This is a genomic window from Dethiobacter alkaliphilus AHT 1, assembly GCF_000174415.1.
Classification (GTDB): domain Bacteria; phylum Bacillota; class Dethiobacteria; order Dethiobacterales; family Dethiobacteraceae; genus Dethiobacter; species Dethiobacter alkaliphilus.
The window spans coordinates 1-115,343 of sequence record NZ_ACJM01000007.1; the positions used below are offsets into that span (position 1 = coordinate 1).

A 115,343-nucleotide genomic window follows, 5' to 3' on the forward strand; every position below is an offset into this window, starting at 1 on the left:
TTTTTAATGCTTTCTATAGAAAATCATTATCCAACTTATATCTATACAAGTCTTCCCGGTCATACTCATTTTTGCCCAATTTAAATTTGCCCAACTCATCAGGCTTAAACTGGAGAAGATAGTTCTCCAGAGCTTCCAATATCAGTTCGCCCTCGGTTTTGCTTGTCTCTTCAGCGGCTTTCTTTAACATGTCGAGAATATGAACCTTTTCCTTAGGCACGGTAACATTAAGAATCATAGCACTCACCCTGATATTATTTTATCTTCTTTTGATTAATTTTACAATATTAGTATCTATGAAAATGAGCACGCCCGTGGGCGTGCTCATCTCCTTCTTCTTTTGCGTTTTCTTTTGCGGGGTCGTGGGGGAGCATAAGTTTTTTCGTCCAATGTCATGGACAAGATGTTATAAATTAAAGCCACACCGATAATTCCCAGAGGCACCAGAACTTCCATATAAAAGCTGCCCCCTCACTTGTCAATTGTTATTTATTATATGAGGTGGCTGATTTATTGGTTACCTGGGGCAATAGTAAATCGCCACTTTTGGAAGTGGCGATTATTTTAAAAGTAATTTTCCGGTTGGGTGAGGAAAGCGAATTTATCCGGAGAGGAGAGAAATTCCTGATACATAGGTTTGCCGCTGATTAAGCCCAGTTCCGGATGATCCTGTACCTGACGCAGGGATATGCGCGGGGCGGGCTTGTAGCGGGGATTGGGGATGAAGGTTTGGTCTTCGCCTTCGGCGGCCAGTTCAAAGTAGGCGCCGCCGCCCAGTTCTTTGATGGGGCTGTAGACCGAGTCAAAGCCGGAGGCTACCCAGTTGCTCATCACCAGGACTTCAGAGCCGGGGTTGATGGTGATGTGGCCGTAACCCGGGGGAATTAAGACTTTGTCGCCGGGTTTTGCTTCCACCAGGATAACGTCTACGCCGTCATCGTCGGGTTCGGTTTGCAGGAGGTAGTGGGCGGTGCCGTAGAGCACTTCGTACACTTCCGGATAGGTTACTTCTGTACCGGGTTTTAGTGGGTGGTAGTGACCGGCGGTTTTTATGTATTCCGGGCCTACCTGGCCGGAACGGAGCACTGTTATGTCGTAGCGCAGGCCGTGTTTGGCCATTAGTTCACGGTCTTCTTTGTAGCCGACGCCGCGATACATATAATAGAGTTCCTCGGAGCCTTGGCCATTTTTGTCATAGAGAACATCCAGCATATCCTTTTTGTAACGAACATCGGGATCTATGGAATCCAGTTCGGCCCAGAAGGTCAACTTACCGTTTTCATCGGTGGAGATTGACAGGCCGCTGGTTTCTTTTAGATCGTACAAGGCTCGCCCTCCTTTGTCTGGGAACATAAAGTTTGTTTAACATGTTGTTGGATTTTTTTCTTTTCTTCCTCTGAGTCAGCTTCCACGTAGATGCGAAAGACCGGTTCGGTTCCGGAGGCACGGACTAAGCACCAGTTGCCGTTTTCCAGAACAATCTTTAAGCCGTCAACACGGGATTGGGAAACAACCGGTGTGCCCGCCAGTTCTTTGGGCTCCCAGCTTTCCATGTTGTTGATGATGTCTTTTTTCGCTTCTTCGGTGGTGCGGAGATCTATGCGTTCGCTGTAGAGCGGGCCGTAGTTATCGGAGATTTCCTTTAGGAGCTGCGCTGCGGTTTTGCCGGTTTTAGCCAGCATTTCGATGAAGAGCAGGCAGCCTAAGATGCCGTCTTTTTCCGGGACATGGCCGCGGATACTGACGCCGCCGCTTTCTTCTCCGCCCAGGAAAGCGTCCTGCTCACGCATGGCCTGACCGATATATTTAAAGCCTACCGGAGTTTCCACTATGGAGAAGCCATGGTGGTCGGCAATGCGGTCCAGCATGTGGGTGGTAGCCACCGTTCTGGCCACTGTACCTTCCCAGCCGCGGCTTTCTATCAGGTACTCCATAAAGAGGGTCAGGATTTCATTGGGGCTGTAGTAGCGGCCGCTGGGATCGATTACTCCCAGTCGGTCGGCATCGCCGTCCAAAGCTACCCCGATATCTGCTTTGGTTTCTTTGACTTTTTCGGCCAGGGCCTTAAGGTGATGGGCGGTGGGTTCCGGGAGCGCTCCGCCAAAGAGGGGATCGCGCTTGTTATTAATTGTCTCCACCTTACAGCCGTGTTTGGTTAAGAACTCGTCTAAATAACCGATGCCTGCGCCGTACATGGGATCCACTACCACGTTGATGCCGGATTTTTTGATGGCAGAAAAATCTATGAGCTTTTCCACATGATTGACGTATTCTTCCATGGGCTCAATGGTCTCCACCAGCCCCTTTTCCCAGGCATGGGTCAGGGAGTAGCGGTCCACAGTGCCGGATTTTTGGATATCCACCAGACAGGCCACAATGGGGGCTATGTCTGCGGGAAGGGCCGGGCCGGCATAGGCCGGAATGAACTTGATGCCCAGGTATTCTGCCGGATTATGGCTGGCGGTGAGCATTACTGCGCCGCCGGCGTTGTGGACGGTGACGGCATGGGCCACCACCGGAGTTGGTGTGTGTGTTTTACACAGATAGACCTGAATGTTGTATCTGGTCATTACTTCTGCCACAACCAGGGCAAACTTTTCTGCTAAAAAGCGGGTATCGTAGCCGATGACAATCCCGCGGTCGGCCAAGCCTTCGTCTCTTAGATGAGTGGCTATTGCCTGTGATACACAGCGGACATTATCAAAGGTAAAATCTTCGGCAATAATGGCGCGCCAGCCGTCAGTGCCAAATGTTATCTCTGCCATTAAAAATCCCTCCTACCGGAAATAAACTGCAAGTTGCCGTTAACTCCCTATATATATTCCTGTTTTAGCTAATCATTCCCTGCTATCTTGGCAACTTCTTCCTTAATATTCGCTTAAATTCCCTGTTGTGCTATATAAAACGACAAGTCGGCCACTCGCTGCGAATAACCCCATTCATTATCGTACCAAGCCACAACGCGCAGCATATTGCCGCCCAGGGCCATGGTCAGCAGGCTGTCCACTACGCTGGAATAGGGTGTGCCTTTGTAATCCACGGAAACCAAGGGCTCTTCAGAGTAGCCAAGGATACCGCGTAGTTCATTGGCAGCGGCGGATTTAAAGGCCTCGTTTGCTGTTTCTGCCGTTACTTCCTTGCCCAGGTCGGCCACAAAATCCACCATGGAGACGGTGGGTGTGGGTACACGAACGGCGTAGCCGTCCACCTTACCTTCCAGCTCGGGAATGATTTTGCCGAGAATTTTGGCGGCACCGGTGGTGGTGGGAATCATGGAGACCTGAGCTGCCCGGGCGCGGCGCAAATCGGGATGGGGCAGATCCAGGAGGTTCTGGTCGTTGGTATAGGCATGGGTGGTGTTCATCAGGCCTTTTTTCAAAGCAAAGTTTTCATGGAGTACTTTAACTACGGGAGCCAGGGCATTGGTTGTACAGGATGCGTTGGAGAGGATATGGTGCTTGTCCGGTTCGTATTGGGTATGGTTAATTCCCATGACGATGATTTTGTCTGCGTCGTTTACCGGGGTGGAGACAATTACTTTTTTGGCTCCGCCCTGCAGATGACGGGAAGCATCTTTGTGGGTACGGAATCTGCCGGTGGATTCAATGACGATATCTACTCCCAATTCGGACCAGGGGAGATTTTCCGGCTGGGCTTCCGCCAGGATGCGGATATCCCGTCCGTTTACATTGAGGTTATCTCCTTTGACCGACACATCACCGGGGAACTTACCAAAGAGGGAGTCATATTTTAAGAGATGCGCCAGCGTGGCGTTATCCGTCAAATCGTTTATGGCGGCAACGCGCAGGTTCTCGTTTTCCATCAGCGCGCGAAACGTATTTCGCCCGATACGGCCAAAACCGTTAATGCCGATATTTACAGTCATGGTTATCCTCCTTTATTCATGCTGACCATTTATTTGGGGATGCTAATGTGCACAAATGGTCTTTTTTGTCCTTGTGTCACATCTGTCTTATCTTGCCCTGAGCAGCAGCTTACAATTCCAGTGCATACTTGACATTCATAAGCTGATATAAGACAATGACTAATAAAGATTGGCAGACTAGGAGGTTTTTACATATGAAAATAAAAGTGGCAGTTAGCGGAGCGCTGGGCAATATGGGCAAAGAAGTGATTCGGGCCGTTACCGCCGATGCGGATTTAGAACTGGTGGCAGCCATTGATACCAATGGAGATAATACCAGCGATATTGGCCCCATTGCTCATATCGGGGAAACAAACATCCCGGTAAACAACGACATGGCAAAAACGCTGCGGGAAATCAAGCCCGATGTGGTGGTGGACTTCACCTCACCTTATACTGTGATGCAAAACGTGGAAACTATTATGGCTGCCGGAGTGCGACCCGTGGTGGGCACCACCGGCATCACGGAAGCTGATTTGGAAAAAATTAAAGGATGGTCGGAGAAGTATGGTGTGTCGGGCATTATTGCGCCAAACTTTGCCATCGGCGCGGTGTTGATGATGCTCTTTGCCGCCCAGGCGGCCAAGTACCTGCCGGATGCGGAAATCATTGAGCTCCATCATGATAAAAAAGTGGATGCGCCCTCCGGCACCGCCATTAAGACGGCGGAGATGATTCTCAAATCCCGGGGACGCTCCGGCCGGGAGGCCCGGGAAGAGCTGGAGAAAGTAAAGGGTGCCCGCGGCGGTGAAATGGATGGTGTCAATTTGCACAGTGTGCGGCTGCCCGGTTTGGTGGCTCATCAGGAAGTACTTTTTGGCGGTATCGGCCAGACTTTGAGTATCCGCCACGACAGCATCGACAGGACATCTTTTATGCCCGGTGTGGTGCTGGCGGTCAAGGAAGTTATGAAGAAAGAGGAAGTAATTTACGGACTGGAAAATATACTCAATCTATAATCCGCCCCGGACAGGCACGAACCCCCTTCCCTCTGCATATATATTATTGCAATTGTGAAGGGGGTTCTTTATGCATTTAAAAGGAAAACAAATTGGTTTTGCCTTACCGGAAGGGCACTTTTCCATGCCTGACATTCTAACTGAAGTAAAAAAACTTGTGTCTGCAGGGGCCGATGTGTACCCGCTGTTTCTGGCAACATCCGAACAACCGGAGATAGACTCCCAGTTCACAGAGGCTAAAAAAATCCTGGAACAGGTCACCGGTCGGGAGATGCTCACCACAACCCTGGCAGACGAAGCCGGAGAAACATCCGGCGAAGACATTAATTTTGACATCATGGTCATTGCACCCTGCCCGGGAAACTTTCTGGTCAGGCTGGTTAATGCCCGTACAACTTCAGCCCCGCTGTCCAAGACAGTTCGCCACCTGCAGGAAGGCAATCCGGTGGTCCTGGCGGTTATCACCAACGGAGACTCGGAAAGCCTGCTGCAAAACGTGGAGCAAATCCTAAGCATTAAATCCTTTTTCCTGGTGCCCTTTGGTCCCGTTGACCAGGGCGGCAAACAGATTTATCTGGCCAGGCTGGATTTACTTGCGGAGACGGTTACCTATGCCGTGCAGGACCGGCAGTTAGAGCCGGTGTATCTGGAACCCTGCTGGCTGCCGCATTAACCTGATTTTTGCTCCACTTTGGCCATAAACTTGGCCTGATCCACCACAAACCGGTCGTGGGTACCTTCACCTACCGGACCGGCATCATCAACTGCTGTAACTTTAAAGCGCAGGCGACGCCCTTCCACTTCCACCAGTTCCGCATGGGCGGTTACCGTCATGTCAATGGGCGTGGCCGCAGTATGGGCCACGTCTACTTTCATGCCCACAGTAGTCTGGCCGTCCTCCAGTTGGCCTTTTAATGCATTGATGGCTGCGTTCTCCATCAGCGCCACCAGCATGGGGGTGGCAAAAACCGGCACGCTGCCGCTGCCAACCTCCATGGCTGTATTTCCTTTTGCCACCTTCATTGCTGCTTCTCCTGTCAAACCTTGCTTAAGCATTGATGTCCACCTCTCCCATTTTATTTATTTTATCTAACCAATCCTGAGCCGCATCCAGTGCCCGCGGCTCCTGGCGCAGCCTGTGCAGCACGCCTTCCAGAAGGACAAGCTCTTTGGGCTCCTGTGCAGCTTCATACAGGATTTTGGCATGCTCCACCGGCACCACTTCATCGGTTGTGCCGTGAACAATCAAGACCGGCCGCGGTGCAATCTGCCCTATGTACCGCCGGGCCTCTACACCATAGAGTCCCTCAAGCCAGACCTTGGCATCCAGCGGGAAATCAGCATCACGGATGGAGCCGATTTCTCTGGCCCGCGCCACAATTTCCTCCAGCTCCTGCTCTTTAAACAGGAAAGAAAATTCAGCGGGACAGGCCATCAGGGCCACCGCATTTACCCGAGTGTCTGAGGCCGCCACTTTGCAGGAAACAGCTCCGCCTCCGGAAAAGCCCAACAGGGAAATGCGGCTCTGGTCCACATCGGGACGGGTACTGATCATGTTCAAGATACCCTGCAAATCCCGGCACCAACCATCCAAGTCAATATTGCCGCCGCTTAGGCCGCAGCCTCGGAAATTAAAAAGTACGGCCATAAACCCGTCGGAGGCCAGGCTCTGCGCCAGCGGGCGGTACCCGGGATCACCATTTGCCGGCCTGCCGGCAGGAATACCGTGGCAAATCACCACAACGGGCATAGAATCTTTCTGCTCCTTGGGCAGATGCAGCTCCCCTGCCAGACGAATTCCGTCCACAGAAATTGTAAATGTGGTTACCCCCATATAATCACCCCATTCCTATTCCCAAAATTAAACAACTACCTCCCCAAATCCTGCAAAAACCTCCACCATTAAGAAAATATTAACGTGGACAGAGGGACAGGTTTATTTGTCCACAAGCAGTGGGATAAGAGGAACCCTCCGCGAGGACAGCCAAGTCCAACTGGCCACTCCACTCCCTCTGCCGTTATTATTGCCCAAAAAACAAACAGCCGTGCGTCAGGTCCGCACGGCTATATTTATACAAATATTATTTTAAGATCCCTTTAACCACAATCACCGGAGTGCCGGCATCTGCTGAGCCGCTGACCAGATCCGCCAGGCTGGCAATCACATCTTCCACCCGCCGCGGTGTGGTCCCCTCGGTCATAATATGGTTATGCTCATAGGCTACCCGGCATTGCTCCGCCAGATGAGCCTCGATTTCTTCTACGCTTTTACCCTCTTCATGGCAGACATCCGCCACATACTTATATTTAATTCCCTCACGGTAGCGGCCGCTGAACCCGTCGGTGGCACCGAAGACAGGCATGGGATCTGCCAGCTCGTAAATCCCTGAGCTGGGATCCTTGTAGGCACCGTCACCATACACCAGCACTTCCACTTTACGTCCGGTGGCCTCCAGGACTGATTGCTGCACTTCCCGGGCAAAGGCGGAAGCTTCCCGCGGTGCCAGTTTCAGGCGCTTATTGGCCGACATGTTGCTTCCCAACAGGCCCCATTCGCACCAGTTCTCGCCTTCGCTGCAGAGGTCCTGCAGGGTAATGCAGTTGTCCAGGTCCTCTTTGATTTTTCTGCGCGTTTTCTCACGGGTATGAATATCGGCGGCGATGACGCCGTCGGGTGAAAACTCCAGGATTCTTTTGGGGTCATTGCTGAGGAAAATGGTAGCTTTAGCACCTTGGCCCTCAATAACTTCCTGATACATCTGCAAATAATTCACCTTAGTGATTGGGTGACGGCAATCTGCCGCATCCAGCTCATCATAGCGAACCAGGCCTGCAACATAATCGAAGGTTTCGGCTAACTCTTCAGAAATAATCTGGTTACCCACTTCGTCACAGGGAAAGGGTAGTTGCACGATAACTTCCCCTTCAGGAACCGCCCGGGCAATCCCTTCCATAATCAATGAAAACCGGTTACGGCTGGTGATGGGAAATACCACCCCCACCATGCTGTCCTTTTTCAGACCCAGCTTAGCCCGGATTTCCTCAGCCACATAATCTACGGAAACAAAATTATTTTGCGCCCGGGCCACCACCGACTCGGTGACGCAAATAACGTCTCTGTCATCCAATAACTCATCATCATTAACCTGCTTCAGTGCAGAAGTCACCATTCCCGTTAGATCAGTGCCGGGAACTACCACACCCATTTTCACACCAAAAGCAAGGGGTCCGATATAATCGGGTAATTTAGGCATAAAACCGCTCCTCCATTTCACCATGCGAAATTCAGTTGCAAAAATACCGTACTACATTCGAGATACCTCCCCCCGATTCCTGCCCATTGTGAAAAATTGCCTACAAATCGGGGACGGACCTTTTTTCGCATTTTTTTGCAACATTTTGCACACTTTCTCCAAAACACAGCAACATGTACTCCGTTTTAAAAGTTTCAAGGCTAATCCAAAATTTCATTTCCATTCCGGGGACGGTTCTCAAATTCTCATTTTAAACTATATATTGTGGTACTGTGAGACGGTGAGAACCGTCCCGGGAGTCTCACGTTTAAAATTGCATAGTAAAAGCCGTGCAGTGTTAGGTTCTGCACGGCTTTGGGTTTTTATGCCTGCTTATCTGCTGCTAGTTAGCAGCCCAGGAGGCGGGCGATGACCAGGCGCTGGACTTCGGAGGTGCCTTCGCCGATTTCCATCAGTTTGGCATCACGCAGGTAGCGCTCCACCGGATATTCCTTCATGTAGCCGTAGCCGCCGTGGATCTGTACCGCTTCGGAGGCGTTTTGCATGCAGGTTTCCGAGGCATACAGCTTGCCGATGGCCGCTTCCATGGAGAAGGGCTGGCCCTGGTCTTTTAACCAGGCAGCTTTGTATACCATGAGGCGTGCCAGTTCGGTCTTCATCTTCATATCAGCCAGTTTAAACTGGATAGCCTGGAACTTGCTGATGGGCTGACCAAACTGCTCCCGCTCCTTGGCGTACTTCAGTGCGGCATCCAGGCAGGCTTGGGCAATACCCACCGACAGAGCGCCGATGCTGATGCGGCCGCCGTCTAAGGCCACCAGGAACTGCTTGAAACCTTCATCTTGATTGCCCAATAGGTTCTCTTTGGGAATCCGGACGTTCTCCAGAATAATCTCCCGGGTATCGGAGGCTTTTAAGCCCATTTTGTCGTAGGGCTGGCCCACGGAGAAGCCCGGGGTATCGGTGGGCACAATGAAGGACGAAATGCCTCTTGTGCCTTTGCTTCTATCGGTAACGGCGGTAATTACCGCCACTTTACCCACACCGACGTTGGTGATAAAGCACTTGCTGCCGTTTAAGACCCACTCATCGCCTTCCAGCACCGCTGTAGTCTGAGTGCCGCCTGCATCGGAGCCGGCATTTGGTTCTGTCAGACCAAACGCGGCAAAAGCCTTACCTGAGGCGCACAGGGGAACCCACTTTTTCTTCTGCTCTTCGGTGCCAAACAGGTAGATGGGGCCCGTACCAATGGAGCAATGGGCTGCATAAGTGATACCGGTGGATGCACAGGCGCGGGAGATTTCTTCCACCGCGATGGCATAGGACAGATATCCGGCACCGGAGCCGCCGTACTCTTCGGAAAACGGCAGGCCAAACAAGCCCATTTCCGCCATTTTACTTGTTATCTCGTGGGGGAACTCACCTTTCTCGTCTAATTCTCCCGCTATTGGCGCCAGTTCCTTCTGGGCAAAATCCCTCACAACCTTCTGAATCATTAATTGCTCTTCCGTCAATTGAAAATCCATGGTCTCACTCCTCTTTTAGAATTTATTTCTCCATCTGTTACTCCCGGCACTGAAGAATACGTGTAAGCGACAGCTGCTTACTGTTTAAATCCCTTCCCAGAATCTTTTCCGCCATCATTGCAGCATTCATCAACTGCTGCCAGTCAAGTCCGGTGGAAATCCCCATCTCTTCCATCATATAAACCACATCTTCTGTGGCAATGTTGCCGGTGGCGTTGGGAACAAAGGGGCATCCGCCCAAACCACCAATGGAACTCTCTATTACCCTGATTCCGGCCCAGACACCGGCTAAGGTACAGGCTAAGCCCAGACCCCTTGTATCGTGGAGGTGCAGGGAAAACCTGTCTTCAGGAAAGCGAGCCACGATCCCCTGACATAATTGGGCCACCTGCCTGGGATTTCCCAACCCTGCCGTATCTGAGAGAGAGACACGCTCCACACCCAGGGAAAATAGCTTTTCCAACAGATCATAGACACGGTCATAGGAAGTTTTGCCCTCAAACGGACATCCAAAAGTGGCAGACAGAGCGGTGCGTATAGTCAACCCGTTTTCTTTGGCTAAATCACTGATAATGGCCGCCTGCTGCAATGCTTCATCCACTGACATGCGCACATTCTTCTGACTGTGAGTTTCACTGCAGGACACCACATATTGCAGCTCTTTTACTCCACTGGCAATGGCATCTTCAGCCCCCCGGCGATTAACCACCAATGCCGAATAGGTCACGCCCTCCGGCTGTCCCAGTGCAGCCACAATTTCTTTGGCGTCCCGCATCTGCGGCACCGCCTTGGGGCTTACAAAGGAAGTAATCTCAATCTCACGCAACCCGGCCGCCGTCAACGCACGGGCCAAACGGATCTTATCTTCTGTAGCCACAAACTGCTTCTCATTCTGCAATCCATCCCTTAACCCAACTTCCCGGATTAAAACATCTCCACTAAGATCCGATAGCAAAAACATCACCCCTTCAAAGAAAATGCCGCCCGCCAATCCCCTAAAGGCAGCCAACCTCTAAAAGCAAGGCAGGCAGCAAAAACAAACAACTTTTCAAACTGTAATCTGCTAAACTCCAGCGCCCAGGCCTGCAGGAATTTGCATGGTTTATGCGAAAAAAGGTCCGTCCCCAATTTGCAACCAAGAGATGCGTAGCTCATCGTCGGTCCGCCAAGGCCTCCTAGCGGCCTTGGTAGTTCGGCTTCCGTTTTTCGTTGAATGCTTTTAGTCCCTCATCCCGGTCTTTACTGTAGAGGCAGCGGTTATATGCTTCCGCTTCCAGCGCCATCCCGGCGGTCAGGTCCACTTCCACACCCAGGTCCACGCAGCGCTTGGCCTGCTGCAGTGCCAGGGGAGCGTTTTTGGTAATCTCCCGGATCAGATCTGCGGTGGCCTCCATTAGTTGGCCGCGGGGTGCCACTTTGTTGGCAATACCCCACTCGAAGGCCGTTTGCCCGGAGATTTTCCGGCCGGTATATATTAATTCCTTGGCCTTGTTTTTACCAATGATACGGGGCAGGTTTTGCGTACCGCCGCCGCCGGGGATAATGCCTAGCCCCACCTCCGGCAAACCGAGAAACGCTTCTTCTGCCGCCACAATCATGTCGCAGCAGAGGGCAAACTCGAATCCGCCGCCCATGGCAAAGCCGTTTACCATGGCCACAATGGGTTTGGGGAAACGGACCACTGCTTCAAAAGCATCGCAGAACAACTCCCGCTGGCGAATCATTTCATCCTTGGTCATGCTTTTCCGTTCCTTGAGGTCGGCTCCGACACAAAACGCCCGCTCTCCTGCTCCGCTTAGGACTACAGCCCAGACGTCGATGTCTTTGCTTAACTCATCCATCACGGCGATAATGTCTTTGGCCATTTGTGTGCTGAGAGCATTTAACGCATCGGGCCGGTTTAGGGTAACTATGGCGTAATGCTCCCGTTTTGTCACCTCAATGGTTTCCCACATCTGCAACCCTCCTCTTTTAGGTCATCTAAGTCAGCCTGTTTTCCGGTCGTTTTTTGCTACTTCTTCTTTATCGCAAAAACAATGCCAATTCTGCAAAAGTCTTTTATTTTAAATAACGCCCTGTTTTATGGGGTTTTGGGCTACGGCAACTGCGCCGGGGCAAAAGCCGCGGGCCCCGACTGATGCACCCTCCCATAATTTATGCAATGCCGCATCAAACTTCTCAACCGTATAGGCAAACATCGGCACGGAAGAAAACTCCGCGCCGATGTTTTGATGCATTAACTCATCTAGGCTGTAACGATGCTATCTGCATCCTCCAGCTTAAGCTCCTTAATGGCCATTTCCCGCAATTTGTATTTCTGGATTTTGCCACTGGCGGTCATGGGGTACTCGTCAACGAAACTGACGTACTTGGGAATCTTATGGCGGGCAATTTTACCCTTGGAGAATTCGCGGATTTCTTCAGTACTGGATGTTTCGCCCTCCCGCAGCTTAATGACGGCCATTACTTCTTCGCCGTATTTTTCACTGGGAACACCGATAACCTGAACATCCAGCACCTTGGGATTGGTATAGAGGAATTCCTCAATCTCACGGGGGTAAATGTTCTCGCCGCCGCGGATAATCATATCCTTGAGGCGTCCGGTGATTTTTACATATCCATGCTCATCCATGGTGCCCAAATCCCCTGAATGTAGCCAGCCATCCTTGTCAACGGCTTTTTCTGTGGCTTCCGGCATCTTGTAGTAGCCCTTCATCACCACATAGCCGCGCATGCAGATTTCGCCCTGAACACCATGAGCACACTCTTCCCCGGTCTCCGGGTTAAAGATTTTCAGCTCCACACCGGGCAGCGCACGGCCCACGGTGGATACCCGCCGCTCCAGCTCATCGTCGGTGCGGGTTTGCGTTACCACCGGTGAGGACTCAGTCTGACCGTAGGCGATGGTTACTTCCGGAGCCATCTTGTCGGTAACTTTGCGCATCACTTCAATGGGGCAGGGAGAACCGGCCATAATTCCGGTGCGCAGGGAGCTCATGTCATACTTGGCAAAGTCGGGATGATCAAGCTCGGCAATCCACATGGTGGGCACGCCCTGCAGTGCGGTGCACTTCTCGCGGTCAATGGCCTCCAGCACCCACTGCGGATTAAACTCTTCCACCGGCACCATGGTGGCACCGTAGACCACACAGGTGGTGATACTCATGGTCAGGCCGAAGCAGTGGAAAAACGGCACCGGAATACACAGCCGCTCTTTTTCGGTATAATCCTGAGCAGCGCCTACATAATAGGCATTGTTGATTACATTATTATGGGTAAGCATTACGCCTTTGGGGAATCCGGTGGTCCCGGAGGTGTACTGCATATTAATCACATCATCGGGATCGCAGGCTTCCTGCATGGAGGCCAGCTCTTGGTCACTGACATTTTCGCCCTGCTTGAGAAACGCACTCCAGGTAAACAGGCCGGGAAATTCTTTTTCGCCCATGTAAATCACATTTTTAAGATAAGGAAGTTTTTCGCAGTCCAATTTGCCCGGCTCTGCTGTGGCCAGCTCGGGGCAGACCTCATTAACAATATCCACATAATTATTGCCGCGGTATTCTTCAATTAAAAACAGGGTGGTTGAATCGGACTGCTTGAGCAGATACTCCAGCTCATGGCTGCGGTAGTTGGTATTAACGGTAACCACCACCGCACCGATTTTGGCTGCACCAAACAACGCAAAAACCCATTCCACCACATTGGTGGCCCAGATAGCCACATGATCGCCTTTTTTAACGCCCAGGCCGATAAAAGCCTTTGCTGTCTGATTAACAATGTCTTGCAGCTCACTGTACGAATACCGTAAATCCTTTTGCACATTCACCAGCGCATCTTTGTCGGGGTACTTTGCTGCAGTATCATCCAATAAATTGCCGAAAGTGGTGTTGAACTTTGGAACAAACATTTATACTCCTCCTTTGGGTAATTAATATATTTTCTAAATATTCTTGCAATTTATATGCCATACTGCATTTGCTTCTGAAAAATTACAATAAATACCTACAGACAGCCCGAAGCCGGAGAATAATCTCCGGCTTCGGTTCTTATCCGGGGCAGCGGATAAGACTGTAAGGAGGTTAGGGGCAAGCTTAGTGTAAGTCATCACAGTACTGCTGAATAACCTCGGGCCTGTTGGGCTTGGTCAGCAGTGAAACAATAATAAAGAAAATGGCCGAGGCCGGAACCAGCCAGACCTGATGGCCTGTGGGTAAGAGGAACCCGCCTTCGCCCCAGATCCACTGACTGGCAAAGAACCAGTGCGGGCTGCCCAGCACCTCTTTGGCATAGAGCCAGGTAAACAGGGACAGCGGGAAGAATACACAGATGGTGGCAATGGTGGCGGTGGTATTGGCCCTCCCCCACCAGATTCCGCCCACCAGCGGGACCCCGGTGGTACAGATAATCACTATAAAGGCCCAGCCCGACAAGTCAAGCACCATCGCCGCCGGATTAAAGGCAAACAGGGTGCAAACAAACATAATTATTATGGTCCAGATTCTAAGTGATTTTACGGGATTGTTAATGGCCCAGGTATTGCCCATCACCTTACCCATAAAGTCACGACCAAATAGCACGTTGAGCACCATCACCCAGGCTGCAGCGGTAGCCATGGAAATGGCCAGGCCGCCGGCTACCAGAATACCCAAAACCCATGGCTGATTCAATGCTTCAACCAGCGCAATATAGGAGTAGTCGGTCATGGCCGCGCCGCCAATGCCAAATGTTTCCTGAATCATGGCCAACACTTCCACCGCATTGGTGGCTCCGGCGTCCATCATGGGATGCAAGTTCTCCAGAGTTACACGGGCAGCGGTTCCGGCAATCAACAGGCCCCAGTACATGGGTCCGCCGAAAATTACAGCCCACAGAACGGAACGACGGGCGGATTTAATATCCATGGTGGTGAAGAAACGGACTACGGTGTAGGGCATGGTGGAGAAACCAAAATGCCACACAAAGTAGAAACCCACCGCTCCGGTCCAGTAACTCATAATGGGATGGGAGAAAGCTCCTCCCGGGTCGGCTCCCGGCATCAACCAGAAGTTGGGGTTGTTGGCATATACCGCCTCACCCAAACCGGAGAAACCGCCGTACAGGTTGAGTACCACAAAGGCCACAACCACCGACGCCAGGGTAATCAAAACTCCCTGAAACGCCGAAGAGAAGGTGGTGGCAACCATGCCGCCCATCCAGACATAGAACATAATAATCAAAGCGCCGAGAATAATGGCGTAGGTGTAATCAATACGCAGAATCGCCATCATAAACAACCCGGTACCTACAATAGATAAAACGATATATGCCCAGCCGGACATGATGGTGGGAATACCGGCCAAAACCCGCATCAGCTTGGGGCTGTCAAAGCGGTCGGCAAAATAGTCGGTAAAGGACACCGGCGCGTATTTGCGCATCGGCGCCGCCGTCAGCATGGTAGCCAGGGGCAACCCGGCAATAATGGCCGACAGGACCCACCAGAACGGATACCCCATAAGGAAAATAAATGCAGGCATCCCCAAAAACGACGCGGGGCTGAAATAAGCCGCGGATAACGCAGCCCCGTTTACCACCGGGCCAATTTTGCGGCCCGCCACATAGTAGTCCATAGGATCCGCTGACGCCTTACGCGTGGAGTAACCAATGGCCACAATGACGGCAAAGTAGATAAACGCTGCAAATATGACAACAGGATTAGCTTCCATTAATTATCCCCCCCATCACTGCTTTGCGACCTTTTGTCATCCCGCTCCGGCAGGTAGACCCAAAGCCAAGCCAGGAAAAAGTTTAATCCCATCACGCCGATGAAGCCGTTATAGAAAAAAGATGCCGGTGCGCCGCCAAGAGTCCAGGAGTAGGTCATACCTTCCACGTTCATCTCCAGGATCATCATTGTCAACACATATCCATACAGCAAGAGGCATCCCAGCCAGAAATAGATTGGCAAACCCTTCTTCTTCTTTTTCAAATTTCTCCTCCTCCTTTTAACATAGAGTTAACAGGGCCATAAATTATGTCGCCCATCTCCCACCTCCCCGAATTGCAAGAATTGTCTGACAACTAAAAACACACCACACTTACTCTTTCCGCTGCCCTTAAGACTTAAGCGTCTTTTCTATAAACAGACGGTAATGAATCTCTGTAAAGATGAACATGGTAGCTATGGGAATACCGCTGCCCACAATCATTCCCCACAAGATGTTCTGAGAGAGATCCAGCCCCGCCCGATATAGCAGGTAATTGAAGAAAACACCAAGCAGAAAATAAGGAGTATACCACCTACTCTTTTTAAACGCTTTGTGCCAAGCTTGTTTGTCTTCCTCCGACTCAAACTCCAACTTACGCGTCTTTCTGGAATCCACAACTTCCAGCGTTACCTTTTCCGCCGCTGCCCCGGCGTCATTCTTGCGCTTACTTTTAGCTGACATTACCTAGACCTCCTTAACACATATTTTATTACTACCGCTAAGTGTAATATATTCCTAAATCATTGCCGGATATACGAATAAAAGCATGATAACTAAATATTTATAATTGTCTGAATATTTATGCAACTAACGTGCCAACTCTGCATACGACACAAAAACACGAAATAAAGGCAATCCTGCCGGGGGCAGGACTCACCCTTAATGCAAAAACACATCAAACAATGGGGACAATCATTTTGTCCACCCGGCAACGGTAGATTCTTCTGTGCATCAATTGATGCATTATTGCCTACATGCCGGCCTCCAACTCACGAATTCGCTGATACTTACGCACCACCGTTGACTGATCCACACCAAGGGCCTCCGCCGCCCGCCGTGTGGTCCCGTACTTTTGCAGCGCCTTAACCACCAGCTTTTTTTCCACCTCAAACAGTGCATCCTTAAGCGGCACCACGCCGGAAACATCCACATGAAAATCAGCGTCGGTCTTCCCCACAGACTTTAACTGCAGAGGCAGCGCATCGGGGCCAACCTCATCATCACGGCTAAGCACAACCATCCGCTCCACAATATTCTGCAACTCACGCACATTGCCGGGCCAGTCATAGGAAACAAGCCGCTCCACCGTTTCGGGGGCCAGAGTTTTATTAAGGCGGTATTTTTCATTGTACTTGCACAAAAACAGCTCGATTAAAGCCGGTATATCCTCCCTGCGCTCCCGCAGCGGAGGCACCGTAATGGGAATCACATTCAGGCGGTAGAACAAGTCTTCCCTGAACTGCCCGGTCCGCACCAACTCATCCAAATCACGATTGGTGGCGGCAATGATCCGTACATCCAGCTTCAGAGGCTTGGTACCCCCTACCCGGATAATTTCCTGCTCCTGAATGGCGCGCAGCAGCTTAACCTGCAGGTTCAGCGGAATTTCCGCCACTTCATCCAGCAGGATGGTTCCCTTATGGGCCAACTCAAACATTCCCGGCTTACCCTTTTTATCCGCACCGGTAAAAGAGCCTTTCTCATAACCAAAAAGCTCCGACTCCAACAAATTTTCCGGGATTGCTCCGCAGTTTACCTTAATAAAAGGCTCATCCCGTCGCTCACTGGAGCGGACAACGATTTGGGTAACCACTTCTTTACCTACGCCGGACTCACCCAAAATCAGTACGGTGGAATCCACCTGCCCTACCCAGGTAGCTAAATCAAAAATATGACGCATCTGCGGGCTTTCCACCACAATGTCATCATAAATGCTTTTCGAGCGCAGCTGCGCCAGTTCATTCTGGTAGCGGGCCGCCTGTTTTGCTTTGTCTTCCAGATCCTGCTTTAGATTAAGCAGCTCGGTAATATCCCGCACATTGGTTACCACGCGCACAATTTCCCCGTTCTCATCAAAGATGGGGTTACCGGTAATCAGTGCGCGTTTGCCTGTTTTTCTGATCTCATGCATCATGGTAACGCGCTCTTTTTTCTCCAGCACATGCAGCGTCACCGAATCGGAGAAGTACCCCTTATCCACCAACTCCTGCATATGCTTGCCCAGCACCTCTTCTTTTTTCATGCCTGAAATCCGTTCATAGGCACTGTTAACATGCAGGGTGTACCCCTGGCCGTCTGTAATCCACATACCGTCATAAGACGATTCAATAATATCCTGCAATTCTTCGGCCACTTTTTTCTCTTCTTTAAACGCATGGGTCATACTCTCCAACTCGGAGTTATCCTGAAACACCCCGATGGCGCCTACCAGTTCACCGTCGGCATTGCGAATGGGGGATCTATTGGACAATAACAGCCGCCCCTGAAAATTAAGACGCTGATGCGGACGGTTTTCCCCGGTACGGATGATTTCCAAAAGACCGGTGTTGGGAAAGACCTGATCCACCCGTGCTCCCATTAATTTATCCTTGGGCTGACCCGCCACCCTTGCTGCAGACTCATTAATTAAGATAATCCGGCCGTCTGTATCACAAGCTACTATGCCGTTATACACTGAGTCCAATACCGTTTGCAAGTCAATACTTTTGACAGCCATAAACCTTCCTCCTCCTATTGATGATTCTTTACATCAATATATTCACGAGAAAGACTTTTTTTTCCTGCTTAAAATTGTGAGAAAATTTGAAAAATTTCTAATTTGTAAAAACTGGAATTAATTTTCCTTTGCATATCACGACAAAATCCGGGCAACATACTAGCGTAGGGTTCGTAACGGCCGAGCCAAGACTTTTACGGGGCTTAACGGTTCCGTCCTAGTCGGCCAAAGGTTTTCATCGGGCCAAGCGGTTCGATGCTTAGCCGGCGGGAAGATCTTCAGTCGTCTGCAAGGATGGCTGGGGGTCGAGCGAAGATGGTCACATGGCGCATAATCTGTGTACGTGTGTCTGTCGGGCAAAGGTTATCATATGTTCTCCACACCGCGCTCTCACACCTTCGGGTGTACAGCCGGTATCAGGATGTATGTTAGCCGGCGCGCAGGTCGTTACGGGCTCTGCTTTTTTTTTGCGCTTTTGTTAATCTTTTGTTATTTTGACCCCCTATTGCATACATGGTATAATTTAGCCAGCAAATAAACACGGGAGGGGAAACCATTGAACAAAAGCCCGTTTAACCTGGAAGAAACCTTACGCGTAGCCCGTGAGGAATTTTCCCGCAAACCGGTTTTGGAAATGGCCGCAAACAGCGGCTGCCTGTACGATTTGGACAAAGAACGCGTTACCGTACCCTTTTTAAACCAGAAGTACCTGGTTACATATCCCCACGGCCAAGTTACCTACGCCCACGATAACAGCGAAGCACCGATTATTACCGCCATTTTGCTACTGCACTACCTGACAAACGCCACCGGCATAGAGCTGTCCAATAATTGGATTTCCTTTAAGGAACTGCAGGGCGGCAGCATCTATATCGAACCGTTTCAGCACCGGGCCATCATACCCTTTGTTAAAAAGTTCGGCGGCTACCCCCAGGACTTTGCCAAAGCGGCAGAAAAACTAGGCGGCAAAAAAGCTGAGCACGGCGACGTCTCCTACATTATCCCCGCCCTGCCGAAGGTACCGCTTTTATACATTCTCTGGGAAGGCGATGAAGAGTTTCCGCCCAACGGTACCATTCTTTTTGATAACTATGCCAACGCTTATCTGGCCACCGAAGACTTTGCTTTCCTGGCCGGCATGACGGTGGCAGCACTACTGGCCGCATTAAAAGAGTAAAGAATTACGCCATATTAAACAAACGTTGGACATGCCTCGCGGCATCTATCCGGCCATAAAACCATAAACCCTTAAAAAAACTGCCCTTTGGCAGTTTTTTTGTCTATTAAAGTTAATATCTGTCCCACTGCCGCCGCCATGCTTCTTGGGACTTCGCGCCGCCGCTGACGTACAATGACACTTGGAAAGCGAGGCGAAATTATGCTCAAATGGGACACGCAAGACTCATATGAAGAGCCATTAAAAGTGCCAAAGTTTTTCAGCTGGTTAACCGGCGTTGTTATCATCGGCGCCTTTGCCTATGTCTTCTACCTGTGGTTCCGCTGGCTGACACTGCTGGGCCAGCACAATCAATCTTTGCTTTTCTGGCTGCAATCATGAAAAAGCACCGCCCACTGCAGCGCAACCACAAGCTGTTTCTGCTGCTTATCACCCTGTGGGCCTTTTTCTGGCTAATGGGTCTGGCACGTATGCCCGCCGTCTTTACCAATACCAGAATGCTTACCGTAGTCAGCGGTAGCATGGAACCACAGCTGGCCACCGGCACCATTATAGCAGTCAACCAAGGGGAAAACCGGCTTTTTGCCCCCAATGATGTTATCACCTTTCATCAGGACGACATCCTGGTCACCCACCGCATTATTGATGTGGGCTATGACGAAGGGTTTTACTACATTACCAAGGGCGATGCCAATCAAAAACCGGACCCTGCACCTGTCAGACCTGCCCAGGTCATGGGACGGGTAGTTTTTGTGGTCCCCTCTTTCTTTGTGCCTCTGCTTAATCTAGTGCGTTCCCCTTATGCCGTCATTGCTATTCTCATCTTCTTGCGTCTCCGCTTTGCCGCACTACCCAAGAAACCAGCACCGCATCCCCTGCGCACCGCCAGAAAGGAGTCCTGAAAATGGTAACCTGGTCATGTCCGCACTGTAAGTTCAGAATGCACAGCATCACCGACTTACGGGATACAGAAAATATTACCTGTCTGATCTGTGAAGAGAAAATACCCAATCCCCATTACCGCCGGGAAACCTTTAATCCGCCGCCTTACATATTCGCCCCCCGCTGAAGGTAAGCTACAATTAAACTTCAGTTAAAGGGGAAAACATATGGCAAACATCACCTTCTTTGAAACCCAAACAGGAGACCGACCTGCTTTTGAAACAGCTCTTAAAGACCACAGTCTCAGCTTTACAGAAGAACCCTTAAGCGACAAAAATATCGCTGATTTCAGTGACAGTGAAATCATTTCCGTTTTTATCTACTCCCATGCCACTGCTGAGCTGCTCTCGCAGCTACCTAACCTTAAGCTTATCCTTACCCGCTCCAGCGGGTTTAATCATATCGATCTTAAAGCGGCAACAGAGCGCAACATCCCGGTCTGCAACGTACCGGTTTATGGAGAAAACACGGTGGCGGAGCATGCCTTCGCCCTGATACTGACCCTCTCCAGAAACATCTACAAAGCATATCTCCGCACCCAGCGGGAGGATTTCTCCCTTAAGGGCCTGCAGGGCTTTGACCTTAAGGACAAAACGCTGGCCGTGGTAGGAGCCGGCCGCATTGGCCTGCACGTCATAAAAATTGCCCGTTCCTTTAACATGAAGGTGCTGGCGGTGGATCCCACCCCGGACCCCTTTTTAGCCGAGGTACTGCAGTTTAGCTATGCTCCTCTGGAAGAAGTACTGACCCGGGCGGATATTATTTCCCTGCATGCGCCGCTTAACGAAAAAACCCACCATCTGCTTAACAAGGAGAATATCTCCACCATAAAAAAAGGGGCCCTGTTAATTAACACGGCCCGCGGTGAGCTGGTGGAAACCGACGCCCTGCTGGCCGCCTTAAACGACGGCACCATTGCCGGCGCCGGCCTGGATGTCTTGGAAAGCGAAGAGCTGTTTGTGGAAGATGAAAAGCTCTTTAGCCCCCACACTCCACCGGAAACTCTCACCACCGTGCTCAAAAACCATATTCTTTTAAACCGGGAAGATGTTGTAATAACACCCCACATCGGCTTTAACTCCAAAGAGGCAGTCCACCGCATTCGCGAAACCACCGTTCAAAACATTACCGCCTTTTTGGCCGGCAGTCCGGAAAATGTGGTTAAAGCCCCCTAAAAGCTTCATCTTTTAACAAACGCTGATCCCTGAGCGCCTGCTCAATGGCCGAAATCATACTTTTGCGGTCTTTGGGTAGCGCTCCCCCCACTGCCAAATAGTTGGAGGCATGGTTGGAGCGAAACAGACAATCATCTACCTCCAGGTTTTCGATTAACGTTTTTAGCTCCAACAGGCTTTCTGCAGCGGAAGGTACGGCAAACTCGCCGGAAGCCACTTTTTTACCCAAAGGTGTGCGCTTATCCACCATCAAGGTCAGCGCCGCCAGATAGCGGGGATTTATCTCTGAGGCCACTTTAGCTGTCTGCAGAGCATGCTCCCGCCATCTGTGGCGGCCGCCCAGACCCAGGATAACCGTCACCGACAAATCTATGCCAGCTAACTGAATCTTTTTCCCTGCTTTAGCCATCTCCTCCGGGGTGGCTCCTTTTTTTACCTCTTTTAGCACTTCTTCGTCGCCGCTCTCCAGCCCAAAATAAGCCAAAGAAACACCGGCCTCCCTTATAGACCGCAGCTCCTCTTCACTTTTAGCCAGGATATTCTTAGGCCCGGCATAAACTGAAATCTGCCGTGCTTTGGGAAAGCCCTCCCGCACCAACTGCAAAAGCTCCAGCAAATGATCCGTCTCCATGGCCAGTGCATCACCGTCGGCCAGAAAAACTTTTTCCACATAACCATAGCGCTCTTTAGCCATGCGGATGTCCTCTGCCATTTCTTCCAAACTACGTACCCGAAACTTTTTCCCCTTATACATGGAGCAAAAAGAACAGGCATTATGACTGCACCCGATGGTTGCCTGTAAAATTAAACTGTACGCCTCACTGGGAGGCCGAAACAAAGGCTGTTCATAACGCATAACTATCACCTCGCCTACTATTTCCACAAACCACAGCCAACATCCTGCCCTAAGAAAGGCACGCTTATTCAGTTCCCTCAACTCGTGCCTTTCAATACTGGTTACCTTAGCAGCTTCGCATACTGCGAAGCGTTATAATTTCATACCAGTAAAATAAAAATCCCGGCCGCAGCCGGGATTTTCAACTATCTTATTTCTGCATCAGGGACATCCTCACCGGTCAGTTGCCGGTAGGACTGCTGCAGCAGCTGTACCACAAAGATGGGGTTATGGACACCAAGGCTGCCATCATATGTTACCAGCACATGATTGTATGCAGCCTGGTACACTTCATTAGGCACATCAACATCTTCTTCACCGTCTCCACTGGTGAACTGAATGCGTCCTCCACCGGTGGTAAACGAACCGCCGTTCAACTCTTCAGAGATGGCAGCTTCCAACAGATCCAACAGGCCCTGCACTTCATCCTGGAAGCCCTTGGTCTCTCCGTCACCGTCATAATCGGCCCCTGCCGTCAGGTTGGAATCCTCACCAATTTCCTGATGACACTGACCGCACGCCGCCTGGGTGTCATCCACCCGGAAGGAATGGGAAGCAAAGTTCCCTTCGGTCTGCGTCATATGACAGGCGTTACAGGTGTTATCCAGGTTTTCGTGAGCAGTGGTGCTGCCGTAGTCAAAACCTTCCGCCCGGATACCGCCGGTAGCAGTATACACACCGGCCTGACTGCTGGCGTGGGGAGCAGAACGCCTTTCATCTTCAATATCCGGCGCACGCCGCTCGTTATGGCAGTAAAAACACTGTGCTCCTCTGCCCGCTTCGATGGCTGCATCTGCGGTGGGGATTTCCACCGTTCCCGCCTCCAACAAATCTGCACCTGCTCCGGTATGGCAGGCCCGGCAGTCAATGGATACGAAAAATTCCCGTTCCAGCTCTGCGGGGTCCGTCACCCCTTCGGCAAATGCGGCGCCGTCGTGACAGTTAATACACCCTTCTCTTGCTGCCGGACCAAGCTGAATATTGCTGTGATCCGAATCCGCCCACTGCTGGGTCAGAGTATTAATGTCAATCTGAGCCCGCTCGCCATCTTGCGGGGGCGGCTGCTGATCATCCGGATCCGCATCATCCTGCGGGGGGCAACCGGACAAAACCGCCACAGCAAAAAGCGCTATCAGGCTAAAAATCAACCACTTCCTCCTTTGCATACCAACAACTCCTTTCCAAATCATCAAATACTACCACATATCTTTACCAAACCATGATAAATTATGTAACTTTTTGTTACAAAAAAAATAAGACCCGGTCGGGTCTTATTATCTCTTCAGTCTGCGCCGCACCATCTCCAGTGCCACGTCCAACTCTCTTACCTTCAGTGCGTAGGCCATGGCAAAATAAAGGGCCGCACCAAAACCAATCAAGGCGCCAAGCTCCATAGCCTGGCGAACAAATCCGCCGCCGGTTAAAAACCGCTGCCCCCAAAACACCACCAGCCCCATAATGCCGGCGGCCACCGCCGACTTAACAAAAGTATCGAAAATCCGTCGTCCACCCAGCATACCAATCTTGCGCCAGAGAAGGTAAGCCATCCCCCCCGCTCCTACATAGACCGCAAGGGACGTGCCCAGCGCAATACCCCCATGTCCCAATGGCCCGATGAGCAAATAGTTCAGCAAAATATTTAAGGCCTCGGTAAAAATCATAAAATACATGGGCGTCTTGGTATCCAGCAGCGCAAAAAAAGTCCGCTTAATCAACAACATAATCCCCAGCGGCATCAGGCTGATACTGTACAGTGCCAACGGGTAGGCGGTGGCAGCGGTGTCCACCGCACCAAACTCGCCCCGTTCAAACAAAAGTCGCACAACCGGTACCCGCAGAACAACAAGCCCCACCATCATGGGAAGCATTAAAACCACAATGAGTCCTACACCTTCACGGAAGGTTTTTTTAAACTCAGCCATCTTTTTTTCCACATTCAGCTCCACCAGCGTGGGATACAGCACTGTGAGCAAAGCCAAAATCAAAATCCCGTTGGGCAACAAATATATTCGGTTAGCAACAGCAAGCCAGGTAATACTGCCGTCGGGCAGAAGTGAACCAAACATCCGATCCACCAAAGTCTTAATTTCGATGGCGGCACCGCCCAACAAAACCGGTGGCAGTACCACCGCCATCTTCTTTAACCCGGGATGGCGCCAGTCCAGCTTCCAATCCTTGAATACATTGTGTTTAGCCACCGCCGGCAGCTGCACCAGAAACTGGCTGGCAAAACCCACCACAGTCCCCCAGGCCAGTCCCATAATTCCAAACTGCAAACCAAAGAGCAGTGCTGTAAAAATAATAATCAGATTGCTGGAATATGCCGGAATGGCGGGAATCACAAAGTTCCTCTTAGTGTGCAAAATACCGCTGCACCACCCACCCAGACCCATAAAAATAAGGGACGGGAGAATAACCCGGGCCATCTCCACCGCAATCTGGTACTTCTCGCCCTCAAAGCCGGGTGCCACCAATCGCACCACCCAGGGCGCAAATAGGATTAATCCCGCCGTGACTATAATCAGGCTAACCGCTAAAATCACAAAAGCGGTGGCAGCCAAAGTAGCGCCGTCCTCCCGCTTATGGTACTCACCGTATACGGGAATAAACGCCGTCTTTATTGCATCGTTAAAGGCCAAAAACAAAACCTGTGGTAAAACCATAACCAGATAATAGGCATCTGTCTCCAGCGTTGCACCGAAGCGAAAGGTAATGGCCGATTCCCGCACAAAGCCCAGCAGTCGGGAAACCACCAGCAGTACCGTGACGATGCCCGTCCACTTCAGTATCGTTTTATTATTTTCAGACATACGGTAACCTCGAATCCACTGTTCTAATACCTACCATATCCCAATGGCGCCTTAACTAAACACACTGATTACCATCATGGTATTAAGCAAAACAATAATCCCCGCCATTACCACGCCCAGAGACACAATCCAAAAAGTATCTTTCATGGGTATACGAAAAACCCTGGAAGCTACACAGGCTGTCCACGCTCCGGTGACAGGCAGCGGAATGGCCACAAACAAAAACAAAGCATACTTGCCGTATTTGACAAATGAGGCCCGCTTTTTCTCCGCCTTGTGCACCATCCTGTTATAAAGCGGTGCAGTTAACCGGTTCTGGGCAAAATAGGTCTCCAGATGACACAAAATAAGCAACCATGGCAATATAATAGCCACATTGCCCAAAGCACTGACCGCCAACGCTTCCCAACCGGAAAGCCCCAACATTACACCCAGAGGCACACCGCCTCTGATTTCCACCACCGGCATGGCAGACAATACAAATACCTGTAAGTATTCCAACGTTCCTCTCCCTGTAAAAAAAGTTATCAGGTTAAAATTCGCGATTTCCCCCCAAACTCCTTTAAGGAAAAAAACTCCGGAACGAATAAAGTTCCGGAGTTTACTTTACTGCCGTACAACCTGGATCCACGTATTGCCAAAGCTCAGATCAACCGGTGTCCCATCCTGATAATAATACTGGGTCTCGCCACCACTTTTTTCCCAGGTTATCTCATATTTTCTTCCCTCTTCATAGAGCAGGCCGCTACCGGAACCGGACAGGTCAATATCCACCAGGCTCTCCCCCGGCACATTGGTTACCCGGTTTTCCCGTACAATTACCCGTCTGGCATTGTACTGCTTACCGGTCTCCCGGTCAGAGGATTCCCTGCCGTCCACAAACCGCAAATAGACTTCATTTTCTGCATCATATTCATAACGTACCTGGTTGTGACTGGCATACCTAATGTCAAGTTCTAACCCTTCTTGATATCCTTCCGGCAAATCCGGAGCCTCAACGTTCACAGTCCTCACTTCAGAATCGCCTCGGGCATCATACAACTGCTCCATACTGGTATAGAGGTTATGCGGCGCATTTCTGGAGTTATCCCGGTACAAATACGTACCGCTGGTGATTTCCCGCAAACCTAGACCCTGAATCAAATTTCTCGTCCGTTCCGAATAACCGGAATGAGCCACCCATCCTCCATGTTCCATAGCCTGCACAGCAAAATACGGGCGCAAGCTCCGCACAGGCCCCACTGTTACATTCTCTTCAACCTTAGTATCATAAACAGCCAACAGACGGGTATACCCGGCCTCAACCAAAAACTCGTAAACAATACTTGCTTCCTGTAAACCGGACTGCGGCCGGGCCGCAGCATGGTTATTGATAACCGCCGTGACCGGATCCACTTTTTGCAGAGTAACAATTCCAGTATCTTCTTCAGGCGGTGGTTCAGGAACCGTCGGTTCAAAGTTATTGTTGTTATCATTATTTCTGCCGCATCCCGCCATAATTGTAAAGCTTAGCAGTAAAATTAAAAATACAATTAACCATCTTCTCATTGTCCTACCTCCAGCCGACTGTTTTTTCGTTAATTCCACACAAACCTCTGTTTTTCCTGTTCTCCCATAAATACACTTCCCTTCTTTCCCTGTCCTCAAACATTGTATTAGCTTGACCAAAAAAATAAAACAGATAAATTCTTAATCTGGCAAAAAGGGAATATTGGCTTTGTGTGGAATCTATTCAGAGCAATAGTTGTACGGTAAGAAAGGAGCACATACATTGAGTCAACCAAGTACACGCAAACCGGCTGTCCCCCAGGAAATCCGCGGCTGGAACTGGGGCGCCTTCTGGCTAAACTGGATCTGGGGTATCGCCAATAAAACCTATATTGCTCTCCTTGCTCTTATTCCCGGCGTAAATATTATTATGATGTTTGTCCTGGGCTTTAAAGGAAATGAATGGGCCTGGAAAAACCGTGACTGGTCCAACAAAGAGGAATTTAAAGACACCCAGCAGATTTGGGCCATTTGGGGCTGGGGCCTTCTTATCATCTTTATCCTTCTGATTCTAATCGCCGGGCTCACCGCCGCCTACCTGATTTTGAGAGGTGTCTTCTAAAACAAAGAAAGAGCAAAAAAATGACGCTTAACGGCGTCATTTTCTTATGCCGGAAATCCGGCTATATTTTTATCGGGCGGTGACTTGCCACAGTCACCGCCCCTCTTGCGCTGCTTGCCACATGCTCCACACAGCATGTAACAAGTACAAACAAAATTGTAACATATTGCCGGCAAATGCTCAACAGGGTCGAAGCAATAATCTGAAAATTAGTACTTTAAGCTTAGTTTTATTAACTGCATTATGGCTATTCCCTTGCTTTTAGCACATACCTTCTTAAATTGTTTCCCAGGCTAAAAACGACTAAGCCAGCCGCAGCCCCAACGCTGTCTATCACCACATCACCGATTTCCCCGCTTCTACCCGGCACATATAACTGGTGCACCTCGTCGGTGACAGCATAAAAAACACAAAACAGAAAAGCAATTAAGTACGCTTTGCGGCCAACCACTCCGCTTCTGCCCAGCGCATGAATTACCAGCACTGCCAATACAAAGTACAAAAATGCATGGGCGCTTTTCCTTACCCAAAAATGAAACATGCCGTCCCCGGCGCCGGGGGCCACATCAATATTAAAGACCGCCACCACGGTGCGAAAAATAACATCGGTTACACCGCTGCTCAGCGCCGCCGAAGCCTCTCCCGGCTGATGAGAAAGATAAAAAATCAGACCCATCCACAAAAAAACCGCCAGCCACGAAACAGTGGCAATCCGCCTCTCTCCCATAGACATCCCCAATTCTCTATAACAGATTAAAAGCAGCTACACTAGCCAAAACTCCAATGCCGGCACCAACCAGAATATCCGAGGGGTAGTGCACCCCCACCATGACCCGGGACAAGCCTGTTAATCCGGCCAAAGCCAGCACCCAGACACCCACGGATGGATTGACATACCAGATACTCATTCCTATGGCAAAAGCAGACATGGAGTGCTTGCTGGGAAACGAACCGTCGGCTCCGTGATGCACCAGGCTGTCTATCTCCAACTCAACAAACGGCCTGGGACGGCACCAAATCCTTCTTAACTCCCTGGCAAACAACAACCCTGCAGCAGGACCCAGTAAAAGCGGGATAATCTTTTCATCCCGCTGCACAAGGAGAAATACAATAAAACCCAGATAAAGAACATAAAAAACCTTAGACGACAGCTTTGTTACCGGCACCATCACATTACCAAGCCAAGTGCCGCAGCCTAAACCATATAACCACTCAAACAGTGTTCTGTCTAACCGCGCTAGCATCTTGCTCTCCTTCTATGGCAAATTACATATCATTCTCTAGTCTGATTACCTGTAATTCGACAAGCATATTAAATCCCCTTCATTACATCTACCATAGCCCCCTGAGAAAAAAACACCTCCTTTGCGACAAAGGAGGTGCGGTACCTAACCATACTTATTGTAATGAACCTTGTCATAAAGCAAATCTTCCTCAGCATAAGGCTTCTTCTCTTCGCCGGGATAGCCGATGCCTATCATGCATTCAACATGATACTTCTCCGGGACCCCCAAAGCTTTCTTAATATAATCTTCTGCCTGCACACCTTCAGAGTAAAACCTTTCCCGCACCTGGATCCAACAGGAGCCAAGCCCCAGTGAATGGGCAGTCAACTGAATAATAATGGAGGCAATGGAAGCATCCTCAATCCATACATCACACGCCTCCGGGTCGGCAAGCACCACAATACCCAGGGGAGCGCCGGCCAGAAACTTGGAACTATGTTCTCTGCACTGAGAAAGCCTTTCCAGCATATCCTTATCAGTAACAACAATAAACTCCCACGGTCTCCTGGACTTTGAAGAGGGAGACAAAAGGGCACCTTTCATAATAGCATCAGTCTTATCTTTTTCCACGTTTCTGTCGGCAAACTTGCGGATACTCCTGCGCTCTTTCAACAAATCCAGCATAAAAGCTCGCTCCTTTCCAACCAGTTTCAGTCAATTATCTTCATATCAATATTAATCATTTTACCCCTGTTTCCTCTAATATTACCTGTTGCCATGTAAATTTAATATTCCAGTAAGATTAAGAGTTTTAAAAAAAAGGATGCCATGTATCCGTAGAGAAAGTAGTTTAGATTAAGGATTCCAAAACTGTTATAAGAGGTACTGTCATGGATGCAATCTTTGAACTGTCATTTCTTTTGAATCAGGCCATCAGCCTGACTGCACTTTGCCTGATTCAATACACAAACGGCTACCTTGCCGAACATAAAAACGTTAAAGTAAATTATACCCGCAAGATAAACCACTTTACCCTGTTTGTGATTCCCATCCTCCTAAACCGGGGCTATGCCTATGACCAGTCATTTGGCCTCTTTGCTCTGGGCGCTTTTTTGGCGGTCTTTAAATTTATCTTCTATATCAAGCCCATCAGAGACCGGGTGCCCTTTATCAGGACCATGTTTAGCTCTTTTGACCGTCCCGAAGACCGTCCCCACACACTGCTTTGGCTCTCAACCCAAACCGCCGCAGGATATCTTGTCCTGATTCCCATGGGGATACTGTTTTCCCAATTAGGCCTGATGGAACTAATCTTAATCCCCATTCTGATCTATGGCATTGGCGACGGCCTGGCCGAACCGGTTGGTGTGCGCTTTGGCAAACATAAATACGCAGCTTATGCTCTTTTTTCCGATAAAAAGTATTTCAGAACCTTTGAAGGCAGCGCCTGCGTCTTAATAACCAGCATTATTGTAGTAATCGCCCATTACACCTTTTTTACTCCGCTGCAACTGATGGTGGCCCTGGCCGCCATCCCCATCCTCATGACCCTGGCCGAAGCATTCTCCCCCCATACCTGGGATTCCCCGGTTATGTTTTTGGTTGGCAGCTTGTCTTTGCTGGCCATCTCCTTTATCTAGCGGTTTTTAAGAAGGAGGCGTTTTGATGTCTAAAGTATATCCCCTGATAGCAATCCTTTTTATCCTCCTTGCGGCAGGCTGCGTGGAAGAAGAACCTCCTGAACTGGAAGTGGCCAGATTTGCCACCTATCATGACTTCATCATCAGCGAAGAAGGACTGCCCGCCCTGCAGGAATCCTACGGTTTTGAATTTGATGTGGTGTACGACCTGGTGTTTGGCCTAACCCACGAAGCACTGTACCACGGCGATGTGGATGCGGCCATGGGTTATGCCACCGACGGAAAAATACAGGAATTGGATCTGGTCAGGCTAACAGACGACAAAAGCTTTTTTTCCGTCTACAACCCGGCTCCGGTAATTCGTCGGGAAACACTGCAGGAGCACCCGCAAATCGAAGAAATCATGGCAGCAATCAGCGCACAACTGGACACCGACACCATGATCAACCTAAACTACCTGGCAGACATCAAGGAGTACCCCCACTCAGAAATTGCCCGGGACTGGCTGAAACAAGAAGGCTTTCTCTCCGGCGAAGGTCAGCCTGCCTTGGATACGGAACCGGTAATCATCGGCGCCAAACCGTTTACCGAACAACAAACCCTGGCCCAAATCACCATCCTGGCTCTGGAACATGCGGGAATCCCTGTAGAAGACCGTACCGACCTGGGTGATACCCCTCAGAACCGCAACGCCCTGTTAACCGGAGAAATCCACCTCTACTGGGAGTACACCGGCACCGCCTGGTGGGAAATATTCGAAAAAGAAGATCCCCTCCCCGACCATGAACTCTATCAGCGCATTGCCAAAAAAGATGCCGAAAACGATCTGGTATGGCTGGAACCCGCTCCTCTCAAAGACTCCTACGCCATCTTAATGCAGGAAGAACGCGCCCGGGAATTGGAAATAACCACCATCAGCGATCTTGCGCTATGGGTGAACCAACTGCAGGAATAAAGCTCCCCTTTCTGCAGCATGCTTAAAACCGACACTAACTCGTAAAGGGAGGCCAAAAATGGATTTACCACCCTTGACGCGAAAATATTTTTCCCTACAACCGGCTAAAGAAAGAACTTATCGCCTGCTGTGCACTTTACTTGTAATAATCCTCAGCCTCATCCTCTATTTTTTCTGGGCTCCCCTGCGCAGCACTGAAATAGCCTACACCTTTGTATCCCCCACCATCACAAACCCTTACATCTACATCATATCCCGTGCCATCACCACGTTAGGCAGCGAAGGTTTTTTTCTGGTCCTGCTCTCAGTGATCTACTGGTCCGTAAACAAACCCCTGGGCTCCTGGGGTCTCATCATGATGCCCCTCTCAATCTTTATCACCAGCGAAATCCCCAAAGACATTGTCCGCCTGCCCCGCCCCGCGGTTAGGGGGGTTACCGTCCCCACCTACACCTTTCCCAGCGGCCACACATCCGGCGCCGTAGCGGTATGGGGTTACCTGGCCATTCTAATTAAAAAACGCTCCTTCTGGATCCTATCCCTCACCATAATCATTCTGGTGGGCCTCTCCCGCGTCATGTTGGGCTACCACTTCCCCGGCGACGTCCTGGGAGGATACATAACCGGCATAATATTTCTGGCCCTCTTTTTCTGGCTGGGCATAACTCTGAAGGAAAAAAACTGGCACAAAAAAACCTCTCTCTCCCTTCTCTTTCTCCTTTCTCTAACCATCCCCCTGGCCCTCTCTTTCATCCCCGCCACCTACGCCCCCAACTTAACAGGCTACACCGCAGGAGCCGCCCTGGGCTACCTCCTGGAAAGAGAAACCCTCCAATTCACCCTGCAAACAACCCGGCTAAAACACCTTATCAAAGCACTCCTGGGCCTGCCCGTCATACCCCTGATAATCCTTGCTCCCCCAGCACTCTTTACCATTAACTCACACCTCTTTACATTTACCCAATACGCCCTCTCCACCTTCTGGATAACCTACCTGGCCCCCCTGCTCTTTATAAAACTTAACCTGGCGCAAAAAACAACCCACTAAGTGACAACCACTTAGTGGGTTTTGTGTATCTACGGTTTTCCCAATAACCTGAACATATTGCTTTTATAAGCCTCCACCCCGGGCTGGTCAAAGGGGTTAACCCCCAACAGGTACCCGCTCAATCCACAAGCCTTCATCATAAAGTATACCAGGTACCCAAAACAGTACGGAGAAGCCTCGGCAATATTTATCACCATATTGGGAACTCCTCCATCCACATGGGCAGCCAAAGTACCTTCCATGGCCTTCTTGTTTACAAAATCCAGCGTCTTCCCACCCAAATAGTTTAAACCGTCCAGGTTATCCTTATTTTCCTTAACCACCATTTCTTCTCTGCTCTCCTCAATATTTAGCACAGTCTCAAACAAATTCCTTCGCCCATCCTGCATGTACTGCCCCATGGAATGCAGGTCGGTGGTAAAATTCATGGAAGCGGGAAAAATCCCTTTTTTGTCCTTGCCCTCACTCTCGCCAAACAACTGCTTGTACCACTCACCCAGATAAGACAGGCTGGGTTCGTAGTTTACCAGAACCTCCACCGTCTTTCCCTTATTATAAAAAAGATTGCGCAAAACCGCGTACTGGTAAGCTCCATTGTCTTCCAATACATCCACAGCCAAATAATCATAAGCTGCTTTGGCACCATCCATAACCTCATCTATGTTAATACCTGCCGCCGCCATGGGCAACAGGCCCACCGGGGTAAGCACCGAGTACCTCCCCCCGATATCATCGGGCACCACAAAGGTCTCATAACCCTCCTCATCGGCCAGCTGCTTCAGAGCGCCTCTGGACCTGTCGGTGGTGGCATATATCCTCTCGGCGGCCCCTTTCTCACCATACTTCTTCTCCATGTATTCCTTTAATACCCGAAAAGCCAAAGCAGGCTCGGTGGTGGTACCGGACTTAGAGATCACATTGATACAAATATCCTGTCCTTCCACCATATCCAAAAGATTCTTTAAATAAGTTGAGCTAATGTTATGCCCGGCAAAGTATACCTTGGCTCCGCTTCTTTTATCTCTTGCCAGCTCATTATGAAAGTTATGGCACAGCATCTCAATTGCCGCCCGGGCTCCCAGATAAGAGCCCCCTATCCCCACCACAATCAAAACATCGGCCTGACTCTTAATCTTTTCCGCAGCAGCTTTTATCCTGCCAAACTCTTCTCTGTCATAAGCATCAGGCAAGTCCACCCAGCCCACATAATCACTACCCAAACCGGTCCCATTCTGCAGCATACCATGGCAGAGCTTTACCCTTTCTTTAAATGCCGCCATCTCTTCCTCTCTCACAAATCCCAATGCCTTGGAATAATCAAAAGTTACTTTTCCCATCTCATAGCTCCTTTATCTGGTAATAAACTCTGAATCCTATTTTTGCGCAGAAACAACAACAATGCAGTTCTCTACGCTTATTATCAGGATACCAGAGCTATATAAGAATTCATAGATAGAATATTACGATTATAACCAATATAACAAAAGAAGGCCTATGCCTTCTTTTGACTAAACTATTTTCTGGGCCGTTCATCACCTTCATCCACCGGCTTAAACGTGTCGCAGCACGTCTCCCTGGAATCCGAGGCCAGCATGGAGGTATCGTCACAATTCACCTCGATGGCTTCCGCAGTGCACTCCAGATTGCTGTAATACTTGCAGTTGGAAACAGAACATTTCACACTGATTTCCATTTAGTCACCTCCCTTTGGCACCTGGTCCGACCATGCCCCTTCTTACATTTCCTCATCATACCAGGGGGCAAAGGTATCACAACAGGTTTCCTCAGATTCTGAAGCCCGAATTGATCTGTCATCACAGTTAACTTCAATTGATCCTGCTGAACACAGCAGGTTTTTATTAAATTTGCAGTTTACCACCGAGCATTTTAAACCCCTCTCCACCATAATATCACCTCCCCTCCACAAAACGCCTGATTTCAGCCTCAAACTCTTTTGTGGAAAGGATAGTAGACAACCTTATTTCCTCAGGCCGCACTTGATTCAGCCGATTTACTAATTGCAGCCCTCTGGACGGACTCAAATCAGTTTCTATACTTCCGGCCACTTCCCAGAGAGTACTGGCCAAACCGGAGCTGTTTTCGCCAGTAACCTGCAGCAGCTGCTGAAAAAACTCCAGCGGTGAAGCTTCTTCTGTCAAAGCAGAAATCTCCCCTGTAGAAAACTGGCCGAAAAAATCATCCACCAGTGACATATCAGTGACAATATAATTGTCAATGGCCAGGTACTCAGAGAGTGCCTCTACCACCGCCTCCGAATCATCCAAACGTCCCAGCGGTTCTCCGCCAACTTCCGCACTTCCGGCAATATACAAAGCCCTAATTTCACCGGTATCAGGTATATTCAGCACAATAAACTCAGCACCCCGCGCCGAAGAAGGATCACAGATCAAAACAGTCAATCCGTCCCGCTTAACCTGTCCGTAAGGAGGCATCCCTTCATCTATCTGGCCCCCCCAAGCATCGCCTTCCGGAGGATCGGTCATTGGCACCCTGGGAATCCCGGGTATCAACAGATAAATCGTCATTATTAAGACAATCAGGAAAAGTAAGAGATAAATCCAAGTAGCTTTGCGCAAAACAAACCCTCCTCGCGGGTAAGATTCCCGGAGGAGGGTTGTTGTATACAATTAGCCTTCATATGTTCTTCTTTTATGCACTACTTAGCATCAAATATTCTCACCATCCACCACTGCTTCCATAGAAAACACGGGACTGTTCCCCGCCAACCAGCGGTAAAGCAAAACTGTCCCCACCAAAGCAGTGGCCCCTTCGGCGAAAACCGGTGTTATCCAGATTCCTGTTTCACCCCACAGCAGCGGAAATAGAGCCAGGCCGGTCACGGTAAAAACAAAGCCACGACAAACAGCAATAATCAAAGATTTTTCTGCCTTCTCCAGTGCGGTAAAGAAAACTGAAACCACAATACCCACTGGAATAAAGAGCATTGACCAGCTAACAGTAGCGGCAACCCGCAGAGTTGTGGCCAGCGCTTCAGGATGATCGGCAATAAAGAGCCCGGCCAACGAAGCAGCCTGAAAGCGCATCACCACAAAGAACAAGAAGCCAATAACCATAGATGTTCCCAATAATCTGATCAAAGTGCCCTGCACCCTCTCTGTCAGACCAGCCCCATGATTATAGCTTAGTATGGGCTGTGCACCATTTCCCAGCCCCATAAAAACCATCATCCCCACTGCCAGCAGATACTGGGTTACAGAAAAAGCAGCCACGCCCATAGCGCCTACATAACTAAGGATTATCCGGTTGAAAAGAAACGTGGTCACTCCCACCGCCAGACTGTTGAAAAGCTCCGATGATCCGTTGGCAGCTATTGAGAGCAGTACAGGCACCCCGCCGCCGGGAGTAGCAAAGCACAACCCGTCTTGCCGCAGTAAAGTTTTTCGCCAGAAGTAACATACAAATATTAAAGCACCCAAACTCTGTGATATTCCTGTAGCCAAAGCGGCACCGCCAATTCCCAGATTCAGCACAAAGAGAAATAAATAATCCAGAGCTATATTCAAAAGAGCCATCCCCGCCATGACCATAGCTGCCAACCCGGCTTGCCCGTCATTGCGCACAGACTGCTCCAGGATAAAAAACAAAATCATCATGGTAGCAAAAGGATACATGGTCCTCAAATACTCTCCTGCAAAAATACCCAGACTACCGGACGTACCCAGCACAGCCAGAATCTGTGGAAAAAAAACAGCCACTACTACGCTACCCGTCAGACCTAATCCTACCCCCAAAGCCACTATCAGGCCCAGTGTCCTGCGGGCCTGCTTAGTTTCTCCGGACCCCAACAAGACCGCTATACGTGCATTGCCTCCCACCCCGATCATCACCGCCAAGCCAACAAAGACAGCTAGAATGGGATAGAGAATATTCACCGACGCCAACGCTTCCGGCCCCAGGCGCCTTCCCACCAACATGGCGTCCACAGCCTGATATAAAGCCATAAACAACATGGAAGCCACCGCTGGCAGTGCATTTTTTAGCATCAGCCTGCCCAGGGGAAGAGTAAGAAACTCCGCCCTGGCACTGTCAGCCTCAACATTACCCGACGACAGATTTTCCATAGTAACATTCTTTTCCATTTATCCTTATCTCCTCCTGAATGAATATATTTTAGTTCATTCATTTTATTTTAAAAAAATCAGTTCTTCTCCTGCAGCCCTTTTACAATAAACTCCACCATATGCTCCATCAGCTGGGGAAAATACTGACTGCCGATTTCCTCTTTATGCATATCAATATATTGAAATGTGTTAAAGATGGCTAAAATCATGTCGCTGTCAATATCATTTCTGAATTTCCCCTCTTGCTGCCATTTTTTTATGATGCCGGTAAACAGGTTATAGGAGTATTCATCTTCCCACTTATCAGCCCCATCCTGTTCATAAATATATTTCTCCAATTTAGCGTAAACATCCCTGCTGTACCATTCCCGCAAAATAGGGTTTTCCCTGATGGCCACAAACATTTTTGCCGTGGCTTCCTTTATCACAGCAACCGGTTCATCGTCCAGGTCAACTTCAGCCATAATTTCCTTCTTCAACTGCTCACTTTCTGCCATAAACACATCCAGAAAAACTTCTTCCTTAGCCCCGTAAAACTTATAAAAACTACCCACCGCAATACCCGTCTTCTTGGTAATATCAGAAATACTGGTATCCTTAAATCCCTTAGCCGCAAACAGCTCCCTAGCATTTACAAAGATATCAGCTTTATCTACCTTCATCACCCATCCTCCTGAATGAATAATTTTTTATTCATTCATATAATACTCTAAAAAGCCTCCCCTGTCAAGAGGCTTCTTCTCTACTGATAATTAGCCTAAACTATTCAATGGTGATTAATTCCCAGTTGCCATTGTTAATGGGTTTGCGATAAATGTTGGCGCTCCCCTGTTCCAAGTAATAAATCCAATCACCCAGCACATCAATACTATCATACATTCCTATGTCTGACTTTAAGAGCTCTAAGCAGCAAAAAACCTCCTATGGCAGTCGCAACTCACCATAGGAGGTTTTTGAAAATAAGTTAATTACCGCTATAATAAATCATCTGCCAGAACTCTGCGTCTAGCTCAGAATTAACGGCAGCGGAACCCCCAAGGACCGTAACCCAATATGCTTGGTTATCTGTAATGAATTTCCTGACAATATCCGGCACGGCATCTTTTCTCACCAGCAAAATCCCTGCTTCATTTCTGGCAGCCAAGACCGCCCCGGTTATGGCATCAGCATAATCACCACCTGTAGCGATAAACACCTCTTTCATATCTGGAGCAAAGTAATCTGCAACGTCCACAGCAGTACTAAAGCGGTCTCTTCCAGCCAAACGCTTAGGACCAGGCAAGTCATCTAAAACAGCGTCAGAAATAACATTAGTGCCGCCAACAACAATAGTTTCCTTAACGCCGAGCATATCAAATAATTTGCTGGACTCTTCAGGTAGCACATCATCCCTTGTAAGGACTATAGGATACCCTTCCCTGGCAGCATAAGAAGCTACAGCGAGGGCATCGGGAAAGTTAAATCCTGTAGCAACAATTGCTGTTTCTAGCCCATAAGGTGCTATTCGCTGTGCAATAGAAGCTGCTGTATCAAAACGATTTTTACCGGCAATACGATCTGCCTCAAGCCCCATTTTAATTAACTCATCTTCTACTGCCTCTGATATCGCACCGGTACCACCTAGAATAATTACTCTCTCCGGTTGTAACCTGCCAATTTCTCTTTTAGTAGCAGTGGGCAAACTATGAGGCCTGGTTAGGAGAATAGGTGCATCAAGCTGATAAGCTAATGGTACCCCAGCCAGAGCATCTGCATATTGATCACCTCTGGCCAAAACCACCGTCTGGCTTTGTGTCCAACCTGATTCACTAATGGTAGTTGCAGTAGAATACCTGTCAAAACCAAAAATCCTGTTAACGTGTGTAACCCTAACATTAGTTTCTGACACATACGAACCGTCTACCGTAATGGCCTCAATAGTAGCCATACCCGGATCCACAGGATAAACAAATCCATCTATTACTTTTGCAACACTTTCATTGCTGCTTTTCCAGACAACGCCTTGCTCTGAAGCGTTACTCGGCTCTACTTTTGCCGTAAGTTGTGTGCCGTTTTCACCTAGCTTAAAATTCAAAGCATTATAATTTATCGTCACACCGGATACAGGTACATCAGAACTACCGTTTAGCACATGACTAACTGCTGCAAAAGCATCTATCAGGCCATATCCATAACCAAAATTAGGAGAGCCTGTGAACTCTTGATCTTCTAATGGCCTGGATGTGTCTTTTATTACTTCTTCTAGTTGTTCAATGGTTAACTCCGGCTTTGCTTCCAGTAATAATGCGGCTACCCCGGCAACATGCGGAGCGGCCATCGAAGTACCGCTGGAATAACCATATTCACCTCCGGTAATAGAAGAAAGTATTTGTACTCCTGGAGCCGATATGTCAGGCTTTATATTATCGAAGTAAGGAGATGGCCCCCTGCTGGAAAACATTGCCAAGTAATCATTGTTATCCGTAGCGGCAACAGAAAAACTTTCCGGATAATTTGCAGGGTGTGAAATAGAGCCCGAACCATATGTTCCTAAGTTCCCGGCGGCAAAAACGGGGAGTATCTGCGCATCTCTCCAAGCCTGAACCATTGGCCTAAACCATTCATCATTCTCTCCGGGCACATTACCGCCCCAGGAATTATTTATCACATCAGGAGCTTTGTCAGGATGAGCCACACCATTAATATCTGTAGGAGCTAACATATATTGAGCTGCTGCTAAAATATCAGAGGACTTAGCTGTTCCGTCGGATCCAAAAGCATTTGCTGCAATCCACTTAGCTTCGGGAGCCACACCAAAATAACCTTGCATCTCTTCTACTGAACCTAAAATTGTACCGGTTACATGTGTTCCATGGTTATTAAGATCAATTGGAAGAGCGTGTTGATTAACCGCATCAAACCAATTAAAATCAGGATCAATGCTTCCACCATCATAGCCCCGCCATTTTTCTCTGAGAGCCTCATGGTGCCAATCAACACCAGTATCAATTATACCTATCACCACACCATCCCCGGTTATTCCATATTGATTCCACACAAGGGGCGCATTAATTCTCTCTAAATTCCATTTAACACCATAAACTCCAGATGGTGAAAAACTATTTATACTTTCTATATTTGTATTATGTACCTGAAATTCATTATTGGGCAGAATATTTCCTACATCCGCATGTTGTGCTATAACATCGAGAGCGACCCTATTTACCTTTGCATAAATAAGGTTAACAATGTAGTACTCACGAAATTCTTTAACATTTCCTTTTTCCTGTTCTTCTGATAATAAGTTTATTAAGCTTTTTTGAGTAACTTCTGCATTTTTCTTTAAGGTATTAACTACAGAAACCCTTGCGGCTTTCTTTATTGCTTTTTCGGGCATACCGGCAGGAACTGCTTTTCGCACGTCGGCTGCTGCTTTCTTTGTATCAGCTTGTTCATTGAGTATTATTAAAACATCAACAAACTCATCAGCCTTAAGTGAATCGGTCACCTGAGCACTAATTTTTTGTGAAGTCACACCAACATCAACTCTGCCAGCAAATAGCTGGACGGGCAAATAGATGGTGATTAACGATATGATTACTAAAGTACTTATTAATCTTTTTATTATTTTCATACGGCACTCCTTATTCTTTTGTCAGGCTAAAATATATTATTTCGCCAATATAAGTTACAGTTCCTCTTATCGAACCGTCACTTTTCGTTAAACCTCTGGTTTTAAATTGCTGTCAAAATAAAAAAAAGTTATTGTCAAAGACTCCTAATTACATTATAATGGTAAATATAAACAATCCTTGATAAAGGCAAACCCGTCGAAAGACGGGGACGCAAAGCCACGGGCCTAAAGCATTGCTATGGCAGCCGGGTCGCCGGGGTAGGAACAACCTGCACCTGTGCAGGTTTTTTTATTGCTTCCTACACCCTGGTAATTCACTGGGGGGGGAATAATTATGAAAATGCATTCCGCAAAAATTTGTGTACTGTTGACCTTTTTATTTATTTTCTTTACTGCCACCATCACTGAGGCAGCCACACACAGGCTGTATGGCTCTAACCGTTATGAAACGGCCGTTGAGATATCCCGCAGCGGCTGGGATGCCGCTCACACGGTTTTAATTGCCCGCGGGGATGATTTTCCTGATGCTCTGGCCGGCACTCCACTGGCCTACCAACACGATGCTCCGATCCTGCTGACCCAGCCTAACTCCTTAAATCCATTGACAGCTGCAGAAGTAGACCGGCTTGGTGCCAAAAAAGCTATAATATTGGGTGGGTATGCAGCAGTCTCACAAGCAGTTGAAGACCAATTAACAAACATGGGCCTTACAGTTGAGCGCATAGGTGGGACAAACCGTTATGAAACTGCTCAGCTGATAGCAGAAAATATGCCTTCCAGCAACACAGCCATTATTGCTTACGGACAGGATTTTCCCGATGCTCTCTCCATCGCCTCCTATGCAGCCATTAACGGATATCCCATCCTGCTATCTACAACAGACAGTCTTCCTTCTGCTACTCAAAGCGCTCTCACAGGAATCAGCAACACTATCGTTATCGGCGGATCTCGTGTTATCAGCAACAGTGTCCTCTCCAGCCTGCCGGAACCCCAAAGAATTGCCGGAAGCAGCCGATTTGAGACTGTAGAACAAATATTTCAGACTTTAGACATATCAACCGATAAAGCTTATATAGCCACGGCACTGAACTTTGCAGACGCACTAACTGGCTCAGCTTTGGCAGCAAAAGAACATACTGCTATTCTCCTTGTCCAACCGGAACAGATTCCTCAATCCATTCAAACCATTGTAAACGATACCGGAATCACAAAGTTTACCATACTTGGCGGTGAGAAAGCCGTCTCCGCAAACGCTGTAAATTTACTTGCCTCGGCGCTAAACCCTCCGCTTCCAGAGCGAATTCAAAGAGTGTTTGACCTAACAAATCTTGAACGGGAAAAACATGGACTAGCCCCGCTACAATACCACGCAGAGCTTTCTGAAGTGGCAGAGATAAAGTCTAAGGATATGTACGACAACCAGTACTTTGACCACAACTCACCCATCTACGGTAGCCCCTTTGACATGATGAGCCATTACGGAATTTCATACACCAGGGCAGCAGAAAATCTGGCAGCAGGTTTTCTTTCACCCCAGACCCTTGTTAATGCCTGGATGAACAGTCCAGGCCACCGGGCAAACATCCTAAACCCCAACCTGACTCACATCGGCATCGGATATTATTACAATGCAAATGACCCCAGCAACTTACGCCACTACTGGACACAAATGTTTATCGCGCCCCAATAAAAATAAGCACCCATGGGTGCTTATTTTTGTACACGGAGCCAAAAATTGCTGCTACGTTAAGAAAAAAATCCAACAAAAAGGGAGATCTGCCTCAGATAGCGCAGGGTCTCCCTTTTCTTAGAATCTTACTTCTTCTTAAAGATTATCCTTCAACCAGTCTTCAATGCTTTCACCCACAGCTGCACTGCCGCCAAAAATAGTAACCGAGGTTATGCCACAATCAGCTATGAATTCTTGCAGCACTGTGTTGGGCTCACTGCTGATCCCCCGTACTAAAAGGACACCACTGTTATTCTTTGCCGCCAGCCCCCCACCGGCAATGGCATCGGGAAAGTCCAGTCCTGTGGCCATATATACATGACCGGTACCCGGCGGAAGGAATTTTTCTGCCAAAGCGATGGAGGTTTCGTAGCGGTTGCTGCCGTAGATGCGCTTCGGGTTTGGAAGCTGGCTGAAAACAGCGCTTCCCACCGCCGCATCACCACCGATGACAAAGGTTTCGTTGATAGCCAACTCATTTAACACTTCTTCTGTCGCTGAAGGGAGTCTGTCGTTACGGGTAAGCAGAATGGGGTACCCATTCACAGCGGCATAAGAGCTGGCGGACAGGGCATCAGCAAAGTTGGTGCCCACCGCCACCATAGTGGTATCAAAAACTGCTCCTTCCTCTGCCATCTCTGCCGCAATCAGGGCTGCGGTGGCAAAACGGTTCGGGCCGGCGATACGGTCCACATCCGGAACCAGGGCTGCTAATTCCTGTTCAACTGCTGCAGATATCGCCCCTGTACCGCCCAGGATAATAACGCGGGAAGCGTCCAGACGCTGTATCTCGTCAGTGGTAACACTCTCCAGGCGGTCGGTGCGGGACAGCAGGATGGGAGCATCTAAATGGTAGGCCAGGGGCACCCCTGCCAGAGCATCGGCATAGTCATCACCCCGAGCCAGGATTACGGCATCAGAACCGTCCTGCCAGCCGTTCTGGCTCACTTCTACAGCAGTTGTAAAGCGGTTGGCTCCAAACAGCCTTTCTACCACAGGCTCCAGAGGAAAATCTTCATACCATATCACAAAGCAGGCATAGTAGTCTGTACTAAAGAAAATCCGTTCCCGATCAACATCATACTCATGCTCAATTTCTGTCAACCTACCCTCTTCATCCAACCGGTATAATGCCAGCCCTTCCGCCACTTCGCCGGCTTTTAGAGAGTAAGGAATAGAAACATCTACTCTACCCGGCACAACTTCAGCGTCTCCGCTATAGACTGCAAACTCATAGACGGGACGGTTGCCTGCCGTCTCCCGCTGCGCTTCCTTTAGCGTATCCGCATCCACTCTTGCGGCAACCAAACTCACGTCGCCTTCAGTTCCTGCTGCCTGCACCATTGCCGACAGCGCTTCCCGGCTGAAAGTTAACTCTGCCAAATGGTTATGATAACCCAGTTTACCCCAGGTATCTTCAAACAGAGTTTCCAGCAATACACCAGGAACCACCAACTCTCCTTCTGTCACCACCCCTTCCTCTTCAGCAGTAAGTTCCGGCCTCAGAGCAAGCAGAGAGTCAAAATAAGTATAAGGGTACTGCTCGGATACCACATGTTCTTTTGCAGTCACCCCAGCAATAAGCGCCTCAACATCATCCACCCCCACGATACTTGTGGCAAGATTGCCGTTCACTGCCGTACTTACTGCTGCAGTATGGGTCAGATCGGCCTCCTCATCTGCTACTACAAAAGGCACCTCATAACGAGTCATTTTACCGTCATTCTCAAATTCAACAACCAGCGTAGCCTCTCCCGGCCCCACTGCAGTCACCACAATATCAAACTCCTGCCAAAGTGGTTCGGATTGTATCCTGCCACCGCCGCTACTAGACACGTTCAGGTCAATAACACTCCCGTCATCCCGCTTCACAAAAATGTTTGCCGCGGAATTGGCAGGCCCCTGTCTCAGCTTGTATGCTTTTCGTACATTCTTTGCCAACGGGACATGGTCTGCCAGCACTGTACCGTCTGTGATAACCTGAATAAACAGATCTTCCAGTTCGCCTCCTGCCAACATCTTGGCATAATCAAAAATTGTGGAGTGAGGCACCTGCTTAATTTCAATCTGATGGGGAATTGTGGTGGTACTTCCTTCCAACGTGGTGACAAAGACATTTGTGAGGTAATAGGCTATCGGCACGTCGGTCAGCTCCCAGATTGAGTTGAACCAAATGGTGGTACTGAAATCAATAACAAACTTGTCTCCAGGCTCAAGAACAGGTATGGACCTTGTCATGCCCTCGCCAAAATCTTCTTCGCTTAGCATCAGCGGTTCCGTAGAACCATCTCCGATCTCAATTATTTTAAACTGTTCCGCTCCTGTAATACCAAATGACAAATTGTAAATCGGCTTTGACGAAACGTTCTCCAGCTCAAACAAAACGTGATATCTCTCACCTCGGAATGCCACGCTGGGTGCCGTGATATTCAGATTCAGAGCACTGCCGGCATAAACCTTCACCGCCTCGTTTGTTTCAAAAGTCATGTGAAACGGTTCTGTATTAGGCATAAAAGTGCCTGTAACCTCTGCACTCAGGTGGTACTCCCCTTCCTCATCACCCCGCACAAACCATTGCGTAGTTGCAGAAGAACCTTCCCGTATGTCACCCAGATTTATTTGAGCCTGCTGTGATCCAGTGGTAGTTGATGCAAAAGACATTCCTTCCGGCAAAAACAGTTCGGCTGTACAATCTTCAATCCAGTCCACATTAGACTCATTGATGACTAACAGCTCCACCTTATACATTTCTTTTAACCAGCGCGCTTCTCCGTAAATTATCAGATAGAAACGTTCACTGATGGGGAATATTCTTAGATTGAGGCCCGAACCCCACGTTAAACCCTCTCCCAGTGTAAAGCGCTGTCCTTGGGGATTTAGTATCTTGCCGGCACTGTTTTTAAAAACTTCCACCGGCAGCGCGTAAAGTCTCGGCCCCGCCATAAACTCCAGCTCTGTTGAAAACCGGTATACATGGTGGTTATCCGGGTCACTGGTGTCAATCCCGGCTTCCAGAATTTCCTCATAGCTCATCTCATGGACGGTCAATTCACCGGCAACGAGCTGACTGACACTAAGGCCCATAGTTACCTCATCATTACTTTCATTTACAACTACAGTGGCCGAACGTGGTAAATACCCATCTGCCAAAGCATTAAGCTGGTACGTGCCGTCGGGCATCACCAACTGAGCCCGGCCTTCTTCATTAACAGAAACAACCGCATCAAACTGCTGCCCTTCCAGGATCAATTGTGCTGAATCAATGGGCTCCACACTCACCGCATCGACAACTTCAAAACTGACCAACCTGTAGCCGTCCTCCACGGCCAAATTTAAGACCGTAATCTCAGCGGTGACAGTATTACTGTTTCCAGCAGGATCGGTAACAGTGAGGCTAACAGTATACGTTCCCGCCTGGCTATAGGTATGGGTTGCGCTGACACCGCTTCCTGTAGCTCCGTCGCCAAAATCCCAGGCATAAGAGGCGATCCTGTCATTGTCGGTGGAAGCCGCCCCTGAGAAGGTAAACGATACCCCTTCTGCGGCCAGCAGGGTTTCCGGCTCAATTACCGCCACCGGATCTTCCAGATCTTCAACAACGGATACGCCACGCACCGTATTACTTATGGCAGTTTTACCTTCAGTATCGGTAAGCAGCACATAATAATCATAGCGTCCGGCCGCTACAGAATCAGTGTAGCTGTAGCCCGTCTGTGTTCTGATACGACTATAATTATTACTACCAGCAGGGGAGCGGTAGATATCAAACTTACTCACTTCTGCGGGATCACCGCCGTATGTCCATTGCAGGTGCACAGACAAATGGCCGCTCTGTGCAGACAACACCGGAGCTTTAAGCCACTGGGCATACAGGGTAACATCCTCCGAACCCATCACTAACTGGGAGCCCTCAGAATAAAAGGTCCCACTTCCGTCTGCTTCCGTATTCCAGCCGGCAAAATTATACCCTGTCCGGACCAGGTTGCCGGTATTGCCCATTACAACAACGGCAGAACCTTCCTGATATAGGCTTGCATCCTCAGGGACCGACCCACCGGTATGCTCAGTGCTCTCATACCTTACCGCATAATAACGCAGATGACCGTCATCAATATCTTTAAAAGTATGGCCGTGAAGATAGGCATACTCAGCCGAAACAGAGTCTAAAACCCCATAAATTGTTAAATCTTCCGGATCCTCCTGATTGTCGGCAAAAGCCGTATTTCCGATGGTGCTCACACTGTGCGGTATCACAACACTGGACAAGCTGCTGTTGCGAAATGCGTTACTGCCGATATTAATGATTCCCTCCGGCACTAAGTCTGTATTGACTACACCGCTTAAGTCGGCATTCCGGAAGAAATTGCCCGGGATTACCAAAACCTCCGGACCGTATTCCAACTTGTTAATCATATTTTCTTCGAAAATACCATAGCTAAGTGAACCCACCGACGAAAGGTTGGCCTCAAGCCTCACTTTGGAGATGCTGTTGCCGGCAAAAGCATCCCTACCGATATCATCTATATTATCCGGGATAACAATTTCGCCAAGCTGGTTGTTATTAAATGCGTAACTACCGATATTTGTAACCGACTCCGGAAGCACTATTTCCGAAAGGCCGCTGTTCTGGAAAGCAGCACTGCCTACCCGCGTTATCCCCTCAACAATAAGGCTCTCCGTAGCAGCACCGCTTAGATCACTGTCCCTGAAGAAATTTCCTGGTATTTGGGTTACCGCCGGGCCGTATTCCACCTCGTCTATCACATTATCTTTAAAAATACCATAGCTAAGTGAACCCACCGACGAAAGGTTGGCCTCTAGCCTCACTTTGGAGATGCTGTTGCCGGCAAAAGCATCCCTGCCGATATCATCTATATTATCCGGGATAACAATTCCGCCAAGCTGGTTGTTATTAAATGCGTAACTACCGATATTTGTAACCGACTCCGGAAGCACTATTTCCGAAAGGCCGCTGTTCCGGAAAGCAGCACTGCCTACCCGCGTTATCTCCTCAACAATAAGGGTCTCCGCAGCAGCACCGCTTAGATCACTGTCCCTGAAGAAATTTCCTGGTATTTGGGTTACCGCCGGGCCGTATTCCACCTCGTTAATCACATTATCTTTAAAAATACCACTACTTGACGAACCCACCGACGAAAGATTGGACTCTAGCCTCACTTTGGAGATGCTGTTGCCGGCAAAAGCATCCCTGCCGATATCATCTATATTATCCGGGAAAACAATTTCGCCAAGCTGGTTGTTATTAAATGCGTAACTACCGATATTTGTAACCGACTCCGGAAGCACTATTTCCGAAAGGCCGCTGTTCTGGAAAGCAGCACTGCCTACCCGCGTTATCCCCTCAACAATAAGGGTCTCCGCAGCAGCACCGCTTAGATCACTGTCCCTGAAGAAATTTCCTGGTATTTGGGTTACCGCCAGGCCGTATTCCACCTCGTTAATCGCATTTCCTCCAAAAATACCATGGAGCGACGAACCCACCGACGAAAGATTGGACTCAAGCCTCACTTTGGAGATACTGTTGCCGGAGAAGGCAGAGCTGCCGATCTCGGAAACATTCTCAGGCACGATAACTTCACTCAGTTGGTTGTATCTAAAGGCACTACCGCCAATGGCGGAAACACCCTCAGGCAGAATAACTTCACTCAGTTGGTTGTTACTAAAGGCGAAACGGCCAATATTTACAAGCGATTCCGGAAGTACAATTTCCGTAAGACCGCTGTTCTGGAAAGCATAACTACCTACTTGCGTTATCCCTTCAATAATAAGGGTCTCCGCTGCAGCACCGCTTAGATCACTGTCCCTGAAGAAGTTTTCCGGTATTTGGGTTACCGCCGGGCCGTATTCCACTCGTTAATCGCATTTCCTCCAAAAATACCATAGAGCACCCAACCCACCGACGAAAGATTGGACTCAAGCCTCACTTTGGAGATACTGTTGCCGGAGAAGGCAAAGCTGCCGATGTCGGAAACATTCTCAGGCAGGATAACTTCACTTAGTTGGTTGTTTCTAAAGGCACTGTCACCAATGGTGGAAACACCCTCAGGCAGAATAACTTCACTCAGTTGGTTGTTTCTAAAGGCGAAACGGCCGATATTTACAAGCGATTCCGGAAGTACAATTTCCGTAAGGCCGCTGTTCTGGAAAGCATAACTACCTACTTGCGTTATCCCTTCAATAATAAGGGTCTCCGCTGCAGCACCGCTTAGATCACTGTCCCTGAAGAAGTTCTCCGGTATTTGGGTTACCGCCGGGCCGTATTCCACCTCGTTAATCGCATTTCCTCCAAAAACACCATAGTACAACGAACCCACCGACGAAAGATTGGACTCAAGCCTCACTTTGGAGATACTGTTGCCGGAGAAGGCAAAGCTGCCGATGTCGGAAACATTCTCAGGCAGGATAACTTCACTCAGTTGGTTGTTTCTAAAGGCACTGTCACCAATGGTGGAAACACTCTCGGGAATAATCACACTGGTTAGCTGCATGTTTTCAAATGCCCTAAAAGAAATACCAGTTACAGCGTAACCCTCCAAAGTATCGGGAATAACCACGTCCTTTGGTCCCTCGTCGCTATACCCGGTAATTTCTACCTGCTCCCCGGAGATACTGTATGTAAAGTATTTATCCGTAGCGGTCAAAAGATCTTCCTGCTCTGCAGCCACTACATTTTCCACTGAAATTCCACTACTAATATTTACACTAAATGACGACAGAACCAACAACATGGTTAACAACAAGCTTACAGCTTTTTTCAATGCACTGCCTCCCTTTACTTTGCGATTTGTCACCCTAAATCTCTAATAATAAAAATAACCGACCACAAGTGGTCGGTTACGCTACCGGCTCATTCCAGGCAAAGCGTCCAAATCAGCCCAAAAATCATTGCCCCCACAAAAATTATTGGGAAACTGGTGAGGGTTTTGCTGTAGAGAAGGCTACAAATGTTAAAACATACCGTATTTTCCTTTTGCTTCTTTTTGTTCTTTGTTTTCTTTAAAATTCCTGCCATAAAAGAAGAATTTTACTCCAGCCTGTAACAATACTTACTTGGCGCCATCTGCTACCCATAAAAAGAATTGGGGAAAACATTAGCCCTTCGTCACAGGTATATAACATTCTCAATAATAAAATGACACCAACCATTAAATGATTAGTGTCATAGGTTTTCTCAAGGTCCGCCCAATATTGTCCGGTTACGGCAACACTACTTCTATTTACTCATCAGAGTGCTTTGCTAATGCTCCCTGTCTCGTTTTGCTCCGACGCAAAAGGAAGATAAATTTTAAAGCACGACCCTTCGCCCACCTCACTATCAACGGCGACTTTGCCATCCTGCAGTTCAGCCAGGGTCTTAACCAGAGCCAGGCCCAAGCCGGTTCCTTTACGGCGCTGTTTGGGGTGGTCTCCCTGTCGGAATTTCTCAAAGATATGCGGCAGCAGCTCCGGCGAAATACCAATGCCGGTATCCTGGACAGAAATTATGGCAAAATCCCCTTCTCCGTTGGCTGACACGGTGATTCGGCCACCGTCTTTGGTAAACTTGATGGCATTGGCAACCAGGTTTACAACCATCTGTTGAATCCTGTCCCTGTCTCCGTACACAAACGGCAACGTTGTTTTTTCTACATCCAGGCTGATGCCGTTTTGATGGGCAATGGCACTCATGCTGCGCCGCACCATCCGTAGCACATCGTTTAAATCCACTTTCTCTTTATGAATTCGCAAGCTACCCGCCTCATGCTTAGCCATATCTAAAATATCGTTCACCAAAACCATCAGCTGTTGGGCCGAGGTTTTAATATCCAGCAGGTTTTCCCGTTGCTCCGGGGTAATGGGGCCGGACACTTCATCCAGCATCAACTCACAAAAAGCAACTACAGAGGTAAGAGGCGTACGCAGCTCATGCGTCATGGTGGCCGTAAACTCACTCTTTAAGCGATTGCTCTCACCCAGCTTCTCGTTTAGCTGCGAGAGCCTCCTCTGCCCTTGGGCCAAACGCATATTGGCAACTTCCAGCTCTCTGGTCCTGACCTTTACCTTCTTATCCAGATTTTGATATAAATCATTGATAACCTCATACGGTTCCAGCAACTTTTTGCGAATCATAATCACATAGATAAAATAATATGATGCCACGTTAAATAAATGACCCACCATATTGGAAAAACCATACACCGATACATAAAAAGTAAAAGACAGTTCTGCCAAGATTGTTGCCCCACAGGCCAGCAGCAAATATTTTACAACTTCTTTATCAAACTTTTCCTTGTTTCTCCAAATCAGAATACCGGAGATCAGCAGAATTGTGGAAATAATGTACTCACTGATAATTTTAAACGGAGTAAGCCCTTCACCGGGAATAAAACTATCCGGAAAAATTCCGGCAAAAACAGACGCTAAAAGCACCAAAGAAATAACGGGAATTAGATAATGTATTCTAATTCTGCGGCCAGGATTGGCCATCAAAAAAGGAACGGCCAGAAACGTAAAGGCCTCGATATACCTGGGTATAATCCACAACTGCGTGGCCAGGTTTGCAGTATTGCCGGGAAAGACCCCCATGCCGTCATAGGCCAGGGTATGTAACAAATCTAAAAACCCAATACATAAATAAGCCACACCAAAAAAGTTCAGAAAATCGTTGCGTTCCTCGGTTAACTGGCTGGTATGAAAAGCAATGGCAGCTATCCCAAATGCCACAAGCACACTAAAGAGCTCCACTAAAGTGTGGAATAACAAAAAGTTATAAAAACTCATAGTTACCAAAACCGCAATAATACTAACCACTATGGCAGCCTTAGTAACCGGTAGCTTAAGCATCCTCTCCATCATAGCTCTCCTCTTACATCAGCTTAAATCCATAGTTTCGACAAACATCATAAATCCCCTTTTTTCGCAAAAACCCTCCTCAAGGATTAATTCCCAGAGGAGGGTTCTTCGTCCAAATCATAATGCGCTGCAGGGTCACCTGCCTCCAGCAGCTCCTTTTTTGAACAACAGCCGCCTGCTATTCTGCCCGGCCAATCTTCTACATTATCATACTCTTCCCAAGAAGCAGAATAGAAGGCTCATAGACTGCAATACGGAAACTTAGCCTTCACTATTAATGTTTAATTCAATGCCCTTTGTATCTATATGTTTTCTTAATTCTTCATTGGAGATCTCATTATAGTCAACCACATCAACGTAATACGGTAAAGGTGCTACTTCGTTCAAATACTCGCTTAGCTTAGCAACGGTTTCTCCGGTAACGTTCTTTCCTGCAATTGCAATATCTATGTCAGAACCCCGCTTATAGTTACCCATAGCCCTGCTGCCAAAAACCACAGCCCGTTCAATTTCAGCAAACGTCTTAATGCCTTCTCTGATATATATCAGGTTTTTTTCAGATAATCCAAACATATTACAGTTCCCTTTTTAGCTTCTCATATAATTTCTTTAACTGCGGAAAATACAACTCATGTATTTCTCTAAGCAGCTTCTCAGCCACTTCATCATTATAAGTATAAACGGTCAAATTTCTTTTCATAAGAGCATCAATCCAAACATCACCATCTTCAATAAATTCACTTTTGAAATGACTGCTTAATAGCCTCCCGGGGGCTGTTGACAACATATCCCACAGCCTCCAGGTAGTCTTTCAGCAATTTCCACGATAACTCAAAAGTCATTTCAAAAAACTGAATAATACCCGCTTTCTCCAGTTCGTTTTTTTCCTTTTGGGCAATATATTTCTCTAACAACGAAAACGATTTTTCAAAGTTTTGAAATCTCTGCTTCCATCTGATGTCTTTTAAATTATTCAAAAGGACACCTCATTTCCCCAGGCTAGTACGTATTATTTCTATCTTTAACTAATATTTCCTGTACAAGTATCATCTACTTTCTTGCCGCTTTTACTCTTCCCCTTCCCTGTGGCTCGTTGCTTCCTCGTCCACCCAGTCTTCCTCTTCATATACCATGCCTTTTCTTCCCGGCACTTTCCTCGTTGGCCCTGCCTTATAGAACTTACAGGAAAGAGGCCCGTAGCAGAAAGTCTCAAAACGGTATTCCCTCTGCCCCGGATTCCAGTGATCCACAATTATCTCAACCGGCATCCGACAACCCCATATGCAGGATAAACACTTGCTGTCATATGTTCTGGCAGACAGCCTCCGGCGGCCCCTGTTGCGGTACGTCTCAAGACCCGGTGCAATATCTTCCCAGGGCGGCGGTTTTTTTCCGGCAATATCTGCGCTCCCCACCTTTTTTAATTTTGATACTTTATAAAACGCTACCGTCTCCAGCCTTTTGTCCGCCACAGGCAGGCATTCTCCGGACGCCTCATCTCCGACTCGAAACAAATGCTTGGCCTGAGCAGCTTTTCCGATACCTACGGAAAAAGACATCTGTTCTTCACCAATAACACCTGCAAACAATAATGCGTACCCAAGATAATTATGCGAAGCCTCATCAAAAGACCTAATCAACCTGATCCTTGGCTGAACAGATTTCAGCACCCCTCTAAAAACTATCTTCATAGTGCACCCCCATACGAAATACGGTTTCCACTAGACCCAGCCCAGCAGCATTTTATAAACCTCTTGATTTTCAGCATGGGCTTTTTCCATTTGCTTTTTCTGTTGCTCTTTTTCTTCCGGGGTGCGATTATCAGCAATACCAAGATCGGCCCTAACTTCTTCATAGGGTATTAGCTCAGTCTCGCCTCTTTCTATTTCGTCAAGGCGCCTCTTTAGTATCTGCTTTTCTTTGGCTACTCTTTTAGCTGCCCCTTCTGCAGAATACCCGTAGAAAGTCAATTCATATATAGCATGTGCTACTACTGCCGGTGCCCCATAAATTTGAATTGATTTATCCAAAACATTAAACCCATTCCACTCTTCCCAAGGCTCCATTGACAATGAATAGCGTTCTTTATCATCCTCAAATACTCCAAAAACATCAAAAATAACTCCATTTGGTTCCAAAATATTTTTTATTTTAGCTACCACTAATGTAGTCGGCTGTTCACTGGGCTTCGCCAGAAGGGATTTTAATTCTTCTATTACGTGCTTATATATTTCATAAGCACCTTCCTCATGGCAATACTCGCTGTCTAGTATTTTCCAGACATCTTCATAATCCACAGTATTGAGTAACTCCTTAAAAAGCATAGCTTCACCACCTATTTAATAATTGGCTACCATCTGCTTTTTAAATCATGTATTCTCGTAGAGAGGTTAGATTCCTGCCGGCCCATAAATACTCTTGTAATGATAAAAATTCCTCCTTTGCAGGGCTTATTAAAGAACAGTATCCCATAAAGAAAGACGTAAAGAATGTCCGACTACAAACAAAGTGGACCTATCCTAACGGATGCTTGGCCATGGCACTTCTGATCTCTCTTTGAGTTACATGAACATAGATTTCCGTGGAACTTATATTCTCATGCCCGGCAATATCTTTAATAGTGGGCAAATCAACGCCTGCATTTAACAACATGGTAAAGCAGGTATGCCGAAGCTTATGAACCGTAAGCCGCTCTTTGTTCAGTCCCGCTTCTTTGCAAGTCTGATTGAAAATCAACTGCACACCCCGGTGAGATATCCGCCTCCCCCTCTGATTGAGAAAAACAGCCTGCTCATTTTTATCCTCAGGCAATCTTCCTGCCAGATACTCTGCCAGCGCTGCGCACGTTTTATCCGTCAGCGGAATCATTCTTTCCTTATTTCCTTTCCCGATAATCCGCATATAGCGGTCTTCCAGGTTCAGACTATCCAAATTCAGCGACACCATCTCGTCCAGGCGGCAACCGGTCTGTAAAAGAACTCTCATCATGGCATAGTCACGGTAAGGCGGCTTGTTATGCATCCTGGCAGCGTTAATCAGTCTGTCAGACTCATCTTTGGTCAGAAAAACCGGCAACAACTTTGCCGTCTTTACGTTTTTCAACTGTTGTACAGGGTTACTTTCCACATACCCCTGTATCTCAAGAAAACTGAAATAACTCCGTAAAGATGCAAGCTTCCGGTTTCTGGTACCGGCATCATTGCTTCTCTCTTTTTTCAAATACACAAGAAACCGGCGCACATGCTTTGTTTCCAACTGATCCAAAATCATACCTTGGGGAAAGAACTCACGCACCATCAGTTGTGTAAAAATGTTAAGATCCCTTCGGTATCCTTCCACAGTACCATCCGATAATCCCCGTTCAATCTCAAGATAGTCAGTAAACTCCTGCTGATAAGGGAAAGATTCTTCTTTCATTCGCTTCTCCCCCTCTAGCTTTTATATCCACATTACATGAAACATATATTCTTAGCAGCAGCATGTTTTTTAGTTCACGCTTACCGGAGCAGGGATAATACCTCTAATTTATTTAGAATCTTTTCCCAGACGCTCAAATGCTTTCTGAATAATTTTTTCGGTTATGTATTTTGGATTGAGTTTCTGGATTCTTAATATCATATCTTTTGCCTGTTTAACAGGCAAGCCACCCGACTCAACAAGAATGCAAATCAATTCAATTCCCCATACTACTTCAATGTCTTCAGCCTGACACACCCTTCTTAAAGGTTTATCATTTGTAACACACGCCCACTGATTATCCTTTGCCAGGATGTAGCACAACTTATCCTGAAAAGAAAGGGAGCCTGTACCCTCTGATGCAAGCAGTAGTTGCTCTAGCCCAGGCTCAACCAAAATAATTCCCAGCTCTATACAATCATTCGCGTTAATCTCCCAGACCTCATCGAAAACAGGCTTAGCCAAATATATTTCACCAAGATAGGTCGTAAATAACTTTATAAGCATCCTATCACTTTTATAAAAGTCGATAAGGGTATTCGCATCCAATATTAGAAATCGCTTTTCCTTCTTCATTGTTACACCCATGAGCCAACGATTTCACGCATATTTTCCAGGTCTAACCTAAGAATTTCCGCGCCCCGACTCATGGTGATCTCATCATTTTCTATAGCAGTTCTTACAAGCTTATATAGGCGGTCTTCTATAAAATGTGACGGTGAAATTGAGTCCGGTTCGTTAGAGCGGAGCACTTCCGGAGATTGTTGAAAACTATCCGGAGATAATCTATTAGGTTCATCAGCAAGGAGCAACGTCTTTCCTGTTCGAGCTTTATATGCAACCTTAAATTTTCCCCATATGGAGTTGCCTGTCTTTTCAGATAGGCGATAGAGCACAGTCTTGTAACTCACCCGAAAAATAAGTTTTACTTTAAGAACACGATCCACAAAGGGCAGGCCATAAGTGTCGTTCCACTCTGATTCAAACGCACTCTTAGGCATTAAAAAATAGGAGGCAAAAATATTAGCTTCAACTTCTTCATCTGGATTTTCATTATTTTCTCCAACTTCATAAGCATCCAAATGTAAAAGCAAATGACCTAGCTCATGTGCTGCGCTAAAAATCCACCGTTCAACAGATATACGCTCCCACACATTAACAATAATTGCGGGCCCCTTATCATGTTCAGATACGGACAGGCCAAAGAACCCTTCTGAAGCAAGACGAAGTGGACGTACTTTTATGCCACAAGACTCGAGTAACCCTGCAATATCACGAATAGGCTCTTTTTCAGTCAGGCGCAAAACTTTCCTCGCTTTATCAGCAGCAACCTTAGCACGCTCATGACCCGCCGGCATTGCAGAAAGTTCTTGGGCCAACTTGCTAAACTTATACTCATGCTTATCCTTTAGCAGTTTCTCTAGATAGTTAAAGTTTTCTAACCATCTATTTACCTCGGTTAAAATAGAATCGCGGCTATTCATTTTTTTAGTGGCACGGAATCTAACTTTTTTTAAAGTGCTAACCGGGACAAATAAGTCCTGAAGCTTAATATCAATTCCATCAGCAATATTTTGCAAAGTTGATACTTTGGGAATTGAGGCACCACTTTCAATTCTTCCGTATGCTACTCTTGATATGCCTGCAAGATGGGCTACTTCGGACTGAGATAAACCCTTTTCTTCCCGAACCCGTCGAAGGTTAATGCTTATCATTTTATGATCCATCTTCACCACACCTTTTATTTTAATTATATGCAAATAATCAATAATTGTAAACATGATAACCGCGGTTATCATGTTACAAAGTTTTGTTTGTTTTTATTCAGCGCAATTATTATCCCAACGGATGCCTGGCCATCGCCTTCCTTACCCCGCGTTGTGTCACATGAACATAAATTTCCGTAGAACTAATACTTTCATGGCCGGCAATATCTTTTATAGTGGGCAAATCCACCCCTGCATTCATCAACATTGTAAAACAGGTATGTCGAAGTTTGTGAACCGTCAATCTCCCCCTGTTTAACCCTGCTTCTTCACAGAGCCGATTAAAAACCAACTGCACGCCCGGGTAAGTTATCCGCATACCCAAGTGATTCAGAAAAACAGCTTTCTCTTTTTCATCTTTGGGTACCCTTGCTTCTAAATACTCAGCAAGGGCCGCGCACGTTTTATCCGTCAATGGAATCATCCTCTCCTTATTACCTTTACCGATAATCCGCATATATTTTTCTTCTAAATTAAGGTTCCCTATATTCAGCGACACCAACTCTTCCACCCTGCAGCCTGTTTGTAAAAGCACTCTCATCATGGCATGGTCACGGTAAGGTGGCTTGGCTTGCTTCTTGGCAGCGTTAATCAGTCTGTCTGATTCATCTATAGTCAGAAAAACCGGCAAAAGCTTTGCAGTCTTCACATTCCGCAACTGTTGTACCGGATTTTTTTCCACATACCCATGTATCTCGAGAAACTTGAAATAACTCCGCAAAGATGCAAGCTTTCGGTTCCGGGTACCAGCATTATTGTCTCTCTCTTTTTTCAAATACACAAGAAACCGACGCACATGCTTTGTTTCCAACTGATTCAAAACCATACCCTGCGGAAAGAACTCACGCACCATCAGCCGGGCAAACACGCCAATATCCATCCGGTATCCGTCTACAGTACGATCCGACAATCCCCGTTCAATCTCAAGATAGTCAACAAACTCCTGCTCATAGGGAAAAGATTCACTAGTCATTACTTCTCCCCCTGACCATTTTACCCACATTATACCAAACAAATGTTCGCACTGCAACTGTTTGCCTGGCAAAAATAACAAGATAGAGGGAAAAAGCCTTACTCATCAGAGTTAATTTTTTCACAAATCAGATAATTGTACTTGTACAAATCATTATTTTGCGAAGGGCTTCCGTCTCCCCAGTCATTAGTCACGGAGGGAAGGGTAAACCAACAATTGTTAGCAGGCTAAGAAAGGTTTATTGACAAATATATTATATAGTGATTGTAATGCCATTTTTAGGCATTTTTACTCTAAATGGCAACCAGTATTTTTGCTCGATCAAGTAATGATACATTTTAAGATTAATATCATGATTATTAAAATCAATATTAAAACTGTTTTTAAAAAATTTAAAAGAAACCTGGGTAAGCATATTATTATAAATCTCTTCTGACGATAGATTATCATATATTTTTTTTTGATAAAACTTATAAATATCCATTGTATCGACTAATAAAAGAAGGAAATAAATAGGATATTCTTCTGCAGTAAAAATTGGGTTTTTAATAATTAAGTTTTTAAGATTTAACATGTTATATATGCCTGCTTCTTTCTGCTGTGGAGTTACAAAAAATATGTTGTGTCCAATTATTGAGCCTGCTATTTCAGCTTGTATTTCAAGTATATCATCAGACCATATCAGTCCTGTAATATCATCTCTGTAAACTCCGTCACTGACCTCATAGCATCTTTTTTTGATTTTTTCAAACTCCTGACACCTGTTATGATAAAAGTAAGCACCCGAAAAAAGCCATGGTCTATAAATTCTTCAAATATGTCATAATTACATGTTTTAAAGGCATCATAATTTTTTATGGATGTAGATATGGGTTTTGGAACGACCACTGATTTCTGCATAATTTCTAGTGCGAGTTCTAAAGTTTTTTGCCTAATGGTAGATTTATCCTTACTATCAAAAGCTCTGCAAGTTAATTTTTCTTTTTTCCTGACAAATGTAAAACCAAAATCATGAAAAAAGGCGATGAGAAACCAGTCATACAAGAACCTAGTAAAATCATATTGCTCATTAATTCCTCTATCCTCTAAATATTTGTCTGTTATCCTTTTGAGTTTTGGAACTGAACAATAAAGAAAAACTCCTAGGACATAGATAGATGCCGCATGACATAATCTATCAATATTATTGTCACTGAAAAATTCTTCGTCCAACTCTGAAGGGATTTTATCCCCTCTTTTAAGGTATTCATAAATAAACAGCTCGGGTTTTTTATGGAAATAATGTATCATGTCACTAGTATTAGTAGAATCGTAATAGCCGATCATCTCACTATCAAACACAAAATCTAGAATGGTTCTCGATTTCATATGGCCCCCTTGTCAACTAAATTTAGTTCCTCAGAAGACAGCATACCATCTTATCCTATTATTCTAGATTCTTGCCAATTTTTATGCTACGGAGTTCTTCCCAGGTTATATCAATCACGTCCCTATTTCTGACAAGCTTCTCAGTGGTTGTATCACGAGTAACAGCCGTTAACATATTAATACTCTCCTTAACAAGCATCATCCATTGTGTAATATTTATTGCGGTAGGATTGCCTTGATAGGCCCATACTTTCAAAGCATTACCGGTAGCAGCAGTAGCATGAGCCAAACACAACATCTTATGTAGCTTCAAATTATTTTTTAATACTTTTATTTCTTTTTCTGCAATCATTTCTACTGGATTAAACATAGAATTTTCATCTTGCAACAATGAGAGCCCGTGGTATCCCCTTACTATTATTTCAACACTCGCTGGGACAATTGACATTGTCATAAAGTGCCTTAGATCATAACCATAAAAATACATCCATTCAGAAATTTGCGCTATTGTCCTATCCTTTGAGCCAAATGAACCGAATTGAAGAAGCTGTAGAAATCCCCACCCTGGTATCGGTAACCCCTGTTTTGTACAGACATCGGAAATCAAATGCCCAATCCAAATCAAGGGTGCTAATAGCGTATCTCCAACACCCGTAGTCATAGTATTTGTTATATGGATTTTTCCCTGCTTGTCAAAATATGTAACCGATCCATTCCAAATATCAAAAATGCCAAAAATCAATCCAAACAAAGGGTCATGCGCTAGGCTCCGCAACCTATGGTTTCGCGGATATACCCCTGCTTCTTTTATTACAGCTGTATCATATGGCACTTTGCACCTATCTTCACACCACTGCAAAAATGGAGTCAACTTTCCTTCATCATTAACTCCCAGGCTTTTTAACCGTTCTGTAAAACCACTACCCTTTTGTTGTATATGTTGCATATAATTCATGTCCCTTGGTATTCGCACTACTAAAAAGTCTAAAATTGCTGCGATAACTCCTGCTAAGCCTACAACTGCCCAATCCATTTTACTTAAAGAAGGTAATAATTCAGGATTAAGCATTACTTCTTTTTTGATTTTTTTCTCTAAATTTACCCAATCTCCATCTAGATAGAATTGATTGTCCCATTCCGTTATTAACGTCTTTTTATCTGTATTGATTGGCAAATCAATACCTGCTTCCTTGGCTAATTCCTCTAATTCTCTCTGTAGCCTCTCTATGTGACAAGCATCTTGAGTTATGTCTGCTTTCAAAACCTCCATTCCGAGGCAGACACGGTTAATTCTAGTTTTATCTTCTTTAAAATCTTTATCAAAATCAATAACCTTCTTCATTAATGTGTACCCTCAATTAAATTTTGACTTCTTATCAAAGCCTTCTTTAAATAAGAAATGGCCTCCTCTAGGTTCTTTATCTCCTCTTTTTGATCCTTTCTTTCCAATTTCATTTTTAAAAGCTCATCCTCAAGGTTTGAAATGGCCATTCTCTGTTCTCTAATTAATTCTTGTACAAACCTTACATCTTTCTGTTTCGTCAACAGAATCTCTTTCATTACAACTTCAAGTTTTGCTGCTTCTGTTAGAGCAAATTTACCAGAAGCTTTCATAATAGCGTTAGCGCCTGCACCTGCAGTTGCTCCAACGCCGGCGCCTACTAAAGCCCCGCCACCAACAATAACTGCCATGCCGCCTGGTATACCCAACCCCCCGGTAGCAATCGCACCTCCGCCTAAAGCAGCCATACCTGATGAGACTGCTGCAGCACCATACAATCCTGCAGGTGCAAACTTAGCTGCTATTGCTGGGGCACCGTAACCAGCAGTTATTACCAGAATAACAGTGCCAATTATAACCCCACCCGCTATTTTCATCTTCTTCCCGGTTAACCCGTCTACAGCTTTATCGTAAGATTTTATAAAACTATCAATATCTGATTCGTTGATACTGAGCATATTTGCAAAATGATAAAGCTTTCCCTTTATAATTTTTTTGTCAGCCTTTGTTCTACGCATTTTATCTTTTAAACGATCCAACAGAACTTCCTTGTTATGACCTACCTCAAGAGGAAAATATGGCTCAAATAAGGTTGCTTCCAACAACATTAAATAGAGCGGCAATTTATTAGCACCAGCTTCCTGACGCAATGCGTCTAACTCCCTATCTAATAGTGGATTTTTTTTAAGCATATAGGATGTTGAAATATTAGGTTTTTCTTCTGCACCTTCTAAGCGTGATAAAAAGGTATTAATTGAATCCTTCCATTTATTTAACCATACTTGTTTTGTTTTTTGTTTTTCTATATTTTTTTCGTGTAATATATCTGAATGCGTCAAATCATATTGCATCATAAACAAAGCTTTGGTCTGTTGGTAAGTTAAACCGAACTTATTTAATGTTTCTACTCTCACTAAAATCCCTCCTAATTTTGGTGAATTTAACTATACACTTTGCAAACTGAAGCGAAACAATTACCTACAAATAAACCTTTTGCAACCTTTTAAGTACAAATGCTAATCCGCAAACTATGCCCCCTTCTCAACAAAAATCTTCTGCTAAACCCTACCGCTTATTCCATCGTGTCAGTCGCAGAAAACGCACAGCCTCAACTTACATGTTCAATTATTTTCTAAAAAAACAACACATCTTTTGGGCAAAAACTTATAACATACTCCCAATTACCCCAAGCACAACTAATAGCAAAAGACAAATTCCTAGTACTTTAAATGCCTTATTGAGTGATATTGAAATACCTTTACCTCGAAGATAGTAAAATAATCCTATTGCTAAAGCTAACAGTATAAGTGGGGGAAAAGCTATTAATAACATTATTCCGCCTACAATTAAAGCGATTAACAAAACCAATCCAAGTAGCGAAAAAACCCCTGATATTATTGAAGTCACTAGCTCTTTGAGAAGCTCAATAAGGACAGCTAATAATACAAACCCAACAATAATTCCAATAATATATACCACAACGTCCCTCCTTTCAAGCTCTGTTAACCATCGCTAAAGACCGCGTTTGTTAAGTAGCTCCCACAACCATACTGCTCGTTCCCAAAAACAAACACGCACCATTCGCTGCAATGCGGAAGTGCGTGTCTCAATAGTTCTGAATAATGTTAATACATGCTCGGAGCTTTTTGTTTTTCGTAATAAAAAATTAAATAACCCGGTGGTAAGTAGCAGTTAGGACACCCAAAAGCAATATTTGAAAGAAAAAGATGTAGCAGTTTAATATTCAGAATGAATTAAGTACAAAGACAACAAAAAACAGAAACAAAACAACTGTCCCCAGAGTAATAACCAACGCCTATCCACAGCCACTCTCCCTGTCAACCAGGATCATCGCTACAGCTATGGCCATGGCAATCATATATACCCATTCGTTCATTTTTTTTTGCCTGTCCTTCTAACTCCGCCTCAGTCACCTCTGCCGGTATAGGCAGCAACTATATAGCAAAATCATGAAACTTGCTGTCACACAAACTAACTCTTGCCGGAAAGCTTATCGCACATCAGCAAGTGTTATTTTAAACAAACAGGCGCCTGTAATTTCAGGCACTAATAAACACAAAAAACCTGCTCACGATGAAAGCAGGTTACACAGTCCTGGCAACCGGCTGTCATCGCTACAATAGCATTAGACCCATGGCTTTGCGTACCCGCCTTTCGACGAGCTTGCCTTTAACAGTTCCCATTTCTTCACTTCGACATTTTACCTGATTTTCCTCTTTTCTCCATCTTTAAAAAACAACACTCGCGGTAACAAAATACCTGCGAAATGATTAAAGCTTACCCCAAAACTACTCCTCCCCTTCCCTGTGACCGGTTGCTTCTTCATCCACCCAGTCTTCCTCTGTATAGACCATTCCTTTTCTATTTAAGGGCACATGGGAAAAAGGTTCTCTTAATTTCAAAATAGCACCCTTTTAGTCGCCCTGCTTGAATTATTATCAAAGTACAAAGTATAATTATCTGCTTTGGGTATATGGAACAATAACCATCCCCCTGAATATGTTTCTGGCTGCAACCTAGTATTTTTATAATTACGGTAACTGATCTCGGTTGGTTCAATCGGCATAACAAGAAATCCGTCCGGAGTTGAGAGAGAGAAGTCTCTATGTGTAATTTGTTCTCCTTGTGTACCATAGTTTCGGGTGTTAACGTAGATCTTTATAAACCAACTATTTTCAGCGGCCGTGAAATAATCAAAACTATCTGTTTTTTCTACATTAGTTACAGCAACTTTTATAGCACCTGTATCATTTTCATACCTTCTCATAAGTTCTAGTTCTTCTTCTTTTTGTTTCTGCGCCTGTTTTTCTCTTTGGGCTTGTAGTTGCTTTTCTTGCTCGATTTCTCTTTGTTCTAAAAATTCTTCCTTTTTCTGTTCGTATTTAGGCAACAGATTTGTTGCTGCGACTAAATCAGGATTAATCGAGATGGATTCTGTCAGGTAGCTATATGCCTGGATATAGCTCTTATTTGAAAAATGATCTCTAGCTATTTGTAAATACTCTTCAGCTACACCTTCAACTAATTGCTCTATTTTTTGTTGAGCTAATTCATAATTATCATCACGAGGTACAACTTTATTGAACCAATCCCACGCGGCTATTAGTTCGTCCTCATCCAAAGCATACATTCCAGATATAAAATATGTATTAGATAAAGCTAATTCATTGGCTATATTATAGGCTATATTATACTGTTCCCGAATATAATCATCATTAGGGTTCAATGCTAATGCCCGTGAAAAAGCAGATGCAGCTTTTCCATAATCCTGTTCTGACATATATTCAATTCCAGACTCCGTTAATTCATTTATTGTTTTTTGTTGTTCATATAAAGAAACTCCAAAATGATATAAATAAACAGTCGCAAGGGCTAAACAGACTGTAATAATTAAATGTGTAAATGGACGCTTAAGCATATTACATCCTCCAGAAAATTCTAGTATTATATAACATTCGTCAATTTACACATATTTCCTCCCTAATGTACATCCTTTACGCTTAGTTCTCAGACGAAGAGGTTTACTTATCGCTTTTACTATTAAGCATTTGCGTCATGCTGTTTACGCGCTGCCGCTATTAGCTAATGCCGCTCTTCCCTAACCCCAAAACGAATTCTGGTTAAGCTCACCATACTTTTAACACCAGACTTCGTATATTTAATTTGCATAACATCACCCCGTTAACAAACAATGAATTCCTGTTAACAGCTCCTATACATTCCTCCGGGCATTCTTTTAACTTTACCTTCCAATTCCATTACAGATAAGGCCTCCAGAAAGCTCTTCCTGTTTTCTGTAAAAGACAGTGCCAGTTTCTCAATACTTACTTCCTCACTGCCAATAAGTTCGATTATCTGCCTCTCATAAGCAGAATCCTCAACCACAGACACTATCTCTGCAACTACCTTGCTTTTCCTCTTTTGTTTAACTGACCTATCTACAGATACATTTTCTCTTGGCATCTCTAATAACTGATCCGGCTTTATAAAAATCTTTGCACCATCAGCTATTAGTCTGTTTGTCCCGTAACTCTCCCTGTTATAGATGCCATTAGGCACAGCCAGCACTTCTTTTCCCTGCTCGCGGGCCACCTTGGCTGTAATCAACGCCCCACTGTTATAACCGGCCTCCACCACCAAGAGTTTATGGGACCATGCACTAAGTAAGTAATTCCTGCGAGGAAAATACACCTGTTTTGCCGGGGTACCAGGCGGATACTCCGAGATTACCGCCCCATTCTCAACAATGGCCTCCATCAGTTCCAAATGCTCCGGGGGATAGCACAAATCAAGGCCATGGCCGAGAAACGCCAGAGTATAACCTTTAGCATTAATACAGGCTGTATGTGCATAACCGTCAATTCCCTTTGCCATCCCGCTGATCACCGGCACTTCATTTTTTGCCAGAAATTCTGCCGCTTCCTTTGCTACCTTTTTGCCGTAAGCAGTACACCTTCTCGCACCGATTACGGCTACCCCCGAACTGTCTTCTCGCAATTCTCCCCTATAATATAACACCGGTGGGGCATCAGCCAAATTTGCCGCCTCACCCGGATAGCAAACATCTTCGATGGTTAACAGCTTAATCTCCAGCCTGGCCATTTTCTCCAATATTCTCTCTGCCGGGCTAAGCGACCTGCTGCCCAAAATAATCTCAGCCGTCTTTTCCCCTATACCCGCAACAGACAGAAGGTCTCCCTTTGCAGCACGGTAGATTTCCTCCGGAGTCTGAAAAACCTGCAGCAGCTTTCTGCAGGTTACACTTCCCAGCCCCTTTATCTCACTCATCCAGATCCAAAACTTTGCGTTCTCATCCATTTAAACAACCAACATTTCCAGCTGTTCTTTTTCCAAATCCCGTGCCATTAAAGCTGCGGCAATATCTTTTCTGCGTATACGCGCCGACTCTTCCATATCCGCAAAAGTGCGGGCTACTTTTAGAAACTTGTGAAAAGAACGGGCACTGTACTCAAATCTTTCAAAAGCCAGCTTTAACACTTTTTCTCCCTCCGGCTCCAACCTACAGTACTCTTTGACCAGCGCCGGAGTCATCTGTGCATTACAGTGAACATCATCTATACCGGCAAACCTCTGCCTCTGAAAACTCCTGGCCGCTTCCACCTGCTCACGCAGCTCTACGGAACTACTGCCCCGGGTAAATGAAGATAGCTCCATAAATGGTACCGGCTGAACATATTTTTGGATATCTATCCTGTCAATAATAGGCCCTGAAATTCTCTGCCTGTACTTTAACACTTCATAATCACTGCAGCGGCACTTTTCCTGTCCGTAGTAGCCGCAGGGACAGGGATTCATGGCCGCCACCAACATAAAGTTACACGGATAAGTATTATTAAACTTCACCCTGGCCACCGTTACCTTCTTATCCTCCATGGGCTGTCGCAGACTATCTAAAGCCTTTTTGTTAAACTCAGCGATTTCATCCAAAAACAGTACTCCATTGTGAGCCAAGGATATTTCACCCGGAGCAGCATTATTACCTCCCCCAATTAATGAATTAATCGAGGCATTATGGTGCGGAGCCCTAAACGGCCGGCTTTCAATTAACCGCCCCCTGTTCTTTAACAACCCCGCCACACTGTAAATCTTTGTTGTCTCCAGCGCCTCGGCTTCACTTAAATCAGGAAGGATAGTCGGGATTCGCTTTGCTATCATTGACTTGCCGCACCCCGGTGCACCAATCATCAGCGCATTATGCCCACCGGCCGCAGCCACAACTATGTACTCAATAATCGCATCCTGCCCCTGCACCTCGTCAAAGTCCAGCAAAGCTGCTTCCTCATAACTTTCCACGCAGCTCTCCTGGGCTTCATAAGTAGTCTCCCCGCTGAGAAATGAGCACACCTCCTGCAGCGTCTCAAACCCGTAAACATTAATCCCCGTCACCAGAGACGCTTCCCGAATGTTTCCTTTGGGTACCACAATATTTTCCACGCCTGCATCCCTGGCGGCAATGACCATCGGCAGCACTCCCGAACAGGGTCGCAAATAGGAATTAAGTGACAGCTCCCCGATAAAACCAAACGTCTCAATCTGTTCAGTCTCAAGCTGCTCCGAATGCATTAACAAACTTATGGCCATGGCCAAATCAAAGTGGGAGCCGCTTTTCTTAATATCACTGGGAGCCAGATTAATAACCACCTTCATCTTAGGAAACTGAAACTCCGGACAATTCAGAGAAGCCTGCAGCCTTTCCCTGGCTTCCTTAACCGCCGTATCCCCCAACCCCACTATGGTAGTACTGGGCTTACCATAAATGGTATCAGTCTCCACTTCAACCAGATACCCGTCCACACCGGATATTGCAAAACTTTTCACAATCGCAGCCATACAATCACACCACCTTAAGTTGCTGCTCAACATATTTCTGGTACTCCAGCGAAGCATTGCCCCTAAAATACCCCAAGATCTTTTCCGGAGAAACCAGCTCGTCCTCTTTGATCCCAAGATAATTCTGGTAACTGCTCCAGGGATACTGCAGTGGCATCTCTACCATCCTGGCACTAACCGGGTTTAAGTGAATATACTTACTGATATCTAAATTATAAGCATCCCTTTCAATTATCTCCGCCCGGTACCTACCCTGAAACAAATGCCCCACAAAGTTATACTTCAGGTTAAAATAAATAGCGTATCTCATGTTGAGCCTTTTCATTATTTCCCAGATAGCAATATCTGTTGTCTCAATCTGTAAATGAACATGATTGGTCATCAAACAATACGTCAGTAAAATACAACGGTACAGATTCTTGGCCTCCAACAAATACCGTAGATACACCTGTCGGTCCTCATCATCCCGGAATATTTCTTGCCGATGATTCCCCCTGCACATAATGTGATATGCTGCTCCAGGATACCATAACCGAGGCCTTCTTGGCATCTCGCCAACCTCCTTTAATACCCTTAATTATGGCACGGCGGATTAAGTGAATATTATCACAAAGATTAGGAAAAAACTTCATCCTTACACTGCGGCTTACCACAAATATACCAGAACCTATGTTCGATTGCAAGATAAAAAATAAATAAATATTTTTCAATTGATAGCTATTTTAATCTCCGAGTAAAAAGAAAAGGCATAACTGGGGAGTGCATGGTAAATATTTCAAATATCACGTCTTACATAACGTACATTATCGGACTAACAAAACGAAAACCCTCACTACTTTAACGCTTTAAAGCGGTGAGGGACTGACCCCTTTTAGGAAATTCTGGAAGCTTGCTGGAAGAATTTCCGGGCATCTAGATAAAGTGAAATTTGAAGAGTATATCAGCAATCTGTCCGTTGACTCCATTTCCTTATTAGGCAAGGTTCTGCGAACCCATGGATTTAATGTTACCGACCATAAAGTACCGAGCAAATGCTCGGATATCTTTTCGTCAATAATTGAAAATCTTGCTGCCACTGTTACCTCTATTAGTCCAGTCATCCAGCCTTTTCCCGCCCCTTCAAAGCCTTACAATGCAATTCCATCATCCGACCTTTATTTGCTGATGGAAGCAAACAGCTTATGTCCTTCTTGCGGACAAACCCTCGTCAGTGATAAAAATAATAGCAGCCTTGGTGGGTATGTGATTACCCCCATCATTCCACCATCTCCTACCGAAGAACAAATAGCTGATTTTGAAGACTTGCTGGATTTGCCTGCTATCAGTGAAGCCTTCAACAACAAGATTGCTCTTTGTCTTGACTGCTCTAATCGATATACTTCAAATACTACAAGAGATGAATGTGAGCAGATGATGGATATAAAAGAAAGGTTACATCGGAATTTTGCTGCATATGAAACTTTAGATAAAATGTATTTGGAAGAACAGATAGAAGCGATCATTCGCCAGATTGCAAATGTTTCACAGGATCAACTTTCAGATCCGCTGAACCTCACTGCTGTAAGGGTGAAAGAGAAAGTTCCTGCCAGCAATGTTCCTTTGATTATTAAAATGGAAAGCTACGTTGTGCATTACTACAACTTCATAAAATCTGTTTTTTCTCAGTTGGAACAAGAAGACAAACTAAACTTCGAAGATGTGGCCGCTGATGTTCGGCGCACCTATAGAAAGCTTCATGCAGATGGTCTTTCACAGGATGAAATTTTTGATAAATTAGTTGATTGGTTCAAAAATAATACAAAAGCACAAAGCGTCCCGGCTTGCGAAATTGTAGTCGCTTTCTTTGTGCAGAGTTGTGAGGTGTTCCATGCGCTTTCCCAATAAAATCAATCGTTTCAATGAAAGTGTTATCTCTAAATTTTCAGTAGTATTAAGTGTATTGGAACAAGGAGAAATGACGGTTTTAGAGCTTTACAATACTGTTAATGAAAGCACTGGCGACGTCGGTGATTTTTTAGAGATACTTGACTGCCTTTACGCTTTAGGCCAAATCGAATACAACGCAGAAACGAGGTTGTTACATTATGTTAGTAGAAATTAGATGCGATGAATTCATTAGTTACGGAAAAAAACGCCCGCCCATTGAGTTGCATCCTGGGCTTAATACTGTGCTAGGGAGCGAAACCGGGAGCAACTCCATTGGCAAATCAACCTTTTTAATGATTGTGGATTTTGCCTTTGGCGGCGATGACTATGTCCTGAAATCAACTGATGTTCAAACTCAGGTGGGTGCCCATATCATCCAGTTTGCCTTCGAATTTAATGGAGAAAGATACTTCTTCTCTCGGGAAACAATCAACCACACTTTTGTATATCGATGCGATGCAGACTATAATCCCATGTCAGAAATGAAAATTGATGATTTTAGAAACTTTTTGCTTGAGCATTATGAAATTGATCTTCCATTGATTAGCTTTCGGGGTATTGTCGGTCGTCATTTTCGCATCTATGGCCGGGAAAACCTGGACGAAAAAAAACCGCTACATAACGCTAAACAGGAAACGGATAAAGCCGCTATTACATCACTGATGAAGCTTTTTGATAAGTACGCTTCTGTAGATTCATTAGAGAAGGCCTATAAGAAGAGAAAAAATGAAAAAGATGCCTACAATAAGGCACAAGTATTTCACTTTATTCCTAAAATCAACAAGCGGGAGCTTATGCAGAATGAAAGACGTATATCGGAACTGAAAGCAGAACTCGCTGTGATACAAGAAGTCAGCGGGGATCAAATAATGGGGCTTGATTCGGAGCAGGCACAGGTCATTGCAGACCTCAAACAAAAACTTACAAACGCTAAACGCCAAAGAAGCCGATTAACATCACAGCTTCGCGCTATAGAAAATGATTTGCAATTTGATAACCCAAGGTTGGAAAGCAATTTTCAGGAATTACTTCGCTTTTTCCCTGGCACTAACCTGAAGAGAATCGAGGATATTGAACAGTTTCACCATCAATTGGCAACAGTGCTTAATTCAGAGTTTGAAGAAGCAAAACAACGTCTTGCCAGCTTAATCTCTCTTGCAGCGGAAGAAATCGCTGATCTAGAACAAGAAATTAAATCATCGGGCTTAACGCCTAAAATTTCTCGCTCTATTTTGGAGGATTACTCGGCAAAAAAGGGAGAAATAAGGATCCTTGAAAAAGAAAACGAAGCGTATATTAAAAAGGAAGAACTAAAAGAAATCGCAAAAAGCATGGAAGATCGGCTGAATGCCCTAATGGAAGAGCAAATCGGTTTTTTACAAAGTATGATCAATGTTAAGATGGATAGGATTAACGATTATGTTTATAGTGGTGAAAAGAAACCGCCTGTATTGACAATAAAGAAACCGAACAGCTATACCTTCCTCACCCCTGACGACACTGGCACCGGCACCTCATATAAAGGGTTGGTGGTATTTGATTTGTCAGTTATGCAATTAACAGTATTACCTGCATTGGTTCACGACTCAGTTATATTGAAGCAAATAGGTGATGAACCCCTGGAAAAAATAATGGAACTATATAATCAGAGCTCCAAGCAAGTATTTATTGCTCTCGATAAAAAAGGATCGTATCCTGAACGAACACAGATATTGTTAGAGCAATCCATGGTTTTGCACTTAACGGATGATGGGAATGAGCTGTTTGGACGTTCGTGGAACACAAAATAGAACGGCTACGCTTATTAAATGGAGGCTTTAGAAATGAATAAAGATCAAAATATTGAAAAATGGTCTTCAATGGATATTATCATCGACTACCTTGGTGTTAGCCGTGAAACAGTGCTGCAGTGGATCAATAATCGTAACATGCCTGCACATAAAGTCGGACGTCTATGGAAGTTTAAGATTTCTGAAGTAGATGAGTGGATCCGCTCCGGAGGTGCGGCCCAGAAGAATGATCACGATGTTACTGAATAATAAATCTAATAATAGAAACCAAATTCTCCATCCAAACGTAAGCGTCCAATAAGTCGGTGTATGGCAACTCCCCTAATTCTATGAGACAATTCCTTAAATTAGAGTTTTTAGAGTTTTTCGACCTGGTCGAAAAACTCCAAAGGAGGTCTAGTATTGAACACTAGGGAAGTTGCTAAAAAATACCGGCTGAATCAATGGACTCAAATTATCCGGGAATGTCGTAGCAGCGGGCAAACAGTCAAATCATGGTGTGCCGATAATGGTATCAATCAAAAAACTTACTACTATTGGTTGCGGAAAGTACGTGAGGCGGCCTGCGAAAGCCTCCCATCTCTCGAGGAAAACAGCTCAATTGTACCCGTAAATATTCCGGCAAATGCAGCCGGGCCAGGTCCAGAGTCGTCTGCACAAATTATCCTGCGTTTTGGTTCAGTAACTTTGGAGCTCCGCAACAATGCCTCGGAGAAGTTGATCGAAAACACTCTAAGGGCACTTCAGAATGTTCGGTGATATCTCAAAGGCTGAAAAGGTCTACATTGCTTGTGGATATACCGACATGAGAAAAGCCATTGATGGGTTAGCTGCTATTGTCCAGCAGAACTTTCAGCTAAATCCCTTTCAGAATAGCGTGTTTCTCTTCTGCGGCCGGCGCCGTGACCGACTAAAAGCGCTTTACTGGGAAGAAGATGGATTCGTGCTCCTGTACAAGCGATTAGAAAACGGGAAATTCCAATGGCCGATGAGTGCCGAAGATGTTCGCACCATCACCAATCAGGAGTTCAGATGGCTCCTGGAGGGACTGTCCATTGACCAACCCAAGGCTGTTAAAAAGCTAAAATTAGAGTGTGGAATTTAGCTATAAAAAGTGCCGACAATGCCCATAAATACTGGCTTTTTGGAGGTTTTTATGTTATACTAAATATAGCAAAAACACCAAAGGAAACCATCATTTATGAGCGCATCCGAGCAGTTAAAAAAGTTAGAGAACCGTATATCCGAACTGGAGCAGGAAAACAAAAAGCTCCATGATACAGTCGATCATTTGACACGTAAACTTTTCGGAAAAAGCTCTGAGAAGACATCGTCTCTACCTATGGGACAGATGTCTCTTTTTGATGAAGCAGAAATTACGGCTGATCCAAAGGCTCCAGAGCCTGATCTCAAGGAAGTACAGGGATATCGCAGAAAGAAGTTTCCCGGCCAACGGGCGGAATTACTAAAGGATCTTCCGCGGGACAAACGTCTCTGTACGCTAGTTGAAATGGATCGCTTCTGTGAAGAATGCGACACCACCCTTGTATCTGTCGGTGAAGAATTCGTCCGTACCGAAATTGAGTTCATTCCTGCCAAAGTCAGGGTGATCGATTACTACCGTGAAACCTTTGAGTGTCGTACCTGTCGTAAGGATGGGAAACCCTACATGGAGAAATCTCCGATGCCCGATCCTGTGATCCAGCACTCCATGGCATCTCCATCCACAGTCGCCTGGGTCATGCATCAGAAATTCGTCAACGCCCTTCCCCTTTACCGGCAGGAAAAGGAATGGCAGTCGTTAGGGGTTAGCTTAAGCCGTGCGACGATGGCCAACTGGATTATGGTTGCCTCCCGTGACTGGCTGTTGCCCTTGGTAGAGCTGATGCGCAAGAAGCTGTTGGATGAACATTACTTGCACGTTGATGAAACCACTGTGCAGGTAATGAATGAAAAGGGACGTAAGAATACAACCGATTCTTACATGTGGGTGTACAGCTCCGGCAAGCATGCCGAACACGCCATCCGGCTCTTCGAGTATCAGCCGGGAAGGAGTGGCAAATACCCGCAGGAGTTCCTCAAAGACTTCAAAGGTTATCTTCACTCCGATGCTTATGTCGGCTACAAGAAGATTCCTGAAGTTACAAGATGCCTCTGTTGGGCGCATGTCCGGCGGAAGTTCGTGGATGCGCTTCCGAAAGACATTCATCGCCCGGAAGCCACCCTTGCAAGCGAAGGCATTGCCTTCTGCAACAAGCTTTTTGAGATTGAAAAGGCTCTCGAAGAGCTTTCAAGTGAAGATCGCAGATTAGAGCGTGTGAAGCAGGAAAAACCTGTTTTGGATGCTTTTTGGGCATGGATTCATTCCAACAAAGACAAGGTTCTCCCAAAGTCCAAATTAAGCGAAGCCTTGCACTATGCTCTGAACAATAAGGAAGAGCTCATCAATTATCTTAAAGACGGCAACTGCTCCATTTCCAACAATCTTGCAGAAAACAGTATCCGTCCCTTTACAATTGGACGAAAGAACTGGCTCTTTAGCGGAAGCCCAAAGGGTGCTACAGCTAGCGCAGCCGTTTACAGCATCATTGAAAGTGCCAAGGCCAATGGCCTGAACCCATACAAGTATCTGCATTTCATCTTTAGCCAACTTCCTGGCGTATTATTTAGGCAGCATCCAGAGTTTCTGGAAGACTGTCTCCCTTGGAGCCAGGAGGTTCAGGAAAACTGCAAATAGAAGAAACGAGGGCAAAAACTTAGTTTACACTGGTTTTTGCTTTTTTTCTATCCACTATCTTATTAAGCGCTTACCATCAAACACCGTTAGCGTTAAATTAATCGAATGTATGTTTGTGTTGAGGGCAAAAAAATACCCGCCAGGCTGATTTAACTCAGCTTAGCGGGTAGAAGTTCTCTAATATTATTTTGGAATATTGCGAATTTTTACATCCAATCAGCAAATATTTCTCTTGCACGCATAATTCATAATACTTTCTGCCAGACCAAGCATTAGTTTCGCTTCATGCTCTTCGATAATTTCTTCATTAGGATGTGCTAATGAATGTCGGTTCCTAATATCATTAAGGGCATCAAGAGTAGCTGAAGCACTTCTTAATGATTTAAGAATCATGTTGTCAATTTCTGAATTATTTAACTGCTCCCATTCCTTATAAAGCAAGTTAAACAACTTGGGCAACATATCTGATTCTTCATAAGGCACGCTCATATCATCTAGTCTTTTTCTTAAATAACCATGTATTGAGGTATGTACCCGATCTATACAGGAGCTATAGTTTCCTTGGGCCATAAAAGTTTCAGCGTCTGCTATTGCTTTCCTTAATGTTTCATTTATTCCTATCTCACTAAAATCAAAGGTTTCGTACTTTTCAACCATTGGAGCAATGACAATATCTGTTAGGTAATACTCATCTTGTTTCCCGAATAACGAACTTGCTACCTCTTGAATTTTATCTGAGTATTTTTCAAAAACGTCAATCTTATCCAGTCTGCACTGCAAGTGCAAAACAGCTCTGTACGTATTCCACTCTCTTCTGGTAAAAATGCCAGTATATTCAATAGATAAATTGCAATCCGGTAAGGCAGTATAAACATCTATAAAATCTATTCCTAGTGAAGCTTCCTTTTTTAAATATTCTCTTTCCAATACTTTGCCTAAACTAATTTTGAAATCATTCTCATTCATGGTGCACCGCCCTTTAACAAAAAATGTTAGTCTCTGCTAAACAAGTCTCTAGTATATACCTTTTCCACCACATCTTTTATTTCATCCGATAGACGATTTGCCACGATAACATCTGATATTCTTTTAAACTCTTCAAAGTCTCTTATCACCCTTGACTTATAGAAGTCATCCTCTTTCAAGGCTGGCTCAAATACCACCACTTCGATGCCTTTAGCTTTAATTCGTTTCATGACACCTTGAATAGCCGATTGACGGAAATTATCCGAATCCATTTTCATGGTAAGCCTATAGATGCCGACAATTTTAGGATTTCTACTAATGATCATATCAGCGATATGGTCTTTTCTCGTTCTGTTCGCATCTACGATGGCAGACATGATATTTTGAGGAACATCAGCATAGTTTGCTAATAGCTGCTTCGTATCTTTCGGCAAGCAATACCCACCGTAACCGAACGAAGGATTGTTATAATGATTTCCTATTCTTGGGTCCAGGCCAACGCCCTCAATAATCTGCTGCGTATTAAGTCCTCTTACTTCAGCGTAGGAATCTAATTCATTAAAGAACGCAACCCTAAGCGCCAAGAAGGTATTAGCGAACAGTTTAATTGCTTCCGCTTCTGTTGGATTGGTAAACAACACAGGAATATTTTCTTTCAGCGCCCCCTGGGCCAAAAGGTCCGCAAAAATTTTAGCCCTCTGGGACTGCTCTCCTACTACTATTCTCGAAGGATGGAGATTATCATAAAGGGCGCTGCCTTCTCTTAAGAATTCTGGCGAGAAGATAATATTATCAGTTTCAAACTTCTCTTTAATAGATTCAGTATACCCAACCGGTACCGTTGATTTTATAACCATAACCGCATCCGGATTAATGGCTAAAACATTGGCAATAACAGCTTCAACCGTTCGTGTATTAAAGTAGTTCTTCTCAGGATCATAATTGGTTGGTGTTGAAATAATGACATATTCAGCATCTTTATAGGCTATGTAATTATCTGTGGTTGCCCTCAGATCCAAATCCTTAGTAGCTAAATACTCTTCAATCTCAGCATCAATAATCGGAGACTTCTTGTTGTTAATCATATCTACTTTACTTTGGATAATATCAAGAGCCGTCACTTCATTATGTTGGGCCAGCAATATAGCATTAGACAGACCAACATAGCCCGTTCCAGCGATTGTTATTTTCATTTTAAGTTTCCCCTCCCCCATATTCAAAAACGACATACATTTGTTTATTTACTGAGTCCCCTAATAATCTCTCAATAAATTTCAACTCAACTCTTACTCACCGACTTTATAATACTCTTTGTACCAATCCACAAACTTAGCAAGTCCATCTTCAATGCTTATACTCGGCTTGAAATTAATGTCTCTTTCAAGGTCAGATACATCAGCATAGGTTCTATGAACATCCCCTGGCTGCATATCCACATAGACTTTCTCAGCTTCTCTACCTAGAGCAGATTCTAATGCGTTGATAAATCTCATGAGTTGCACTGGGTTGTTATTGCCAATATTGTATATCTTGTAAGGCGCAAAGCTTGTGCTTAAATCGTCCTTGCTTTCATCCCACTCTTTGTTAGCAGTAGGAACCTTATCAATGAGCTTGACAATACCTTCGACGATGTCATCAATATAAGTAAAGTCTCTCTCCATTTTCCCGTGATTAAAGACTTTGATCGGTGTTCCTTTCAGAATGTCTTTTGTAAAGGAGAAATAGGCCATATCCGGTCGTCCCCACGGGCCATAAACAGTGAAAAATCTAAGACCTGTAGTTGGGATACCATAAAGATGGCTATAAGTGTGCGCCATTAATTCATTTGATTTTTTAGTTGCAGCATAAAGTGAAACAGGATGATCTACATTATGATTCGTGGAGAAAGGCACCACTTTGTTGCCGCCATATACCGAGCTGGATGAAGCATAAAGTAAATGCTCAACTGGGTAGTTTCTACATGCCTCTAAGATATTCATAAAGCCAGTTAAGTTCGAATCCACATAAGCATAGGGATTCTCAATAGAGTACCGCACTCCTGCTTGAGCTGCTAAATTTATGACATGTGTAGGTTGGTAGGTTTCGAAGATATTATCTACTTCAGCTTTGTCTTTGAGATCTACCTTATGAAAATTAAAGTTGTTGCACTTTCGTAAGATATCAAGTCTTGACTGCTTAAGACTTGGATCATAATAGTCGTTCAAGCTGTCAATCCCAATTACTTGATAGGATTGATCTAGTAATTTTTTTGATAGGTGAAAGCCAATGAAACCGGCCGCACCAGTGACTAATATTTTCATTTTTGTTATACCTCCGATTTCTTTGCTTGAATTGAAACACAACCCTATCATCTTTGAGTATGTATCTGCTTCCTAATGCCAATAATATCAATTTTTTTAAGTGGATCTTAAATATCTGCATTAAGCATTAAGAATATTCTTTTCTTGATATTTTTTTCTGATCATTACAATTAGTATTGTCCCTACAAACAACTCAAACCCACCTTGCATAACTAAGCTTATGTCTCCATACATCACCCTAAAGGAAAGAAAAACAATCCAAGCTGCTCTGAGAATTGATTCCAAAGCAGTTTTCTGAGGTGGAAAGATAGAATCAAAAATACGAATGATAACACCAAATGTAAATGTCACAATAATAACTCCTGGTAAACTGAGACTGTAATATCCGAATGATAATAAGTCAACAGGTATGGTGCCAAAAGTTCCAAAGTAATTTGTGTTAACTCTTGACAAAGTGTCTGGCAATTGAATGCCTAAAAGGCTTTGAGGCAATAGGGTGGCAGTACCAATAAAAATATCGGAGAAAAATCTAAAAGAAACTTCTCTACCCACTGTTAATAAATTTACTAGATTGATATAAGGAAATGAAAACTCCATCAACACCAAACGTGATATTTCACCAATATTTATTTCCCATGACTGCAGGTAATAAAAAAACTGGTTTGGATTACTAAACGCACGGAAGAGTGGATTACCAAATATAATAATGGCTAATGCAACCACAGTGCTGAAAATAATAAACTTACCCTGCCCTCGATTTTTATATAAAACACCAAAAAGTGGGAAAATCACTATATACCTTACCATAGACAACCTTCCAGATAAGAGCATTAACAAATACAATGAAATTACGAATGACAGACCAAACATCATGGTATAATACTTGCGTTTCTTTCTTTTCTCATACATCAATACATAAAAAATATACGAAGCAATCATCACTACTGGTGCAAGGTTTTTCAGAAAAAGCCATCGTGAAGAGACAGGTCCCCTTCCACTTCTATATAGTGTCGCTGTTTCCAGAGCAGTTTTTATCCCACCTATTGAATTCACATAAATAAGTAAGGAGAGCGTTCCAAGAATAAACAGAAACATCGCAATAACAGCAACTTTTTTTTCAGGAAAAAAAGAACTGGTTTCAGATTTTTCTTTTGAATCCTTGGCGGTTTGTGTTTGACTCTTTTTTGTGATTCTAACTTTTTTGGCTGTATAATAGCCAGTTATGATTGCAGCATAACCGAAAAAGCTGGTAATTGACGCAAGCAAATACCCCGTATCGTTAAGCGGTATACGTCTAATCCAGTGCATATCAGAATAATAGGTTAGATCGACTGAGAAAATAAAAATTGGCACTATGCCAAAACAGATTGCGTAAATAATGCTAACGCCAAACAATAAATCGATCTGAAACCTTTTTTGATTCCGAACTGATTCTGCTAGTAATATGAACCCACACAATAATATTGCTATTGGCAAAGCATATTCTCCTAAGTTCATAGGAACCTCCTTTCTCGATGAATTCTTCGATTAGCTAATCCATGGTTACGGTAGCACAAACCCATCAATTTTTTATATTACCTTCATTTATTTCTTAAAAACCGTTTCATATTGCCGAACTATATTTTTAACATCGAAGTCTCTTGCTCTATCATATACTTTGTCTGACATTTGTCTAATTCTATCATGCTCATATATGAGATTTTCCAATTCTATGGAGAGCTGATGAGGATCATCATTAGGCACCAACCATCCATATTCTCCATCCTTAAGAATCTCCCGCGGTCCATGGGGACAATCCGTCGCCAATACTGGTGTTGCGCAGGCCATAGACTCCACAATAACATGCCCAAATCCTTCCCATAAGGATGATAAAATAAATAAGTCAGCCTGTCTCATATATGCATATGGGTTTATCTGAAAACCTATCAGCTTGATATTTTCAGATAAACCATAGTCGCTGATCATTCTCTTTATATATTTTTCATCCGGGCCTTCACCCATGATAAATAATTCGAAATCGTCATAGTCTTTATCTTTAAGTTTGCCAAGCGCTTTAATCAGGAGTGGGTAGTTCTTTTGTTTTGCGAGTCTTCCACAGGCAATCATTTTGAACTTTTTGGTGTAGGATATTTCACATGTTTCCAGGCTTTTCCTCTTTATGCTCTCTATATCAACCGGGTTATATATTCTGGTTACTTTTGATGCGTCTAGCTGATACTTTTCTACCATGTGTTCGCTAACACCTTCAGATAATCCAATGACTTTGTCTGCTTCCCGATAAATGATCCCATATAGTTTTTGTTTCAAAGCAGTTGTATTGATTCCTTCTTCTCGATAGTTTGTTTCCCTGAGAATAAGTTTTGCTTTCCTATTCGATATCTTATTTCCCAACCACACCGCAAAGTTCACCTGTGGCAGGGTTGAAAAGAGTCTGTCCGGGTGTTTGGATTCAATAATTTTTTTAATCTTCCAGGCCGCATATCTGCCTCTCGAATTGAGATTAATTATTTCAACGTCGTCTGGAATTAATGAAGCATAAGCATCGTTTGGGTCATAATCTAACAATACCAGTGTTGGCGTAAAACTTTTTTTATCAATGCTTTTCAGTAAATTAACCATTGTGCGTTGAGCACCGCCACCCGACAGGTTTGATAGAAAGAAAAATATCTTTATTTTTATTTTTTCTTCTGCTAATACCATTTATTTGCTCCATTCTATTTTCAATTTCTCATTCATATAATCTGAAACTAACTTTAGTGCGAGCATCCTTATCGAAGGAAAGTCTCATCCTCCTGCAGCAACTTGTTCATTTTAATGATGATCACTGTTCTGAAGGCTAAAACATGATAATCTATGTTTTGCTTTGTGACGTGATTTCTGATTTGTGTCTTAATTTTTTTTGAAATATAGGGGCTTATCCACAACTTTGCAATCTTTAAATATTTAATGCAGCTGCCTCTGCGATTACTGCGCAGCTTATCAGTAATAAACCTCAAATATTCTTCAGAAAACACACGATTGCCATTCTCGATTATTTCTAGAAAAAATGCCTCTGTCATTGACGCAGTATGTACAATATGTGCTAATTTTTGGTTAGCATTATATTTTGCATAACCCACTGATGGGTTGCATTCGTTAACAATTTTTTTAAATACATTTTTGTTACTGAGCATATGATTTGGTAGTGTTCTTGTTACTTGTATGATTCTTTTAGATAATAGTGGACTCATCGTCTCCATATACGGCGTCTTTAAGTCATTTAAAGCAGCTAAAACAAGAGGAGTCCTTTCGCATTGATAAAGCCTGCTCCTCATACTATCAAGTGATTCATTTTCTTTTTTTAGAAATGCTTCAGGTCTAGTTTGATCTGGCAGCTTTAAATCAATAAGTTTTGGCAAGTTTTCAAAATCACTCCACAAACTCAATCCAGACATGAATCTTAAATCTTTTTCATTTAATGGATAACTAGTAGGCCATGGTACATCACCTCTGATGGTTCCTTCGATCCCACTGTCATGCAATCTTTTCCATACATCGAATCCATCCATGTACCCTGATAGATGGTCTATGCGACCTTCACCATTTTCAATAAATCGATTTAAAATTATCTTCGCATCTCTATATGTGTTATCCAATTCAAAATAAGTGTTCTTAACGCCAAGGTTATCAGTCAGTTCTTTCGCAATTTGAGCATCACTGTATCTTTGAGTGCGAGCAGCTTTTGTACCCCACGTTATTGTCTCAAGATTGTATTTTTCCTTAAGAAAGAGCAACAGCGCACGGCTATCATAGCCTCCCGATAATGGAAGCACCCAGTGGTCAGGGTTTATTTGAATACTGTTGAGTGTGCTTTCGATGGCTTCCTTCAAACGAAATTCATGTTCATCATCGGACAGATCTAGTTGGTTGAACTCTAATTCCTCTGTAAGTATTTTCAACTCCCACGCGTTCCTGTCAAGCCTTGCTATTGAATTGGCAGGGATACACTTTATTCTTTTATCCCACGAGAAACTCGGGCCAAGGTTTCCTGCTGAAAGCATCCACGGAATTACCTTTTCATTTAATTCAAAGCGCCCTAATATCATCACAATTGCACGTTGTGATGTCGATACAATCCATTTTTCCTGATCCATATAATACCACATGGTTCTAGAACCCACTGTATCCGTCACAGCTTCCACATTGCTTTCATTGCTACGAATCAGTGCATATGTGCCATCCGGGGAAACTGAACTTGGTTTATTCCAAGTTTCGTCTTCAAAAACCTTCCCAAGGCATAGGCCTCTCTGATCCTGCAACACCTCAACGGTGCTGTTCGGGTTATATACAGCCATCATCAGCTTCCGGTCAGAGAAGATTATTTTCGGATCTGCTGCAGTAATATTATCTGGAATCAGTCTTTCATTCATTTTATTGAGTTTATGAATCAGTTTATCTGTTTCGGAAACGTCTCGAAAGCAGACCATAAGCATCTTTGACATATTTCACCTTCTTCGAAAATTTAGTTCACCTTGTGCTCTTCATATTCTTTTTACTTTATTCCCAGTAGCGGGGAGCTATCCTCCACTTATGGCCTAGAGCCAAATCAAATGACTGTGGTGTAAACTTCCCCATACCTGACTTTGGGTAATGCGTCATTTCGCCAAAATAAATATTGTCTTTTATTGCATAAAGGTCAACTCGAACAAAGTCAAAATTCATGCCGAGTAATTCAGCTAATTCAAGCATGCGAGTATATGCTAATGGTTTTGATATTTCATTTCCTTGTTTTTGCATTGACTTTGTTGCAGGTATAATTTTCCATTCTCGTGTATATAAAGTTAATGTTCTCGCCGATTCTTCAAAACGATCGGAGTCAACCTGCACCATTTCACACTTTCCATTAAAAACAAAAAATTTAAAGTCCTTAGGGATATTACCATTTTCATCTAGCAATAATTCTTCTACCACAATTTTTCGTTCAATCTTCTGATAAGCCCATTCATGATACATGACACCATATGATTTCTGCAACCACTTCTTACATTTATTGATTATTTCTTTTTTTGTATATGTTGAGTTTTCATCAATAATAAGATTTTGTCCCGAACCAAAATTCGACTTGATAATATACTTTGTCGGAAGTTCATCAAAAGGAATAGTTTTAGGATTATCCGTCACATACAGCAAAGGGACCAATACTTCTTTGCCATCTTTTTCTCCTAGTTTTTCGATAATATACTCTCTAACTCTATGTTTATCAGCTGTGAGTGGCAATAGAGGATTCCTGTCGTTAATTTTTTTCCACACAATTTTTTCGTTGAAAGTTTTAGGATTTTTCAAATCCAAAGGATAGCCATGACGTTTATAAAACTTCCTTTTTTGAAATGGATAACCTGTTATTCTATCGATGGCTGTATATCCATGTTTGTAAATTTCTTTAATAATTAAAATTAAATTGGTCATTTTTTCTTCCACCTTTAAATACAGTATTCAGATGCCCTCTGTTAATTTCAGCTACCCTATCCAGAATTTATTTAGCTTTATTGCCTCTGTCAAAATGTCGACTTTTGTGAATCGTAACAGCAATAAGAATTATATTGACTACAGCTCCTGCTAAACTATAGAGAATTACAGCCACCAAATCATTTTGTAACAAATATGCTCCAACCAACAAACCCACCGATCTAGCAACAATACTAATAACAGATATATTTAAATGAAATTTTTGTTCTGACAAGACTGGCAAGGTTTTTACACTCGGCTTGTTGACGAAAGCAAAGAAGGACCACAGTGCCATCCATCTTGCATATTCACCTGCTACTATCCAATCTGCACCAAAGACAAATTGAAACAAGATCGGCCCAAAGATGAACACGATACCAAATGGTACAATACCCACTATGACTAACGATAACGTTGCTTTTTTTAAGATCTTCGCAATTTTTTCATGATTATGCGCTGCGCTGGCGATGTGTGGGTAAAAAACATCTCCAATCGCATTACCGATTAATTCAGTTGGCAATTTTAGTACTTTTTTTCCAATGGCATAAAACCCAGCTGCTGCTGGCCCAAAGAAAGCCGTCAATATCAATACCGGAAGACTTTGCGAGATTCCGTTTATGAATACTTCTGGTGCACGGTATTTAGGAAAATCATCATATTTTTTTGCAAGTGATCGTAGGGGTGTAGGTAAGTGTTTTTTATTCTGTTCCTCTTCTGAACTTATATCTTGCCTAACAATCCTTGCACCCCAAACGAGCATCAATGTATGTAATGCATGTCCAAGTGTTGCAATGATTATTAAAGTGGCCGCAATAGGATGAAACAAACCAAATCCTGATTTTGTACCGTTGACCACAAGTGCCTGCGCAACAGCGACTTTTGCCCTTACAGCAAACTGTTTTTTTCGGATTAGCCATTGCTGTGTGACTTGAAGGCCGGAAGCAAAGACCATCACCAGTGGTATTAGCATCAAGTATGGTGACAAAACCTGGATTTGGAGCACGCTTACAACCGTATCACCAAAGAAAATAAACAGCAATGCTACCAGGGCAGACATCGCTACTGCGATATAAAGTGATAATCGTATCAAACCTTTAGCATCAGAATCTTCTTTCGGCAATACGATAGCAATAGGGTATGTTAACGCTGCAATGGGAGTAGCGATAGCGACCATTGATGTAAACACACCAAGAACACCAAACGCCTCCGGTCCGTAAAGCCTTGTAATAATTGGAGCAAAGAGCATGGTTATGCCCTGCGCTGCGGCTGTTCCTGACGCCACTGTAAACACGTTGCGGATAAATTTCTTTTTAGAAAGCTTAGTCAGTGTTTTTTTATTCAACTTATTGTTTAGAAGGCAAGAAATAGACAACACATATTTTTTTATTATAGAAATCATTCCAGCATGCTCCTATATGATCACATAGTTATTATGTTTTATTTGTTTTTATATAAAAATCCTGATACCAGTTGGCTACTGCTTCAGTATCATATCCTGCTTCTACAATTGCGTTATAAGTATTTCTACGTTCAAGGCTTTGCGAAAATTTCATCACCTTTTCTGCCCAGTACGCTGCACTCTTATCAAGTGATACATATTCCACCAGATCAGTTATTTTCACTTCATTCGTAATTTTGTCTGATATCACGCACGGCAATCCTGCCGCTTGAGCTTCAAGCACAACTCCGGGCAAGCCTTCAAAATGAGATGGAAAAAGAAGAATATCCATCGCTTGAAGAAGTTCAGGAACATCCGTCCGTATCCCTGTAAGAATAACTGAATGGTCAATTCCAAAATCAGAAATCTGCTGTTCAATTTCATTCCTCAAAGGGCCATCTCCAATCAACACCAGTACAGCATCTTTATTATTCTTTACTATCAGCTTGAACGTTTCTAATAGGAATGAATGGTTTTTTTGGGAATGGAATCTGCCAATATGAGAAACAACAAACTTGTTTTCAATGCCCAGTTCCTTTCGCTTAATATCTCTCATCTCTTTATCGAATGAATATTTCAATGCTTCAATCGCGTTTGGGATAATTTTTACAAACCCTTTGTCTACTACATCTCGTCCGAACTCGCTGATACCAGCCAATTGTGAAACTGCAAATAAATGTGTGGCATATAATTTGGTCAATTTACAGATATATTTCTTTATGATATTTTCTTTATTGGAATTTCTTGCATGTGCAATTCTTACTGGCACATTATTTTTCCTAGCTTCATTCAAGTAAACAAATCCCGTATTAGTTTGATGTCCGTGAACAATTTTATATTCTGGATGTTCTTTGAAGAATAGATTCCATGCTCTTTTATAATCAAAATAATTCTTACCATTAAATCTTGGAAAGCAATATATTTTACCACCTAACGCGCTAACTTCATCTGTAAAGAAACACTTATCATCTGTATGAATTGCAAAGTCAAATTGAACTTTAGTCTTATCAATTTTTCTATAGATATCCATAGTTCTACTTTCAGCTCCACCTGAATCTAGGCGACCGAATACGTGTAGAACTCTAATTGTTTTATTCATATCATCAAATCCTCTTATGATGCAATTTATTGATCTCATCTAAATAAGCATCAATCACTATCTGTCGATCAAACTCCCTCTCAACCTTTGCTCTACCGGCTAGTCCCATCTGAATCTTCTCCTCAAATTTTAAGTTTAAGAATCTCTTCACCTTATCTATTAAGTCATCCGAGCTTCTAGTATTAAACAAATAACCGGTCACTCCATCATCAATGACATCTTTAGAACCATTTATCTTAGAAGCGATACATACTCTTCCCATAGCTGCAGATTCAAGAAGTACATTTGGCACACCTTCTCCTCCATGAGAAGGCAGGATTGTGCAGTGACACATCTCAATCCAAGATTTTATATCTTTCTGGAATCCTATGTAATCAATGATCCCTTTTGAGTTATATTCATCGATGATTAACTTGTACTTTTCTTCTTCAATAAACCCTGCAATGTAGAAGTTCGTATTTGGATACTCGTCTTTCACTACTCTTGCGGTCTCCAAGTACTGATCTATACCTTTCAATTCCATGACTCTTCCCATGAAAATGAAGTTAATTTCATCATTTGAAGGAAGGACACTGACTTTGAATTGGCCTAAATTCACACCAGATCCAGGAAGCATAGCATAATTATCTTTCACCATATTATTCTTTACGAATAGATCTTTGTCTCCACTGTTCTGAAAAAAAACCTTGTAAGACTTCTTAATAGAGAACCTATAAAGAAGCTTCGCAACTTCACTCACAAAGTTTCTTTTCAAAAAAGTCCCGCCGGTACCAGTGATATTATTGACATGCTTATTTTTAGTAATATTTGAAGCTATAGATCCATAGATATTAGGTTTTATGGTGTAGGAGAAAATAATATCTGGTTTAACAGCTTTCATTATTCTTATATATTTCAGGACTAGCCTGATATCTTTAACAGGATTAATTCCTCTTCGTTCAACTGGTGTTTCAATAATCTTACAACCAATGTCGGTAAAGAACTTGTTATCATCTGACCTAGGCATCGATATAAAAACTTCATGCCCTTTTTCATTAAGCTTCTGTATCATTTCTTTTCTAAAATTGTATAAGGTTATAAAATGATTTGATAAAATTAAAATTCTCTTCCCCATTACGGCACACCCACTATCTTCCTAAATATTCTCTAATTTCCCTCGCAATACCAGTTTCAAAAGATTCTGGTTTAAATCCAAAGTCGGCTGCTGCTTCCTCATGTGAAAAGCTTCTGTCTTCACCCATTCTTTGAACTCGTTCGATATAATCAATTTTTCCAAATGTAATCCCTTTTATTGCTCTAGCCAGGAATACACCAAATCCAAGTGGAAAGCTTAAGAACATTGTTTTCTTGCCTAAGTTATTACTAATCAAGTTAAATGCTTCACGCATTGTGATAGGCTTTTCGCCTGATAAAATATATTCTGATTTAGCTTCTTTAGCAGGCATCATTAATACATCATAGTAAGCTTTGCCTAAATCTCTGGCATTGACTGGCTGAATCAAACTTTTCCCATGATTAATAACAGGAAAGATTCTAAATCTATCAACCATCTTTATAAACTTACTCATATTCCTATCGCACACATCACCATAAATCATAGTTGGCCTCAATATTGTCATGCTGATATCATTTTTGGTAAGAAGCTCTATAATTTCTCTTTCGATTATTACATATTCTTCAGAAGCAATCCTGAATTTAGAAAAGATGCCTGTTGTATGAACACTAACGATTCGCTTAACATCATTCTTAATAGCAGCATTTAAAACTCTAAGCGTATGCCTAATATTGATGATATGTACAATTCTATCTACACCTTTCGTTACTTCATCTAGGAATGCTTCATCATGGATATCCCCATAAACCTTCTCAATATTTAATCCGCTGTTATCAAGCCTTGAGGTGTCAGATGTTTCTCTAACAATGCAGCGGATTGCCCCTTCATATTTATGATCAATAAGCTCTTGTAAGAAATATCTGCCTGTATGTCCTGTAATTCCGGTCACTAATAACATCTGCTCACCCCTAGTATTTCACTGTCTTCTCTTCTTCCTTTGTAGCAGAAATCTCTTTCTTTGCCCCAGTCCCACCTTCAACAACCCCATCACTTTTCAGGACGCTAAAAATAGTACCAAAGAAGCATCTAACATCCATTAAAAACCCTATCTTCTCAACATACTCTCCATCAAGCTTTGCCTTAACCTCAATAGGAAGCTCATCTCTACCATTTATCTGCGCCCATCCAGTGAGTCCTACGGGCATGTCATTGGCACCATACTTGTCTCTCTCTTCAATCAGGTCATACTGGTTCCATAAGGCAGGGCGGGGACCGATTATTGACATGGTTCCCCGAAGTATGTTGATAATCTGTGGAAGCTCATCGAGACTGGTCTTTCGCAGAAACTTACCCATTTTTGTAATGTACTGATCTGGATTTTCAAGCAGGTGTGTCGGAGTATCCTTAGGCGTATCAATTCTCATGGTTCGAAACTTCAAGATATTAAAATGTGTTTTATGAATTCCAACTCTCTTCTGTTTGAATAAAACAGGACCTTTCGAATCTATCTTTATCGCAATGATGAGTAGTAAAAATAATGGCGATAATACAATCAAGCCTATTAACGCAAGTATAAAATCAGTTGCCCTCTTAACTCTTAAATACATTTCACACACCTACTCCAAAGGAAAACCCATTCGCTTCCATAAATTCCTGCGGTGTTGGCATATCATCACGCTTATACACGGCTCCACTATCAATCTTCGTATTGGCCTTCACCATGCAATGGGCTTTGACGATGGCTCCACAGTCTACATGACATCCAAACCCAATGAATGTATCATGATCTACAATAGCACCTAAACCTACGATACAGCCTCTCTCAATAACTGAATTTGTATTGACCATAGCCTTAGGCAAGACAGCTGATCCAGGATAAACTGATGCCGAAGGACTGATATAGGCAGTAGGATGAATCAACACAGGGGTGGTATAACAGTTCTCTTCAAGTCTTGCTATCCATGTCATACGAAGCTCGCTATCACTAAGAGCAGGGAAAGCATAGCTGTACTCACCTGCAAATATTTCATTATCGCTTAATTTTCCAATTGCAATATCTGAATTCTCATCGTCCAAAAAATCAATCTTATCAAACACGCCCATTGCTTCTGCAATCTCCTTCACAACGCGGCCATGTCCACCTGCACCTAAAATCAATAAGTTCTTATTCATGATCCACACCTCACATTTTCTATTAGGTTTAACTTCGCTATGGCGATATAGAAGGAACAATCAAATAATCCTTGCTCCTCGTAATTCTATTTAAAAAGCTATGGTTACCCAAAACTCTTATAATCAAGTTTAAAATATACTCTTAAATCGCTGAAACCTTTGATATCAAGCGGTTTGTAGGGTTATCTCTTTAGCATGTCCACGCCTCATTAATGCTCAAAAGATAAAAAAACCCCGCTCATATACCATATATTGTGGTTATGCGGCCTATATAACCCCTTATATAGTGGTTTATCTCTATTGAATCTCCAAGCGACATATCACCTTTTAAAATATTGAAAAGTTCAGGCAGCTCATCTAAAGACGTCTCCCTTAACAACCTCCCAAACTTTGTTAACCTCACACTATCCGGCAACAACTCACCATTCTCATCCCGCCCATCCGTCATTGTCCTGAACTTATACATAGTAAAAATCTTTTCATTTAGCCCTGGTCTTTTCTGCTTAAACAACACTGGGCTGCCTAACTTAACTCTTACCAAGAAAGCCACGACTAGTAAAACAGGACTTAAAACTATAATTGCAATCAAAGACAGCCCAAAGTCCATCGGCCTCTTAAAATACCTTTTGTATATTCCACCCTTAGCCGGTTGAAATGATGGCTGAATGTTTGGCCTGATTTCAGTTTGCATCTATTTCCACAACCCCTTAATAATCTCACAAACTCTCTGCAAATCCCCATCCGTCATCTTAGTATCAGACGGTAAACAAACCCCATCCTCAAACAACTTCTCCGACACAACCCCACCAACACAATTATATTTCTCAAAGAAAGGCTGCAAGTGCATCGGTTTCCAAATTGGCCTAGACTCAATGTTCTCGGCTTCCAGAGCATCCATAATATCCAAAGGCCTAACTTGCCCACTCAAAGTCATACAACTCAACCAGTAATTAGGCTCATTCCACTCATTAACAGGCATAAACTCAACACCATTAAGTCCACCTAGCTCCCTCTTATAAAACTCATATATATACTTTTTCTTCTCTACTCTCTCATCTAAAACCCTAAGCTGCCCTCTCCCAATCCCAGCAACAACATTGCTCATACGGTAATTAAACCCTAATTCGCTATGCTGATAGTGCCTTGCCGGGTCCCTGGACTGAGTGGACCAAAACCGCACCTTTGCAACTCTCTCTTCATCATCAGAGACTAACATGCCACCACCTGAAGTAGTAATTATTTTATTCCCATTAAATGAAAAAAAACCGTAGTCTCCGAAGGTGCCGGTATGTTTTCCTTTGTAATAAGTACCTAAGCTTTCAGCGGCATCTTCTACTAGAACAACATTATGCTTCTTGCATAGCTCAACAATTTTATCCATATCAGCAGACAAGCCATAGAGGTGGACGACTATAACCGCTTTTACTTCTGGATACTTATGAAAGGCTTCCTCTAAAGCTTTAGGGCACATATTCCATGTCTCGTAGTCACTATCTATAAAAACAGGAATTGCATTCTGATAAATAATTGGGTTAGCCGTCGCCGAGAAAGTTAGTGAGGGGCAAAACACAATATCTCCTGCACCAACCCCTGCGGCTCTTAGTGCTAAATGAATAGCTGCTGTTCCAGAAGAAAGTGCGGCAGCTGCTTTACAGCCGACTTTGGCAGCCAGTTCATTTTCAAACTCATTGACGTTATTACCTAGAGGGGCAATCCAGTTAGTATCAAACGCTTCCTGTATATATTGCATTTCATATCCTTTGTCACTCATGTGGGGTGATGAAAGATAAATTCTTTTCTTACTTGTCATTAGGCTAATACTCCCTCTTAAAGCTCTTAAAATTGAACATACAGGTGAGAAAAATGCACGCCAAGTGTCGCGGCGTGCATTTCCCTACACTTCTCATTATAAATTCATAGCGCATTCCAATAATTTGCATCTACTTCGCTAAATACCAATTAAGATTATCGCTCCAGCTGCTTTATTGGGAAATGGGTGACCTTGGTATCTTTTATCCATTGTTTTTCCTGGAATATTTCGGTGAAGTGGCTGTTGTGAGACATTAGGTCTTCTTTTAGTATTTTACTAAGGTGGGCCATTTCCTGGCGGAAGCCGATGGTGGTCATGTCGGTGGCTTTGGCGATGAAGATGCGGGTGTGTTTGGTTGTTTTGTTACCTTCTTCGTTGGTTAGTAGCTCTTCGTAGAGTTTTTCGCCGGGGCGGATACCGGTGTAGGAGATATGTATGTCTTTGTTTGGTTCGAAGCCGGAGAGGCGGATGAGATCGTGGGCCAGATCGGTGATTTTTACCGGTTCGCCCATGTCCAGGACGAATATTTCTCCTTTTTCACCCATGGCGCCGGCTTGGATTACCAGTTGTACTGCTTCGGGGATGGTCATGAAGTAGCGAGTCATTTCCGGGGAGGTTACTGTTACCGGCCCACCTGCTTCGATTTGTTTTCTAAAGAGGGGGATCACGCTGCCGCGGGAGCCCAGGACGTTTCCGAAGCGTACGGCGCAGAAGCGGGTATTTGATTTTCTGGAGGTTATCTGGATTACCATTTCTGCTATGCGTTTGGTGGCGCCCATGACGCTGGTGGGGTTGACCGCTTTATCTGTGGAAATGAGGAGGAAGCTTTTAGCGTTGTACTTGTGGGCTGCTTCGGCAACGTTTTTGGTGCCGAAGATATTGTTTTTGATGGCTTCGGTACGGTTGGCTTCCATGAGGGGGACGTGTTTGTGGGCGGCGGCGTGGAAGATTACTGTTGGATTGTAGGTTGAGAAGATTAGGTCGATACGTTTGCGGTCACGGATATCTGCTACCACGGGGATGATTTCGCAGGGCAGGTTTCTTTTTTGCAATTCCATCTCTATATCGTAGACGCTGTTTTCGGTGTGATCCAGGAGAATTAGTGTATCTGGCTGGAAGCGGGTGATTTGGCGGCAGAGTTCGGATCCGATGGAGCCGCCGGCACCGGTTACCAGTACGGTTTCTTTTTTAAGGTACGAGGCTATTTCCGTGAGGTTAATTTTAACTTCCTGGCGGCCTAAGAGGTCTTCGATTTCCACGGGGCGGATTTTGCTGATTGATACATCGCCGCTTAGAATTTCGTAAACGCCGGGCAGTATACTGACCTTTACCGGCAGCTTGCTGCAGATTCGGGCAATTTCCCGGACTTCATCTTTGGGTGCTGAAGGCATGGCAATAATTATTTCATCTACGTTGTGAGTTTCTACGATTTGGGGTATATCCTGGCGTGGGCCCAGCACTTTTACACCATGGATGATGGAGCGCTCCTTTGCTTTATCGTCATCGATAAAACCAACGGGCTTGGGCAGGCGGGCATAGTAATGGTTTTGCAATTCTTTTAGGACCATGGTACCGGCGCAACCTGCACCGACGATGAGTACCCGGGTTTCGCATTCTGAATGACAATTATTGTTTGTACGTCGTAGAAAGCGAATGGCAAAGCGGGTGCCGCCAATTAGTGCGATGCTTAGAATCCAGGCAATTATGTATGAGCTGCGGGGGAATGGTTGAACAAAGAAGCGGGTGTATAAATAGATATGTATGTAGGCGATGGAGACTGAAAAGACGATGAGTGCCAGTTCTCCTATGCTGGCGTACTGCCAGAGTCGACGATAAAGGCCCAGTAGGTAGAAGATGGCTATTGCAAGGATGGTTAGAGGTATTACTTGCTGGAAATAGAGGGCCAGATAGGGTTGTTGGATGGCAAAATCAAAGCGTAGTTGCAGGGCAGCATATAAAGACAGGGCAACAAGATGTAGGTCGATAATCATTAAGATAAATTGCCAGCGGTTGATTTTGAAGTCCATAAGACCCCTCCTCTCTAATGGATTTATAAAGAAACCCGGAATAACAACGGTGTTATCCGGGATTACTTACTTAAACTTAAAGTAACGCTTTTTAAAATGTGCCAATGCTATGGCATTGTGTGGAGTCAAATCCACAACATTATAATCATTCTTGCGACTGAGCATTTCTTCTTTTTGTTCTCTTTTTTTGTTCTCCCGCAACCTTTTTCTGCTGGGATGACCCATTTTTTACCTCCTAATAATTCCATAGTAAACTAAGCCTTACCGGAAAGCTGTTACGCACGTCAGTAAGCTTGGTACTACTGCCCGTAGTGGTAATGGTAGTAGTAGGAGCCGTTACCTTGGGGTACTTTGTTTAAAACTACTCCGAGGATATTGGCTTTTACTTTCAAAAGTTGTTCTTTGGCGGCAACCACCTGTTCCAGGGGAGCCTGTCCTGAAGCTGCTATCAGGATCACACCGTCTAAGTAGCTGGCCAGGACCGACGCATCGGTTACGGCCAGAGCCGGGGGGGCGTCAACCAGGATTATGTCAAAGTGCTCTTCCAGGCTGGTTATAAAGTCCCGCATTTTCTTTGACCCCAGAAGTTCTGCCGGATTGGGTGGGAGAGGGCCGCATGGTAGAAAATAAAGGTTGGGTCGTGGCGATACTAAAGTTTCTTCCAAAGAGATTGAGCCGTTAAGTAGGAGGTTTGTGATACCCACATTATTTCGGACATTGAAGATTTTGTGCATGGTTGGGTTGCGTAGGTCGGCATCGAGAATCAGGACCCGTTTACCCGCCATGGCCATGGTCACTCCCAGATTGGCGGTGACTACCGACTTCCCTTCCCCCTGGGTGGCGCTGGTGGTAAGAAGTGTTTTTTTGTCCTTGTCTATATCGGAGAACTCTATGTTGGTACGAATTGTCCGGAAGGCTTCAGATACAGGGGACTTGGCATTTTTACTGGTAATTAGCTTGTCTAAATAATTGTCAGTGGCATGAGTATTGGTTTTTCGTTTCTTCTTTTTCATCTATTCACCCTCAAAAAATGGAATGGTTCCCAGTAGGGGAAGTTCGAGATTCTGCTCTACGTCTTTGGGAGTCTTGATTGTGTTGTCCATGTACTCCAGGGCGAAGGCCATAAATACTCCCAGCATAATTGCTAAAACTCCGGCTATAGCTGCATTTAGGTTGGGACGGGGCGAGACCGCTGATGTTGAGGGCTCCGCTTCATCAATAATGCTGACATTGTCCAGGTTCATGATGGTGCCGACTTTGGTAATAAAGGTATTGGCCACGCTGTTGGCCAGAAAAGCTGCGCGGTCCGGCGAATTGTCGCTGACGCTGATGGAGATGATTTCGGTATCTGATACCTGACGGACATTTATCATGCCGCGCAATTGATTTACCGACATATCCAGATTAAGATCCTGGATCACAGCAGAGGCAACGACACCGCTGCGGGCGATCTCCTCATAGGTTTTAACCAGTTGCCGGTTTAGCTGTACGTCCTGGATAACCACCTGTGTGCCTTCTGTAGGCTTTCCTACCAGAAGTGTGGCCGAAGATTCATAAACCGGTTGGATAAAATAGAGGCTGGCAACAAGGCTTGTTGCAACGGCGAAAATAAAAAGTGCCAGTATGGCTTTCCAACGCTTGGAGACAATGGCTACTATCTCTCGTATCTCAATTTCCTGCTCCACAAGATATCAACTCCCAAGAAATGATAAAAAAACAACCTGCCTCTGTTGAAACAGGTTGCATAATCCTGAATCCTTACAGCCTAGTCCATTGAAAGCAAGATCTCCTGATGTCAACCTGTTTACACAGATTTGCCCCAAGCACAAACTAACATGCTTTAACAATTTAACACAAAATACTCTTAGTTCCGAATAACAATTTCGCTATTTTTTTACATTTTCCTGCCTGGATGTAACAATTTATTAAGAAAAATGTTTACATAATCTTTCCAGCAGCGATGGGGCCTTAGGTGGCTGTACAGAAGCCACGGAACCACCGGATAGCAGCCGGGCGGGGTTATTATGTACCAACTCATCGATGGGGAGTTCGGATTTCTGTTTTAGGTTCGTGAAGTCACCGGGTCCTGTTGAATTATGGGTATCGGTGGCCAGAAAATGTACACTACCCCGTTTGAGAAGCTCAGCTGCCATGTGCTTGGCGGCTTTGCCGTATCTGCCTGCCAAACTGCCGGCATTTATCTGAAATAAAACTCCGGACTGCCCGAATTCATCCAACTGTTTATAATTATTATGCAGGGCTAATATCCGTTCCGGATGCGCCAAAATAGGCTTATAACCCAACGCCTGTAGCTGAAAGATTGTTTCCCCGGCATAGGTGGGTACCGGTTGGTAAAAAGGAAGTTCCAGCAGCACATAAGGGGTATCGTGCAGCGTGGGGAGTTTTTTTGCCTGGGCCTGTTCTAGAACCTGTGGGGTTAATAGGATTTCACCGCCTAAAAAAACAGAAAGAGGTACCCCTTCCTGCTTCAGGTTTTCAACAAGCAAGTTGTACTGCTTTTGGATGTGGGATTGGTATGAGGATGAGTAATCTTCGCCATAATGTGGGGTGGCAATTACAGTGGAAAAGCCGGTTGCTACCAATGACTGGGCCAGCACCAGCGCATGGTCCATATCGCGCGCGCCGTCATCCACTTCGGGGATAAGATGACAATGAATGTCTATGAAACTCATAAAGTTACCTCTTTTAGTGATTTTACTTTATTCAATCCGGGACAAGGATATCCTTTTGTTATGGATTATAGACCTGATGTTTGCTGGAAAAACAATTCTTCCAGCAGAGCTTTGGTTTCCTTATCATCTGCCCGCCAGTAGCTGATGCCGGACCTGTTATAAAACCAGCCGGGAACCATGGCTTGGTTAACATTGCTTTCTTTTATGTCGCGGGATGCGGTTATCAGTTCGGCGGCTTCGGCCATGGAGATATTGGTTTTTACATGTTTCCAGGAGGAGTACAGTATGGAAAGTAACTGACGGGGTGTACTGGAGCGTACTTCCCGTGCCACAGCGCCGACAAAACGCTGCTGGCGTTGGACCCGACCAATATCTCCCATGCGTTCTCTACGGAAACTGACCACAGCAAAGGCTTGGTCACCGTCTAAAACCTGGGGGCCTGGCTCAAGGCGCATACCCCGGGCGGAAATGGTACGGTCCAAATCAAACTCGATTCCCCCCATACCATCTACTATTTCACTGAATAATTTGTAGTTTACCTGTAGATAGTAGTCTACCGGCACGCCGACAAATGACTCTACGGTTTCCACCAAAAGCTCGGCTCCGCCAAAAGCATGAGCATGATTTATTTTATCATCGCCGCGTCCGGGAATCTTCACCAGCGTATCCCGGGGTATAGAGAGCATGGAGGCTGAATTATCTTCCAGGTTAAGCTGCAGCAAAAGGATTGTATCTGCGCGGGCCGGACCGGAACGGTAGGTGCCGTTTACCCATTCGCCGGTATCTATGCCGTAGACAAGCAGGTTGTAAGTTGGTTCGGTTAGTAGCTTGGCAGGCTCTTTTTCCACAGTTTCAGTTTCCTGGGTGACTTCTTCTTTTTCAGCAGGAGGGTCGGATATTACCTGGTATGTTCTGTATGCTGTGTACAGAGGATACGCTCCTGCCAAAAGGGCGACAACCATCACAGCAGCCATAATGATTAGAATCTTTTTTTTAAGCATTGTCATTGTCTCCGTTCTCCTGTGCATCATCTACTTCCGGCTCTTCTTCTGGTTCATCCGGGGAGTCGGGCTCCTCGGGCTCTGCCTGATCTTCTTCCTGGATCGGTTCTTCCGGAACTGTAAAGGTAAAAGTGGCGGAGTTACTGGTTGTGTAGCCATCTTTAACTGTGATGGCACGGATAGTAAGGCCGTTTTGATTAACCACCGGCCTGCTCGATGCTCTGTAACGGGTACTGGATGTGGAAGGCTCTGAACCGTCGGTGGTGTAATAAATAGTGCCGTCTTGTGTACTGGTGGATAGTGTAATTTCGGTACCCGGCTCCACTTCTCCCTGCCTTGGGCTAGCAGAAGGTGTAGCTGCGGTGGGCTGTGAAACGGTCACTGTAAAGGGAGCTGAACCATCACTATAATCTTCGTGGGAACCGGCCACCAGGATTCTGGCACTGCCGGGGGCGTGGGCGTTTACGGTTACTGTCATGCCGGAAACAGTGGCCGTTGCCACACCTTCATTGCTGCTGGTGGCAGTGAGCTCTACCTCGGTGGGCGAGGTGGAAATAGTCTGTGTAGCTTCCTCACCCGGGCGGAGGGTAAAGGACTCCATGGCATAGAGAATTACCGGTGATTGCGACTCATCATTCGGTTCTTCTTCGTCGGAATCCTCTGATTCATCGCCGGTAATATTTCTGGATTCTGACAAAATAATTCCCTGTGCAAAACTAATCTCCTGTGGCTCTGCTTCCAGCCAAACACCATCTGAGAGTATTTCGGCATGGGCCACAGTACCTTGGCCAAGGACATTTGTGGCTGCATTTAAGCGGAGGTAAGCGATATGTACCGGTTCCTTCAAGGTTATTATTGTTCCTGCTGCTTCCTCCTCAATATCCAGCCTGGCTAAACTAATATTTGTCAGTATCAGGTTTGCTGCATTGCTTACCGATAGCCGGTTGAAGGCACCGGAGAGTTTAACCTGGGTTCTGGTCCGTATTCCCAATTCTTCGACTACGGTACTTCCTGTTGAGGATATAAACACAGTGCCGGTGGCGGAGCTTACCAACTGTGAAGCAATGGTGCTATTATGCATTATGAGTTCTGTTTCCCCGGAAGAGTTTATGGCCAGCACTTTATCTACGGTGATGTTGTCCAACTCCACTCGTCCTTCAATTAACCCGGTAAGGTAAAGGCTGCCTTGGATGTGCAAGTTTTGTAGCTTAACATCGCCCGATTGAACAACCACATCACCCGTAACAATATCTATGCCTGTTTCCGGTCCGTACACACCAGGTGTATTGTATGTAGTAAAGTTATTGGTATCGGAATCCCCTTGACTTTGTACGGCCAATACTGTTAGAAGAATAATAATTAAAACAGCTATTCCTATAAATATTTTCTTCACCTAACCACCACCATTTCCTCTACTGAAGATTCGGTATTTTTCGCGTATTTCCTGCTATTCCTGCCAATATTTGTCGCAGACTGCTTTTGCAACAAAAACAAACCCTCCCCGGTCGATGCCGTGGAGGGTGGTTGTAACCATTACTTTTCTTTTGTAGCCGCCACTTCACAAACGTGCTGAAGTATGCTGGGTTCCAATACTTCTTCTTTTAACATGATGTTTTCCGGTAACAAACACTGGCTGGCCACTATGGTATCCGCTAAGTCAGCATTATTTTGTACCAGCACATTGTCCCAAAGAATGGAGCGTTTAATTACCGCATCCTTTTCAACAACTGTATTGTCTCCCAATACTACCGGGCCGTAAATCCTGGCCCCTTCTTTAATGGTACAGTTGTTACCCAACAGTACCGGCCCCACAATCTTAACGTCAGGATGCACGGAAACCCGGTCTCCAAACCAGATATTACCCGGCAGCTCTTTACCGGGCAGCTCTACTCTAACGACCCCGGTCAGCATATCATAATGGGCTTCGCGATACATCGTTAAGTCACCCACATCACACCAGTATTCCTTCATTACATAGCCGCACATCTTTTCCCCTTTTTCCAATAGCTCGGGAAAGACCTGTTTGCCAAAATCATAAAAAGTATCTGCCGGAATATGGTCAAAGATTCTGGGGTCAAAAAGATAGATTCCGGTATTAGCCAGATTGCTGATGGCCTCTTCCAGTTTCGGCTTTTCCTGAAACTGTACAATCTTGTTTCCTTCACGTACCACCACACCGTACTGTGTGGGATCTGCCACCTGCTTTAATGCCAATGTGGCAATGGCTTCATTCTCTTTATGGAACTTGTATAATTGCTCCAGATTAACATCGGTCAGCGCATCGCCACTAATAATCAATGCCGGTTCGTCCCCAAAGAACTTCTGTACCCGCTTAAAACCTCCTGCGGTACCCATTAGCTCTTTCTCGTACGAATAAGTAATGTTCACTCCAAAAGCAGAACCATCTCCAAAATGCTCCTGGATAATCTCCGGCATATAGTGCAGGTTGACAACAATATCCTTAACACCGTACTTAGCCAACAACCGCACAGCGTGTTCCATACAGGGCCTGTTTGCCATCTCAACCATGGGTTTGGACACAGAGTTTGTCAGTGGGCGCAGCCGTGTGCCCAAGCCGGCTGCAAGTATCATTGCCTTGATAGTATCACATCCTTGAGAAGTGCTTATATCTAATTCGGGGACAGTCTGTATTTTCCTTTTTTGTGTGGCATTTGTTAAGAAAAGATACATAATTTTTACTCATTAATTCCTCTTAACAGTTATTGTAAAATCATTCACAATCTTATATAATTATTCCGTTATTGTAGAGAGGAGAAGATAGCTATGGCTAAAAAAAGAAACACCAAACGGATCATCGCTTTCGTTATGTTGTTTGCCCTGCTTGCCGGTGCTGCGTGGGCCTACTCAGTCTGGGTCCGGGTGTATGACCGGGCGGATGATGATTACGTAAGGGATCCCTCTATTGAAGAAACGCCGGGCATCACCAATATCCTAATCATTGGTGTGGATGCGGCAGGTGATGTTGGCCGCGCTGACTCGATTATTGTTATGAGCCTGAATGAGGCTACCGAAGATGTTTCACTTATTTCTATACCACGGGATTCACGGGTAGAGATCCCCGACCGGGGAATGGACAAGATCAACCATGCCATGGCCTACCAGGGCATTAGCCTGATGCGGTCTACAGTGGAAAATCTGTTAGGGGTCCCCATCCATCACTATGTATTTACCAACTTTTCCGGGTTCCAAAACATTGTTGATTCCGTCGGAGGGGTTACCCTAGATGTGGAGCGCAGTATGACTGTGAGAGACCCGGATACCAGAGAGCAGATAACGCTGCAACCCGGTGTACAGAAGCTTAACGGAGCTGAGGCTTTGTCGTATGTGCGTTTCCGTCGGGACGGCGAAGGGGACTTTGGCCGGATGCGGCGGCAGCAGCAGTTTTTAAAAGCTATTGCTGATGAGATTATGGAATCTACAAATGTTCTAAGGATGCCTCAGTTTTTAGAGAATGTGGCTCGTCATGTACGAACCGACATGTCAATCCCGCGGTTGCTACGGTTTAGTAACACCGCAGCCCGTCTGGATCTGGAGGAAGTAAACGCAATCCAGCTTAAAGGCTCTCCCACCATGATAGACCGTGTTTCCTATGTCAGACTGGATGAGGAGTTTATGAAAGACACAATTCAGCGGTACCTGCGCTGGGAACAAGCTGCAGAAACAGAAGAAGGTTAAACCACAAAAGAACAGCCGCGGCTGTTCTTTTGTGGTTTACAGGTCTAAAATGTTCTCCAGTTGTCACACAATCCGAACGCCAGCAAGCACTACCTATCCTGCCTGTTATGATGCTTTATCTTTGTGGATCATGACTTTTACGGTTTGCAGCATAATCTGCAAATCAAACAGTGGCGAGGAACCTTTAGCATAGAGCAGGTCATAGCGAAGCTTATCCTGAGGAGATGTACTGTATTTACCGGCAATTTGTGCAAGACCGGTGAGGCCGGCGTGCATTACGTGCCTATAGGCGTAGCCGGGCACCTCTTTATCGAATTTCTCTACAAAACAGGGCCGCTCCGGCCTGGGGCCGACGATGCTCATATCGCCTTTTAGGACGTTGATTAGCTGGGGCAATTCGTCGATTCTGGTAAGACGCAATAACTTTCCTACTTTAGTTATCCGGCTATCACCTTTGGAGGACAGAACAGGGCCGGTTTTGTCTTCCGCATTGTTGACCATGGTGCGGAACTTATAGAGCATAAAGCACTTATTTTTACGGCCCACCCGCTCCTGAACATAAAAAACAGGGCCGGGGGAAGTCACCTTAATTGCCACAGTAGTCAGCAAAGTAATAGGTAGGGTAACAATCAGCCCGATAACTGCCACAACACAGTCAATAGCTCTCTTAACATACTCTTTGCCCGGGTTTCTGGTCAGGCGAATCTGAAATACCGGGGTATCTTTAAACTGGTCCAGCTTGGACTGGGCAATCATAATCTCATACAGATTGGGTACCACATAGATAATGCACCCGTATTTTAAAGATGACATTGCTACCCGGCTTTTAACATCCTCAGGCACATTACCGGTAATCAGGATTACCTGAGGCCGGTGAATATAGAACAGTTCTTCCACTTCTTCAAAGGTGCCTAATACTTTGTGAGGACTTTCTGATTGTGGGCTGTCTGTTATTACACCCATCAGGCTGTCGTGGCCGTTTAGCTTGCTGACCAAGCCGTCAATTTCGTGTGCTTCAGCCACAATAATAACTTTCTTGGCCGGTGTTACTCTTCGTTCCAGCATCAGTAGCGACCAGCGCCATAAGACAATAACGGGCACGTAAATCATGACAAAAGTAAATAGTACACGCCGTGGGAAGATATAATTAGGGATAGCGTAACTGATTACAATAATGGCTAATCCCAAAAACATTACAGAAACCACAACGGCGGTGAGAATATCTGTCCAGTCTTTGTTGATGGTGTTGTAGAGTCCGTAGAAGTTAAACAGGATAAATGACAGAATGGTTAGAAAAACTAACGCGCCAAGATATAATTCTGTACTGGCTAGGAAATAGTTCCAGTCCTGTTGGATGGTAAATGCCAAAGCTAATACCAGATTCAGTATTAACAAATCCCCTAAAGCCTGTACGTAGTTCACCCATGTTTTCGGTGAGTTGATCCCCATATTTGACTCTCCTCTTAATCTTTATCTATCTATTTTTGGTTTAGCTGCTGTGAAGGCAGCAGCATTCTCCTTAGGCCTTCCCGCAATCCGGTTTTCGGCTTCCAGCCCAATTCTTCACCCAGGCTGTTATTAGCCAGAAAACTATCTCTAATATCTCCCGCTCTTGCCTGTGCATAAACGGGAGCTTTTGTTGTCCCCAAAAGCTCTGTAATTAAGCCGTAGAGTTCATTTACCGAGGTACCCTGACCGGTGCTGACGTTCATAATCCGGCCGGATCCTTTTTGCAAAGCCAGGAAGTTTGCCTGTGCAACATCCCCCACGTAAACAAAGTCTCTTGTTTGCTCTCCGTCTCCGTAAATGATAGTCTCTTCTCCCCGGGGAAGCCTGTCTGTAAAGATGGCTACCACCCCGCCCTCTCCGGCGGCATCCTGCCTGGGACCGTATACATTGGCATAACGCAGTGCGGTAAAGTCCAGGCCGTGTATGGTTTTATTTAATGACAGGTACTTTTCCGGCACCTGCTTACTCAATCCATAGCCGGATTGGCCGTTTAACGGATGCTTTTCATCAATGGGCAGGAATTGCGGTTCACCGTAGACCGCGGCCGAAGAGGCATAAACTACTTTTTTTACCCCTGTTTTTATTGACGCCTCCAGGACGTTTAAGGTTCCCAAAATATTGACGGAGGCATCGAATCCGGGGTTTACAAGTGACGTTTGCACGTCGCTTTGTGCGGCAAGATGAATAACGGCATCGATTTTTTCTTTCTCCATTACAGCCGTTAATTCTGTCTGGCGCACATCCAACTTATAAAACTTGGCCTGTTGATTTATATGCTCCAGACGACCTTTTGATAAGTCGTCGACAACAACCACATTAAGGCCGTTTTCTATACACAAATCTACCGTATGGGAACCGATAAATCCCGCTCCTCCGGTGACAAGGACATTCATAATTAACACTCCCGCTTAAAGACGTCTATTACTGGGAATCCAAAAGTAGGCCGGGATCAGCATCCTGAATGCCGCCGTCATCTCTGTAAAAAACCCAGTCATCGCAGGGCTCCTGCCAGTTTCCATACCTAAATGACAAATAACTCTCCCATTCCTGCGGTATGTAAGTTTCCAGGCGGTCATCAAAGATAATGTTTGTAAAATAAGTTTTAGGAATCCACCAGGTTCCCAGGTTGACAAAGGTTCGCCAGGGAAGGGAATCTATTTTAACATGCAGGGGAAATCTGGTGTTAAGCTGCTTCCACCCTGTGCGAATAACGCTTCTAAGCCCACCCAAAAGACTGCTTTTCTTAGCAGTTTCCTTTTCCTTTTTGGCTGCATTGAGATTAAAATAATACATTGGACACCAGGCATGCCCCTGCACCTCTCTGAAGATATCAATGTCTATTATGCGGTTTTTGTGCAGATTATGCGGGGTAAATGTATATTTAAAGCATTTACCTTTGTAGGAGGCCGAATAAATCTGGTAGCCCGCCTGACGGAAATAAGGAATCATTTCTTTAATTTTAGCTTCTTCAGAATCCCAGACGCTAAGATCAATATCCCGGTCGTGCTCCATTAGTTGGCCGTCACGCTGCAAACCCAAAAGGGTTCCACTATCCAACCAATAGGATATATTATGCTGATGTATTACGTTAAGAACCTCTGTTAGCTGTTTATCCAAGTTTGCCACTTCCTAAGGGTTAAGCTACCTTGCTGAATTTATTAAGCCATAAGATGCTTTGAATAACGGTCTTAAGGGTATACAGGGGCACTATTCCCAACAGAAACACCAGCCGTAGATTAAAGGGATAAGCCAGGAATGCAAAGTCTCCAAGAAAGGCATCTCCAATCAGGATGAGCACCAATAGCACCACATGGCCGGGAAAGAATAAAGATTCAATGATCAGTTTTTTTAGTTTCTGAATTGTGCTGCCGTGATGAATATCTTTGATCTGCTGAGATTTAGTCTCTAATGTACTGAGAATATCCTGCACAGCAGTATCCTCAAAGACCAGGTTCTTGTTATTGGCTATTTTCCCCACAATGACATGGGCTGCCACCACATTAGGAAAAGAGCTGATACCAATGCAGGCTATAAAACCCAGCAGTACCGCCGATTTGTAACCATAAAGGTTGTAAATGCTCAGACTCATGAAAAAGACCATCAGGTTTGAAGAGTACCGGTGAACAAGTACATCAAAATAGTGGCCTTTAAGACTGGGCTGCATCTGTCCTGTTTGAATATAATATCGGGCCAGTTCCCCGTCCACATGGTCGATAATGTAGTAGGTGAAAATCAGGGTACTGGCGGTTAGAAGCATTGCTGTGGTGTTAAATAATAAAAAATAAAGACTGCCTAAGGCTGCTATCAGACTGATAAAAGTAGCCTGATTGGGTTTGATTCCAAGCTTGATAAAGAGAATAGTTACATAAATTGATATCTTCCTGAAAATAAGCTTGTCCAGCAAATAATTTTCATTTTCGTTTTTCTGACATAACTTCCTATATTTTTCTATATCCAAGCGGGATATCCTCCTTGGACCTGCTATACTTGTGAAATAATTACTTAATCCGTATTATTAGCTACTTTGCAATAATCTTGTTGGCTTAATAATAAGAAATAGATACTATTTAGATTGTATACATGAATACCAGCAAAAAACAACCATAGTTTTCTTAATATTTATGGAACAGAATCCTTATATTGCTCTATGAGGCATCATGTTCCTGATAAGGCATTTCTTACGTTTAACAAATCAGTAAGATTATCTATCTCCGAGCAAAATTCCTGCCGGAAATAGAAAGGCTCAAGAATCACTTGGGGCAAAATTACGTTCAGGGCTTCTTCAGCATATACTCCCAGCTTTCCCTCTTGCTTAAAGACTTCCATCTCAGTCAACCAGCGGCTAAAAAACTGATAACTTAATTTATACATGGGAATCAAAAAGAAACAGTCAGGACCAAAGATATCTATTGATATCTTTTGAATTCGCTCATCTATAATGCGGGCTTTGAAATCTTTTTCCGGCAGTTTTACCTGGGGGTTTACCAGCACCGTGTTTTGTTGCTTTGAGCTTAGAAGCTTTTGCAAAAGCATTTCTTCAAAGACCAGGTCACCGTGCATTAGGACCAGCTCACCATCTAATAGATCTTTAGCCAGCAGAATGGAATAAATGTAGTTGGTAGAATCATAACGAGGATTAGATACGTATTCTACCTGAACCTGAGGGAACTTTTCTGTCATATAGGTTTTGATTTGTTCGGCAAAAGGGCCGGTGGTAATAATAATTTCTGTAATGCCATTGTTAAACAGCGCCCTTACCTGTCTGGAAAGAATAGTTTCGTTTTCCTGTACCTCCACCAAACATTTGGGGTTGTCCTGTGTTAATGCTCCCATTCTTTTGCCGATTCCGGAATTTAATATTAAGGCTTTCATGTTTTCCCCTTTAATCTTTGCTAAGAAACCTGATAAATGCTTCTTTATTTTCAATTGGCGTTGTCTTGGGCCGGCCCAAATCTTTTCTGGCACCTTTATTTACCTTAACCTCCAGAAAAGAGGGTCCCGCTCCTTGCTTTAGTTCTTCCGTTTTCGCAATTATATCTTCTTCTGATTGGGCCTGCAGTACAGTCTTATAGCCACAGGCCTTAGCTATCATTGGAAAGCCCACCACATCTCCGGCAGTAGGCTGGCCGCCCACTGAGTCATGGGCACAGTTATTTAAAACAACGTGTTTAAAATTAGCCGGTGCCTGTTCCCCCACAATGGCCATTGCCCCCAAGTGCATAAGCGCAGCACCGTCGCCATCCAGGCAATAAACAGTTCTTTGCGGTTTAGCCAAGGCAATTCCCAAAGCTATCTGAGAGGAGTGGCCCATTGATCCCACTGTGAGAAAGTCTTTTTCATGGGTATCGCCACATGCTCTCCGGTACTCATATAATTCACGGGATGTTTTACCTGTGGTGGAGACCACAATATCATCGGTGCCAAGTTTTGAAACAATCAGCTTTAGGGCCTGTTCCCGGTTGAGAGAACATTTAGCGTGATAGTCACTTTGCAATGCATATGGTGCAAAGGTGTCTTTGCGGATAACCAGGGCAAAGGGAGCCTGTTTTTGGGTCATATATTCCATGGCTCTTTTTAGCACAGCCTCTGCCTGTAATAAGTTGTCCGGCAGGATATCATACTCCACTCCCAGAGTCTTTAATAACTCCAGAGTGATTTCCCCCTGCTTGGCATGCTGAGGCTCATCCTTTACGCCGGGCTCACCTCTCCAGCCGATTAATAGCAGCATGGGGATGCTGTACACCAGCGGATCCGTCAACGAAGTAAGAGGGTTAACCACATTGCCCAAGCCGGAATTTTGCATATAGACCAGACCGATTTCCTGCAGTGCCAGATAACGGCCGGCAGCAATGCCCACCGCATTGCCTTCATTGGCAGCAATAATATTTCTGTCTTGAGGCGTATGATCGGTTACGTAGGCACAGAAATCTTTTAACAGTGAGTCCGGCACACCGGTGTAGAAGCGGATATTGTTATTGGTAAGCAGATTGTAAAAATCCGCAGGATTAATCACGTTATTTCCCTCCAGGGATCAATGTCAGGATTTCCTTAATGGGCATCAGGTTTTCGCTGCACTCCAGTGAGCGTTCATGCTCCAGAATACTTTGGGCGGTTTTTAGCATGGCGGGATAGGCACTGCGAATTAAGTGGTTGGCATAAATAACAATGTTTGCTCCCGCTTCCATCAACTCGGTCTCGGTGACATGATTGTATGACGACGGCACCACCACCAAAGGCACCCGATTGGGTAATTTGGCAAAATGGTCACAGAAGGCATAGATTTCATCGGGTTCCTTCTCTTTGCTGTGAATCATAATAGCGTCGGCACCGGCAGCAATATAAGCTTCCGCCCGCTTTAGCGCATCGTCTAAGCCGGCATTTAAAATCAGGCTCTCTATACGGGCGATAATCATAAAGTCATCGGTGACCTGAGCCTTTTTGCCCTCGGAGATTTTGCGGGAGAAGTTTTCGATGCTGTCCTGATTTTGTTGGACTTCGGTACCAAACAACGAATTCTTCTTCAGACCTATCTTATCTTCAATAATAATTGCCGAAACTCCCAAGCGCTCCAACGTTTTAACGTTAAAGGCGAAATGCTCTACCTGGCCACCGGTATCACCGTCCAGAATAATGGGTTTGGTGGTAACCTCCAAAACATCATTAATGGTATTTAACCGCGATGTTAAATCCACCAGTTCAATATCCGGTTTACCCTTGGCTGTGGAGTCACACAAACTGCTGATCCACATGGCATCAAATTCTTTTAGCTTGCCGTCTTTTTGCACCTTGGTCTTTTCGGCAATCAGGCCCGTCAGGCCGTTATGAGCTTCAAGCACGCGAACCAGCGGCTTTATCTCTAATAATCTTCTAAGCCTTCTCATTCTGCTTTGCGGTGTGGTGCCGATTTTGTGTACCGCTTCATCTAGCTGTGTAATGGAAACCCCCTCGGTATACGGCACTTCCACCAGTTTACCACCCCATTGCCTAAGAGCTTCGATGACTTTTTCCCGAACACAACGCTGCTCCCCGGTTTTCCAGTCATCACCGTGAACAACATAGTCGGGTTTCAGCTTTTGTAAATTAGGCACATAATCAAGGGTTTCCTGCGCGATAACATGATCGACGCCTTTTAAATTGGCAATAATCTCCTTCCTCTCCTCAAAGGAAAGCAGAGGGAAACGTTTGTACCCTGCAATCACCTCATCGGTAAGTACGCCAACGGTAACTTCGCCCAATTCTTTAGCCTTATTTATCACATTAATATGTCCGTGGTGAATAATATCGGCACTCATGGCCAGATAAACTTTTTTCATCTTGCTCCTCCGTTATCTTTAGTAAATGTCCTCCAGGAGCCTTAAAATATCCTGTTTGCTTAAGTCTACCGGATTATTATCCATTCTGCCGGGGGTAAACGACTTATCTGCAATCCCAGCCAATTCAGTTCTGCTAGCTCCATGATGCCTTAAACGGGCTAAGATACCTGCTTTTTTATAAATCCTTTGAATAAATACTTCAACCTCTTCTGCACTGGATACACCAAAAGCAGCAAAGAACTGCTCCTTTTCAATTAAGGAATCTTCATTCATAGCCAGCATTTTTCCCAGCGTCATGCTTACTGCCACACCATGATTCAAACCATATTTAAGTGTCAGCGGATAAGAAATGGAATGGCAGGCCGTGGTTTTTGTATTGCTAAAAGCCAGGCCGGCAAACAGGCTGCCGTTTGCCACCTTCGTTCTTAAATTAATATCACCCAGGTTATCCAAAAGCATGTCCAGATTCTTTGTAATACAATTAATGGCCTTTGTGGCGTACATCCTCACAATTTCATTGGTATTTCTGGACCAATAAGCTTCGGTGGCATGACTGAGCGCATCAAGGGCGGAAGCTGCCGTCATATACCCGTTGAGATTAACCGTTAATTCCGGAGCAACAATTGCAGCTCTTGGATATAAGGCCGCATCCTCTATTGAGTATTTTGCTTCAGCTTCCCTGTCCCATACTGTGGCCCAGGAAGTCACCTCGGAGCCGGTGCCGGCTGTGGTGGGAACCGCAATCAACGGACAATCCATGGCTCCGTAGCGCTTTTCTCTGATTACATTACGTATATCCTCAGGGGATTCTATCTCAACCCCACGCAATGCAACCAACGCTTTTCCGGCATCAATTACACTTCCCCCACCAACAGCCAGTACAAGATCATAGGGAAGCGAATCTGTTTCTTGCTTAATTTCAGCAATGTCTGCCACATCCGGATTGGAGGGGATTTGCGAAAAGACTGTAACATCGCTATCTTTTAATAATACCAGAATTTCCGCTAAATACCCCGATTTCTTTAAAGACTGAAATCCTGTGAGCAGCAAAACCTTTGAACCGCCACAGGATTGTACTATTTGAGGCAAATTGTTTAATACCTTTTGCCCGAACAAAAGACGTACCGGGTTAAAAAACTTAGCCATTATTTCGCCCATCCTTTTTAGAGATTACTGCCTCCACTTTCTTTGCAACACGCTGAGTATTGTTTCCATCGCTATATTTATGGAAAAGACTCCTGGCAAAATCGTATTGCTGCTTTTCTGTTTCTTTGAGTGGCAACGTTAATGCTTTTTTGATTGCCGCAATTAACTCGGTACCGTTATAGACCTTTTCACCGGGAAACAATTGCTCCATATCCCATAGAGTACCCCTTTTTTCATGGTAGCGGTCAAAATCGTACCAGTAGGCAATGACGGGATTACCGGTGAGCAGATAATCAAGCCAAATGGAAGAGTAGTCGGTAATCAATATCCGGGCATTCTTTAATAGCACCTGCACTTCCGGGTACTTGTGCTGGCCCAGGTTAAGAATTAAAGGATTCAGGTCATATAGATTTTGAAACATGTGTTCATCTTTTTCATGGAGCCGCATTCCCAAAACGGCATTGTGTTGTTCCAAAACCTCCGTTAACTCACCCAGATAAGCTTTCTCCAAGGGAGCAAAATCATTTTGGAAGCTGCGCCAGGTTGGCGCATAGAGGATCAGCCTCTTTCCGTTTAGCTGGTTTAATAGTTTTTGTTCCAACTGCGCTAAGTCTGCAGGCAGTGGGTCGCTCGCTGTTAAAATATCATTGCGGGGTGTACCTGTAACCCAGATATCCTCAAGCGGCTTTTGAAAGGTAGCTGCCTTGGCGATGGCATCTATTTCTGATGAAGCAACAATTTTGCTAAATTGTGCTGCTTTAGATTTATGATTGCTAAACCGTTCTTTTTTAACTAACCAATGTTTTTTAGTAGCAATGCCATGCCATAAATTAACGATCAGGCGCCGCTTGCCAAGCTTACTTAACGGGAAACCCACATCCCTGATCAGGTCATGAGTGACAAATATATTTTTAGCTTGCAGTGCGATAAATAGGGATTTTAGATTCCTCCTCTTAACAATACAGAATCTTTCCTGGTATGTCTGCAATAAATATTCTTCAGTTTCTGAAGACTTTCTTTTGCCAAGCGAATAGAAGTGAACTCTTAGCTTATTATTTTTTGCTAACAATTGTTCCGCAAAAAATCTGGCATTGCCTCCAATACCGGAATGAGAAGCAACAATCCAAACGCTTTCGTTTTTAGGTATGAGAAAGTCCACTACTAAAAAACTGTAGTAAGTTAAGCTGTATGCGACTTTCTTTAGCAGTGCATGTAATACCATGTTTCATGGCCCTTCTCTAATTAGTTTAAAAAGACTCTATTAACATTAGCTAAAATGGATTTAGCTTTTATTATAAATCTTCGCTTAACCACTTGCCTTTGTTGTAATAATACCTTCCGTTGTTCCTGATTAGCGTAGGATAGCGCCAGCTTTTCCAGATAAGTAATGGCAGGCAAATAGAAATCTATTAGCGCATTATCAGTTTTCTTTTTGTTTAAACTCTGCAGTTTAATTACAATCAAGGCATAGATAAAGAATATCTTTTCTATGTTTTCCAGCTTCATGCCCTTCTCAGGATTTTCTAAGAATAGTTTTTTAATATCAACAAAATTAAGTTTGAGTTTGACTATCAGATTGGCAATGTCAAACCACACAGGGCCAACAGTATATGAATTCCAGTCAATCAAAACAGGCTCTTTGGTATCCTCTTTCATGATAATATTATGGGGGCCTAGGTCACCATGTAAAAACCTATAGTGCTTATCAGGATTAACTTTTTCATAAAGTTGCATTTCCAGAAACACAAACTTAAGTCGCTTTATTACATCCAAAGCTTCATTAGGATAGTCCTCGTTTTTTAATCTCTTTTCTAACAAACTAATCAATCTTACATTTGTTGCTTGGTTGTGAATCGAAGTAAAAAAATGAAGGATGTTCTGACTTTTACCTCTTAATACCAGGCGATATGTGGGAATACTAAAATGATGGAAATAATCTTTAGGTTTAATTGTTGCCAAAGTGTTTTGGATACTTTTAATAATGCTCTGTAGATCTTTTTCTAAAGGTACATTTCCAGTTATTTTTTCCATTGTCAGAAAAGACATGTTGTTTCTATCAATTATACTTATTAACTCAGGAGTAACTTTCTGCAGCTGTGGAAATTGCCCTACTATCTCTTCATAAAAAAGCCGTTCTCTTTTCAATTTAATATCAGCGATTTTTGTTATATATTCTTGGGGGTTTGGCCTATCTGTTTCTACATGCACCAGGCAGCCATAATTATTTTTACCACCGCTAAAGACATACTCGGACTCCAGAGTTTTTTCATCTATTGAGAGAGACTTTTTTACCAATTCCGTTAACTCTTCTAAGGTTGTACCTTGTTCTAATTCCAAAGCCTGTATAAAAGCTTTGGTAGCCTCCTGGCTTTTCTTTAAGAAATTATAGCTGCGGCCAAGCTTAAAATAGTGAATTCCATTATCTTTATCAATTTTAATTAATTCTTCTGCTATAAGCTTTGCTTTTTCCCATTTTTTTTGAACGCTATATAGGTTGTACAGCTCAGCAAGTAGGCTTTGGTTCTGGGGAAACTGTTCTAACCCCCGCTCCAAAACCGACTGCGCCTCCTTGTACTCACCTTCAAAGCGGAGGCATTGGCCCAAATCTCTGTATGCAACATCATCTGCATGATTAATATTGATATATTTTTCCAGGGCCCCTATGGCGTGTCGCCATTTCTTCTCTTTTATAAAATCTTGGATTTCTCTGTTATATTCGTCCATTTTTACCTCATAGAACTCTAGGTTTGGCACAACTGGTGTTAAGTGTTATTTCTTTAGCATTCTTCCAATTTTCCTCAAGAGAGCTGTTGCTTTCCAATACTTAGTATTTTTAATTCTCTTGTATTTTTGCTTTAATTCTTTGTACTCTTTGTTCTGTTTTAATAATTGTTCCTCTCGCCTTCTCAATTTACTAGACTTCTTTTCGTTATCTTTATTTAACTTGATTTCTGCTCTTCAAGTTTAGTTACCTTCTGTTCTAGCTCACTATATATTGCTGAGCTTTTTCTTTTTGCACTGTTTCTTATTCTTTAAAGTCAGGGTCTGAAATCACGAATTTGCTTTATTTGCTTAGTTTCAGACTTAAACCCAGGAGAAACCCCACAAGAACCGAAAAAAGCAGAACCTCTATAAGGCCTATCTGGTTATCATCAACGAGATAGGATTTCACCCATTGAACCGTAATGAAGCCAACACTGTGTTATTGGGAGGCGTTAACCTGATCTACCAGCAAACATCCATCTCGTTACATCCAATAAAGAACAAATGCAGCACTCTAAATGGTCACCCGTGCAGAACTGCACACCTTAAACATTAAATAAATCAGTAAATGCTGCAAATTTTTTACCATTTAAAAGGTCCTTTACAATACGAGCTTCTGCCCTTCGATAAGCTTCTCCAAGTTTTCTGTCAAATTCATTATTAAAAGAATGGAACCTCCCAGGTCTAGGTGTAATTTCACCAAGAACCATGCCTGTATGACTCTTTAGCATATCAAGCCTAATAAAAGGTGTTGGTATCTGTAAGCTAACATTAATTGCAATTTCCTTATCTTCTTCGGTAAAACCGGTCCCATCGAAAACTTGACCGTCATATCTACCCGTACTAACTGGATTCATATCAGCATCCCAGTAACAAAACTTTTTATAGAACGCAGGGTTGCTTTCTGAGACTAATAATAACTCACCATAAAAAACGTAGAACTTAATATCAGAAGGCGGTTCAGTAGCCCCAGGAGAACTTAGAATAAGCTCTTCTGTCATCCACTCGTCTTTACGCAAAGGGTTCCTACCTTTTAGCCCCGCTTCTAACTTAGCCTCTACATCTTTTTTAACTTCTGACCAACTTTTAAGGAATACGCCCTCTCTTGCTGACAGTATTTTCCCTTCATTAAAAACAAGATACACGCCCATAGAACCTGTAGACTTAGTTGGTTTAACGACGACTGGTCCTTTTTGCTCACCAATTTCAGAAAACGAATAAGTTTTACCATCAGTGATAGGTCTGCGGAGGCCAATACTATCAGCAAATTTATAAGCTACGTCTTTTTTGTCGAGGTTCCACGAGTATTCAGGGTAACCCATTTTACGTAAAGCTGACTTTTCAACAACAATATCCCGAAAAGAAAAGGTATCCTTTATGATTAATTTTCTTCTCTCAAAATTTTTCAACAACCAGTAACTGAGATATTCTTTTTTTACTACATTACTTAGAGACTGATATAATTCATAAAGCCCTTTTTTACCTTTTAAATGCTTGCTACCATATAATTCTTTATAATAAGCTGTGAAATTTGAATCTATCTCGACGTGAAGATTACCTAATTGATTAATGTGACTTTCTAAAACATTTTTATCATTGAAATTTACATCAGATAGTTTTTTATCCCCAAAAATAATTCTTTTTAAATCATCGTTGGTTTTAGCTTCTTTGCCTGCATTTGTATGAAAGATATAAAAGAATCCATGCTGATCCTTGTCAATTTGGTAACTATAGTTTGAAATATTTTCTTCATTTTCAAAAAGCTTATTTAATTCTTGAAGTTCTTCTTCTTTTGCTAAACGCACATTGAAATTTGTCTTTTTATTATCAGTTACAATTGGGTAGAACCGTGGTTCAACTTGCCAACCGTGTTCTCTTTCAGCAAACTCAAGTTTTACTATAAAACTATAAGGCAATGCATTCAACTTGCTATAGCGCCCTGGTGAGTTAAAAACAAAATTTCCTATAGAATGTGCAATGATGCCTTTCTCGCTCTTTTTTATATATTCTACCGTATGAGTTCCATGGGCAAAAACAAAATCTGCACCTGCATCTATAAATGTTTGACAAATTTCTTCGATCTTTGGTGAAACAGGCTTATAATCAAAACCTTGCCAATGAGGACACACTATTATTACGGCATCAGGCTCCTTACTTCTAAGAGCAGTAATCTTTTCTGCTGTCTTAGATGGCCTCAAGGAATTAACACCCGGACTGTCTTTTCTGGCAAAAAAGTCATAGTCCTCCCGGTAGCGCTTTGAGGCACGCATGCCTGTAAAGACATAAACCTTTTTAGTGCTCTTGTCACCCTTTAGCTCTAGCTCAAAAGGTTTTTCTGCTTCTTTTCTGTTATTACCTGCACCAAACCACTTTATTTTTGCCTTAGAAAGCTCCTTGATAGTCTTGTCTAATACTTCAGGGCCAAAATCCATGGTATGATTATTTGCCAAACTAACGGCTGTAACATCTAATTGCTTTAATACTTCAAGCGTACGCTCCGGTTTATCCCAGTTTGGGTACTCTTTGACCTGTACCCGAATTGCTGGACACACATGAGTTAGGTATAATAACCATGTGGAGGAGATAAAAATGCCAAGCAATGCAAACCGGTACAGTGAAGAATTTAAGAAGGATGCCATCAAACTAGTCCAGGAAGGTGGCAGGCCTGTTAATAGTGTCGCAAACGACCTTGGAATAAACGCTCAGACATTACGGAATTGGCTTAAAGAAGAGAAAAAGCGGCAGAACCCTGAGAGTGCGAGGATTCTTGAACTCGAGGCTCAGCTAAAGGCGGAAAAGCGCAGAAACAATGAGCTCGAGGAGGCCGTCGATATTTTAAAAAAGGCTACAGCACTCTTCGTGAAAGACAACCGGAAACAGTAATTTACAAACACATCAATGAACTAAGCTCCCAGTTCCCGGTTGAGAAGATGTGCAAATACCTTGAGGTAACACGGAGCAACTTTTATAATTGGAAAAACAGGGGTCCCAGTAAACGGGCTCTTGAGAACGAAAAGATACTTGAGATTGCGAAGAAAAGTTATGCTGAGTGCCATGGTATCTGCGGCTTAGATAAAATGCTGGAGGACGTACGAGAACACTTTCCTAAGTGCAGCCGTAACAGGCTTTATGGCATCCAGAAACGAAATGGATTGTACTCCAAGCGCAAACGGAAGTTTAAAGCTACCACAGACTCAAACCATCAGCTTCCGGTAGCAGAGAATCTTTTAAACCAGAACTTTAAAGCTGACAAGCCTGGAGCCGTATGGGTTACCGATATAAGCTATGTAAACACCATTGAAGGCTGGTTATACCTGGCCACCGTTAAAGATATATGTACAAAAGACATTGTTGGCTGGGCAACGGCTGACAATATGAAAACGGAACTTTGCATTAAAGCTTTGGAAAGCGCAATTAAACGGTACCGACCGTCGCCCGGTTTGATTCATCATTCAGATCGAGGAGTACAATATTGCAGCAAAGATTATCAGAAACTACTTAAGAAGCACGGAATGGTATGCAGTATGAGCCGTAAAGGCAACTGCTACGATAACGCCTGCGCTGAAACGTTTTTCGGCACTATAAAATGCGAGATGCTGTACCATAAAAAATACGAAACCCGTAAAGAGGCTCATCGGGACATATTCTGGTACATCGAGATATTTTACAACCGTAAAAGGCGGCACCAGTCGCTTGGTTATATGACTCCCGCAGAATATAGGAAAACCATTGAAGAGCAGTTACTAGCAGCTTAAGAGTATCGCTCAATGGTTGTCAAGGGCTCGCGAAGCGAGTATGTCGAGGCGAAGGCCGGAGACCCTTTACAACCTGTATAATCCAGAACCCTTGAATCGGGCTGGCGATGCCAGTTAGCGGCATTGACAGCTTGATTACAAAATGGGTAAATAACAGATTTTCAAGCAATCATGAGATTTAATGAGAATAGCTAACTCTGGAGTGTCCAATTTAACGGGAAAAGGTCACTTTTCCCTCTAGTGAAGTTGTAGGATGCCCAGCCAAAACACTTTCAAAATTTAAAATAAAGTAATCACTCTCTTTAACGAGAGGCTTAACTCCTGCAAAGAAGGAGAGTGGTTCATTATGCAAGCGTTCTATATTTTCTTCATTGCCTTGCTTATCTAAATAATAATCCCCCAGACTTGTATCACCAGCAAACGTTATAGTAAACTTTTTAGCCATGCTATCGTCTCCTTATTGGCTTTCATATTATTATAGACTTGGGTACTATTTTTCTACCCACTTAGTACGCCCAGCTAAACATAGCTCAGTCACCACTTTTTCTGTAAGGTTTATAGGCTCGCCTTTCCATGGGAAGTGAAACATTGCTACATCGGGAGATGGATCGATTTTAGCTATTACCCAATCCTGGTTATCCTGCGGCTCATTTGGCTGGGGGATTTTCATATGGACAACGGCAAACTCAAGGCCAGGGATAGCTTCAACAGCTTTTGCTGCCTTATCTTTAAAATCCTGATGCAGAAAATCACTTATGCCAATTGTATCCCCGATTAACTCCATCATTTGCTCTCTTCTAAGATAAACCTTCTCACCCTCAGCTGGGATGTCATAAATCTGGTATCCTAAAACATGCAGTCTTTTCAGCACCTTTTTATCGATTACTATTGGTTTGTTACAATAAAATGGATTCAGAGCTCTTGCCGCATTCTTCTTTTGTATTAAATGGGCAATGCTTGATACCCCATCACCAATTATGTTGGGGGGCTCTATCAATAATGAACCGACAGCTTTACCGGCAACAATGGCAACACATACCTGCCACCCATCGGTATACTCTTCAAGCATGATATAGTTTGTCCCTTTTTTCTTAGCTCTTCTCCAAAAACTGTTCAACTTATCCACTTTGTTAATTTTCTTTTCCTTAAATCCACGTGGGTTTAGGCTGGTAACTATGCAAGGACCGTTAATTTTCTTAAAATAATCAAGAGCATTATCGAATTTATTATATTTATACTTGACCCCTCTGTTTACAAGGAGCCCATTAAACGCCAATAGCTTCTTAACAGGATGCAAATTGGTGCATACTCTGTCACAGAAAAGAGAACTGTGCCGCATCCCTGTGATTCCCGATTTTTCTCCATTGGAAATTTTAATAAGGTCCTGATAAATAAGTTCAGCTTGAAATCCCTGACGCTTAAATTCTTCTTCGAATAATTGAAAATTTACTTCTTTGGTTATTTCATGACAGAGTGCGGTGAATTCGAAGCTATTATCTGCGAACTCTGCAAAGTCAGGCCCATTTGCTAGCCTTGTTTTTGTTATTTCTTCTTTTGCTGCTACGATACTCTTGCGATATTTAGCTTGTACATTTTCGGTTAAGAGACCCTCTTTAATATAAAAGGGCTCGGTTGAAGATTCTTTGTGCTCATGGACACGCACCCCATCTACCAAGGTATTGTTTTGGCCACTATAGTCCCACAGATTATCCAGCAGATCCAGTACCTGTTTTTGCCTGCCGGTAACTACCATAGATGCAGTTGAGGGTGCCTGGGGCTCAATATAGCCACGTAAGTTTAACTTTTGAGCGAGATTTCTTGTCCACTGATAAAACTCTTCATCCAGGATACCTGTGACTTCCACTTGTAAGTTAACCAGGGGGTAGGCATCATCTTGTGTATCTTCCGGGAAAAGATGATCGATAAAGCTTTGGGCAGAATTGAAGGATGGTCCGTATAAAGGGTAGATAACATTTTCGATATTTGCTGTTGAATTTAACTCAATGATGGCACAATGCTGCACATCCCTTGGCTGATCTATTTTTTCAACCAAAAGATCTATACCCCAATAATCATTAATGCCAAAGGCTGCTGCCGCCTCTTCCCCCAAGCGCATTAAATCCGGGTGAATATAGTCGTTAATGCTGATGCTGTCTGCACCTTTACAGATATTTGCCTTTAAGTGCAAGAAAACTGTTTCGCCTTTTTGAGGCACACTATTAAATGAGTGCCCCTGTCTTTCAAGATAAATTTCTGAGTAAGAATCAGGGATAATCAGGTTCTTACTGAGGCGGGGGTTTTCTGCACGTATTTTGTTTTTATCAT

The 115,343-nt window shown here is 44.5% G+C and carries 109 protein-coding genes, 1 pseudogene and 3 riboswitches (1 of these 113 running past the window's edge); of the genes and pseudogenes, 21 read left to right on the forward strand and 89 right to left on the reverse strand.

Translation table 11 applies throughout. The features are described from left to right. Positions 1-13: 13 nt before the first annotated feature. The 5 genes from DEALDRAFT_RS07590 to gap form a co-directional block, all read right to left on the reverse strand. Positions 14-238 carry a hypothetical protein gene (locus DEALDRAFT_RS07590; RefSeq protein ID WP_008516364.1) on the reverse strand — a complete coding sequence of 75 codons (225 nt, stop codon included), beginning with the start codon at positions 236-238 and terminating at the stop codon, positions 14-16. 86 nt (positions 239-324) lie between these two features. After that, a complete protein-coding gene (locus DEALDRAFT_RS17405; protein ID WP_008516365.1) occupies positions 325-456 on the reverse strand; it encodes a hypothetical protein in 132 nt (43 codons plus the stop codon). A 108-nt stretch (positions 457-564) separates the two neighbouring features. Then, positions 565-1,326, reverse strand: a complete 762-nt coding sequence (locus tag DEALDRAFT_RS07595; RefSeq protein WP_008516367.1) for a glucose-6-phosphate isomerase family protein — start codon at positions 1,324-1,326, stop codon at positions 565-567. Then, positions 1,314-2,765: a phosphoglucomutase/phosphomannomutase family protein gene (locus DEALDRAFT_RS07600; protein ID WP_008516369.1), complete on the reverse strand. Its 1,452-nt coding sequence runs from the start codon at positions 2,763-2,765 to the stop codon at positions 1,314-1,316. Before DEALDRAFT_RS07600 ends, DEALDRAFT_RS07595 begins: the two co-directional genes overlap by 13 nt. Before the next feature lie 113 nt (positions 2,766-2,878). Further along, the gene (gap, locus tag DEALDRAFT_RS07605) at positions 2,879-3,886 is read right to left on the reverse strand and encodes a type I glyceraldehyde-3-phosphate dehydrogenase (RefSeq protein WP_008516370.1); all 1,008 of its coding nucleotides are present in this window, start codon (positions 3,884-3,886) and stop codon (positions 2,879-2,881) included. Between the two features lie 194 nt (positions 3,887-4,080). Between gap and dapB the strand changes: the two genes are divergently transcribed. Next, on the forward strand, positions 4,081-4,884 hold the full coding sequence (gene dapB / locus DEALDRAFT_RS07610; protein ID WP_008516372.1) for a 4-hydroxy-tetrahydrodipicolinate reductase: 804 nt from the start codon (positions 4,081-4,083) through the stop codon (positions 4,882-4,884). A gap of 70 nt (positions 4,885-4,954) precedes the next feature. Then, complete coding sequence (locus DEALDRAFT_RS07615) at positions 4,955-5,557, forward strand: HFCD family protein (protein WP_008516375.1); 603 nt, start codon at positions 4,955-4,957, stop codon at positions 5,555-5,557. Here the strand turns inward: DEALDRAFT_RS07615 and DEALDRAFT_RS07620 are convergent. The 12 genes from DEALDRAFT_RS07620 to DEALDRAFT_RS07675 all read right to left on the reverse strand — a co-directional run bounded on the left by DEALDRAFT_RS07620 (position 5,554) and on the right by DEALDRAFT_RS07675 (position 18,127). Beyond that, the gene (locus DEALDRAFT_RS07620) at positions 5,554-5,940 is read right to left on the reverse strand and encodes a thioesterase family protein (protein WP_008516377.1); all 387 of its coding nucleotides are present in this window, start codon (positions 5,938-5,940) and stop codon (positions 5,554-5,556) included. The two genes, DEALDRAFT_RS07615 and DEALDRAFT_RS07620, sit on opposite strands and share 4 nt — an antisense overlap. After that, a complete protein-coding gene (locus DEALDRAFT_RS07625) occupies positions 5,933-6,718 on the reverse strand; it encodes an alpha/beta hydrolase (protein ID WP_008516379.1) in 786 nt (261 codons plus the stop codon). Before DEALDRAFT_RS07625 ends, DEALDRAFT_RS07620 begins: the two co-directional genes overlap by 8 nt. Before the next feature lie 247 nt (positions 6,719-6,965). Then, positions 6,966-8,138, reverse strand: a complete 1,173-nt coding sequence (locus DEALDRAFT_RS07630) for a coenzyme F420-0:L-glutamate ligase (protein WP_008516382.1) — start codon at positions 8,136-8,138, stop codon at positions 6,966-6,968. 386 nt (positions 8,139-8,524) lie between these two features. Next, a complete protein-coding gene (locus DEALDRAFT_RS07635) occupies positions 8,525-9,664 on the reverse strand; it encodes an acyl-CoA dehydrogenase (protein WP_008516384.1) in 1,140 nt (379 codons plus the stop codon). Between the two features lie 37 nt (positions 9,665-9,701). Further along, entirely contained in the window at positions 9,702-10,619 is a 918-nt protein-coding gene (locus tag DEALDRAFT_RS07640; protein WP_161598023.1) for a hydroxymethylglutaryl-CoA lyase, read from the reverse strand. 220 nt (positions 10,620-10,839) lie between these two features. Then, on the reverse strand, positions 10,840-11,619 hold the full coding sequence (locus DEALDRAFT_RS07650) for an enoyl-CoA hydratase/isomerase family protein (RefSeq protein WP_008516388.1): 780 nt from the start codon (positions 11,617-11,619) through the stop codon (positions 10,840-10,842). Positions 11,620-11,727: 108 nt separating this feature from the next. Then, positions 11,728-11,868 carry a hypothetical protein gene (locus DEALDRAFT_RS16880; RefSeq protein WP_008516390.1) on the reverse strand — a complete coding sequence of 47 codons (141 nt, stop codon included), beginning with the start codon at positions 11,866-11,868 and terminating at the stop codon, positions 11,728-11,730. Positions 11,869-11,909: 41 nt separating this feature from the next. Continuing rightward, positions 11,910-13,574, reverse strand: a complete 1,665-nt coding sequence (locus DEALDRAFT_RS07655) for an AMP-binding protein (RefSeq protein ID WP_008516392.1) — start codon at positions 13,572-13,574, stop codon at positions 11,910-11,912. Positions 13,575-13,758: 184 nt separating this feature from the next. Next, positions 13,759-15,369 carry a sodium:solute symporter family protein gene (locus DEALDRAFT_RS07660; protein WP_008516394.1) on the reverse strand — a complete coding sequence of 537 codons (1,611 nt, stop codon included), beginning with the start codon at positions 15,367-15,369 and terminating at the stop codon, positions 13,759-13,761. Beyond that, the gene (locus tag DEALDRAFT_RS07665) at positions 15,369-15,632 is read right to left on the reverse strand and encodes a hypothetical protein (RefSeq protein WP_008516397.1); all 264 of its coding nucleotides are present in this window, start codon (positions 15,630-15,632) and stop codon (positions 15,369-15,371) included. Before DEALDRAFT_RS07665 ends, DEALDRAFT_RS07660 begins: the two co-directional genes overlap by 1 nt. A 127-nt stretch (positions 15,633-15,759) precedes the next feature. Next, positions 15,760-16,092: a hypothetical protein gene (locus tag DEALDRAFT_RS07670; protein ID WP_008516400.1), complete on the reverse strand. Its 333-nt coding sequence runs from the start codon at positions 16,090-16,092 to the stop codon at positions 15,760-15,762. A 289-nt stretch (positions 16,093-16,381) separates the two neighbouring features. Beyond that, on the reverse strand, positions 16,382-18,127 hold the full coding sequence (locus DEALDRAFT_RS07675) for a sigma-54 interaction domain-containing protein (protein WP_008516402.1): 1,746 nt from the start codon (positions 18,125-18,127) through the stop codon (positions 16,382-16,384). Positions 18,128-18,683: 556 nt separating this feature from the next. On the opposite strand from DEALDRAFT_RS07675, the gene DEALDRAFT_RS07680 reads away from it, so the two are divergent. The 5 genes from DEALDRAFT_RS07680 to DEALDRAFT_RS07695 all read left to right on the forward strand — a co-directional run bounded on the left by DEALDRAFT_RS07680 (position 18,684) and on the right by DEALDRAFT_RS07695 (position 21,421). Continuing rightward, positions 18,684-19,304, forward strand: coding sequence for a DUF3786 domain-containing protein (locus DEALDRAFT_RS07680; RefSeq protein WP_008516403.1), 621 nt, complete (start codon positions 18,684-18,686; stop codon positions 19,302-19,304). A gap of 201 nt (positions 19,305-19,505) precedes the next feature. Then, the gene (locus tag DEALDRAFT_RS07685; RefSeq protein ID WP_008516404.1) at positions 19,506-19,685 is read left to right on the forward strand and encodes a hypothetical protein; all 180 of its coding nucleotides are present in this window, start codon (positions 19,506-19,508) and stop codon (positions 19,683-19,685) included. Beyond that, complete coding sequence (locus tag DEALDRAFT_RS15965) at positions 19,682-20,206, forward strand: signal peptidase I (RefSeq protein WP_008516405.1); 525 nt, start codon at positions 19,682-19,684, stop codon at positions 20,204-20,206. Before DEALDRAFT_RS07685 ends, DEALDRAFT_RS15965 begins: the two co-directional genes overlap by 4 nt. Before the next feature lie 2 nt (positions 20,207-20,208). Continuing rightward, positions 20,209-20,373, forward strand: a complete 165-nt coding sequence (locus DEALDRAFT_RS16885) for a hypothetical protein (protein ID WP_008516406.1) — start codon at positions 20,209-20,211, stop codon at positions 20,371-20,373. A gap of 40 nt (positions 20,374-20,413) precedes the next feature. Then, the gene (locus DEALDRAFT_RS07695) at positions 20,414-21,421 is read left to right on the forward strand and encodes a hydroxyacid dehydrogenase (protein ID WP_008516407.1); all 1,008 of its coding nucleotides are present in this window, start codon (positions 20,414-20,416) and stop codon (positions 21,419-21,421) included. Here the strand turns inward: DEALDRAFT_RS07695 and DEALDRAFT_RS07700 are convergent. From DEALDRAFT_RS07700 to DEALDRAFT_RS15970, 5 genes are all read right to left on the reverse strand, one after another. Further along, a complete protein-coding gene (locus tag DEALDRAFT_RS07700; RefSeq protein WP_243441147.1) occupies positions 21,408-22,304 on the reverse strand; it encodes a radical SAM protein in 897 nt (298 codons plus the stop codon). The two genes, DEALDRAFT_RS07695 and DEALDRAFT_RS07700, sit on opposite strands and share 14 nt — an antisense overlap. 158 nt (positions 22,305-22,462) lie before the next feature. Continuing rightward, positions 22,463-23,482 (reverse strand): hypothetical protein, encoded by a 1,020-nt coding sequence (locus tag DEALDRAFT_RS07705; protein ID WP_008516409.1) that lies wholly within the window; start codon positions 23,480-23,482, stop codon positions 22,463-22,465. Positions 23,483-23,590: 108 nt separating this feature from the next. Beyond that, positions 23,591-25,126: a murein biosynthesis integral membrane protein MurJ gene (gene murJ, locus DEALDRAFT_RS07710; protein WP_008516411.1), complete on the reverse strand. Its 1,536-nt coding sequence runs from the start codon at positions 25,124-25,126 to the stop codon at positions 23,591-23,593. 51 nt (positions 25,127-25,177) lie between these two features. Continuing rightward, positions 25,178-25,627 carry a COG2426 family protein gene (locus DEALDRAFT_RS07715; protein WP_008516414.1) on the reverse strand — a complete coding sequence of 150 codons (450 nt, stop codon included), beginning with the start codon at positions 25,625-25,627 and terminating at the stop codon, positions 25,178-25,180. A gap of 105 nt (positions 25,628-25,732) precedes the next feature. Beyond that, complete coding sequence (locus DEALDRAFT_RS15970) at positions 25,733-26,674, reverse strand: DUF3048 domain-containing protein (RefSeq protein ID WP_008516415.1); 942 nt, start codon at positions 26,672-26,674, stop codon at positions 25,733-25,735. Positions 26,675-26,897: 223 nt separating this feature from the next. Here DEALDRAFT_RS15970 and DEALDRAFT_RS17135 point away from each other — a divergent pair, with 223 nt between their 5' ends. After that, positions 26,898-27,236, forward strand: coding sequence for a hypothetical protein (locus DEALDRAFT_RS17135; protein ID WP_008516417.1), 339 nt, complete (start codon positions 26,898-26,900; stop codon positions 27,234-27,236). Positions 27,237-27,483: 247 nt separating this feature from the next. Here the strand turns inward: DEALDRAFT_RS17135 and DEALDRAFT_RS07730 are convergent, their stop codons facing one another. From DEALDRAFT_RS07730 to DEALDRAFT_RS07740, 3 genes are all read right to left on the reverse strand, one after another. Further along, the gene (locus DEALDRAFT_RS07730) at positions 27,484-27,963 is read right to left on the reverse strand and encodes a VanZ family protein (protein ID WP_243441148.1); all 480 of its coding nucleotides are present in this window, start codon (positions 27,961-27,963) and stop codon (positions 27,484-27,486) included. Positions 27,964-27,979: 16 nt separating this feature from the next. Beyond that, complete coding sequence (locus tag DEALDRAFT_RS15975; RefSeq protein ID WP_008516420.1) at positions 27,980-28,480, reverse strand: phosphatase PAP2 family protein; 501 nt, start codon at positions 28,478-28,480, stop codon at positions 27,980-27,982. 144 nt (positions 28,481-28,624) lie between these two features. Beyond that, entirely contained in the window at positions 28,625-29,146 is a 522-nt protein-coding gene (locus DEALDRAFT_RS07740) for a nitroreductase family protein (protein ID WP_008516421.1), read from the reverse strand. Positions 29,147-29,352: 206 nt separating this feature from the next. On the opposite strand from DEALDRAFT_RS07740, the gene DEALDRAFT_RS07745 reads away from it, so the two are divergent. From DEALDRAFT_RS07745 to DEALDRAFT_RS07755, 3 genes are read left to right on the forward strand one after another with little or no spacing between them, the layout of a single operon-like run. Continuing rightward, positions 29,353-30,102 (forward strand): diacylglycerol/polyprenol kinase family protein, encoded by a 750-nt coding sequence (locus tag DEALDRAFT_RS07745; RefSeq protein ID WP_008516423.1) that lies wholly within the window; start codon positions 29,353-29,355, stop codon positions 30,100-30,102. Positions 30,103-30,127: 25 nt separating this feature from the next. Continuing rightward, a complete protein-coding gene (locus DEALDRAFT_RS07750; protein ID WP_008516425.1) occupies positions 30,128-31,057 on the forward strand; it encodes an ABC transporter substrate-binding protein in 930 nt (309 codons plus the stop codon). Positions 31,058-31,115: 58 nt separating this feature from the next. Further along, positions 31,116-32,105, forward strand: a complete 990-nt coding sequence (locus tag DEALDRAFT_RS07755; RefSeq protein WP_008516428.1) for a phosphatase PAP2 family protein — start codon at positions 31,116-31,118, stop codon at positions 32,103-32,105. A gap of 29 nt (positions 32,106-32,134) precedes the next feature. On the opposite strand, the gene DEALDRAFT_RS07760 is transcribed toward DEALDRAFT_RS07755, so the two are convergent. The 7 genes from DEALDRAFT_RS07760 to DEALDRAFT_RS15980 form a co-directional block, all read right to left on the reverse strand. After that, complete coding sequence (locus DEALDRAFT_RS07760; RefSeq protein WP_008516429.1) at positions 32,135-33,442, reverse strand: glucose-6-phosphate isomerase; 1,308 nt, start codon at positions 33,440-33,442, stop codon at positions 32,135-32,137. A 176-nt stretch (positions 33,443-33,618) separates the two neighbouring features. Continuing rightward, entirely contained in the window at positions 33,619-33,798 is a 180-nt protein-coding gene (locus tag DEALDRAFT_RS07765; protein ID WP_008516430.1) for a DUF1540 domain-containing protein, read from the reverse strand. A 42-nt stretch (positions 33,799-33,840) separates the two neighbouring features. After that, positions 33,841-34,011 carry a DUF1540 domain-containing protein gene (locus DEALDRAFT_RS16460; protein ID WP_008516431.1) on the reverse strand — a complete coding sequence of 57 codons (171 nt, stop codon included), beginning with the start codon at positions 34,009-34,011 and terminating at the stop codon, positions 33,841-33,843. 4 nt (positions 34,012-34,015) lie between these two features. Then, entirely contained in the window at positions 34,016-34,702 is a 687-nt protein-coding gene (locus DEALDRAFT_RS07770; RefSeq protein WP_008516432.1) for a hypothetical protein, read from the reverse strand. A 90-nt stretch (positions 34,703-34,792) separates the two neighbouring features. Beyond that, positions 34,793-36,226, reverse strand: coding sequence for an MATE family efflux transporter (locus DEALDRAFT_RS07775; protein WP_008516433.1), 1,434 nt, complete (start codon positions 36,224-36,226; stop codon positions 34,793-34,795). A 59-nt stretch (positions 36,227-36,285) separates the two neighbouring features. Further along, positions 36,286-36,870: a TetR/AcrR family transcriptional regulator gene (locus tag DEALDRAFT_RS07780; protein WP_008516434.1), complete on the reverse strand. Its 585-nt coding sequence runs from the start codon at positions 36,868-36,870 to the stop codon at positions 36,286-36,288. A gap of 302 nt (positions 36,871-37,172) precedes the next feature. Continuing rightward, positions 37,173-39,821, reverse strand: a complete 2,649-nt coding sequence (locus DEALDRAFT_RS15980; RefSeq protein ID WP_008516436.1) for a S8 family serine peptidase — start codon at positions 39,819-39,821, stop codon at positions 37,173-37,175. A 176-nt stretch (positions 39,822-39,997) separates the two neighbouring features. Next, positions 39,998-40,079, forward strand: a riboswitch (cyclic di-GMP riboswitch). A 76-nt stretch (positions 40,080-40,155) separates the two neighbouring features. Between DEALDRAFT_RS15980 and DEALDRAFT_RS07790 the strand changes: the two genes are divergently transcribed. After that, positions 40,156-41,511, forward strand: a complete 1,356-nt coding sequence (locus DEALDRAFT_RS07790) for a cell wall-binding repeat-containing protein (RefSeq protein ID WP_008516438.1) — start codon at positions 40,156-40,158, stop codon at positions 41,509-41,511. A 135-nt stretch (positions 41,512-41,646) separates the two neighbouring features. On the opposite strand, the gene DEALDRAFT_RS15985 is transcribed toward DEALDRAFT_RS07790, so the two are convergent. The 21 genes from DEALDRAFT_RS15985 to DEALDRAFT_RS07890 all read right to left on the reverse strand — a co-directional run bounded on the left by DEALDRAFT_RS15985 (position 41,647) and on the right by DEALDRAFT_RS07890 (position 66,389). After that, complete coding sequence (locus DEALDRAFT_RS15985) at positions 41,647-47,421, reverse strand: leucine-rich repeat protein (RefSeq protein WP_008516440.1); 5,775 nt, start codon at positions 47,419-47,421, stop codon at positions 41,647-41,649. Then, positions 47,400-48,329 (reverse strand): leucine-rich repeat domain-containing protein, encoded by a 930-nt coding sequence (locus DEALDRAFT_RS07800; RefSeq protein ID WP_008516441.1) that lies wholly within the window; start codon positions 48,327-48,329, stop codon positions 47,400-47,402. Before DEALDRAFT_RS07800 ends, DEALDRAFT_RS15985 begins: the two co-directional genes overlap by 22 nt. A 61-nt stretch (positions 48,330-48,390) precedes the next feature. Beyond that, positions 48,391-48,473: riboswitch (cyclic di-GMP riboswitch) on the reverse strand. A gap of 322 nt (positions 48,474-48,795) precedes the next feature. Next, positions 48,796-50,406 (reverse strand): sensor histidine kinase, encoded by a 1,611-nt coding sequence (locus DEALDRAFT_RS15990; RefSeq protein ID WP_050780790.1) that lies wholly within the window; start codon positions 50,404-50,406, stop codon positions 48,796-48,798. A gap of 258 nt (positions 50,407-50,664) precedes the next feature. Next, complete coding sequence (locus DEALDRAFT_RS07810) at positions 50,665-50,976, reverse strand: nucleotidyltransferase family protein (protein ID WP_008516443.1); 312 nt, start codon at positions 50,974-50,976, stop codon at positions 50,665-50,667. Between the two features lies 1 nt (position 50,977). Continuing rightward, entirely contained in the window at positions 50,978-51,103 is a 126-nt protein-coding gene (locus tag DEALDRAFT_RS17240; protein WP_243441149.1) for a nucleotidyltransferase substrate binding protein, read from the reverse strand. Positions 51,104-51,140: 37 nt separating this feature from the next. Then, positions 51,141-51,380: a nucleotidyltransferase substrate binding protein gene (locus DEALDRAFT_RS17245; protein WP_008516445.1), complete on the reverse strand. Its 240-nt coding sequence runs from the start codon at positions 51,378-51,380 to the stop codon at positions 51,141-51,143. Positions 51,381-51,470: 90 nt separating this feature from the next. Beyond that, positions 51,471-52,094: a hypothetical protein gene (locus DEALDRAFT_RS07820; RefSeq protein WP_008516446.1), complete on the reverse strand. Its 624-nt coding sequence runs from the start codon at positions 52,092-52,094 to the stop codon at positions 51,471-51,473. Positions 52,095-52,124: 30 nt separating this feature from the next. Beyond that, entirely contained in the window at positions 52,125-52,727 is a 603-nt protein-coding gene (locus tag DEALDRAFT_RS07825; protein ID WP_008516448.1) for a DUF6557 family protein, read from the reverse strand. Positions 52,728-52,917: 190 nt separating this feature from the next. Beyond that, the gene (locus tag DEALDRAFT_RS07830; protein ID WP_008516449.1) at positions 52,918-53,820 is read right to left on the reverse strand and encodes a tyrosine-type recombinase/integrase; all 903 of its coding nucleotides are present in this window, start codon (positions 53,818-53,820) and stop codon (positions 52,918-52,920) included. Positions 53,821-53,928: 108 nt separating this feature from the next. Next, positions 53,929-54,435, reverse strand: coding sequence for a hypothetical protein (locus tag DEALDRAFT_RS07835; RefSeq protein ID WP_008516450.1), 507 nt, complete (start codon positions 54,433-54,435; stop codon positions 53,929-53,931). Positions 54,436-54,437: 2 nt separating this feature from the next. After that, positions 54,438-55,586, reverse strand: coding sequence for a helix-turn-helix domain-containing protein (locus DEALDRAFT_RS07840; protein WP_040378715.1), 1,149 nt, complete (start codon positions 55,584-55,586; stop codon positions 54,438-54,440). Between the two features lie 109 nt (positions 55,587-55,695). Continuing rightward, a complete protein-coding gene (locus DEALDRAFT_RS07845) occupies positions 55,696-56,598 on the reverse strand; it encodes a tyrosine-type recombinase/integrase (protein WP_008516452.1) in 903 nt (300 codons plus the stop codon). 253 nt (positions 56,599-56,851) lie between these two features. Beyond that, positions 56,852-57,172, reverse strand: a complete 321-nt coding sequence (locus tag DEALDRAFT_RS07850) for a hypothetical protein (protein WP_008516453.1) — start codon at positions 57,170-57,172, stop codon at positions 56,852-56,854. Between the two features lie 107 nt (positions 57,173-57,279). Further along, entirely contained in the window at positions 57,280-57,966 is a 687-nt protein-coding gene (locus DEALDRAFT_RS07855) for a hypothetical protein (protein ID WP_008516454.1), read from the reverse strand. 58 nt (positions 57,967-58,024) lie between these two features. Further along, positions 58,025-59,308, reverse strand: coding sequence for a hypothetical protein (locus DEALDRAFT_RS07860; RefSeq protein WP_008516455.1), 1,284 nt, complete (start codon positions 59,306-59,308; stop codon positions 58,025-58,027). Next, a complete protein-coding gene (locus DEALDRAFT_RS07865) occupies positions 59,308-60,381 on the reverse strand; it encodes an interferon alpha-inducible IFI6/IFI27 family protein (RefSeq protein ID WP_008516456.1) in 1,074 nt (357 codons plus the stop codon). Before DEALDRAFT_RS07865 ends, DEALDRAFT_RS07860 begins: the two co-directional genes overlap by 1 nt. 250 nt (positions 60,382-60,631) lie before the next feature. Next, a complete protein-coding gene (locus DEALDRAFT_RS07870) occupies positions 60,632-60,946 on the reverse strand; it encodes a hypothetical protein (RefSeq protein WP_008516457.1) in 315 nt (104 codons plus the stop codon). A 635-nt stretch (positions 60,947-61,581) separates the two neighbouring features. Next, positions 61,582-61,666, reverse strand: a riboswitch (cyclic di-GMP riboswitch). Positions 61,667-61,886: 220 nt separating this feature from the next. Then, positions 61,887-62,906, reverse strand: a complete 1,020-nt coding sequence (locus DEALDRAFT_RS07875) for a tetratricopeptide repeat protein (protein WP_008516458.1) — start codon at positions 62,904-62,906, stop codon at positions 61,887-61,889. Positions 62,907-63,190: 284 nt separating this feature from the next. Continuing rightward, positions 63,191-64,306, reverse strand: a complete 1,116-nt coding sequence (dprA, locus tag DEALDRAFT_RS07880; protein ID WP_040378717.1) for a DNA-processing protein DprA — start codon at positions 64,304-64,306, stop codon at positions 63,191-63,193. Then, complete coding sequence (locus tag DEALDRAFT_RS07885; protein ID WP_008516462.1) at positions 64,307-65,839, reverse strand: YifB family Mg chelatase-like AAA ATPase; 1,533 nt, start codon at positions 65,837-65,839, stop codon at positions 64,307-64,309. Positions 65,840-65,843: 4 nt separating this feature from the next. Next, a complete protein-coding gene (locus DEALDRAFT_RS07890; RefSeq protein WP_008516464.1) occupies positions 65,844-66,389 on the reverse strand; it encodes a transposase in 546 nt (181 codons plus the stop codon). A 371-nt stretch (positions 66,390-66,760) separates the two neighbouring features. Between DEALDRAFT_RS07890 and DEALDRAFT_RS16725 the strand changes: the two genes are divergently transcribed. The 7 genes from DEALDRAFT_RS16725 to DEALDRAFT_RS07925 all read left to right on the forward strand — a co-directional run bounded on the left by DEALDRAFT_RS16725 (position 66,761) and on the right by DEALDRAFT_RS07925 (position 72,292). Continuing rightward, positions 66,761-67,723 carry an ABC-three component system protein gene (locus DEALDRAFT_RS16725; RefSeq protein WP_008516465.1) on the forward strand — a complete coding sequence of 321 codons (963 nt, stop codon included), beginning with the start codon at positions 66,761-66,763 and terminating at the stop codon, positions 67,721-67,723. Continuing rightward, on the forward strand, positions 67,707-67,940 hold the full coding sequence (locus tag DEALDRAFT_RS17555; protein ID WP_008516466.1) for an ABC-three component system middle component 7: 234 nt from the start codon (positions 67,707-67,709) through the stop codon (positions 67,938-67,940). The genes DEALDRAFT_RS16725 and DEALDRAFT_RS17555 overlap by 17 nt, the downstream gene beginning before the upstream one ends. After that, complete coding sequence (locus DEALDRAFT_RS07905) at positions 67,924-69,555, forward strand: DUF2326 domain-containing protein (protein ID WP_008516467.1); 1,632 nt, start codon at positions 67,924-67,926, stop codon at positions 69,553-69,555. The genes DEALDRAFT_RS17555 and DEALDRAFT_RS07905 overlap by 17 nt, the downstream gene beginning before the upstream one ends. A 33-nt stretch (positions 69,556-69,588) precedes the next feature. Then, on the forward strand, positions 69,589-69,804 hold the full coding sequence (locus DEALDRAFT_RS07910; RefSeq protein ID WP_008516468.1) for a helix-turn-helix domain-containing protein: 216 nt from the start codon (positions 69,589-69,591) through the stop codon (positions 69,802-69,804). 153 nt (positions 69,805-69,957) lie between these two features. After that, positions 69,958-70,314, forward strand: coding sequence for an IS66 family insertion sequence element accessory protein TnpA (gene tnpA / locus DEALDRAFT_RS07915; RefSeq protein ID WP_008516469.1), 357 nt, complete (start codon positions 69,958-69,960; stop codon positions 70,312-70,314). Further along, the gene (gene tnpB, locus DEALDRAFT_RS07920; RefSeq protein ID WP_008516470.1) at positions 70,304-70,660 is read left to right on the forward strand and encodes an IS66 family insertion sequence element accessory protein TnpB; all 357 of its coding nucleotides are present in this window, start codon (positions 70,304-70,306) and stop codon (positions 70,658-70,660) included. Before tnpA ends, tnpB begins: the two co-directional genes overlap by 11 nt. A gap of 96 nt (positions 70,661-70,756) precedes the next feature. Then, on the forward strand, positions 70,757-72,292 hold the full coding sequence (locus tag DEALDRAFT_RS07925) for an IS66-like element ISDeal1 family transposase (RefSeq protein WP_008516471.1): 1,536 nt from the start codon (positions 70,757-70,759) through the stop codon (positions 72,290-72,292). A 216-nt stretch (positions 72,293-72,508) separates the two neighbouring features. On the opposite strand, the gene DEALDRAFT_RS07930 is transcribed toward DEALDRAFT_RS07925, so the two are convergent. From DEALDRAFT_RS07930 to DEALDRAFT_RS08035, 23 genes and pseudogenes are all read right to left on the reverse strand, one after another. After that, complete coding sequence (locus DEALDRAFT_RS07930) at positions 72,509-73,258, reverse strand: abortive infection family protein (RefSeq protein WP_008516472.1); 750 nt, start codon at positions 73,256-73,258, stop codon at positions 72,509-72,511. 26 nt (positions 73,259-73,284) lie between these two features. After that, positions 73,285-74,451, reverse strand: a complete 1,167-nt coding sequence (locus DEALDRAFT_RS07935) for a nucleotide sugar dehydrogenase (RefSeq protein ID WP_008516474.1) — start codon at positions 74,449-74,451, stop codon at positions 73,285-73,287. A gap of 93 nt (positions 74,452-74,544) precedes the next feature. Next, positions 74,545-75,558 (reverse strand): NAD-dependent epimerase, encoded by a 1,014-nt coding sequence (locus DEALDRAFT_RS07940; protein WP_008516476.1) that lies wholly within the window; start codon positions 75,556-75,558, stop codon positions 74,545-74,547. A 120-nt stretch (positions 75,559-75,678) separates the two neighbouring features. After that, positions 75,679-77,055 carry an O-antigen polymerase gene (locus DEALDRAFT_RS07945; protein ID WP_008516478.1) on the reverse strand — a complete coding sequence of 459 codons (1,377 nt, stop codon included), beginning with the start codon at positions 77,053-77,055 and terminating at the stop codon, positions 75,679-75,681. An 87-nt stretch (positions 77,056-77,142) separates the two neighbouring features. Beyond that, positions 77,143-78,258, reverse strand: a complete 1,116-nt coding sequence (locus tag DEALDRAFT_RS07950) for a glycosyltransferase (protein WP_008516480.1) — start codon at positions 78,256-78,258, stop codon at positions 77,143-77,145. Between the two features lie 68 nt (positions 78,259-78,326). Further along, the gene (locus DEALDRAFT_RS07955) at positions 78,327-80,039 is read right to left on the reverse strand and encodes an asparagine synthetase B family protein (protein WP_008516482.1); all 1,713 of its coding nucleotides are present in this window, start codon (positions 80,037-80,039) and stop codon (positions 78,327-78,329) included. A 55-nt stretch (positions 80,040-80,094) separates the two neighbouring features. Further along, the gene (locus DEALDRAFT_RS07960) at positions 80,095-81,003 is read right to left on the reverse strand and encodes an ATP-grasp fold amidoligase family protein (protein WP_008516484.1); all 909 of its coding nucleotides are present in this window, start codon (positions 81,001-81,003) and stop codon (positions 80,095-80,097) included. 67 nt (positions 81,004-81,070) lie between these two features. Continuing rightward, positions 81,071-82,441: a lipopolysaccharide biosynthesis protein gene (locus DEALDRAFT_RS07965; RefSeq protein WP_008516486.1), complete on the reverse strand. Its 1,371-nt coding sequence runs from the start codon at positions 82,439-82,441 to the stop codon at positions 81,071-81,073. A gap of 31 nt (positions 82,442-82,472) precedes the next feature. Then, positions 82,473-83,579 carry a glycosyltransferase family 1 protein gene (locus DEALDRAFT_RS07970; RefSeq protein ID WP_008516487.1) on the reverse strand — a complete coding sequence of 369 codons (1,107 nt, stop codon included), beginning with the start codon at positions 83,577-83,579 and terminating at the stop codon, positions 82,473-82,475. Between the two features lie 4 nt (positions 83,580-83,583). Continuing rightward, on the reverse strand, positions 83,584-84,693 hold the full coding sequence (locus tag DEALDRAFT_RS07975; RefSeq protein WP_008516489.1) for a glycosyltransferase family 4 protein: 1,110 nt from the start codon (positions 84,691-84,693) through the stop codon (positions 83,584-83,586). A 13-nt stretch (positions 84,694-84,706) separates the two neighbouring features. After that, positions 84,707-85,591: an NAD-dependent epimerase/dehydratase family protein gene (locus DEALDRAFT_RS16465; RefSeq protein ID WP_008516491.1), complete on the reverse strand. Its 885-nt coding sequence runs from the start codon at positions 85,589-85,591 to the stop codon at positions 84,707-84,709. A gap of 10 nt (positions 85,592-85,601) precedes the next feature. Further along, positions 85,602-86,240, reverse strand: coding sequence for a sugar transferase (locus DEALDRAFT_RS07985; RefSeq protein ID WP_008516493.1), 639 nt, complete (start codon positions 86,238-86,240; stop codon positions 85,602-85,604). 1 nt (position 86,241) lies between these two features. Further along, positions 86,242-86,805 carry a PglD-related sugar-binding protein gene (locus DEALDRAFT_RS07990; RefSeq protein ID WP_008516494.1) on the reverse strand — a complete coding sequence of 188 codons (564 nt, stop codon included), beginning with the start codon at positions 86,803-86,805 and terminating at the stop codon, positions 86,242-86,244. Between the two features lie 310 nt (positions 86,806-87,115). Further along, positions 87,116-87,496: pseudogene (locus tag DEALDRAFT_RS07995) on the reverse strand (sugar transferase); the annotation flags it as partial. Beyond that, positions 87,497-88,615 (reverse strand): DegT/DnrJ/EryC1/StrS family aminotransferase, encoded by a 1,119-nt coding sequence (locus DEALDRAFT_RS08000; RefSeq protein WP_008516496.1) that lies wholly within the window; start codon positions 88,613-88,615, stop codon positions 87,497-87,499. A gap of 155 nt (positions 88,616-88,770) precedes the next feature. Further along, positions 88,771-90,642 carry a polysaccharide biosynthesis protein gene (locus DEALDRAFT_RS08005; RefSeq protein ID WP_008516497.1) on the reverse strand — a complete coding sequence of 624 codons (1,872 nt, stop codon included), beginning with the start codon at positions 90,640-90,642 and terminating at the stop codon, positions 88,771-88,773. Positions 90,643-90,708: 66 nt separating this feature from the next. Beyond that, positions 90,709-90,867, reverse strand: coding sequence for a hypothetical protein (locus DEALDRAFT_RS16890; protein ID WP_008516498.1), 159 nt, complete (start codon positions 90,865-90,867; stop codon positions 90,709-90,711). A gap of 74 nt (positions 90,868-90,941) precedes the next feature. Then, the gene (locus tag DEALDRAFT_RS08010; protein WP_008516499.1) at positions 90,942-91,655 is read right to left on the reverse strand and encodes a CpsD/CapB family tyrosine-protein kinase; all 714 of its coding nucleotides are present in this window, start codon (positions 91,653-91,655) and stop codon (positions 90,942-90,944) included. Further along, the gene (locus DEALDRAFT_RS08015) at positions 91,656-92,327 is read right to left on the reverse strand and encodes a YveK family protein (protein WP_008516500.1); all 672 of its coding nucleotides are present in this window, start codon (positions 92,325-92,327) and stop codon (positions 91,656-91,658) included. Positions 92,328-92,567: 240 nt separating this feature from the next. Beyond that, positions 92,568-93,335 carry a tyrosine-protein phosphatase gene (locus DEALDRAFT_RS08020; RefSeq protein WP_008516501.1) on the reverse strand — a complete coding sequence of 256 codons (768 nt, stop codon included), beginning with the start codon at positions 93,333-93,335 and terminating at the stop codon, positions 92,568-92,570. A gap of 65 nt (positions 93,336-93,400) precedes the next feature. Then, positions 93,401-94,342 (reverse strand): LCP family protein, encoded by a 942-nt coding sequence (locus tag DEALDRAFT_RS08025; protein ID WP_008516502.1) that lies wholly within the window; start codon positions 94,340-94,342, stop codon positions 93,401-93,403. Continuing rightward, positions 94,329-95,729: a chitobiase/beta-hexosaminidase C-terminal domain-containing protein gene (locus DEALDRAFT_RS17140; protein WP_008516504.1), complete on the reverse strand. Its 1,401-nt coding sequence runs from the start codon at positions 95,727-95,729 to the stop codon at positions 94,329-94,331. Before DEALDRAFT_RS17140 ends, DEALDRAFT_RS08025 begins: the two co-directional genes overlap by 14 nt. Positions 95,730-95,869: 140 nt before the next feature. Then, positions 95,870-97,027, reverse strand: coding sequence for a sugar phosphate nucleotidyltransferase (locus DEALDRAFT_RS08035; RefSeq protein ID WP_008516506.1), 1,158 nt, complete (start codon positions 97,025-97,027; stop codon positions 95,870-95,872). A 93-nt stretch (positions 97,028-97,120) separates the two neighbouring features. Between DEALDRAFT_RS08035 and DEALDRAFT_RS08040 the strand changes: the two genes are divergently transcribed. After that, a complete protein-coding gene (locus tag DEALDRAFT_RS08040; RefSeq protein WP_008516508.1) occupies positions 97,121-98,032 on the forward strand; it encodes an LCP family protein in 912 nt (303 codons plus the stop codon). Positions 98,033-98,137: 105 nt separating this feature from the next. Here DEALDRAFT_RS08040 and DEALDRAFT_RS08045 read toward each other — a convergent pair whose 3' ends face one another. From DEALDRAFT_RS08045 to DEALDRAFT_RS08095, 11 genes are all read right to left on the reverse strand, one after another. After that, a complete protein-coding gene (locus DEALDRAFT_RS08045; RefSeq protein ID WP_008516510.1) occupies positions 98,138-99,481 on the reverse strand; it encodes a sugar transferase in 1,344 nt (447 codons plus the stop codon). A 29-nt stretch (positions 99,482-99,510) separates the two neighbouring features. Further along, the gene (locus DEALDRAFT_RS08050) at positions 99,511-100,434 is read right to left on the reverse strand and encodes an NAD-dependent epimerase/dehydratase family protein (RefSeq protein ID WP_008516511.1); all 924 of its coding nucleotides are present in this window, start codon (positions 100,432-100,434) and stop codon (positions 99,511-99,513) included. Positions 100,435-100,462: 28 nt separating this feature from the next. Continuing rightward, a complete protein-coding gene (locus tag DEALDRAFT_RS08055) occupies positions 100,463-101,158 on the reverse strand; it encodes a LicD family protein (RefSeq protein WP_008516513.1) in 696 nt (231 codons plus the stop codon). Between the two features lie 19 nt (positions 101,159-101,177). Further along, entirely contained in the window at positions 101,178-101,999 is an 822-nt protein-coding gene (locus tag DEALDRAFT_RS08060; protein WP_008516515.1) for a CDP-alcohol phosphatidyltransferase family protein, read from the reverse strand. A 197-nt stretch (positions 102,000-102,196) separates the two neighbouring features. Further along, positions 102,197-102,913: a phosphocholine cytidylyltransferase family protein gene (locus tag DEALDRAFT_RS08065; protein WP_008516517.1), complete on the reverse strand. Its 717-nt coding sequence runs from the start codon at positions 102,911-102,913 to the stop codon at positions 102,197-102,199. A gap of 10 nt (positions 102,914-102,923) precedes the next feature. Beyond that, a complete protein-coding gene (gene aepY / locus DEALDRAFT_RS08070) occupies positions 102,924-104,054 on the reverse strand; it encodes a phosphonopyruvate decarboxylase (protein WP_008516519.1) in 1,131 nt (376 codons plus the stop codon). Between the two features lies 1 nt (position 104,055). Next, positions 104,056-105,354: a phosphoenolpyruvate mutase gene (aepX, locus tag DEALDRAFT_RS08075; RefSeq protein ID WP_008516520.1), complete on the reverse strand. Its 1,299-nt coding sequence runs from the start codon at positions 105,352-105,354 to the stop codon at positions 104,056-104,058. A gap of 18 nt (positions 105,355-105,372) precedes the next feature. After that, positions 105,373-106,500 (reverse strand): phosphonoacetaldehyde reductase, encoded by a 1,128-nt coding sequence (locus DEALDRAFT_RS08080; RefSeq protein ID WP_008516522.1) that lies wholly within the window; start codon positions 106,498-106,500, stop codon positions 105,373-105,375. Continuing rightward, on the reverse strand, positions 106,493-107,722 hold the full coding sequence (locus DEALDRAFT_RS08085) for a CDP-glycerol--poly(glycerophosphate) glycerophosphotransferase (RefSeq protein WP_008516524.1): 1,230 nt from the start codon (positions 107,720-107,722) through the stop codon (positions 106,493-106,495). The genes DEALDRAFT_RS08080 and DEALDRAFT_RS08085 overlap by 8 nt, the downstream gene beginning before the upstream one ends. Before the next feature lie 20 nt (positions 107,723-107,742). Beyond that, positions 107,743-109,224: a phosphotransferase gene (locus DEALDRAFT_RS08090; RefSeq protein ID WP_008516526.1), complete on the reverse strand. Its 1,482-nt coding sequence runs from the start codon at positions 109,222-109,224 to the stop codon at positions 107,743-107,745. Positions 109,225-109,808: 584 nt separating this feature from the next. Continuing rightward, positions 109,809-111,863 carry a CapA family protein gene (locus tag DEALDRAFT_RS08095; RefSeq protein ID WP_243441151.1) on the reverse strand — a complete coding sequence of 685 codons (2,055 nt, stop codon included), beginning with the start codon at positions 111,861-111,863 and terminating at the stop codon, positions 109,809-109,811. On the opposite strand from DEALDRAFT_RS08095, the gene DEALDRAFT_RS08105 reads away from it, so the two are divergent. Then, positions 111,853-113,018, forward strand: a protein-coding gene (locus DEALDRAFT_RS08105) for an IS3 family transposase (RefSeq protein WP_143753415.1) whose coding sequence is annotated in 2 segments (ribosomal slippage) — positions 111,853-112,099 and positions 112,099-113,018 — 1,167 coding nt in all. Because the reading frame shifts where the segments join, the coding sequence is not laid out codon by codon here. The genes DEALDRAFT_RS08095 and DEALDRAFT_RS08105 overlap by 11 nt on opposite strands. Positions 113,019-113,229: 211 nt before the next feature. On the opposite strand, the gene DEALDRAFT_RS08110 is transcribed toward DEALDRAFT_RS08105, so the two are convergent. Both DEALDRAFT_RS08110 and DEALDRAFT_RS08115 read right to left on the reverse strand, forming a co-directional pair. Continuing rightward, positions 113,230-113,463, reverse strand: coding sequence for a metallophosphoesterase family protein (locus DEALDRAFT_RS08110; RefSeq protein WP_008516530.1), 234 nt, complete (start codon positions 113,461-113,463; stop codon positions 113,230-113,232). A gap of 45 nt (positions 113,464-113,508) precedes the next feature. Further along, on the reverse strand, positions 113,509-115,343 hold the 3' portion of the coding sequence (locus DEALDRAFT_RS08115) for an acylphosphatase (protein ID WP_008516531.1). The gene runs 1,054 nt beyond the window's last position; only the last 1,835 of its 2,889 coding nucleotides appear in the window; its start codon lies off the right edge, out of view — the gene reads right to left on this strand; the stop codon is at positions 113,509-113,511.

Excerpts from the sequence above, each read along its gene's own strand:
- DEALDRAFT_RS07620 (WP_008516377.1), bottom strand. The coding sequence starts at position 5,940 with ATGCTTAAGCAAGGTTTGACAGGAGAAGCAGCAATGAAGGTGGCAAAA.
- DEALDRAFT_RS07760 (WP_008516429.1), bottom strand. The coding sequence starts at position 33,442 with ATGGGAAAAGTAACTTTTGATTATTCCAAGGCATTGGGATTTGTGAGA.
- DEALDRAFT_RS07905 (WP_008516467.1), top strand. The coding sequence starts at position 67,924 with ATGTTAGTAGAAATTAGATGCGATGAATTCATTAGTTACGGAAAAAAA.
- DEALDRAFT_RS07930 (WP_008516472.1), bottom strand. The coding sequence starts at position 73,258 with ATGAATGAGAATGATTTCAAAATTAGTTTAGGCAAAGTATTGGAAAGA.
- DEALDRAFT_RS07630 (WP_008516382.1), bottom strand. The coding sequence starts at position 8,138 with ATGCCTAAATTACCCGATTATATCGGACCCCTTGCTTTTGGTGTGAAA.
- DEALDRAFT_RS07660 (WP_008516394.1), bottom strand. The coding sequence starts at position 15,369 with ATGGAAGCTAATCCTGTTGTCATATTTGCAGCGTTTATCTACTTTGCC.
- DEALDRAFT_RS07935 (WP_008516474.1), bottom strand. The coding sequence starts at position 74,451 with ATGAAAATAACAATCGCTGGAACGGGCTATGTTGGTCTGTCTAATGCT.
- DEALDRAFT_RS07890 (WP_008516464.1), bottom strand. The coding sequence starts at position 66,389 with ATGCCAAGAAGGCCTCGGTTATGGTATCCTGGAGCAGCATATCACATT.
- DEALDRAFT_RS08065 (WP_008516517.1), bottom strand. The coding sequence starts at position 102,913 with ATGAAAGCCTTAATATTAAATTCCGGAATCGGCAAAAGAATGGGAGCA.
- dapB (WP_008516372.1), top strand. The coding sequence starts at position 4,081 with ATGAAAATAAAAGTGGCAGTTAGCGGAGCGCTGGGCAATATGGGCAAA.
- DEALDRAFT_RS16460 (WP_008516431.1), bottom strand. The coding sequence starts at position 34,011 with ATGGTGGAGAGGGGTTTAAAATGCTCGGTGGTAAACTGCAAATTTAAT.
- DEALDRAFT_RS15990 (WP_050780790.1), bottom strand. The coding sequence starts at position 50,406 with ATGATGGAGAGGATGCTTAAGCTACCGGTTACTAAGGCTGCCATAGTG.
- DEALDRAFT_RS16890 (WP_008516498.1), bottom strand. The coding sequence starts at position 90,867 with ATGGGTCATCCCAGCAGAAAAAGGTTGCGGGAGAACAAAAAAAGAGAA.
- DEALDRAFT_RS07945 (WP_008516478.1), bottom strand. The coding sequence starts at position 77,055 with ATGAACTTAGGAGAATATGCTTTGCCAATAGCAATATTATTGTGTGGG.
- DEALDRAFT_RS17555 (WP_008516466.1), top strand. The coding sequence starts at position 67,707 with ATGCGCTTTCCCAATAAAATCAATCGTTTCAATGAAAGTGTTATCTCT.
- DEALDRAFT_RS08050 (WP_008516511.1), bottom strand. The coding sequence starts at position 100,434 with ATGAATGTCCTTGTCACCGGAGGAGCGGGATTTATCGGTTCCCATACG.
- DEALDRAFT_RS07840 (WP_040378715.1), bottom strand. The coding sequence starts at position 55,586 with ATGGATCATAAAATGATAAGCATTAACCTTCGACGGGTTCGGGAAGAA.
- DEALDRAFT_RS07635 (WP_008516384.1), bottom strand. The coding sequence starts at position 9,664 with ATGGATTTTCAATTGACGGAAGAGCAATTAATGATTCAGAAGGTTGTG.
- DEALDRAFT_RS07860 (WP_008516455.1), bottom strand. The coding sequence starts at position 59,308 with ATGAAGAAGGTTATTGATTTTGATAAAGATTTTAAAGAAGATAAAACT.
- DEALDRAFT_RS07985 (WP_008516493.1), bottom strand. The coding sequence starts at position 86,240 with ATGTATTTAAGAGTTAAGAGGGCAACTGATTTTATACTTGCGTTAATA.
- DEALDRAFT_RS07845 (WP_008516452.1), bottom strand. The coding sequence starts at position 56,598 with ATGACTAGTGAATCTTTTCCCTATGAGCAGGAGTTTGTTGACTATCTT.
- DEALDRAFT_RS07825 (WP_008516448.1), bottom strand. The coding sequence starts at position 52,727 with ATGCTTTTTAAGGAGTTACTCAATACTGTGGATTATGAAGATGTCTGG.
- DEALDRAFT_RS07955 (WP_008516482.1), bottom strand. The coding sequence starts at position 80,039 with ATGTCAAAGATGCTTATGGTCTGCTTTCGAGACGTTTCCGAAACAGAT.
- DEALDRAFT_RS07655 (WP_008516392.1), bottom strand. The coding sequence starts at position 13,574 with ATGTTTGTTCCAAAGTTCAACACCACTTTCGGCAATTTATTGGATGAT.
- DEALDRAFT_RS07675 (WP_008516402.1), bottom strand. The coding sequence starts at position 18,127 with ATGGCTGTCAAAAGTATTGACTTGCAAACGGTATTGGACTCAGTGTAT.
- DEALDRAFT_RS17405 (WP_008516365.1), bottom strand. The coding sequence starts at position 456 with ATGGAAGTTCTGGTGCCTCTGGGAATTATCGGTGTGGCTTTAATTTAT.
- DEALDRAFT_RS08025 (WP_008516502.1), bottom strand. The coding sequence starts at position 94,342 with ATGACAATGCTTAAAAAAAAGATTCTAATCATTATGGCTGCTGTGATG.
- DEALDRAFT_RS17240 (WP_243441149.1), bottom strand. The coding sequence starts at position 51,103 with ATGAAAAGAAATTTGACCGTTTATACTTATAATGATGAAGTGGCTGAG.
- DEALDRAFT_RS07810 (WP_008516443.1), bottom strand. The coding sequence starts at position 50,976 with ATGTTTGGATTATCTGAAAAAAACCTGATATATATCAGAGAAGGCATT.
- DEALDRAFT_RS07780 (WP_008516434.1), bottom strand. The coding sequence starts at position 36,870 with ATGAAGGTAGATAAAGCTGATATCTTTGTAAATGCTAGGGAGCTGTTT.
- DEALDRAFT_RS07705 (WP_008516409.1), bottom strand. The coding sequence starts at position 23,482 with ATGCAAAGGAGGAAGTGGTTGATTTTTAGCCTGATAGCGCTTTTTGCT.
- DEALDRAFT_RS08040 (WP_008516508.1), top strand. The coding sequence starts at position 97,121 with ATGGCTAAAAAAAGAAACACCAAACGGATCATCGCTTTCGTTATGTTG.
- DEALDRAFT_RS08020 (WP_008516501.1), bottom strand. The coding sequence starts at position 93,335 with ATGAGTTTCATAGACATTCATTGTCATCTTATCCCCGAAGTGGATGAC.
- DEALDRAFT_RS07975 (WP_008516489.1), bottom strand. The coding sequence starts at position 84,693 with ATGGGGAAGAGAATTTTAATTTTATCAAATCATTTTATAACCTTATAC.
- DEALDRAFT_RS07790 (WP_008516438.1), top strand. The coding sequence starts at position 40,156 with ATGAAAATGCATTCCGCAAAAATTTGTGTACTGTTGACCTTTTTATTT.
- DEALDRAFT_RS07740 (WP_008516421.1), bottom strand. The coding sequence starts at position 29,146 with ATGCTGGATTTGTTGAAAGAGCGCAGGAGTATCCGCAAGTTTGCCGAC.
- DEALDRAFT_RS08010 (WP_008516499.1), bottom strand. The coding sequence starts at position 91,655 with ATGAAAAAGAAGAAACGAAAAACCAATACTCATGCCACTGACAATTAT.
- DEALDRAFT_RS07830 (WP_008516449.1), bottom strand. The coding sequence starts at position 53,820 with ATGAAAGAAGAATCTTTCCCTTATCAGCAGGAGTTTACTGACTATCTT.
- DEALDRAFT_RS08045 (WP_008516510.1), bottom strand. The coding sequence starts at position 99,481 with ATGGGGATCAACTCACCGAAAACATGGGTGAACTACGTACAGGCTTTA.
- dprA (WP_040378717.1), bottom strand. The coding sequence starts at position 64,306 with ATGGATGAGAACGCAAAGTTTTGGATCTGGATGAGTGAGATAAAGGGG.
- DEALDRAFT_RS07885 (WP_008516462.1), bottom strand. The coding sequence starts at position 65,839 with ATGGCTGCGATTGTGAAAAGTTTTGCAATATCCGGTGTGGACGGGTAT.
- DEALDRAFT_RS15975 (WP_008516420.1), bottom strand. The coding sequence starts at position 28,480 with ATGCTAGCGCGGTTAGACAGAACACTGTTTGAGTGGTTATATGGTTTA.
- DEALDRAFT_RS07750 (WP_008516425.1), top strand. The coding sequence starts at position 30,128 with ATGTCTAAAGTATATCCCCTGATAGCAATCCTTTTTATCCTCCTTGCG.
- DEALDRAFT_RS07855 (WP_008516454.1), bottom strand. The coding sequence starts at position 57,966 with ATGAAATCGAGAACCATTCTAGATTTTGTGTTTGATAGTGAGATGATC.
- DEALDRAFT_RS15970 (WP_008516415.1), bottom strand. The coding sequence starts at position 26,674 with ATGAGAAGATGGTTAATTGTATTTTTAATTTTACTGCTAAGCTTTACA.
- DEALDRAFT_RS07820 (WP_008516446.1), bottom strand. The coding sequence starts at position 52,094 with ATGAAGATAGTTTTTAGAGGGGTGCTGAAATCTGTTCAGCCAAGGATC.
- DEALDRAFT_RS08005 (WP_008516497.1), bottom strand. The coding sequence starts at position 90,642 with ATGGACTTCAAAATCAACCGCTGGCAATTTATCTTAATGATTATCGAC.
- DEALDRAFT_RS07775 (WP_008516433.1), bottom strand. The coding sequence starts at position 36,226 with ATGGAAAAGAATGTTACTATGGAAAATCTGTCGTCGGGTAATGTTGAG.
- DEALDRAFT_RS08080 (WP_008516522.1), bottom strand. The coding sequence starts at position 106,500 with ATGGCTAAGTTTTTTAACCCGGTACGTCTTTTGTTCGGGCAAAAGGTA.
- tnpB (WP_008516470.1), top strand. The coding sequence starts at position 70,304 with ATGTTCGGTGATATCTCAAAGGCTGAAAAGGTCTACATTGCTTGTGGA.
- gap (WP_008516370.1), bottom strand. The coding sequence starts at position 3,886 with ATGACTGTAAATATCGGCATTAACGGTTTTGGCCGTATCGGGCGAAAT.
- DEALDRAFT_RS07835 (WP_008516450.1), bottom strand. The coding sequence starts at position 54,435 with ATGAAGAAGGAAAAGCGATTTCTAATATTGGATGCGAATACCCTTATC.
- DEALDRAFT_RS08000 (WP_008516496.1), bottom strand. The coding sequence starts at position 88,615 with ATGACAAGTAAGAAAAGAATTTATCTTTCATCACCCCACATGAGTGAC.
- DEALDRAFT_RS07970 (WP_008516487.1), bottom strand. The coding sequence starts at position 83,579 with ATGAATAAAACAATTAGAGTTCTACACGTATTCGGTCGCCTAGATTCA.
- DEALDRAFT_RS07765 (WP_008516430.1), bottom strand. The coding sequence starts at position 33,798 with ATGGAAATCAGTGTGAAATGTTCTGTTTCCAACTGCAAGTATTACAGC.
- DEALDRAFT_RS08090 (WP_008516526.1), bottom strand. The coding sequence starts at position 109,224 with ATGGACGAATATAACAGAGAAATCCAAGATTTTATAAAAGAGAAGAAA.
- DEALDRAFT_RS07670 (WP_008516400.1), bottom strand. The coding sequence starts at position 16,092 with ATGTCAGCTAAAAGTAAGCGCAAGAATGACGCCGGGGCAGCGGCGGAA.
- DEALDRAFT_RS08035 (WP_008516506.1), bottom strand. The coding sequence starts at position 97,027 with ATGTATCTTTTCTTAACAAATGCCACACAAAAAAGGAAAATACAGACT.
- DEALDRAFT_RS07615 (WP_008516375.1), top strand. The coding sequence starts at position 4,955 with ATGCATTTAAAAGGAAAACAAATTGGTTTTGCCTTACCGGAAGGGCAC.
- DEALDRAFT_RS08110 (WP_008516530.1), bottom strand. The coding sequence starts at position 113,463 with ATGGCTAAAAAGTTTACTATAACGTTTGCTGGTGATACAAGTCTGGGG.
- DEALDRAFT_RS07600 (WP_008516369.1), bottom strand. The coding sequence starts at position 2,765 with ATGGCAGAGATAACATTTGGCACTGACGGCTGGCGCGCCATTATTGCC.
- DEALDRAFT_RS07650 (WP_008516388.1), bottom strand. The coding sequence starts at position 11,619 with ATGTGGGAAACCATTGAGGTGACAAAACGGGAGCATTACGCCATAGTT.
- DEALDRAFT_RS16885 (WP_008516406.1), top strand. The coding sequence starts at position 20,209 with ATGGTAACCTGGTCATGTCCGCACTGTAAGTTCAGAATGCACAGCATC.
- DEALDRAFT_RS07925 (WP_008516471.1), top strand. The coding sequence starts at position 70,757 with ATGAGCGCATCCGAGCAGTTAAAAAAGTTAGAGAACCGTATATCCGAA.
- DEALDRAFT_RS07755 (WP_008516428.1), top strand. The coding sequence starts at position 31,116 with ATGGATTTACCACCCTTGACGCGAAAATATTTTTCCCTACAACCGGCT.
- DEALDRAFT_RS07875 (WP_008516458.1), bottom strand. The coding sequence starts at position 62,906 with ATGCTTAAGCGTCCATTTACACATTTAATTATTACAGTCTGTTTAGCC.
- DEALDRAFT_RS07685 (WP_008516404.1), top strand. The coding sequence starts at position 19,506 with ATGCTCAAATGGGACACGCAAGACTCATATGAAGAGCCATTAAAAGTG.
- DEALDRAFT_RS07940 (WP_008516476.1), bottom strand. The coding sequence starts at position 75,558 with ATGAAAATATTAGTCACTGGTGCGGCCGGTTTCATTGGCTTTCACCTA.
- murJ (WP_008516411.1), bottom strand. The coding sequence starts at position 25,126 with ATGTCTGAAAATAATAAAACGATACTGAAGTGGACGGGCATCGTCACG.
- DEALDRAFT_RS07910 (WP_008516468.1), top strand. The coding sequence starts at position 69,589 with ATGAATAAAGATCAAAATATTGAAAAATGGTCTTCAATGGATATTATC.
- DEALDRAFT_RS07625 (WP_008516379.1), bottom strand. The coding sequence starts at position 6,718 with ATGGGGGTAACCACATTTACAATTTCTGTGGACGGAATTCGTCTGGCA.
- DEALDRAFT_RS07695 (WP_008516407.1), top strand. The coding sequence starts at position 20,414 with ATGGCAAACATCACCTTCTTTGAAACCCAAACAGGAGACCGACCTGCT.
- DEALDRAFT_RS07950 (WP_008516480.1), bottom strand. The coding sequence starts at position 78,258 with ATGGTATTAGCAGAAGAAAAAATAAAAATAAAGATATTTTTCTTTCTA.
- DEALDRAFT_RS15980 (WP_008516436.1), bottom strand. The coding sequence starts at position 39,821 with ATGAAAATAATAAAAAGATTAATAAGTACTTTAGTAATCATATCGTTA.
- DEALDRAFT_RS16465 (WP_008516491.1), bottom strand. The coding sequence starts at position 85,591 with ATGTTATTAGTGACCGGAATTACAGGACATACAGGCAGATATTTCTTA.
- DEALDRAFT_RS07965 (WP_008516486.1), bottom strand. The coding sequence starts at position 82,441 with ATGATTTCTATAATAAAAAAATATGTGTTGTCTATTTCTTGCCTTCTA.
- DEALDRAFT_RS07990 (WP_008516494.1), bottom strand. The coding sequence starts at position 86,805 with ATGAATAAGAACTTATTGATTTTAGGTGCAGGTGGACATGGCCGCGTT.
- DEALDRAFT_RS15965 (WP_008516405.1), top strand. The coding sequence starts at position 19,682 with ATGAAAAAGCACCGCCCACTGCAGCGCAACCACAAGCTGTTTCTGCTG.
- DEALDRAFT_RS08085 (WP_008516524.1), bottom strand. The coding sequence starts at position 107,722 with ATGGTATTACATGCACTGCTAAAGAAAGTCGCATACAGCTTAACTTAC.
- DEALDRAFT_RS07590 (WP_008516364.1), bottom strand. The coding sequence starts at position 238 with ATGATTCTTAATGTTACCGTGCCTAAGGAAAAGGTTCATATTCTCGAC.
- DEALDRAFT_RS07745 (WP_008516423.1), top strand. The coding sequence starts at position 29,353 with ATGGATGCAATCTTTGAACTGTCATTTCTTTTGAATCAGGCCATCAGC.
- aepX (WP_008516520.1), bottom strand. The coding sequence starts at position 105,354 with ATGAAAAAAGTTTATCTGGCCATGAGTGCCGATATTATTCACCACGGA.
- DEALDRAFT_RS07850 (WP_008516453.1), bottom strand. The coding sequence starts at position 57,172 with ATGTTAAATCTTAAAAACTTAATTATTAAAAACCCAATTTTTACTGCA.
- DEALDRAFT_RS07730 (WP_243441148.1), bottom strand. The coding sequence starts at position 27,963 with ATGGGAGAGAGGCGGATTGCCACTGTTTCGTGGCTGGCGGTTTTTTTG.
- DEALDRAFT_RS07960 (WP_008516484.1), bottom strand. The coding sequence starts at position 81,003 with ATGACCAATTTAATTTTAATTATTAAAGAAATTTACAAACATGGATAT.